Raw genomic sequence first — 83896 nt, forward strand, 5'->3', positions numbered from 1 at the left:
TAGCTTTGCTCTCCGCACTTGTCAAATCAAGTTCATCTAGCTCTACTTCAACACTTATATGCTTATCGACATTAAGTTTGGACAATAATGCTACCGTCTCGACGTGGATTGAGGTTATAGAAAAAGAAACATACAGCTTTATACCAAAGTGGAGTATTGCTCCAAGTACATATAAATTACATAAAATTCAATTGCGGATATTAATTTAATTATCGATAGCAAAAGAATAATTTGTTAGAGAGGATTTGACAATATTGAAACTTTGGTTATTGAATAAATTTCAGATAACAATTAGATAGAATATAAAAATAACACTGTTCTTATTTAAATAGAATCATATTTTTTATGTTGTCATTTCTATAATATCTCTTTAGATTACAAATGCCTATACCAAAAATTTAATTATATCATACCGAAATATCTCAGTGCATCTTTGATTGTTTCTTCTTTTTCTTTTGGACAATTTGTGACATGTTGGTCGCCATCTGCTTTTCTAGATATATTATAATTTTCTCGTTCAATTAAATCATACTTGCGTTTTACTTGTGCAATGTACAGACTTGAAACTTTAAAACCAAACATTTTCAAAACATATTCTTTTATCTCTGGATATGTTGCGTTTTTTTTATTAATGGACCTAAAATCTTCCTCATCAATTTCAATGTTTATATGATGCTCAACATCAAGTTTGGACAATAGTGCAACAGTCTCAAGATTATTAATTATCTGATGGGAAAAAGGCCATCAGAAATTGAAAATCGAACCAATTAAGCAATACGAAAGAAAGCGTAGAATTTTATTTATGATCTACGTAATGAATTATATATTCTACGCAGCACAAACAAATCCAAAGCATTAGCGTCAGGAATGCCAATTTTTTATAATCGCTTGGCTTTAATGGCTGTCTCTGTACTTAATTTTCGCTTTGGCGTTTGACAGTAACTGTAACGAATTACATTTTATAATGAGAAACAAATAATAATTTAGAATAATTTGATGATTTACTTAAAATCGGCAAAAATACTCTTTACGATGTCATATTCTGTCATAATATTATTTGAGAAAAGAAAAGAGTTAACAATGATTTATAGAAATTCAGAAAAATACACTAGGAATGACCAAATAATAAAACAATGTTTTCAAGAAAATCCAGGATTTTTAGGTATAGATGGAATTGACATAAAATTTGAGACGGAAGTGACAAACGTAGATAGTATTACGACTACAACTATTGCTGAGAACTTTTTTGAATTAGATATCAATTCATCTTATAATAAAGATGGCAGAATAAAAGAAATTGAAATACTATCTCCAACTTTTGGGAAAATCATTTTTAGTTTTAATAACCCAAATTTTGATATGAAATGTAATTGTTTCGTTCGACTAATTGTAGGTGATTTGAATGTAAAAACTTCTACAATGAAACAAATAATGTCAAGATTGAAAAACGTATTAACCTGTATTACTCTCTTTTCAAATATTGACATTATCCATCCAACAGAAGAAGATATCATAATTCAAGGAATTGAGATTGCTTACACCTTTTCTACATTAGAAAAAATTTCATATCAGACAAGACTACTTCTACTAAGAATCTTCTCAAAAGTTGAACAACCAAATAAATCAAGGTATGTGGGAATAGATGACGATCCATTTGAACATCACATCATTTCAGCAAAGTTAGGATACAACTATTCGATAGTTTTATATGATAAAACAGCCAAGGCACAATCGGACAATCATTTAGAGAATATTAAAAATCATGGTTATAGAATTTATAGACTTGAATTTGTAATAAAAAAAGGGAAAATTACGGAGTTGCTTGGTTCACGAATCCTATCAAACATTACTGACGAGACCATAAAAAATTTTTTTAAAGAACAGATCAATCTAGCTGTCAACAATCTCATTCTTGAAATAAAAAAATCAGTACAATTAACTGACCGGACATTGAATTACTATTTTAATGAGTTTGGCAATCGTTATTATATTCATCGTTTCTTCTCTGGTATTCTAACTCCTGCACTAGAAAAATCCATGTCAATTGCCTTAGATGAGGAAATTTTTTGTCATTTAAAACTACCGTTTATCAAATCTCATAAAAATAAAAGTAGGATTAGAAGACAATTGATTAATGAGTGCATTATTCAAAGTAAGGACAAGAAGTACATACTTTCAAAAATGATAACGTGGCAAACTTTAATAATATTAAAAATTATGGACCAATTCATTTATTGTGACAAAATTCAATCAACAACTCCTAAGCAAAATTTCAGTGAAATGGGAATGAAAATGATTTCTCTACAACCATTTGGCAGCAAAACTAGGATAGCTATCTATAACGACCTTCTCTCTTCGAGAACTAAAAGCACTACCATTGAAAAAATAATACTTGATCGATGGAAAAAAATAGATTATAAAAAGTATATAATTAATAAATTTATTGATTAGGTTAAGTATGATGTATTGCAATTTACAATACATCTTTTATTTTAATCTCCAATTGGGCAGAATTTTGGGCAAATTTTGATTATCATTGCACATTATTGCATAGCAAAGAAAAATATCATAAAAAATAGAATTGTATTAAAAATTATAAAAAGCCTTATTAATCAAGGCTTTACATGGTTAGCAACTCTATTTTATCGTCAATTTACTTTGTCTCTCACACCATGGTAATTATTCAACCATTGAATAATTGCCATGTAGTATAAATCCTTTCCTAGCAAGGGTTTGAAGTCCTTGTGTTGTTTCTATAAAACAATTGAGCCGAACTAAATAGTCAATTATTTTAATGTTTTAAAAGCTTAAACTGTATCTTTTCTATTGTACCATAAACTGAGAAGAAATGGGAGAATCAAAAAAGCCATCCACAAAGGTAGATAGCTGATAATTGTTTATTTAGAAATTGTTGAATCCATAATAATGCTTTTTAGCTTGGAGACATAGACAAGTTGTCTCTTAATATACCAGGAAATCACCTCACCTGTCCTCGTTTGTAGGAGTTGTTATAGACCTGAAAATCATGATCGTGTAGTGTCTCTGCTGCATCAACCAACCAATTGACATTCCGAATTAAACCACGTCCCACTTGAATGAGATCGGCTTGTCCTGTTTGCAATAGATACTCACCTAACTCTGGATGATGTAACAAACCAACTGCTGTTACTGGAATGGAGACTGCTTGTTTGATTTGTGCTGAAAATGTAGCTTGATAGCCTCCATAAATAGGGATATTGGGCTTCACATCCATCAAACCACCCGTAGAAATATCTAAACAAGCCACTCCAAGTTCCTCTAGCCATTTGGCAATTTGTTGGTAATCTTGAAGAGTATTTTGTGTTCCTGTTTCATCATAAGCTGTTGCTGATAAACGTACCCAAATTGGTCCATTAAATGCTGATTTAACTCCTTCAACAATCTCCCTCAGAAACCGGAAACGATTTTCTAAAGTTCCGCCATATTCATCCGAACGTAGGTTAGTTAAGGGCTCTAAAAACTCATTTACCAGGTAACCATGTGCACCGTGTATCTCAATCAGATCGTAACCAGCTTCTTGAGCTCGTCGAGCAGCAGATACAAAAGCTGACTGAACACGTTGAATATCGTCTAAGGTCATTTCTTTTGGTACTTGGTATTCTTCACTGTACCGTACAGCACTTGGGCCGATTGGCTGTATAGCATCAGCAGCTTTTCGCCCACCATGGCTAAGCTGAATTCCAACTTTACTTCCAAATGCTTTCAACTCCCTTACTAAGTCCGCTAAGGCCCTACCTTGACAATCAGACCATATTCCCAAATCACGATTGGACAAGCGCCCATCTGGTTCTACAGCAGTAGCCTCTTGGATAATGAGTCCAACTCCACCAATCGCACGCGCCCCATAATGAACATGATGAAAAGCCGTTGGCAAGCCATCCTCATTTTTAACCTCGTACATGCACATAGGTGGCATAACCACACGATTCTTTAATGACAAACCTGCAATTTCAACTGGTGATAAGAGTAAAGACATAAGAACCTCCTTTAAATGCTAATACTAAATGAAAATCACTAACTTTAATTAATTAATAGTATACCACGATTCTCGAAAACGTTGGAAAATGAAATAGAAAAACTCCTTGAAATACACAAGGAGCAAAAAATTAAGCTTTCCAACGTTGCGTTTTTTTCAACATCATAGGATAACTCGCCTTCATAAAGAATTTAACAAGGGCATTACCTTGCCCGTTGGCAATCGCTGTTTTCCCCTTATTTACCATTTGTTCAAATGTAATATCAGGTTCAACAAATGCACCATTTACATAGCAATAGGAGCAATAAATCTGTGATCGACTCCCATCTTTTTCACTTCCGCGGACATCTTGACCATGCAATTCAAGCGGCATAGAACAAGATTGACAAAATTTTTCCATAATCAATACTTCCCTTCTTTTAAGGATTCTATTTTTAATAAAAAATAGGAGCTAATAGCAAGATAACCAACAAAGCTAAAATATGACCTACTGTCACCAGAATAAACGAATACTTAAGCCCACGTTTCATACTTAGTCTTGATAGATTATGGAAGGTAATCATCACACCAGACTGAGGCACTACTGTCAAGATAGCTGACGCAACAACTACCACACGATGAAGCAATTCTGGATTGATACCCATTTCCATATAAGTAGGCAAAAAGTGACTGGAGGCGATACCAACAGCCCCTGATGAAGAGCCAATAATACCACTAACCAATGCTGTCGATACAGACAAACTAATCAATGGGGAGCCAGGAATTTGTTGAATCCATTCTTGTATAACAGCAAATCCAGCAGACAGGGTTAACACAGTCCCAAAAGCTACAGTGCTAGATGTCGCAAATGCTGGTATAACAGATGCTATCGTTGCAGTATTTAACATCTCTTTTTGGTTTGGTAAGTATGGAAAGAAAATCAAGGCTGATAGGATGATAGAGACAAGTAATCCAATTGCTAAGACATTGGGAGTTTGGTTCATAAGGAAAATCGTTCCAATCAAACTCAATAACGGCAAAACTGATAAAAACAGATTGGGTGCCTTATCAGCTAAAGCTACTGCAGTTTCATCCTCTTCCTCTGTATAAGTTTCTCCATTTGCTAGACTTTTCTTTAAACAGTAGGCCATATAGAGCATTCCGAATACCAATAGTGTTAAACTAGCTGCCAAACTGATCACTGGTGCCGCTGTCAAACTGGTTCCTAATACCTTTGTTGGAATAACATTTTGAATCGAGGGGGCACCAGGTAAAGTAGTCATTGTGTAGGTCCCTGCTCCCAAAAAGACAGGTAGCGGGAAAAGGGCCCAGTTAATATTTAATTCCTTAAAAAGGGGGCGAGACAAAGGGAGTAAAGTAAAAATCACTACAAAGATACTCACGCCACCATAGGTTAAAATAGAAGCAATCAATGTAATAGCCAACAAACCTTTATAAGGACTATCTTTGCCCATCACTTTTAAAATACTATTAGCGATCGTCTGCGTAGCTCCACTTGCTTCCATATACCGGGCTAAAATAGACCCTAACATAAAAATAGCAAAATTATTGATTAAAAAACCAGCTAAACCAGCCATATAAGACTGCTCTTTGCCCAACATGACTTCCAAAACATTCATTTGGTTTGTTAAGATAATCATTAAACTAGCAAGAGGGGCAGCAATAATCACATGTAAGTTCTTTGATGTCCAATAAATAATGGCAATAATAGCCAATAACACTCCTAAAGTCGCTAAAATTGTCATAAATCTCCTAAAACGTATCTCCTTATCTCATTTTGTTCCCCTATATCTCTTAACAATTCTCCAACTGTCTTGTTTAAACCAGGGTGGCGATAATCTATCGCTATATCAGAAAGTGGCTTAAGTACAAAGCCACGCTCATGGGCATAGGGGTGAGGAACGATTAATTTCTCCTCCTGAATCATTTCCTTATTCCAGAACACGATATCCAAATCAATGGTTCGTTGACCCCATTTTTCAATTCTTACTCTGTCTAGGGCCAGTTCGATTTCCTGGCAAACACTGAGAAAATCTTCTGCTGGTAAATTGGTATATACCGAACATACTAAATTTAGGAAATCTGCTTGATCTGTCTTTCCCCAAGCTGGAGTTTCATAAATGGGGGAAACCAAACCAAGTTGGCAGTCTGGATGGTTGTCTAATTGCTCCAAAGCGGCTTGCAAATAAGCCAGTCTGTCCCCCATATTGCTCCCAATGCTCAGATAGGCCTGATGTTTCATGGTCGCTCACGCTCCAATTCAATCCCAACTGCATCATAATGGCCCGCAATTGGTGGATTTTCCTTGTAAATGGCCAAACGAATCTTTTCCACTTTTGGAAACTGATTGAAAATTTCTTGGCAAATGACACCTGCCACCTTTTCAATGAGAAGATAAGGCTTTCCCTCCACGACTGCTTTAATGGTTTCAAAGACCATACCATAGTGAACTGTATCTTCTAAATTGTCAGTTTTTGAGGCCGCAGTTAGGTCAACAAACAAATCACAGTCTACAGTGAAAATTTGACCAAGGACCTGTTCTTCCTTAAAGGCCCCATGATAGCCATAAAATCGACATTTTTTCAGCGAAATTTTATCCATTCTGCCCTCCTCCAGTTAACTGAGCCCAAACTTTTACAATATCTCTGTTGGCTGCTACATTATGAACACGGAGCATTTTGCATCCCTTTTGCACTGCCCATGCAGACAGAGCTGCTGTTGCTTGATCACGGTCAACAGGTAAACTATTTCCACCCATTAGGTAATCAACCACCCGTTTGCGAGAAATACCAAACAATACTGGGTAGCCAAGACTGGTAATTTGGTTCAATCCGTGCAGGAGGTCCAAATTATGTTGGACATTTTTTGAAAAACCAAATCCAGGATCCAACCAAATGTTATCTGCTGCAACTCCAGCCTCTAAGGCTGCTTGCACACGCTCCACCAGAAAGTTTTTTACTTCTCCTACAATATCGTCATAGACTTCTTCTTTTTGATTGTGCATGAGAATGATTGGTACTTTATACTCTGCGGCTAAAGCCAACATATTTCCATCATAAAGGCCAGCCCATACATCATTCAAGATATCAGCACCCGCTTCTAAGGCTGCACGAGCCGTGCTCGTTTTATAGGTGTCAATGCTGACCAAACAATCGTATTTTTCTTTAATTGCGCGGATAATCGGAACCACTCGTGCGATCTCATCTTCTTCAGACACAAATGTTGCAGCAGGTCGAGTGGACTCCCCTCCAACATCGATGACAGTCGCACCTTCTGACAACATCTTTTCAACTTGGGCTAGAGCAGACTCGATTTCATTATAGGTACCACCATCCGAAAAAGAATCCGGTGTCACATTGAGTATTCCCATAATTGATACTTGATGGGCTAATTGTTCAATAGACATAGAACCTCCTATTTATTGTGAATCATCGACAAGAGTTCTCTGCGCAAAACAGCATCTTCTTTATATTTTCCTAGAGCAACTGTTGTCACTGTCTTACTACCTGGCTTGCGTATACCACGCATACTCATGCACATATGTTCCGCTTCAACCATAACAAATACACCTTCTGGCTCAAGGGCATCTTGAAGGGCATGAGCCACTTGATGAGTTAAGCGTTCCTGCAATTGAGGGCGTCGGCTTGCCACCTCCACTGCACGCGCTAGCTTACTCAGACCAGTTACACGGCCCTTGCTAGGAATATAGGCTACATGAGCAATCCCATAAAAAGGCACCAAGTGGTGCTCACACATGGAGTGGAAAGGAATATCCTTCACCAAAACAACCTCTTCATGACCTTCTGAAAAAACGGCTGTAAACTGGTCTTTTGGATCCTCTTTTAGCCCATTAAACATTTCCAAGTACATCTTTGCTACCCGTTTCGGTGTATCAAGTAGACCTTCACGGTTTGGATCTTCACCCAATAATTCCAATAATTGGTAAATAGTTTGTTCGATTTGTTCTTGTTTTGACATAATACATCCTAAATCATTTGATTCTTTATTATACCCTAAATTAGATTTTCAGAAAAGACCTTACATCTTCTCAATTTCAAGACTGTACCCAATCAGAAAACCTCCCAAAGATTTCTCTCAATTCTCCTTTGTGGTATAATGGAATCATTCATTTACAAGGAGCCCTCTATGACTAAGAAATCAGTCCAATTAGCGACAATTTGTTACATTGATAATGGCAAGGAATTTCTCCTCCTTCATCGAAATAAGAAAGAAAATGACGTCCATGAAGGGAAGTGGATTGGGGTGGGTGGCAAACTTGAACCAGGCGAAACCCCTCAAGCCTGCGCCATTCGTGAAGTCTTTGAGGAGACAGGCCTAACTGTCACAAAGCATGCCTTAAAAGGAATTATCACCTTTCCAGATTTCACCCCTAATTGTGATTGGTACACCTATGTTTTTAAAATTACTGGCTTTGAAGGAACAATTATTGAGTGTAATGAAGGCGATTTGGAATGGGTTCCCTACGATCAGGTTTTAACAAAGCCGACTTGGGAAGGCGACCGTCATTTTCAACAGTGGCTTCTGGAAAATCGCCCCTTCTTCTCTGCAAGTTTTCAATATGATGGAGACACACTCGTCGACTATAGTGTCGATTTTTATGGTGAGTAGGCTATCCCATTTTTCTATTTCAAAATAGAAAAAACCTTGGTACACACAAACCAAGGTTTTCTGTATTATAAGAATTTCTTCTTAGGCATTTGTTTGTTTAATACAACATCCAGCGGACCCGCTGCTAAAACTGTATCTACCAAACGCTTATCTGTAATTTTCTTATCAAGAAGGACTTGATATTCTAAAACAAGTGCTTCTTTTTTCTTTTTGTATTTAAGGGATAATAAATCAGACTGCTTACAAGACTTACCAAATTGATTTTCAAAAAACTGATCATAATTGAAATCCATAGGGACTGTCACTAAGAGATGACGACGATTTTGATTGACTTGAGCAAAATTGATATTTTCAAAAATTAAGATACAAGCTGATAAGATGACTGTTGTAAATACGGCTAAACCAAGGAAGCCCATTCCTGTTGCAAGACCAATTGCCATCGCCAGCAAAACTGCAAGCATTTCTTTTGATGAACCTGCTGCCGAGCGGAATTTAATTAGACTAAAGGTCCCCGCTACCGCAACTCCTGCACCTAGGTTCCCATTAACTAATGCAATGATTACAGCAATCAAGGCCGGCATGAGACTTAGAGTGATAACGAATTCCTTTGTATAATTCGATTTATATTTGTAAACAGCCGCTAAGAGTACCCCCATGGATAGACTGACTCCGAATACCAGAACCATCTGGACTAGGGTGATACTACTATTGGCTGTTGAAAAGATACTATTAAACAGCTGCATGATGAATGACTTCCTCTTCTACGATGTCGTGGGCTAGCCTATAAGCATTGCCATATTTTGAAAACGATTGTTTTTCGATATTGTATTTTTCCAACAAGGCAACCAACCAATCTGGACGTTCCTCTGGAACTTTGATTTCCATGATAACCTTTTTAGGATCTAGCAAGGCCTTACCAAATTTCCCTACCATTACATTGACATTATAGTCACGATATAAAAGGTTTTTATCAATGGTTAAGCGAACTTTTTTGTCCTCAATACCCTTATATGATACGCGATCATAATAAATATACATTTTAGGTTTGATGATACCATAACGTTTTCTCAACTGTTCCAGTTCTGATGTTACTTTTTCATCTTTGATAGTTGCATCAATAATACCATTTTCAATGTAATTTGTAACAGATACTGGATTAGATGTTAGACGGTATTTATAGCCAATTTTATTTTCTTTTTTCTTGATTTCCAAAAAGGCTTGACTCGTTTCTGATGGAATTTCATCATACACACGCATACGAATTTTTTCACGTCCATTTTTCTTAGCAAGAGAATCTTGAATCATATCAAAATCTTCATTGTCAAAGTAAATATTCGTAATCGTTGATGTCGCAAATTCATCTTCGGTCATGTGTTGACGAAGTTCTTTCTCAAACTCTGCAAATACATCCATATCAACAATATATTTGGTTTCTTTACGTTTAAATTGCTTTTGTACGATTCTTGTTTTCATTGCTATGCCTCTTCTATCCTAAATGTTGAATCTTGACAGGTTCTTGTCTTGTTTACAAGATATAGTTTACCGACCAAGCTTTAAACAAAACTGAAAATAGCATTAAACAAAACTTAAACTGAAGGAAGGTCAAATTCTTTTGTCACATGAAAAGCTGTGCTACAATAGTCCTATCAATAGTAAGGCAAGGAGAAACCCATGTACGAATTTGTCCTAGAATACGGCTCTTTCCCCGTAAAACTCATCGACGGTTTTGTCAACAATCGCTCAGAAATTCCTGATTTTCTCAAAGAAGACGAAGAAATGATTGCCCGCTTGAATGAGATTAACGAACTCTTCCACCAACTTTTCTTAACCATCGAATGCAAGTTTGACTACATTGGCAAGCAATTCCCTGACAAGATTGAACAACTACGAGCACTCTATCATCCCCTGGCAGACGATTTACTAGCCAAGTATGGCAACCAGATAGAGTTGAAGATTGAACCTTTTATTTTGTAATACTCAATGAAAATCAAAAGTAGCCTAGGAAACGAAGGCGAAGATAGAACTAGTGTTCATCAAGGCAAGTTGACAACGGATAATTTTGATTTTCGAAGAGTATAAGACAAAAGAGATGACCTCAATCATCTCTCTTTTCTTCTATTCTGTATTCCAAACCATACTGATCACGCGATAAGTAGCCATAGTCTACCAAGTAGCGTCTTAAAATTGCATAGTCATCATAAAACTCAGCTAGAAAGGCATTAACCTCTTTTTCAGTGAATGTTGAGCCTTTCTTAGCCAATTCTTCCTGTAAATAGGCAAACAAGACCTGCTTACTCTTTAATTTTTTAGGAATAACGATAAGCCTGCCTTCTCGGAAAAATTTTTCTTGAATATCTTGAGTACCCATATCACCCTCCCAAAAATCCCAGCCCGCAGACTAGGATTTAGTAGTATAGTCTTACAGTTTGCTTTTAGTACTAGCTCCAAAGGTTTAGGAAACCTTTGGAGGTGAGAAATAGAGCGACGCATCAAAAGCTGCAGGTAGCTTGCACAGACCAACCGTCTGTGCAAGGCTGGAAATACTACTTGCGATAGCAAGTCACAGCTGATTAGTACGACAGAGCGAGTTCAAATAATTTCAGATTAATTGAAGTTGGAGATAAGGAAACGGAGTTTCCTCATACGTCGAAGTAATAAAAGATAAAATGGAAGACTAAAATTTAACGAATCTCAGCACCAAGCTCAACCAAAGCCTTACTGATTTTCTCCATGTACTTAGCCACTTCCTCATCCGTCAGGCTATCCGCAGGATTTTGGAAGGTCAGGTTATAAGCCATAGACTTCTTACCAGCCTCAATATTGCTACCCGCGTAAACGTCAAAGAGGGTCACCTTAGTCAAGCGTTTGACACCAGCACCGGCAATAGCATCCAGGACATCCTGATGCTTGACATCACTGCTCAAAAGTAGGGCAATATCACGGCTAACCGCTGGGAATTTGGAGATTTCCGTAAATGGCTGAGCAGGCTGGAGGGCTTCTTCAATCGCATCCAGATTGATTTCAGCCACGTAAGTCTCAGGAATACCGTAATCCTTAGCCGTTTGAGGGTGTACCTGACCGACAAAGCCGATTACCGCCCCATTCAAATGAATTTCAGCTGTCCGACCTGGGTGCAGGGTAGCAATCTCACTAGTCGCCACAAAGTCAACTGCCAACTTGTAGTGGCCAAAGATAGCTTCCAAGATACCTTTGGCATGGAAGAAATCAACTGGTACAGCAGGTGTCTGGAAGTCTTTCTCAGCTACCAAGCCAGTCAAGACAAGGGCGAACTTGTTGATTTCTTGTGGCAGGTCTTCTTTTGGATTGCCAGACTGTTCAAAGATTTTACCGATTTCGTAGAGGGCCAAGTTCTTGTTCTTACGAGCCACGTTGTAGGCAACTGTGTCAAGCATACCAGACACCATGTTCTGACGAAGGGCAGAACGGTCAACAGTCATCGGCCACATGAGTTCGGTGACTGTGATAGGACGAGCCGCAAACTCCACTGCCTTTTCAGGTGTTGTCAGGGCATAGGAAATGATTTCTGTCAGTCCTGCACCTTCTGCCAGGCTACGCACTTGGCGACGGATGTTCTGGGTCAGGGTCAACTCACCTGCTGTTCCATCCTCTTTGGGAAGAGTGGTCGGCAGATTATTATAGCCATAAATACGTGCGATTTCCTCTACCAAGTCCGCTGGGATGCGAATGTCCCAACGACGACGCGGTACTGCTACTGTAAACTGACTTACATCGCCAGTTGTTTCCATACCTAAACGACGGAAAATGTCTGCGATTTGGGCATAGTCCAGATTGGTCCCGAGCGAGCGGTTAACGTAATCAATGGTCGCTGTGACTGGGACATCCGAAGTGTCCACGCTACCCTCAGAAACGATACCAGACAAGACCTGACCGCCAGCCAGTTCTGCAATCATAGCAGCTGCTGTGTCCATAGCCTCCGTCAAAGTTGCTACGTTGATGCCTTTTTCAAAGCGAGAAGAGGACTCAGAGCGAAGGTTGAGGCGACCTGAGGTCTTGCGGATAGACTTGCCGTCAAAGAGAGCCGCTTCCAGCACAACCGTCTTAGAGTTGTTGTCAATCTCTGTGTTGGCACCACCCATGACACCACCAAGGGCAACTGCCTTGTCCCCAACGGAAATGACAATGTCATCAGCAATCAAGTCACGCTCTTCGCCGTCAAGTGTTACCAAGTTTTCACCCTCTTTTGCCTGACGAGCCACGATTTTCTTGCCGTCAAACTTGTCAAAGTCAAAGGCATGCATTGGCTGACCGAAGTAGAGCAAGATGTAGTTAGTGATGTCCACCACGTTGTTGAGCGGGCGGATACCTGCGTTCATGAGCAGGTTTTGCAACCACTGTGGGCTCGGTGCAATAGTCACATTTTCAATGACACGAGCCGTGTAGGCAGTCACCTTGTCTGACTCAATGGCCACTTCAATCACATCGCTGGCCTTCTTGTCGCTTTCCTCCAAGGTCACAGGCTTGAAGTTGACCTTGCTGTCATAGATAGCGGCCACTTCATGAGCCACGCCACGCATAGAAAGGGCATCAGCACGGTTTGGTGTGATAGACAGCTCGATAATCTCGTCGTCGAGGTCCAGGTATGAAAAGATTGGCTCACCTACGACTGCATCTTCAGGCAGGTGGTAGATTCCGTCCGCATAGACTTTTGGCACCACTGAGTCGGACACACCGATTTCGCTCAATGAGCAGAGCATCCCCAAGGACTCAACTCCGCGGATTTTGCCTTTCTTGATCTTGTAGTTGCCAGCGATACGCGCACCTGGTAGAGCGACAATCACCTTGATACCTGGTTTGACATTTGGAGCACCGCAAACGATTTGCGTGACTTCCTCACCGACATTGACCTGACAGATATTGAGGTGGGTATCTGGAATGGACTCAGCAGACACAACCTGACCAACAACCAACTTAGACAGTCCAGCACTCTTTTGCTCAACCCCTTCTACCTCAATCCCTGTTGTTGACATTTTTTCAGACAAGTCATGGCTTGTCGCATCAAAGTCAACGAGTTCTTTTAACCATTTGTAACTTACTAACATATTATCCTTTCTGGTGCAAAGGCCGTTTTAGTAGCCAATCCACATCTATCTTATCACCGACCGCAAATTCATGCTGGCCAAATTTTTCAAATCCGTATTTGGAATAGAATTTCTGAGCTTTGTAATTATGTTCCCAAACTCCCAGCCAGACCCAATCACAGCTTGACTGCTCTGCTTTTTCCAAAGCAAACTCAAAAAGTTTCTTACCCAACCCCTGACCTTGATAGGCCTTTAAGAGATAGATACGCTGGATTTCAAAGGCATTTTCCAGCTCCTGTTCTGTCTGAGCAGGACCCTGGTTAAGCTTGAGATAACCAGCTATCTGATGATCTACTCTTAGAAAATAGTGCTGGCAGTTGGAATCCGATAACTCACTAGTCAAGACCTCCAAGGAATAAGCTTCCTCGAAGAATGCCTCCAGTTCATTTGGGTCATTATCGTGAGCAAAGGTCTCTGCAAAAGTCTGTTTAGCCAGCTCCTGCAAAGCGGAAACCTCTTCTAAACGTATAGGATCAATCTGCATCTCATTGCCTCTCATTTCTAACTGGGCTAGGAAAGTCGCCTAATGGCGATTCCCTTCTACTTACTCCTACGGAGTTACGACGGATTTCAAGCAAAACGATATTTTTTGCTTGAAATCCTAGTAAGGTAGCTAGGAAAATCACAGAATAGCGATTTCTGTCTACTCACTCCTGCGGAGTTACGACGGTTCAAGGTTGAAAACGATACTTTTTAAACCTTAGAACTAGTGAGGGGAGTAGGTAGACCGCTAGAGCAGCTACCGCTTCTCTCAATCAACGATCTACTAACTTTATCGGATTACGACGGATTTCAAGCAAAACGATATTTTTTGCTTGAAATCCTAGTAAGGTAGCTAGGGAAGTCGCAGAATAGCGATTCCCGTCTACTTAAGAGCTGACTTTGTCAGCCTTAAGTAGTGCTACGTTAAAACTGCTCCGAGAATCGTACATCGCCTTGATAGAATCCACGAATATCGTTGATACCGTAACGGAGCATGGCAATGCGTTCCTGACCAAGACCAAAGGCAAAGCCAGAGTACTTGGTTGAATCAATGCCACTCATTTCCAATACTTGTGGGTGGACCATACCTGCACCGAGGATTTCAATCCAGCCTGTTTTCTTACATACGTTACAGCCGTCACCACCGCATTTGAAACAGGAAACATCCACCTCAACAGAAGGCTCAGTGAACGGGAAGTAAGATGGACGCAGACGAATTTGACGTTCTTCACCAAACATTTTCTTGATAATCATTTCAAGCGTACCTTTGAGATCCCCCATAGATACATTTTCACCGACTACCAAGCCTTCAATCTGGTGGAACTGGTGGCTGTGGGTCGCATCGTCCGTATCACGACGGAAAACACGTCCTGGCGAGATCATCTTCAAGGCACCTTTTGAGAAATCATGTTGGTCCATTGTACGCGCCTGAACAGGCGACGTATGGGTCCGCATAAGGATTTCTTCTGTGATGTAGAAGGTATCCTGCATATCACGTGCTGGGTGATCTTTTGGCAAATTCATGCGCTCAAAATTGTAGTAATCTTTTTCCACTTCAAATCCGTCAACGATTTGGAATCCCATACCCAAGAAAATATCTTCGATTTCTTCAGAAGTTTGAGTCAAGACATGGCGTTTTCCGACCTTAACCTGACGACCTGGCAAGGTTACATCAATGGTTTCTGAAGCTAATTGCTGTTGAATTTTTGCGGCTGCAACCTTCTGAGCGGTCTCTTCAAAGGCAGCCGTCAGCACATCACGCACTTCATTGACTTGCTTACCAACGATTGGTTTCATTTCGTTAGACAGGTCTTTCAAACCTTTCAACAAGTCAGTCAAGGACCCTTTTTTACCCAAAACCGCGACACGCAGGTCTTGAAGTTCTTTTTCTCCTTGGTGCTGGATTTCTTTTAACTTTTCAAGTGTAGTTTGGCTTAATTCAGCCAACTGTTGTTCAATGTTTGACATAATTCCTCCAATAAAAAAAACGCATGACACCACTCGTATCGGAGCGTTGTCACGCGGTACCATCCGTTTTCATCTGCTAGGCAGACCTTGCTTCTAAGAACCAGTCTTCACAAGTGAAGTACTTATATTAGTGAATAAAGGTTCTAAGTCCTTGTGTGAGTGAATTCGACCAACTTTCACTGATTGAGCTTGCAGTCACGGCTCAACTCCCTGGACAGTTTCCATAGGTGTACTAGTCTCACAGACTTCTATTCAATTAAAAATATTTTATCAAAAATAAGAGTTTTTGGCAATTGATTTCTTTACTCATTCCACGCCGTACGCATGAAGAAAATGCATGTAACTGTTTTCTAGCTACATGCATTTTTTTAAAAATATTTTCACGATATTTACATAATTGCTTTGATTTATCCTCGTTTTCACCTACATTATATCAAAATTTCATGATGAAAATATAACTTTTTTATGAAAAAACGTTATCTGAAAACGATTTTTTCTTCATGCGTTTGTCGTGTTACTCATTCACCGTAATTTCCCCACTACGATAGTTGATACTGAGACCGCTCTGAACATTTGGAACGAACACATTGAACTCTAGGCTACCATCTGCTGCTTTTGACTCTAGATGGCTTCCGACAGGAACAAGGTCTTCACTCTCAGCATACACCAAAGTCACACGATAGCGGACACGCTTATTTTTATCCAAGGCCCGCCGAATCTGACTTTCAAAATAATTCTGCCCAGTTGAAGTTTGATCGTTGGCTTGGTTGGACCAAGCTGTTTGAACTGCAATATTCTTAGGATTGCTGGTTGAAGCATCAAAGCCAGACAATCCACCAATCAAAGCATAACCTAGGAGGTGACCACGGTCCACTGCATGGTCATATTCTCCAGTTAAATCATGGACCTGATGCCAACCCGCAGGTGTCCAAGAAGTCCGACCATTTCCTGTTTCTTCACGGTCCTTATACTGACGTGTAGATTTGGCTAAAAGCGCATTGGCTACTGTTGGAACCGTTTCTCCCTGGACTGTTTTTGTCTTATTATCACCATAAGGAACACTGGCAACCGATGCATCTAAATCCGTCTGATTCCCGTTAATAATAAATGCTCCAGCGCCATTCCATTCAATCGAATTCCCCAGTTGCTTTTTTACATCTTCTGTCAATACCGAACTAGCCAGTTCCTGACTAGGTGTGCCTTCACTTGCCTTAGACTGATTGACATAATAGGAATAATCAGCAAGGTTACTGCTCTTGTTATCGCTTAAAAGATAGCCGCCTGCTGCTACAACAACCGTAGCCAGTAAGCTGAGCAGACTCATTGCTTGTTTTTTTACATTTTTCTTCGCCATAAAATCCCCATTAAAAAAGTAGGGCTAGCCTACTTTCCAGTAAATTTAGAAATGAATTCCTGCCATTTTTCTACTGATAAAATTGAAAACATATTGTCCCCATCACCTATGACACCGTATCCAATCATCAGTCCAAAGGCAAATATTATTAGTGCTAGCAGCAAAATAATCACTACTAAGAGTAAATTTTTACCTACATAGCCAAGATTTTCCTTATCCATTTTCACCTTCTCCACTGACACGTTCAATCGTTGCACCTAAAGCAGCTAATTTCTCATGAAAACGATAGTAACCTCGATCTAAGTGCGTTAGTTTTCCTACAATTGTTTCCCCTTCCGCAACTAATCCAGCTAAAATCAAGGCTGCACTAGCCCGTAAATCTGTCGACATTACCTGAGCTCCTTGCAAGGGTTGTCCCCCAGAAATGATAGCCGTATCACGTAAAATTTCCGAATGCAAATCCATCCGACGTAATTCTTCAAGGTGTTGGAACCGATTTTCAAACACCGTTTCAATCATGGTTGACTCACCTTTTGCAACTGCCATTAATGCTGTAAACTGGGCCTGCATGTCGGTCGGAAAGCCAGGGTGTGGTAGGGTTTTTACTGTTACAGGTTTGAGTTTGTCCACTTGTGAACGCACTCGAATCCCTTCTGCTTCTTCCGTTACTTCAACTCCCATTTCTACCATTTTAGAAATAAGTGGACGATTGTGCTCCCAGACAGCATCCTTAATCAAAACATCTCCACCAGTCATAGCAGCAGCCACCATAAATGTACCTGCTTCGATACGGTCTTGAACAACTTGATGCTCTGCTCCTACCAATTCTTCTACACCCGTAATGGTAATTGTCTCAGTACCTGCTCCCTTAACATTCGCACCCATCTTATTTAGAAAAATAGCCAAATCAACGATTTCAGGTTCGCGCGCAGCATTTTCAAGTATAGTCGTACCATGAGCAAGCGTTGCAGCCATCATTAAATTTTGTGTCGCACCGACACTTGGAAAATCAAGATAAATATGAGCACCCTGCAAGGCCTCCGCACTAGCTTCAATGTAACCAGCCCGTTGCTTAATTCTTGCGCCCATCGCTTGTAGACCTTTCAAATGAAGATCAATTGGACGACTTCCGATTGTACAACCACCCGGCATAGATACTTTCGCATAGCCATTACGAGCTAAAATTGGACCAAGAATGACAATGGATGCACGCATTTGACTAACATATTTATAGGGAGTTTCACTACCTAATTTTCCAGTCGCATCAACATCAATTGTCTTCGTTTCCTCGTCAAATTTTACACGAACACCCAAACCACGAACAACATTGTTCATTGTGAACACATCAGATAAAATCGGTACTTGTGTCAGCTGAGTCTGACCCTTACTTGCCAAAACTGTCGCTGCTAACAAGGGTAGAACTGCATTTTTTGCACCCTCAATCTCAACTTGACCCTTTAATCCATCCTGACTTCCTTTAACAATGATTGTTTCCATTCACTTCCCTCTTCTTAACCTATTAAGACATAGTTGCAAAAGAACGTCCAATTAGTAACAACTCTAAAAAGAAAGTTGAGACTAAATAACCTAATGCAATAGCAATAAATAATATCAGCATGTTGATTTTTGGCTGATTATCTCCCGTTACCTTTAACCATCGTGCCCAATCTACTGTCGTTATCAATAGATGATAACTTATATAGATAAAGAGTAGATGACTAATAAATTGTAAAATTGATTGTATCATATCTCCATTATACCATGAAATTGAAAAAAGGAACTGAACCAAGTTCAATCCCAATTTTATCAATGTTTACCAACACGAATACGGTTGATTGCCCGCTGAAGTGCAACTGCAGCACGTTTTTCCATATCAATATTCCGAGCGTTCTGAGCTTCTTCTAATTCACGCTCCGCTCTCAATTTAGCCCGTTCTGCTCGACTAATATCAATGTCTCGTTCCCTCTCAGCAGAATCAGAGACAATTGTTATCAAATCTTTGTTGATTTCGATGATACCACCATTGACAGCAATCCAATCCACGTGGTTTTCATCATCAACACGACGTACTTTCATCTCATCAATTTCTAAAACAGCAATCAATTCTAAGTGACCTGGATAAATCCCCAATTCCCCCTCTTTGGTTTTAACCAAAACAAAGGCTGCATGGTGATCATATTTTATTCCATCTGGTGTCACTACTTGAACAGTCATATGTGCCATATGCCACCTCTAGTATTTCATTTTAGCAGCTTTAGCGACTACATCCTCAATTGAACCAACATTTCGGAAAGCATCTTCAGGTAAATGATCGTGTTTACCATCTAAAATTTCCTTAAAGCCTTTAACGGTTTCTGCAACAGGAACGTAGGAACCTGGCATACCTGTAAATTGTTCAGCAACGTTAAAGTTTTGAGACAAGAAAAATTGAATTCGACGTGCGCGACCAACTAAAGTCTTTTCCTCATCAGACAATTCATCCATACCGAGAATGGCAATAATATCTTGCAATTCTTGGTAACGTTGAAGAACACGTTTTACTTCCATCGCTACAGCATAGTGCTCCTCACCTACAACTTCAGGAGCCAAGGCACGAGAAGATGATGCTAATGGATCAACCGCTGGATAAATACCTAATTGAGTCAACTTACGCTCCAAGTTGGTTGTAGAATCCAAATGGGCAAACGCTGTTGCTGGAGCAGGGTCAGTATAGTCATCCGCAGGAACGTAAATCGCCTGAATAGAAGTTACAGACCCCTTCTTAGTTGAAGTAATCCGTTCTTGCAATTGTCCCATCTCAGTAGCAAGGGTTGGCTGATAACCAACGGCTGAAGGCATACGACCCAAGAGGGCTGACACTTCTGAACCTGCTTGAGTGAAACGGAAAATATTGTCAATAAATAAGAGAACGTCTTGACCTTCAACATCACGGAAATATTCAGCTATCGTCAAACCAGTAAGGGCAACACGCATACGTGCACCTGGTGGCTCATTCATCTGACCAAAGACCATGGCTGTTTTTTCAATAACACCAGACTCTTTCATTTCCCAGTAAAGGTCGTTCCCTTCACGAGTACGCTCACCAACACCAGTAAATACAGAAATACCACCATGTTCTTGAGCGATGTTATGAATCAATTCTTGGATAAGAACTGTCTTACCAACACCGGCACCACCGAAAAGTCCAACTTTACCACCTTTAAGATAAGGAGCTAAAAGGTCAATAACTTTAATACCGGTTTCCAAAATTTCATTTGAAGTCGATAATTCATCAAAAGAAGGAGCCTTTTTGTGAATCGGTTCACGCTCAAAATCTGACGGAAACGGTTCCTCAAGGTCAATTGTATCCCCTAAAACGTTAAAGACACGACCCAGCGTCTCTTTACCAACTGGTACTGAAATCGGACGACCTGTGTCAAGCACTTCCATTCCACGAGTCAAACCGTCAGTTGATTCCATAGCAATTGTCCGAATAACACCGTCACCAAGCTCCAGTGCAACTTCTAGCACAACTTTTTGTTTAGAATCATCATTTTTATATACAACAAGTGCATTGTTAATCTCAGGAAGTTTATCTTCTGCTGCAAACGCGACGTCTACAACAGGACCAACAACCTGAGTAATTTTACCTGAACTCATTCTATTTCCTCTTTTTCTAACCTACTCAAGAGCTGATGCGCCGGCAACAATCTCAGTGATTTCCTGAGTAATAGCAGCCTGACGCGCCCTATTGTATTGAATTGTTAAATCCGAAATAACATTCTTCGCATTATCTGTCGCAGTCTGCATCGCAGTCATACCAGCAGCATTTTCAGCAGTCTTAGCATCCAAAAGTGCCCCGTAAATGGTTGATTCTGCATATTGAGTCAACAATTGGTCCAATATCATTTCACGATTTGGTTCCAATTCAAATGTCGCCGTATAGCCATCTACTTCATTGTGGTCTAAATCTTCAACAGGAAGCATTTGCTGTACACGTACCTGGCTAGTCAAACTATTTACATGATGATTGTAACAAACATAAAGTTCATCAAACAGCTCATTTTTATACATTTCTACAGATTTAGAAATGATTTTTTGGACTTCTTCAAAGCTAGGGTTATCAGCAATTCCACGTAATTCAAACACAGGGTTGATACCACGTGCACGGAAAAAATCAGCACCCATCCCCCCAATAGCAATAATCTCAAACTCTTCATTTGACTGATGGTCCTGATCAATCATTTCCATAACAGCTTTTAAAATACTAGAATTATAAGAACCTTTTAAACCGCTATCTGAGGTGATGACAATATAACCCACTTTTTGAATCGGACGCCGAATGAGCATCGGATTGCTAGTATCTGATGTCATTAGTTCACCACGTAACAAATCCGTCGTAATCGCCCGAACTTTACTAGCATAAATCTGAAATGATTTCGCCAACTGCTCTGATTTCGCCAACTTTGATGCAGAAACCATCTGCATGGCACCTGTGATTTGACTGGTTTTCTTGGTTGATGCTATTCTTGATTTAATTTCATTAAGAGAACCTGCCATCCTAGACTCCTTTATTTAAAGATTGATTGGTCTTTGAATGTTTGAATAGCAGTATTCAACTCATCCGTATCTGGAAGATCTTTCGTTGTACGAATGACATCCAAAAGATTATCATAGTGCAAATCAAAGTATGCATACAACTCTTCTTCAAATGCTAAAATATCATCAATCGGAACTGAATCCAAATATCCATTTGTCAAAGCATACAAAATCAAAACCTGTTTTTCAACTGGAAGTGGTTTGTGCAATGGTTGTTTCAAAACTTCCACTGTACGACGACCACGATTGAGTTTTGCTTGTGTTGCTGCATCCAAATCAGAACCAAATTGCGTAAATGCTTCCAATTCACGATAAGAAGCCAAATCGATACGAAGGGTACCAGCAACCTTTTTCATGGCTTTAATTTGGGCGGAACCACCAACACGTGATACAGAAGATCCGGCATCAATCGCTGGACGAATACCAGAGTTAAACAAATCATCTTTTAAGAAAATTTGTCCATCTGTAATGGAAATCACGTTGGTTGCGATATAAGCAGAGATATCACCAGCTTGTGTTTCAATAAATGGCAAGGCTGTAATGGAACCTCCACCCAATTCATCAGAAACTTTTGCAGAACGTTCCAATAAACGACTGTGCAAGTAGAATACATCCCCTGGATATGCTTCACGACCTGGAGGACGACGAAGCAAGAGAGACAATTCACGATATGCTACCGCTTGTTTTGATAAATCATCATAGACAATCAAAACATGTTTGCCTTCATACATAAATTCTTCCGCCATTGCTACCCCAGCATAAGGTGCCAAGAAAAGTAATGGAGATGGTTGTGAAGCAGATGCTGTCACAACAATAGTATAATCTAACGCGCCATATTGACGAAGTGTTTCTACTTGAGTACGAACTGTAGATTCTTTTTGACCGATTGCTACATAGATACAAATCATATCTTGACCTTTTTGGTTCAAGATAGCATCAATAGCTACAGAAGTTTTACCTGTTTGACGGTCACCGATAATCAATTCACGTTGTCCACGACCAATTGGTACCAGGGCATCAATCGCTTTTAGACCAGTTTGAAGGGGTTCATTTACTGATTTACGTTGCATAACACCTGGTGCAGGGTATTCAATCGGACGAGTTTTGCTTGTACGAATTTCGCCCAATCCATCGACTGGTTGCCCCAAAGGATTAATGACACGACCAATCAATCCAGATCCAACTGGTACTTCCATGATTTTTCCTGTACGACGAACAACAGAACCCTCACGAATATCTGTAAATCCGCCAAGAATAATGATACCGACGTCATTTGTCTCCAAGTTCTGAGCCATACCAATGGTGCCATTTTCAAAGATTAATAGCTCTCCACTCATGGCATTATCAAGACCTTGCGCACGTGCAATACCATCACCAATGTAGGTAACTACACCAGTCTCTGTATAATCAAAGTCAGGTTGAAACTCTTCGATTTGTTGTTTTAGTAAAGCGCTAATTTCTTGTGCATTTATCAAAAGAACACCACTTTCTATAGTTTTTTTCTAACATCCTTTAATTGTGTACGAACACTTGCGTCAATTACTTTATGGTTAATTGTCAAAACAAAACCACCTAATAATGAAGCATCCAGTTCTTCAACAATATTACGGACACGCAAACCAAACCGTTCCTCGACTAATTGACGTAAACGAGATTTTTGTTGTTCCGTTAATGGATAAACTGATGCAATATGTGCATCAAACTCATTTTTTAATTTACTGATTTGAAGTTGAGCGCGTTCAAGAGTTTCCAGAAGTAAATCTGCATGTCCATCTCGAATCACATCTTCAATTAAATCATTGATTTGCCAATAACTAGATTGACGAACAGTGCGTACAAAAGCTGCTTTTTCTTCTCTTGAAACTGTAGCCGACAATAAGAGACGGTTCAATTTACTATCATGAATGATAGTTATCAACTCAGAAATCTGATCATACATGTTCCAAATTTCTGAACTGTCACTGACTTTTTCAACAAATGATAGAGCATATTTTTGCACGAGGGCATTTTCTCTAGCGTTCATCTACTTGTCTCCTAATTTGTCCAAATACCGATCAATCAAATTGCTGTGTGCCTGTTGATCCAAATCTTCAAAAATAATTTTTCCTGCAATATCAACCGCCAAATTAGCAACTTGAACACGAAGTGTTTCTTGAACCTCACGTTTTTCAGCTTCAATTTCCATTTGTGCTTTTGTTTTCAAGCCTTGCACTTCAACTTCAGCCTGTTCAAGAATTCGCTTTTTCTCCAATTTAGCACGTTCTACCGCGTCTTGAATGATTTTTTGTCCTTCAATACGGCCCTGCACTAATTCATCTTCGCGTTGTTTCACAAGGTCAGCTGCAACTGCTAATTTTTCTTCAGCCGCATCAATATCACCTGCAATCTTCTTTTCACGTTCTTCAAAAATTCCAGTAATTTTATTCCAAGCGAATACACGAATTAAAATAATTAAAACTGCAAAAGATGCTGTAACGAGGATAAAATTTCCTAGTACAGTACTTGCCTGCATTGTAATTTGTGTCGTCATTATTTATCCCTCTCTTACTCACTCTCTCCATTGATTTTCTTGTTCAGATACATAGATACCAACATAACAAATACATAACTCTGTAAGCATGAAATAAATACAGAGAAACCTGTCCAAACAATGTTTAGAACAAAGGCTATTGGGTATGCAAATGCACTTTGTTGAGATAATTGTAGAAGAAGAGAAACAAGCACTTCACCGGCATAAATATTACCATATAAACGAAGAGCAAGCGACACAAGATTGGTCACTTCTTCCAAAATATTCATTGGAGCCATCGCCCAAGGTGTCACAAAAGATTTAAGGTATTCTTTAAAGCCACGGCGGCGAATCCCTTCAAAATGACAAAAAAGTATTGCTATACCAGCAAGACCAAAGTCGTATGCCATATTAGCCGTTGGAGAAGTCCACAAATTTTGTCCCTCTGGTGTTTCCAACTTCGTCATTAATCCCAAATTATTGGCAAGCAAAAGAAAAGTGAAAACTGTAAAGAAAAACAAAGAATAGCGCTTTGCTTCCTCATCACCAAGGTTTCCTTTTGTAAAGTTGACGGTTAGTTCGTAAACATATTCCAAAACATTTTGTTTTCCTTTTGGCTTAAGTTCCATCCGACGACTAGCCCAAAACACAAGTAAGAAAATAACCGAAATGGTAATGACTGAAACCAATACCATGGTCAGGTCAAAGGTTACGGGACCAAGGGTAAGGGTTGGACTTAAAGTTTCTTCCAATTGAGGTTCCCCCCTTTTCTATTTCTCTATTTTCTACTATTTCAAGACAAACGTCATAGCCAAAGTGACGAAGAAAGTTCCCTCGATAAAGGCAACACCCAAGAAAACACCAGACATCAATTTACTTTGCATTTCTGGTTGACGTGCAGACGAACTAAGATAAGAAGCTACCAAAAGTCCCTCACCGATACTTACACCAAGACAGGCCAAACCAAGGGCCAATGCGCCTAAATTCATAACGAATTCTCCTTTTAAAATTTAATACCATGTAAGGATACTCCTAAAACACCCATTTGTCAAGAAAATATCGCTATTGGAAGCGTTTAATTCGTATTTCTAAAAAAAAAGAAAAGACTTTTCATCTTTTCTTCCTATTTAATAGTTTCATCCATATGATCAGATTCTTCAATAAATCGTTTAGCCATTTTTTCTCGATTGATTTGATCCATATCGAGTGTGATGGCATCATCGGATACAAGGTCTGTGTCTGCAAAGAATTCAATATGATTTGCTAAATTCTCCAGTTCAACTGGCGCATCTCCTCCAAACTCACCATCTAAATTAATTAACAGACGATTTTCAGGGTTAAGGTTTTCAATCGTTAAACTCTTCGTTTTTATATACTCCACCAAGTCACTATCAATATGTTTCCCACCATCTAAAACCTGACGAATCAAATGCAAAATTTCAAATAAGTTGCCTGTTTTAACCATCAATAGTGTAAAATTGCCATCATCTAATTTTGCATCTGGAACAATTTGTTCAAAACCTCCAATTGAGTTGGTAAGGGCTACAAAAATTAAGGATACAGATCCTTCAAACACCCCTTGATCATGCTTCACTCGAACTGGTGTAAATTGAACTCTTGGTAACAACTCGGCCCCTTTTACCACATATGCCAAATAGCCAAACATCGTCTTAAGCTGACTTGGAACGCTATAAGTAAGCTCAGTCAAGGTTCCAGCAGCTGCAATATTTATAAAATAATGCTCTTGTTGAGTACCATTTTTTTTATTTTTTGCTAAGCCAATATCCATTAAAATGGTCTGCCTCTTGGCAATTATCTTTGCTGCCTCGACTGGATTTCCTCTTGGAATTTTCAATGCACGCGCGTAGTCGTTTGTTGTTCCAGTAGGAATAATAGCCATTTTAGGCCTTTTTTCAAGTGGAGCAATGCCATTGACCACTTCATTAATAGTACCATCACCACCTGCAGCAATGATTAAATCAAATCCATCAAGTGCGGCTCTTTTTGCTTCATTTTTTGCAGAATCTGGCTCAGGACTAGTTTGAAAAGCAGATGTATCATATCCATAACCTTCAAAAATGTGCAATACTTCTGCTACATTTTTTTTCATAATTTCCTGACCCGAAGTCGGATTATAAATCAATCGCGCACGTTTTCTTTTTTTCATCGTTCATTCCTTTTAAAGGTTTTCTAGCCAAGCCTCATCTTTTATTTCAATCCCAAGTTCTTGTGCCTTGACCAATTTACTACCAGCATCCGTTCCTGCGACAACAAGATTTGTTTTCTTAGAAACTGAGCCAGCTACATTCGCTCCTAAGGATTCTAATTTAGCCTTAGCCTCATTGCGTTTCATTCTTTCCAATTTCCCCGTTAATACAACTGTCATACCGGATAAGGCAGCATTTTCATCTGCTACCTGTCCAAGATAAGCTAAGTTTACCCCAACTTCCTTAAGTTCATCTAAAAGTTGTTGAGCTCCTTGGCTAGCAAAATAAGTTGTAATTGACTTTGCAATGACTTGTCCTAATCCTTCTAATGAGGCAATAGTATCTTGATCAGCTTTTGCTAACGATTCTAAATCACCAAATTTTTCCAATAATATTTTACTTGCTTTGTTTCCAACATGACGAATTCCCAAACCAAACAAAAGACGCTCCGCTGAATTTGTTTTGGAACTTTGAATTGCTTGATATAATTTTTCAGCTGATTTTTCCTTAAAACCATCTACATTGAGTAAATCGGTGACCGTTAATTGATAAATATCTGCAACATCATGAACTAATTGTGACAGGAACAATTTTTCAACGATAGACGTTCCCAATCCTGCAATATTCATGGCATCACGACTAGCAAAATGTTCCAACTTACTCATCAACTGACTAGGACACAAAGGATTGATACAGCGCAGGGCAACTTCATCTTCATAATGTTGTAGGATACCAGCACAACTTGGACAGATCGTTGGGATAGGCATCGGTTCTTGAATGGTACGATACTTGTCCACCACTTTCAGCACTGCTGGAATAATGTCTCCTGCTTTATATACAATAACTGTATCACCAATACGAATATCTTTTTCAGCGATATAGTCTACGTTGTGCAAGGTCGCTCGACTGACCGTCGTCCCCGCTAATTGAACAGGACTTAGGTTTGCAGTTGGAGTTACGACACCCGTACGACCAACAGTCCAATCAACCGACAAGATTTCAGCTTCCTTTTCCTCGGCTGGGAATTTATAGGCAACAGCCCATCGTGGTGCCTTGACCGTAAAACCCAACTCTTCTTGTGCAGCTAAATCATTTACTTTAATGACTATGCCATCAATCTCATAGGGGAGATCATCTCGGCGCTCTGCCATTTTTTCAATAAACTCCCACACATCATCAATGGTATTTGCCAAATGATAATCGTGATTTGTCGTAAAACCAAGGGTATCTAGCTTATGAAGAACCTCTGATTGACTGACTACATCAGATGGACTCGCCTCTTGGTAAAGGAAGGTAGCAAGTCCACGTTGAGCAACGACAGCTGTATCTAATTGACGGAGGGTTCCTGCAGCGGCATTTCTAGGGTTAGCAAACTCAGCTTCTCCAGCCTCTTCACGTTGTTTGTTAACACGAGCAAAAGAAGCTTTGGGCATATAACATTCCCCTCGAACGGTAATATCAATCGCCTCGGGCAAGGTCAAAGGAATATCAGCTACACGTTTTAAATTCTCAGTAATATTTTCACCAATACTACCATCCCCGCGTGTAGCTCCAACAACAAGTTTTCCAGTTTCATAGGTAAGGGAGATGGAAAGGCCATCAATCTTCAGCTCACAAATATAACTTGCCTGTGGAAATTCCTTGCGTACACGCTGATCAAACGTTTCTAATTCTGCACGCGAAAATGCATCCTGCAGACTAAAAAGAGGATAAACATGGCTATATTTCTCAAAACCATCTAATACTTTCCCACCCACTCGATGGGTTGGGCTATCTGGTAAAATCAGTTCTGGATGTGCTGTCTCGAGCTCAACTAACTCACGATAGAGCTGGTCATATTCGGCATCCGATACACTTGGTCGATCCAATTGATAATATTCTTTAGCATACTGATTCAGCAAGCTAACTAATTCTGTTATTCTTGTTTCCATAAGAGTATTATAACATGATTTGAAGTTGCTAAGTATATTTTGGACTTCAAATCAATCAGATTCTTTTAGATATTTTTGGGTAAAAAAGGTATAATGAGCATATATTATTTTTGGAGGTGCCCCATGGCTGTAACATATAAACGACAAGATGATTTAGAAAAAATGCTCGAAGAATTTGCTTCATTTGAAAATCTAGAAGAAATTGAGTATCCAGATCCAAAATCAAAAATAAATTCCGGAAAAAACAACTTGAAGCAGGATGATAAATAGTATGTTTGATTTCAATCAACTTCCTACCTCCGTTCTACAAGCGGGGGCTATTTTCCTGTCTATTATCATTGAAGCCTTACCCTTTGTATTGATTGGAGCATTGATTTCTGGTTTTATCGATGTGTTTATCACCCCTGAGAAAGTACATAAACTCCTTCCCCAAAACAGGGTTCTCGCCATTCTTTTTGGCACCTTTATTGGTTTTATTTTTCCTTCCTGCGAATGTGGGATTGTTCCAATTGTCAATCGATTATTGGAGAAAAAAGTTCCCCAATATACAGCTATCCCATTCTTAGTTACTGCTCCTGTAATCAATCCCATTGTACTATTTGCAACGTATACTGCATTTGGTAATTCTATGCTTTTTGCCACGTATCGTGCCTTAGGAGCAATCCTTGTTTCAGTCGTACTGGGGATCATTCTAGGTTTCTTTGTAAAAAATCCGATACTGAAAGAAAATAAGTTAAGCCATCACCAACATGATTATTCCAATAAGACAAGCTGGCAAAAAGTCGGTTTTGCACTTATTCATGCTATTGATGAATTTTTTGATACGGGTCGCTATCTGGTCTTCGGTTGCCTTTTTGCTAGTTTGGTTCAGGTTTATATTCCAACTGCAGTACTCACGACCATTGGCCACAATCCATTATCTGCCATTCTGCTGATGATGTTACTGGCGTTTCTTCTTTCCCTTTGCTCAGAGGCAGATGCCTTCATCGCTGCATCTCTTTTATCAAGTTTTGGCTTTGCTCCGGTAATGGCCTTCTTGGTCATCGGACCAATGATTGATATAAAAAATTTACTCATGATGAAACATTACTTTACTGGTAAATTTATAGTTGAATTTATCTCGGTTATAACTCTAGTCATTCTAGGGTATAGTCTCCTACTTGGAGGTATGGCATGATTCGATTTTTAATTCTTGCAGGCTATTTTGAGATGACCATGTATCTTTATGTCTCTGGAAAATTAGACCAATATATTAACTTACACTATAGTTACTTGGCATTTCTATCTATGGTCTTGTCCTTTATATTAGCTATTGTACAATTGTATATTTGGGTCAAAGAGATAGATACATACAGCCATTTGTCAAAGAAATCAGCCAAGTTTGCCAGTGTAGCCCTCTTATTGATTCCACTTCTAGTTGCCTGGCTCTTCCCTACCGTCAGCTTGGATTCAACTACTGTCGCAGCAAAGGGCTACCATTTCCCGTTAGCTGCGGAGAATGATGCGACGACTCAAACGCAAGAAGGAACGACAGTTCAGTATCTCAAACCAGACAGTTCTATTTATTTTACAAAATCTGCCTATCAGAGTCAGATGCGTGAAATTGCCAATCACTACCTCGCTGAAGATCAGATTATTGTCACTAGTGAAAATTACATGGAGGTAATGGAGGCAATCTATGACTATCCTACGGAATTTTCAGGAAAAACTGTTGAGATGGTTGGTTTTGTCTATAATGATCCTGACAATGCCCATCAACAATTCATCTTCCGCTTCGGAATTATACATTGCATTGCAGACTCAGGGGTATATGGCCTGCTCTCTACTGGTTCTGATACCCCATTTTCAAATAACACCTGGGTTAAAGCCAAAGGCACAATCAGGGTTTCTTACCATACCTCATTGAAACAAAATCTTCCAACTTTAGAATTGCAATCTATTGTACAGATTGAACAACCGGACTCTCCATATGTTTACCGTGTTTTCTAATAATTTCGACTTAAAAGTGAATTTTCTGACAATTTATGCTATAATAGTTTTTATACTCAACAGATAGGAATGAAATTATGTCATCACATGTATTGTTTACTATTTTTGGTGCTAGTGGCGACCTTGCCAAACGCAAACTCTATCCATCATTATTCCGTCTCTACAAGGCTGGACATATCAGAGAGAACTTTGCCGTTATTGGTACAGCTCGAAGACCTTGGACCAAAGAATTTTTTGAACAAACTGTTATTGAATCACTTGGAGACTTACCAGATACTCCACGCCAAGCCCATGAATTTGCCAGCCATTTCTACTATCAAAGCCATGATGTTAATGATACAGAGCATTATGTAGCATTACGTAAATTGCAGGACGACTTGTGTGAAAAATACGATACCCAGCACAACAAGGTCTTCTTCCTCTCTATGGCACCTGAATTTTTCGGAACCATTGCCAAACACCTCAAATCTGAACAAATCGTTGACGGACAAGGTTTTGAACGCTTGATTATTGAAAAACCTTTCGGAACCAGTCTTGCCACTGCTGAGAAGCTCAATGACGAGTTGGCTGCTGCATTTAATGAAGACCAAATCTATCGTATCGACCATTACTTAGGGAAAGAAATGGTGCAAAATATCTTTGCAGTTCGGTTTGCCAATATTATTTTTGAGCATATCTGGAACCGTGATTATATCGATAATGTCCAAATTACTTTCGCTGAATCAATTGGGGTTGAAGACCGTGGTGGCTACTATGATCATTCTGGTGCACTAAAAGATATGGTACAAAATCATGCACTTCAAGTTTTGTCACTTTTAGCAATGGATAAACCAGCTAGTTTCAAAGAAGAAGATGTTCGTGCTGAGAAAATTAAGGTTTTCCAACACCTTCGCCATCAAACTGATGAAGAATTGAAACAAAACTTTATTCGTGGCCAATATGCTGCAGGTTCAATTGATGGGAAAGATTATGTCAGCTACCTAGATGAACCAAATATTGCCGATGATTCACAGACTGAAACATTTGCTAGCGGTGTCTTTTTTGTCGACACAGACCGTTTCCGCGATGTACCATTCTTCTTCCGTACAGGTAAACGACTAACCGAGAAAGGGACTCGTGTCACAATTACCTTTAAACATGCTGAAGATATTTTTGGTCAGCCTTCTGAAGCAAATGTATTGACGATCTATATTCAGCCTACTGAAGGCTTTATGTTGTCCATAAATGGAAAAGAAGTTGGTTCGCACTTTGCCCTTACTCCTGCCAAACTCAACTTCCGTCACAATGCTACTGCTCTTGGCAATTCACCTGAAGCCTATGAAAAACTCTTTTTCGATGTCTTAAATGGCGATTCCACTAATTTTAGCCATTGGGAAGAAGTAAAAGCAAGTTGGAGTTTGATTGACCGGGTCATCGATATTTGGTCAAGTAATCAAGTTCCATTGCATACCTATCCTGCTGGTACAATGGGGCCACAGGCCGCCTTTGATTTACTAGATCACTACGGATGCAAGTGGGTCTGGACACCTGATGTGTGGTATCATGAGCGTGGACTCCTATAATAAATCATGTACAAAACTGGAGTAATCCAGTTTTTTTCGGAGAAATATTCTAATGACTGAAATAAACACAATTCTGAGCCAACTCGAGGAAGCCAGCCATGCTGGAACTCTCAAACGCTATGATAAAATTGGTGAGACAAAGCCATATTATGGTGTACCAATGGGAGCCCTCTCAAAAATCGCAAAGACTTACATAAATCAATCCGATCTCTTTGTACCGCTTTGGCAAACCGGCATTCTTGAAGCTCAATATCTAGCCATTCAAATTGTCAAAAACAAGCCAGACCAACTTGTAGCTTCTGACCTAAAAAGTAGTATTAGTGAACAAGTCTCCCACAATGTTCTTGATAAATTTGCCTCCCTTATTCTTAGCAAACGCAAGGATAGCAAAGACTGGGAAGAATACTTACTCACCCAAGACCAAGCTATTTTTCAACGACTTGGCTGGTTCCTTCGGGCCAAATATTTTGCTGGAAAAACCGCTACAGACCAAGAAATTGAACAAACACTTACTTATATCAATGAACATTTACAAACTGCGGATCCACTGATCCAGTGGACCATGAACCAGTGCTTGGTAGAAATCGCAGTTACATATCCTGACTATCTGGAAAAAGGGCGGGCAATCGGACAGAAATTAGGAGTATATTCTGAAATGAAAGTTGCCAAAGGTTGTACTTCAGCCTATGCACCTGACTGGATAGAAGCTTTATTGCGGAAAAAATGAAAACACAAAAGTAGCTAACTGTCTCAGTTAACTACTTTTTTCGGCTCTATATCAATCCTTCCAAGAGCCCACGCATGAACTCTTCAGATTTGAACTCACCGATATCATCGATTTTCTCACCGAAACCAATCAGTTTAACAGGAATATCCAGTTCCTGACGGATGGCAAGGACTACACCACCCTTGGCTGTACCGTCCAGTTTGGTCAAGACCAAGCCTGTCAATGGGGTAATTTTTGCAAATTCCTTAGCTTGACTGAGAGCGTTTTGACCTGTGGAAGCATCCAAGGCTAAGAGGGTTTCATGTGGTGCATCAGGAAGAGTCCGTTTGATGATGCGACCAATTTTTTCCAGCTCTGCCATGAGGTTATCTTTATTCTGCAGGCGACCAGCTGTATCAATCATGAGAATATCTACGCCTTCTGCCACGGCATGTTGGACACCGTCAAAGACCACACTAGCTGGATCTGATTTTTCAGGTCCTGTGACTACAGGCACATCGACACGGCGCCCCCACTCGACCAGCTGGGCTACCGCACCTGCACGGAAGGTATCCGCTGCGACCAACATGACCTTCTTGCCAGCCTGCTTGTATTTGTAAGCCAACTTACCGATAGACGTCGTCTTCCCAACACCATTGACACCAACAAAGAGCATGACTGTCAAATCGTCTTGGAAATTGATCTGCTCACTAAACTGACCATCCTTTTCATAAATATCCACCAATTTTTCAATGATGACACGACGGAGTTCCTCTGTCTTTTTAGCATTTTGCAATTTAGCCTCATAGCGGAGCTCCTCAGTCAGAGTCGAAGCTACTTGCACACCAACGTCTGACAAAATCAACAATTCTTCTAACTCCTCGAAAAATTCCTCATCTACTGAACGGAAATTGGCAAAGAATTCATTGAGTCTTGCACCAAATCCAGTTCTTGTTTTCTTCAAAGTCCGCTGGTACTTGTCTTGCTCACTCTCCTGTACTTCTTGTACAATTTCTTGAACAGGTTCTTCTTTTGGTTTTGTCTGAATAGCAGGATCAAAACCTTTTTCTTGCGCCTCTTTCACGCGGGCAGCAGCTGCTTCTTTGGCCGCATAATACTGGGCCATCATATCAAGTGTCCGTTGTTTTTGCGCTTCTTGTTCAGCAGTCAAGGTTACAGCTTCTCCGCCTTCAGATGAACTGTCATCAGAATCGGTTGCAACCACAGCCACTTGTTCATTTTCAGCAGTCTGGTGCGTTCCAACTTCTTCACCAACTTCAACTTGTTTTTCTTCCTGCGATTCTTGTCCAAATAATCGATCAAATAATCCCATACTTAGTCCTCATTTAATACATACTGTTGAATAGCCCAGGCAATGCCATCTTCATCGTTTGTTTTTGGTAAAACAAGGTTTGCAGCAGACTTAATTTCGTCTGTTGCATTAGCCATTGCAACACCTAAACCAGCCCATTCGATCATCGAAAGATCGTTACCTTCATCACCACAGGCCATCACTTCTGATTGATCAATTCCCAAATGCCCAATCAATTTTGCCAATCCATTTGCCTTATGGACTCCTTTTGGACTCCATTCTAACAGCATGTCACGCGACTTGAAAATTTCAAAACGATCGTACAATTCTCTAGGAATTTTTGGAATTTGTCCATCCAGAAAATCAGCTGCTACAGCTGTCACCGCCTTATTATAGACAAAATCTTCTGGCATCTCCTCATCTGTCACATCAATTTTATTCAACAAAGGATTGGCTGTTAGATACAGAGATTCATTGACTGCGGGTAATGAGTAAACATCTCCACCATACAAGACATCCAGAGGTAGGTCCAATTGATTGGTTACTTGTCGAATTGCACGAACATCATCAATGCTGAAGCCAGTTTTATCTAAAATGCGCCCTGTATTTTCTTGTACCAATCCACCATTAAAGGTAATGGAATATTGATTTTCACCTAAGAGGTCTAATTCTTCCAAAAAAGCACCGATAGCTTGTAAAGGCCGTCCTGTTGTTAAGACAACATAAGCACCTTGTTGCCGAGCTGCTAACAAGGCCTGCTTATTGGCTTCTGAAATTCGTTTATCCGACGTCAGAAGGGTTCCATCCAAATCTAGTGCAATCAATTTAATTGCCATATACTTCCTCCTCTAAATAAGCCAGTACAGCTCCATCATTGCAATGACCAATAATCTGATCAGCTAGAGCCTTCACTTCTTCTCTTGCATTTTCTGTTGCAATGGCAAGACCTGCAAAGTCCAACATATCCAAATCATTTTGATTATCCCCAAAGGCAACTACATCTCGTCCTGTAATTCCAAAATGACTGCACAAATGACTCAAACCAACTGATTTATTTGAACCATTAGGAATAATATCAATATTATCAAACCCTGTTGTCATGGCTGTCACACCTTCAAAGGTCTGATTGAGCCACAATCTTGCTTGGTCCATCTCATCTGGGGCGAATTTGGCATTAATCTTTATTATTTTTTCCTGGACATCTTCAAACGAGTCCACCAATTGAAAATGAGCATAATAATTTGTCATTGCTCCTAAAAACTGAGGCTCAGCATTTTTTAACAAGTAAAAGTTTTCGAGTCCAGACAATACCATGGAACGACTACTACCATAAGGACCGGCATCAATTCCAGCAATAATAGGCAAGTAAACTTCTGGACGAATCGGTTCATCCAGAAAAATCATCTGACCTTGATACTCAACAATAGAACCATTTTCAGCAACAAACCCGATTTCATCTACATAATCTTCGAAGATTAGCTTAAGACTCTGGAGGGAACGTCCACTTGCCGCAACAAACAAGTAACCCATTTCCTTAAACTGATCCAGAACCCTTCGGAAACTTTTTTTATCAAAGCTATGATCCTCACGTAAAAACGTACCATCCATATCACTGGCATAAATCTTTTTTATCATAATTTCTCCACATCCTTCAATTTGACAGATACAATCTTTGATACGCCAGATTCCTGCATGGTTACCCCATAAATGGCATCCGCTGCTGCCATTGTGCCCTTTCGGTGTGTCACGACAATAAACTGACTCTCCTTATCAAAGCGATTGAGATAGTCTCCGAAGCGTTTGACATTGGCCTCATCCAAGGCAGCCTCTACCTCGTCAAGTATCACAAATGGGATGGTCTTCACTCGGATAATGGAAAATAGCAGAGCGAGGGCCGAAAGAGCCTTTTCGCCACCGGACATGAGGTTGAGCGATTGGATTTTCTTACCCGGAGGCTGAACAGATATTTCAACACCTGCAGTCAAAATATCATTCTCTGTCAAAATTAAATCAGCTGAACCACCGCCAAACATTTGTTTGAAAGTTTGCTTGAAACTTTCACGAATAGCTTCAAATGTGACTTTAAAACGTTCTTTCACCTCATCATCCATCTCATGAATGGTATCCAGAAGAAGATCACGCGCTGACAAAATATCCATCCGTTGCTCATTGAGGAAGGTTAGACGATTATTGACTTCGTCAAATTGCGCAATCGCATCCAAATTGACTGGGCCCAAAGATCGAATGACTCTTTCCAAGTTCTTAAGATTTTGTTCGGCACTAGCGAGGTTTTCAACTGCCTTGGCCTGAGACTGGGCGGCTTCAAAACTTAATTTAAAATGCTCGGTCAAATTACCAAGTAAAGTCCGTAATGTATCGCCCGCTTGCTCACAATCCGCCTCTAACTTAGCCTGCTTACGAATCAAATCATCATTCTTTGTCCGAGCTTGTTGCAATCTTTCTTCCAAGTCTTCAAACTGCCCATCAATATCTTCCAATTCAAACTTTAAGCGAATTAGTATCTGATTGGTCTGGTTTTGCTTATCAGATGCCGCCTGCAACTGCTCTTCCAGTATCTCTATAGTCGTATCTTCTAAAGCCACTACTTTCTGATTGATCAAATCTTCAAGGATAGCAATATCCTTTTCGGTAGTTGCTTTTTCTTCTTGCAAACGTCTCAGATCTGTCTGTTCAAAACGAAGTTGACTGGTCGCTTCAGCCTGTACCAAAGTTAGTTGCCCCTTCTGAGTCTGTAGTTTCTGCAAGCTTTCTTGAATACTATCGCGATTATCACGAACTTGATTGATTTGTTGATCCAAGGCTTGTTTTTTCTCATTCAAGGCTTGGACGTTCGCTTCTTCCTTAGTAGCTTCTTCTTCTAGCTCAGTCAAAATGGTCGGACTAACCTGACTCATTTGCAGGTCATATTGGGCTGATAGCTGAGCCAGTCTATTTTCTGCCTGTTCCTGATGAATCCTTGCGCTCTGCTGGTTCAATCTAGCTTCTTCACCCTCAGCCTTAATCGTTTCCAAGACTTCTCTGGTCTGGTCTAAGCTAGTTTTCTTAGCTGCAACCAAGCTTTCTTGCTCCTGCAACTGGCTAGACAGCTCTGCTATTTCTCCTAAAAGAGCATCCAGTTCGGGTTTGATAAAGGTCGTGCTGTTATTTCGATTGCTACCACCAGCAAAGGCTCCACCAGGACGGATTTCCGCTCCATCCATGGTCACCATACGTACTTGAAACTTGGTTGCTCGCGCTGCCTGATTGGCATGGTCAATGGTATCAAAAATCGCGATAGTGCCTAGCAAATTTTGGAAAATCGCATCTAAATTTGGCTGATAAGTCACCAAATCACTCGCTAAACCCAAAAATCCATCGGAAGATTCTAGTAAAGAGATTTGCTGTCCAGAAAGCTGTCGTGGCTTGATCGTTGTCAGAGGTAAGAAGGTTGCCCGTCCTTGCCGTTTTTCTTTCAAAAATGTGATAGCACGTTTAGCAGTCGTTTCATCTTCAACAATGACGTTTTGACTAGCACCACCAAGAGCAATTTCCAAAGCCGTTTGGTAACGAGTATCAAAGGTCAATTGTTCACTGACTGCTCCAATAATTCCTCCTAAGCTAGGTGCCTCCTGTAAGACAGCCTTAACCCCCGCGTAAAAATTGGAATGATTTTTCAAAATAGCTTCCAAACTAGACTGGCGAGCCTGTTTGCCTTTCAACAGATCCAACAAATCAAACAAACGACCTTGTTCAAACTGATAAGTAGTCTGAACTTGATCTAATTCTGTTTTTTTGGTCTGATAGCGCTCAAGTAACTGGCGTAAAACGTGATCAGCTTCTTCTAAACTTTTCCGACTCTTATCAAGTTCTTCTTGAGCTGTTTGTTTTTCCGTCTGCAAGCGTGCCAAGTCTTCAGATTTACTCTCAGAAAGACTGATTTGATTGGCAATATCCTGCTGAATCTTGGTCAGACGGTTTGAAGCTTCTGCCTCTTCCTGCATCAGAGCAACATACTGTTCCCGCAGATGATCTAAAACCTGATCAGGATCTTCTGAAAAGTAGGAAATTTCTTTGTCTACCGCAGCAATATCTTCTTTCAAGCTAGACAAGGAACTATCTAATTGCGCAAGTGTTTCTTGCTTTTGCTCAATCTGTTCTGCCAACTGCTCTCGTCTAGTCAACAAGTTTTCCAAACGCGCCTGCGCTTCTTGACGACTTGATTCGTTTTGACTAGATTCCAGTTTATGGACCTCAATTTTTCGCTCCAAATCACTGATTAACTTGGTCAAATCCAACAAAACTGCCTGTTCACGCTCCAATTGTTCTGACAGGCGGTGGCGCTTCTCTTTCAAGTTCTGATTTTCTTGCTCCAGCTCAGAACGCTGTTTGTAGTAGCTAGTCAATTCAGTTTTGACAGATTCTAGTTCGGCTTCTTTTTCCGATAACTTTTCCTTACCAAGCGACAACTGAGCCACCAACACGTCTAAGTATAATTCCTTGCGCTGTCCATCTAATTCTAAAAACTTCTTAGCAGTTTGTGCCTGTTTCTCCAATGGCTTGACCTGATTATCCAATTCGTAGATAATATCGTCCAAGCGATCCAAATTTCCTTGGGCTTGAGCCAGCTTACTTTCTGTTTCCTTTTTACGAGTTTTATATTTTAAAACACCTGCAGCCTCTTCAAAAATTGCACGGCGTTCCTCAGGTTTGGAATTGAAAATTGCTTCAACCCGCCCTTGTGAAATGATAGAAAATGAATCTCTTCCTAAGCCCGTATCCATGAAAAGATCATGAATATCTCGCAGACGAACCTTTTGCCCATCAATCAAGTACTCACTATCACCAGAACGATAAATATGACGCTCGACTTTAATTTCCTTGTTTTTATTTGCAATAAAGCCTGAGCTATTATCTAGGGTTACCACGACAGAAGCAAAATTGAGTGGCTTACGATTTTCCGTTCCTGCAAAGATAACATCAGGCATCTTGCCTCCACGTAGGCTTTTAGCAGACGACTCGCCCAAGGCCCAACGCAGACTTTCAGTGATATTGGACTTTCCAGAACCATTTGGTCCTACAACAGCCGTCACTCCACGGTCAAAGACGACTTTGGTCTTATCCGCAAAGGACTTAAAGCCCTGCATTTCAATCGATTTAAGATACATACTTATCCTCTAGCCTCCACAGCATTTTTTGCGGCGGCTTGTTCAGCTAATTTCTTAGAGCGACCACGACCATGGCCAATCACACGCTGATCCGCAGACACTTCCACTTCAAAAGTCTTATCGTGTGCTGGACCAGTTTCCGCTACAACCTGGTAAGAAATGACAATTTCCCCATTAACCTGTAAGATTTCCTGTAAGGCTGTTTTATAGTCCGTCACCCTTTCAAAGTTCCCCTCTTCCAGACGAGGAATCATGACTTGATGGATGAACTCCTCTACGGTCTTTTCTCCCTTGTCCAATAGCAGAGCTCCTAAAAAAGCCTCGAAAGCATCCCCTAAAATGGTATCACGATTCCGTCCTCCGGACTTTTCTTCTCCTTTCCCAAGGCGAAGAAACCGATCAAAGCCACAGGCTCGAGAAAAACCAGCCAATGACTCCTCACGAACAAAGGTAGAACGCAATTTAGACATTTCTCCTTCAGGCTTATTGGGATACTTCTGGTAGAGGTATTTGGAAATCATCAACTGGAGTACAGCGTCTCCTAAAAATTCCAAGCGCTCATTATGTGAAATTTTTAGAAGGCGATGCTCGTTAGCGTAGGAAGTATGGGTAAAAGCCGTTTCTAATAAATTCAAATCTGAAAAATTAATCCCAAAATCAGTCGATAATTTTGCATGTAAATCTTTCATCTATTTGCTCCTTTCTATACAAACTCAAAGCAATTAATAAACAGGAGATTTTTTCACACTCCGTCCCAATATTATACCATATTTTCGACCACTCTTCCCATCTCAGCCTCAATTCCTACTAAGCTATAGACCAGCTATAGATATTTGAATTAGCTTAGATACAACGTCACGCTTCATACGTACGGCGTGTTTTACTCAGACTTTTTCTTGACAAGATTAGCACAGTTTGTTATAGTATTGTTCGGGCACCTCTTTTAAGAGGTCGGAGAAAAAGCTCCCTAGTTTTAGGGAGCTATTTTTTGTTTTTCCCAGAGATTAATACACATTTGGAGGACTTATTGGATGAAGAAAATCGCATTTGATTCAAATAAATATTTGAATTTACAACGTGATCATATTTTAGAGCGCATTGCTCAGTTTGAAGGCAAATTGTATATGGAATTTGGTGGGAAAATGTTGGAAGATTTCCATGCAGCCCGCGTACTTCCTGGCTATGAACCTGATAATAAAATCAAACTTCTCCAAGAGTTAAAAGATCAAGTAGAAATCGTCATTGCCATCAATGCTAGCAATATCGAACACTCTAAGGCACGTGGCGACTTGGGTATTTCTTATGACCAAGAAGTCTTCCGCTTGATTGATACATTTAATGATATTGATATTTATGTTGGTTCTGTCGTCATTACCCAATACCGTAACCAACCAGCTGCGGATGCCTTCCGTAAGCAGTTGGAAAAACATGGTATCAAGTCCTATCTCCATTACCCAATCAAGGGCTATCCTTCTGATATTGACCACATCATCTCACCAGAAGGTATGGGCAAAAATGACTACATCGAAACTAGTCGCAATCTCGTCGTTGTCACCGCACCTGGACCTGGTTCAGGTAAATTGGCGACTTGTATCTCCCAACTTTACCACGACCAACTGCATGGCGTAACATCTGGCTATGCTAAGTTTGAAACCTTCCCAGTATGGAACTTACCACTTCACCATCCGGTAAACTTAGCCTATGAAGCAGCAACTGCCGACCTGGACGACCTCAACATGATTGACCCCTTCCACCTGCAAACCTACGGCAAAACTGCAGTCAACTACAACCGTGACATCGAGGTCTTCCCTGTCCTCAACCGTACCTTTGAGCGTATTTTGAGTAAATCACCATACGCATCTCCGACAGATATGGGTGTCAACATGGTAGGATATTCCATCATCAATGAAGAAGCTGCAATCGAAGCATCCAAGCAAGAAATCATCCGCCGCTACTACCAGACCTTGGTGGATTTCAAGGCAGAGCGGGTTAGCGAGCAGGCTGTGAAGAAAATCGAACTCCTCATGAATGAAGTCGGTGTGACACCAGCGGATCGTAAAGTTGTTATCGCTGCGCGCGAAAAAGCAGAGCTGACAACTAGCCCAGCCCTTGCTATTCAGTTGCCAACTGGAGAGATTGTAACAGGTAAAACATCCGACCTCCTTAAACCAACTGCATCTGTCCTCTTAAACGCCATCAAACAAATTGCGGCAATCGAAGATGAAACCCTCTTAATCGAACCAACCTACATCCGCCCAATCCAGCAATTGAAAACAGATTACCTCGATAAAACCAATACAAGACTGGATGCCAGCGAAATACTCAACGCATTGGCGATTACCGCACAAGATAGCCCAATTGCAGCGAGTGCCATGAAAGAACTAGGGCAATTAAATGGTAGCGAAGCTCACTCAACCGTTATCCTTTCAGATGAAGACAAAAGTGTCCTTCGTAAGCTTGGAATCAATTTAACATTTGATCCAATTTACCAACACAATAAATTTTATCAAGCAAAATAATCGAGAAAAGGAAGTATCCAATAATTGGAAACTTCCTTTTCTTATTGTATATCAAACACAACAGATTTTACCTTGGTCATGGCTTCAATACTATATTTAATCCCTTGAACTCCAGCACCAGAGCCTTTGATCCCTAGGAATGGGAAGTTATCAGGCCCACGTTGCGTTTTAGCATTAATATGCACAGTACCCACCTCCAATTTTGAAGCAAATTCAAAGGCTAATGGGTAGTTTTTCGTAAATATAGATGACTGCAAACCATATTCTGATTGATTACATAACTCAAGTGCTTCTTCAATAGACGATACGCGAATAATTGGAAGCACAGGACCGAACGGCTCTTCCCAAGCAATGTCCATCTCAGGAGTGACCCGGTCTAACAAGGTTGGCCAAATTAGATTTTTTTCACGTTTGTACGGAGTTAACTCCACTGCCCCTTTTGCTTGTGCATCCTGTACCAAACCTTCGATAAAGACAGCAGACTGTTCATCAATGACAGGCGTAATATCCTTATTTTCAAATGGATCCCCTACCGTCAATTTTTCAACTTCAGCCTGAAGCTTCTCAGCCAATTTGTCTGCAACTTCATTTACAACTAATACTCGCTTAATAGCAGTACAACGTTGACCAGAATAACTAAATGCCCCACTGACGATTTCCTTCGCTGCATGATCCAAATCCGCATCGCTTAAAACAACAGCTGCATCCTTACCACCCAACTCAAGCATAATTGGACGAATACCAGCTAATTTCCCAACTTTTTGACCAATCGGTGTCGAACCTGTGAAATTGATAAAATTCACTTCAGGATGTTCAATAATATAGTCACCAATTTCTGATCCACGACCAGTTATTGTATTGAAAACACCAGCTGGAATTCCTGAATCAGCAAAAGCTTTAGCCAAAAGCAAGCCCGAAATCGATCCTTGTGTTGGTGGTTTAAACATCACTACGTTCCCACCGATAAGCGCTGGAGCAATTTTAGAGGCTGACAAGTTGACAGGGTAATTATATGGTGCAATAGCTAAAACAACACCAACAGGCTCACGACGAATCAAGGATATTTTTGATTTTGCAGCAGGTTCATACGTTCCCCCTTCTAAAGAGGCCCCATAAACACGTAGTCCCTCTTCAGCAGCATAGCGGATCAAATGAGCTGACCTATCTACTTCTCCAATCGATGCTTTTATCCCTTTCGCAACTTCTTTTGCTAATATCTCACCAATGCTTTCTTTGCGTTCTTCTAAAATATCCGCAGCTCGGTGCAAATATTGGGCACGTTCGTATGCAGATAAAGCACGCCAAGCTGGCAAAGCCTTTCTTGCTGCTTCCATAGCTTTGTCGACTTCTTCCTGAGACATGGCAGGAACATTCCCCAATTCTTCTTGATTAATGGGCGAATAAATGGTTATTTTCTTTTCGGAATCAACCCATTTCCCATCAATATAATTCTGATACTGCTTCATTCCTTCCCTCCTTTTGGATAATGTGAACATTTTAACATAGTCAGAAATTATTTACAAGAATTTTTTGAAAATTTCCAATATTCTTTCGGATTTTGGTGCAAAAACATAGAAAAAAAGAGCCAATAACCATCTGACAACTCCAACAATGTCAGATGATTATTTACTCTTTTAATGATTATTCGAAATCAACATACTCTTTTTGAAGTTCAAGAACTTCTTCTGCCGTTGCACATTCTGTCAAGGCACGGTGAGCATATTCTTCCATCTTAGCTGTGTCAAGCTTCTTCATAAGGCTACGTGTACGAAGTACAGAAGTTGCGCTCATAGAGAATTCATCCAAGCCCATACCTACAAGAAGCGGAACAGCTTGTTGGTCACCAGCCATCTCACCACACATACCAGCCCATTTACCTTCTGCATGAGCAGCTTTGATAACATTATTAATCAAACGAAGGATTGAAGGGTTATATGGTTGATAGAGGTATGAAACTTGCTCGTTCATACGGTCTGCAGCCATTGTGTATTGGATCAAGTCATTTGTACCAATTGAGAAGAAGTCAACTTCTTTGGCAAATTGATCTGCAAGCATTGCTGCAGCAGGGATTTCAATCATGATACCCACTTGGATATCATCTGCAACTGCTACACCTTCTGCCAACAAGTTTGCTTTTTCTTCTTCAAGAATTGCTTTTGCTGCACGGAATTCTGTTAACAAAGCAACCATCGGGAACATGATACGAAGTTTACCATGTACTGATGAACGAAGAAGGGCACGCAACTGAGTACGGAACATTTGGTTACCAGTCTCAGAGATTGAGATACGAAGAGCACGGAAACCAAGGAATGGGTTCATTTCATGTGGAAGGTCGAAGTAAGGAAGTTCCTTATCACCACCAATATCCATTGTGCGAACCACAACTGGCTTACCATTCATACCTTCAAGTACTGCTTTGTAAGCTTCGTATTGCTCATCTTCAGTTGGGAAGTCTTGAGAATCCATGTACAAGAATTCTGTACGGTAAAGACCAACTGCCTCAGCACCATTATCGTTTACACCTTCTACATCTTTTGGTGTACCGATGTTAGCAGCCAACTCGAAGTGTTTACCATCTGCTGTCACTGTTTGAGCATCTTTTAATAAAGCCCATTCAGCTTTTTGCTTAGCATACGCTTCACCAGCTGCTTTGAATTCTGCAATGACATCTTCTGTAGGGTTGATAACAACATCGCCTGTGATACCGTTAACAGCGAGGACATCGCCATCTTTAACAATTTCTGTAATGTTGTTAGTACCTAATACAGCAGCAATTTCAAGTGTACGAGCCATGATAGCTGAGTGACTTGTACGACCACCAATGTTTGTTACAAAGGCTTTTACAAATTGTTTGTTCAATTGTGCTGTATCTGAAGGTGTCAAGTCATGTGCAATCACAATCGATTCTTCATCAATCGCTGCAGGGTTAGGTAAACGAACACCAAGCAAATGCGCCAAGACACGTTTTGCTACGTCACGGATATCTGCTGCACGTTCTTGCATGTATGGGTTGTCTTCCATACCTTCAAAAATCGCGATGAACATATCTGTAACTTCTTTCAAACCAGTTTCAGCATTTGTTTTCTTAGCACGAATCGTTTCCTTGATTTGACCAATCATTTCAGGATCAGAAAGAACCATCAAGTGAGCGTCAAATACTGCTGCGGCTTCTTCACCAAGGCTAGCTACTGCATTCTCACGAATAACAGAAAGCTCGTTTTGAGATGCTTCTAGAGCAGCATCCAAACGAGCTTCCTCTGCATTTGTATCTTCAACTGTAACAGTTTCAAAGGACAAATCTGGTTGAACGAGTAGATATGCCTTAGCAACGGCAACACCATCTGATGCTGCAATTCCTTTAAGCATTTCTGTCATGTTTTACGCCAATCCTTCTTTTTCCATTGTTTCAGTGATAGCTGCAATTGCATCGTCAGCATCTGCACCTTCAGCTGAAATAGTTACATCAGCGCCTTGACCAACACCAAGACTCATTACACCCATGATTGATTTAAGGTTTACAGATTTGTCTTTGTAGTTCAAAGTGATGTCTGAAGCGAATTTGCTAGCTGTTTGCACAAGCAAAGTAGCTGGACGTGCGTGGATACCTGTTTCTGCCACAATGTGGAAGTCTTTTGAAGCCATAGTTGGTTTCTCCTTTATTTTTACAATTATTTCGAGTCAATGTGATAACCCTTACAAAGAGCATTATATCATTTTTTGAAATCATTTTCAAGATTTTTTTATCGTTCTTTCAGTTTTTCAAGCCGAAAAACCCACCGAATGGTGAGTTCCTTTCTATTAAATACGAGTGATAAGTGCTTCAGCAAATTGGCTAGTTGACAGGCTTTCAACACCTAATGCACTGGCAAAATCAATCGTCACTTGTTGATGTAAAATAGCCTGTTCTAGAGCGACAATAATTTTCTCAGCAGCTTCATTCCATCCCATATACTCTAACATCATACAAGCAGACAGGAGAACTGAGCTAGGATTTGCCTTATTCTGACCTGCAATGTCTGGAGCAGTTCCATGTGTCGCTTCAAAAATTGCATGACCAGTCTGATAATTGATGTTAGCTCCAGGAGAAATGCCGATCCCTCCAACCTGAGCAGCTAAAGCATCCGATGCATAGTCTCCATTCAGGTTGGTCAAGGCCACAACATCAAATTTTTCAGGAGCCAATAAAATCTGTTGTAAGAAGTTATCCGCAATAATATCATTGATAACCAATGAACCATTTTCTAGTTCATTCGAAAATTCCTCTTGAGCTAATTCATAACCCCATTTTCGGAATCCGCCTTCTGTAAATTTTTGAATATTCCCTTTGTGTACCAAGGTTACTGTTTTTAATTGGTGTTTTAGTGCATATTGAATAGCAGAACGAATGAGGCGTTTACTCCCCTCTTCAGAAATGGGCTTTATACCGATACTTGATGACTCTGGGAAACGGATTTTAGCCACTCCCATCTTCTCCTGAAGAAATGAAATGACAGTTGCAACCTCTTCTGTACCAGCATCCCATTCGATTCCTGCATAGATATCCTCTGTGTTTTCACGGAAAATAGTAATATCGGTTTTTTCTGGATGTTTTAATGGACTTGGAACCCCTTGGAAATACCGAACTGGACGAACACAAGCAAACAAATCTAGTTCCTGACGCAATGCGACGTTCAGTGACCGGTGACCTTTTCCAACAGGTGTACCCAAAGGTCCCTTGATGGCCAACAAATGCTCACGAATCGTTTTCAAAGTCTCATCAGGTAAAGACGTCCCGGTTAAAGCGTGAGCTTTCTCACCCGCCAAAACTTCTTTCCACTGAATAGAACGCTGACCATTGTATGCTTTTTCAATTGCTGCATCAATAACTTTCTGAGCCGCTGGCCAGATATCTTGACCAACTCCATCTCCTTCGATATAAGGAATAATCGGTTGATCAGGAACGATGAGTTGACCATTCTCAAGTGTAATCTTCTCTGCCATACTTACCTCTTTCCAATAGGGATATATTTTAGATTTCTGCTACCAATATAGGAAGAACGCGGACGGATTAACTTATTATTCTTCCGTTGCTCTTGAACATGAGCAATCCAACCTGCCATCCTACTCATTGCAAAAATGAGAGTGAAAATGTCGCTATCAATTCCCAATACATGGTAGACAGTCGCGGAGTAAAAGTCGACATTGGGAATCAACCCTTTTTTGTGTTTAATAAAATTCTCTACTTCCTCTGACAACTGATAAAATGCTTCATCGTCAGTTCCGAGTGTCAAATCACGCGCCATTTCTTTCAAATATTGTTGACGAGGGTCCACAGTTTTATAAACACGGTGACCAAATCCCATGATTTTCTCTTTTGAATCCAACTTTTTCTGCAAGTATCCTTCCGTATCTCCGCTTTCACGAATCGCTAAGAGCATGTCAAATACACGCTCGTTTGCACCACCATGCAAAGACCCTTTTAAAGTCCCAATCGCAGTTGTGACACAAGAATACAAATCCGTTAAAGTTGATGCAGTGACACGCGCAGCAAAGGTTGATGCATTCAATTCATGATCAGCATGCAAAACAAGTGCTTTACTAAATGCTTTCACTTGCAATTCAGAAGGTTCTTCACCATTTAACATATAAAGGAAATTGGCAGCAAATCCCAAGTCTGAACGCGGTTCAATTGGAACCAATCCTCTTCTCAAACGAGCAAATGTTGCAATGATAGTTGGAACCTTTGCCATAATTTGAATAGATTGATCATACAAAGCCTCTAAGGAATTTTCTTCAGCATGTACATTATAAACTCCTAAGAGGGACACAGTTGAACGTAGCACACTCATCGGATGCAAGTGCCGACGAGATTGAATCAAAATACATTGTTCAACAGCGTCAGAAATTGCATACTCCTCACGCAACTTTTTCTCAAAATAATTCAATTCAATTTGAGTTGGTAAATGCAAATTCCACAGTAGATAAATGACCTCTTCAAAGGAAACATTATTATCCATTAACTCTGCGATATCGTATCCTGCATAAGACAGGCGATCATCTTCAATTGCGCTGATTCGCGTATCGCAGGCAATCGCATCTTTTAACCCATTTGTTTCTGTCATACGTTTCCCCCCAGTTTTTTTCTTACCACCATTGGTAAAATACCACCATGGCGGTAATAACGAATATCCGCTTCTGCGTCGAAACGCACAAGAGCTTGAAATTCTTTTGAAGCTTTTTCAGAATTTGCATGGACAGTAACAACTTGTCCAACTTGTACATCTTCTGGTAAATCAATCGTATAGTGTTCATGTCCAGTTAAACCAAGACTTTCCGCTGTTTCACCATCCAAAAATTGAAGAGGTAGAACGCCCATCATGACCAAGTTTGAACGGTGAATTCGCTCAAATGATTCAGCAAGAACAGCTTTCACACCAAGCAAGTTTGAACCTTTCGCTGCCCAGTCACGGCTAGAACCCATACCATAATCTTTACCAGCAATGACGATACTACCGATACCAGCGGCCTTATATTTCATGGCTGCATCATAGATAGGAAGAATTTCTCCCTCATATGTGGTCCATCCACCAATTTTCCCATCTGCGAGTTCATTTTTTATACGAATATTTGCAAACGTACCACGCATCATGACCTCATGGTTACCACGTCGACTTCCGTAAGAGTTGAAATCCACGTAAGAAATTCCATTTTCCTCTAGGTATCGAGCAGCAGGACTTAGACGGGCAATATTCCCAGCTGGCGAAATATGGTCTGTTGTCACTGTATCTCCAAATTTAGCCAAAACAGATAAGTTTTCCAGTGGTTTTATAGATAAATCTTCCTTCATGTTGTCAAAATATGGCGGATTTTGAATGTAGGTAGAAGATGGATTCCAAGCATAATTCTTATCTGTCTTTGTTTCAATTGCATTCCATGCTTGACTATCTGTAAAGACTTGCTGGTATTCTTGTTTAAAGAGATCGCGCGTAACGTATTGGTCAATGTATGCGTCAACTTCTTCACGACTTGGCATAATATCTGCAAGATAGACTGGCTGATCATCCTTATCATATCCAAGTGGGTCTCTTGTCAAATCAACATTCATATTACCCGCAATAGCATAGGCAACAACTAGTGGTGGACTCGCTAAGAAATTGGCTTTCACAAGTGGGTTGATCCGTCCTTCAAAGTTACGGTTCCCAGATAATACTGCTGAAACTAATAAATCTTCATCTTTAATGGCTTCTGCTACTTCAGGTCGTAAATCACCTGAGTTACCAATACAAGTTGTACAGCCATAACCAACCAAATTGAACCCTAAAGCATCCAAATAGGTCTGTAAACCTGAATTTTTCAAATAGCCTGTTACAACTTTTGAACCTGGCGCCAAGGACGTTTTGACAGTCTTCGCAACAGTCAAACCTTTTTCAACTGCATTTTTAGCTAATAAACCAGCCGCCAATAGAACATATGGGTTCGAAGTATTGGTACATGAGGTAATCGCTGCAATCGCAACATGTCCTGTTTGAATCAGTTCGTCGCCGTCTGCATATTTAACCGTGGCTGTCTTATCTAATTCTTCTTTCTCCAAACCAAATCCACGAACACCAACTTCACGTGTTACACTTGCTTGGAACTCATTTTTAGCATTAGACAATTCAATCAAATCTTGTGGTCTTTTCGGACCAGAAATGGATGGAACAATCGTAGACAAATCTAATTCAAGTACCTTAGTATAGGTTGGAATAGCTGTGCTATCATAGAATAAGTGATTTGCTTTTGCATATGCTTCTGTTAATTCAATTTGCTCCTCTGTGCGGTTGGTCAATCGCATGTAATTTAGGGTTTCAGAATCAATTGGGAAATATCCACAGGTTGCACCATATTCAGGAGCCATATTTGAGACTGTTGCACGATCTGCAAGAGCAAGGGAGGATAAGCCAGGTCCAAAAAATTCAACAAATTTTCCAACAACATTTTCTTGACGAAGCAACTGTGTCACTTTCAAAGCCAAGTCCGTTGCAGTAGCTACTTTCGGTAACTGTCCAGTCAAGTGAACTCCAATCACCTCTGGAATTGGAAAATAAGATGCTTCACCCAACATTGCTGCTTCCGCCTCAATACCACCGACACCCCAACCAAGTACACCAATACCATTGATCATAGTTGTGTGGCTGTCAGTACCAAACATAGAGTCTGGATAAAGTAAACCATCCTTATTAATGATAACGTCACTTAGAAATTCAATATTTACCTGATGAATAATCCCTGTTGCAGGCGGTACAGCACGGTAGTTTTCAAATGAATTTTCAGCCCACTTGAGAAACTCATAGCGCTCATTATTTCGTTCAAATTCTAAGGCGATATTTTGCTCAAGCGCCTGATCTGTCCCGAAAAAGTCAACTTGAACAGAATGGTCAATGACCAAATCGACAGGAATTTCTGGATTTATCAAGTCTGGGCTTCCACCAGCCTTGACAACAGCGTCGCGCATGGATGCAAGGTCAACCACTACAGGTACACCAGTGAAGTCTTGTAAAATGACACGACTAGGTTTAAAAGGGACTTCTCCAGATGGTGAAGAAGCCTGATAATGTAATAAATCTAAAATGTGATTTTTAGTAACATCAACTCCGTCTTCCTTACGAAGAAGACTTTCCAATAAAATTCGGATGGTATATGGAAGTGTATGAATATCCACACCATTTTCGGTTGCAACCGAATTCAATGCATAGTAAGAGTATTCTTTCTCATTATGAAGTAAGCGTTTTTTATACGATAGACTCATCGGCTCTGCCCTCTTTCAACATTATTATTTAGTATAGTATAGATTGTAATATTTATTCAATCAATACCTAACCAAACGTGTTACATCATGTGACATATTTCCTACTATTTAATAATCATATCAACCGTATCTGATTCTAATATACTCTTTATTTTTTGTCCTGCACCTACTATTATACATCAAGCGCAACCATTGAAAACCCTACCAAAAATCAATATTAGAAAGAGGTTTTGGCTTGTACACATACTATATTTGGTGTTGTCGATAAATCGATTGCACAATATTTAGTGATTTATTCAGACAAGCTCCTTGACTTTAACTTCAAAATTTTGTATCCTAGATTGGTAACAAAAATGGGATATTTTTATCCTTGAGAGACAAAGGAGAAACTGAATGGTAACTATCTATTCAAAAAATGATTGTGTTCAATGTAAAATGACCAAAAAATTCTTGGACCAACACAAGGTGAAATATAATGAAATCAATCTAGATGAACAACCTGAATTCATCGATCATGTAAAAGGACTCGGTTTCTCAGCAGCACCTGTTATTGAAACGGATAATGATGTCTTTTCTGGTTTCCAACCAGGTAAATTAAAAGCCTTGGTTTAATTCCTAATCTACCCTACTATAATTAAGAAAGAGATTGCGACTATGAGTTTAAAAGAGCTAGGCGATGTGTCCTACTTCCGTTTAAATAACGAAATCAACCGTCCTGTCAATGGGCAAATCCCACTCCACAAGGACCAAGAAGCGGTTAAGGCCTTCTTTAAAGAAAACGTCCTCCCAAATACCAAGCAATTTGATAGTATTTTAGATAAGATTGCTTATCTATTAGAAGAAAACTACCTTGAAAAAGAGTTTTTGGACCAATACAGTCCAGAATTTATCATCAAAATTGATCAATTCCTGAAAGACCAAAATTTCCGCTTCAAGTCTTTCATGGCTGCCTACAAGTTCTACAATCAGTATGCCCTCAAAACAAACGATGGTGCTTATTACTTGGAAAGCATGGAAGATCGCGTTCTCTTTAACGCCTTGTATTTTGCTGAGGGCAACGAAGAATTGGCATTAAACCTAGCCAACGAAATGATTCACCTTCGTTACCAGCCAGCAACACCTTCTTTCCTCAACGCAGGTCGTGCCCGCCGTGGTGAGTTAGTATCTTGTTTCTTGATTCAAGTCACTGACGATATGAACTCGATCGGACGTTCTATCAATTCTGCTCTGCAATTGTCCCGTATCGGTGGTGGTGTTGGTATTTCCCTCAGCAACTTGCGTGAGGCAGGCGCTCCAATCAAGGGCTATGAGGGGGCGGCTTCTGGGGTTGTTCCTGTTATGAAACTCTTCGAAGACAGCTTCTCCTATTCTAACCAGCTTGGGCAACGCCAAGGGGCTGGGGTAGTGTATCTGGATGTTTTCCACCCAGATATTATTTCCTTCCTTTCGACTAAGAAAGAAAATGCCGATGAGAAAGTTCGTGTGAAGACCTTATCACTCGGTATCACCGTTCCTGATAAATTCTACGAATTGGCACGTAAAAACGAAGATATGTACCTCTTCAGCCCATACTCAGTTGAGTTGGAATACGGTGTGCCTTATAGCTACCTGGATATTACTGAAAAATACGATGAATTGGTGGCGAACCCTCGCATTCGTAAGACAAAAATCAAGGCACGTGACTTGGAAACAGAAATTTCCAAACTCCAGCAAGAGTCTGGCTATCCATATGTTATCAACATCGATACAGCTAACCGTAGCAACCCTGTTGACGGCAAGATTATCATGTCCAACCTTTGTTCGGAAATCCTTCAGGTCCAAACACCAAGTGTTCTAAACGATTCTCAAGAATACTTGACCATGGGTACTGACGTTTCATGTAACCTCGGCTCAACTAATATCGTTAACTTAATGAAGTCACCTGATTTTGGACGTTCTGTTCGTACAATGACACGCGCTTTGACTTATGTCACAGATCATTCACACATCTCAGCTGTACCATCTATTGAAGCAGGAAACAGTCAGGCACATTCAATCGGTCTTGGGGCTATGGGACTTCATTCTTACTTGGCTCAGAACTTGATTGATTACGGATCAAAAACAGCCGTAGAATTTACCAACATCTACTTCATGCTCCTCAACTACTGGACCTTGGTAGAATCAAATAACATTGCCCGCGAACGCAAGGCAACCTTCCATAATTTTGACAAATCAAAATACGCAGACGGCACTTATTTCGATAAATACGTGACTGGTGATTACCAACCACAATCTGACCGTGTTAAAGAACTATTTGAAGGCATTTTCATTCCAAGCGGGCAAGACTGGGCTGAACTACGTGAGAAAGTCATGGCAGATGGTCTTTACCACCAAAACCGCCTAGCTGTTGCTCCAAACGGTTCTATCAGCTACATCAACGATGTCTCTGCTTCTATTCACCCAATCACACAACGGATTGAAGAACGCCAAGAGAAGAAAATCGGTAAAATCTACTATCCAGCAGCTGGCTTGGCAACTGAAACCATTCCATTCTACAAGTCTGCCTACGATATGGATATGCGTAAGGTCATTGATGTCTACGCTGCTGCAACAGAGCACGTTGACCAAGGTTTATCCCTCACTCTTTTCCTACGCAGTGAACTACCTAAAGCTCTTTATGAATGGAAGAAAGAGAATAAGCAAACCACACGTGACCTCTCTATCCTTCGTAACTATGCCTTCAACAAAGGTATCAAGTCTATCTACTACATCCGTACCTTTACCGATGACGGAGAAGAAGTCGGCGCAAACCAATGTGAAAGTTGTGTGATCTAACGTAGCAAGATTAGCTGTTGATAAATCAACTAGCTAATCTACGCTAACCGCTATCGGCGGATTAGCTAGCTACCTTACTAACTCCGAAACTGAAGAAATATCGTCTTCAGTTTCTACGTGTCGTAATATGTGAGGGCGTCAAAAGGACACAGCAAAAATAGGAAATTCCACAGAGATGTCTTACATCTCGTAGGGATTTATCTTTTTTGCCAAGTCCTTAGCCCGAACTCGATTTCAAGACACTAACATTCATTGATGCTAAAGCATCTAATGAATGAACGGTACTGACTATTTGGTCAGTACCTAAGTGGCTTACTACCTCGAAAAGTCGTTAAGTTCGAACGACTTTTCTCAGGTCGTAACTTGCAAGGGTTTAGCTGTTGGAAAACCAACTACCTAATCTACGCTAACCGCTATAAGCGGATTAGCTAGCTACCTTACGACAATGTCGTTCATGATGTGAAGCAACTATTGAGCGCTCGATTAAAAATCCCTTGTGGGGGATTTTTTTACAGGCTACTATCTACTTGTGATATACTATTAGAAATACAAGAAAAAGAAAGAGAACATGATGGAAACCTACTACAAAGCCATAAACTGGAACGCCATTGAGGACGTTATCGACAAGTCTACATGGGAGAAATTGACTGAGCAATTCTGGCTCGATACGAGGATTCCCTTGTCAAATGACTTGGATGATTGGCGTAAACTCACAGCGGAAGAAAAAGACTTGGTTGGTAAAGTCTTCGGTGGATTGACCCTTTTGGATACCCTTCAATCTGAAACAGGTGTTCAAGCTCTCCGCAACGATATTCGCACACCGCACGAGGAAGCAGTCTACAATAACATCCAATTCATGGAGTCTGTTCATGCGAAATCCTACTCTTCTATCTTCTCAACCTTGAACACAAAATCTGAGATTGAGGAAATTTTTGAATGGACAGATAGCAACGAATTCTTACAACGTAAGGCAAAAATCATTAACGAAATTTATGAAAATGGTACGGCGCTTGAAAAGAAAGTTGCCAGCGTATTTCTAGAAACTTTCCTATTCTACTCTGGTTTCTTTACACCGCTCTACTATCTTGGTAACAACAAATTGGCCAACGTTGCAGAAATTATCAAACTAATCATTCGTGATGAGTCTGTTCATGGAACCTATATTGGTTACAAATTCCAACTTGGATTCAATGAATTATCCGAGGAAGAACAAGATAAACTTCGCGACTGGATGTATGACCTTCTTTACCAACTTTATGAAAATGAAGAGGGCTATACTCGTTCACTCTATGATGCAGTTGGGTGGACTGAGGAAGTCTTAACCTTCCTTCGTTACAATGCCAATAAAGCCCTCATGAATTTGGGACAAGATCCACTCTTCCCTGATTCAGCAGATGATGTAAACCCAATCATCATGAACGGTATCTCAACTGGTACATCTAACCACGACTTCTTCTCCCAAGTTGGTAACGGCTATCTTCTTGGTGAAGTGGAAGCTATGCAGGACGATGATTATCTTTACGGTTTGTAATCAAAAAAGCAGTTCATCTGAGCTGCTTATTTTTTTATACCAAAAATAGTATCATCAAATAGGAAATCCCATTATTTAACATATGTAGCGCCATTGGATAACGAATATCTCGTCTAATTAGATAAAGCCAACCAAGATTAAGACCCATAGTGAAATAAATCAAAAACTGTGGAATGGTTGCTGGAACATGGACTAAACTAAACAAACATCCTGTTACAATCAGATACAAGCTCACAGTTTTCATATCAGCCATTTTGGGGAAGAAATAGGTTGCCAACAAACCTCTAAAAATCAACTCCTCTAAGATTGGTGCAAAGACTACGACTGCTAAAAACGCAACCAAAGGGTAGGCAGATACAAATTGGATGACCAAAGTTTGATTTTGACTTTCAGATACTGGCACCAAAAGTTGGACGATGAAGAATACAATATAAAGTAAAATTGGCCAATAAATCTTATGAAACCATGATGAAGATACACTATAGTCAATGGTCTGCCGAGAATACACAAATTTCCATAATACAATTGTAAATGCAATTCCGAGTACGATACCAATAATCGCACAAATCCAAATCATATTCTCAATCAATTGAGCTGGAAATTCTGGAATAGCTTGTAATGTCGGTCCTACCATCAAAAATCCAGTAATAATTTGATAAGCAACAAAAAATAAAAACAATAATGCAGTGTGTTTGATAAATTTTAACATGACACCATCCCTTCCTTTTCTTTTAATAAAACTGACATCTGATTTTCTCCCTTGGTATTTTTCTGCAACTTTTCACCTTAACTTGCAACTGCTTCACTTTTTTTCTATCTGACAGGTAGCTCAATAATAAATAAACAAAGGCTATCCACAAAAATACTTCCATCTTTCCTCCTAAATCAAGCCAACGCTTTACTACAGTAGAATCAACAAAAATCCGAAAAAATTGTTGAGGCCATGTAGGATGAGTGCATTGGTATACTTGCCAGAAATTTGATAGGCGAGCCCTAGTACTAGGCCCATACCACTATAAATAATCCAAGATCCGATATTGGTCGGTACATGAATAAGACCAAATAGAAAACTTGATAGCAACAGACCAACAATAGAATCTTTACCAAAAACTTTCCCCATGAGAACCCCTCTGAAAAGCAGCTCCTCCAAAACAGGAGCAAATAATACTGTAAAGATAAATAAAAGTAAGGTCGGCAAACCTGAATGATTGAGGACTTCCTGATTGGCAGTCGTTTGACCATAACCCTCTTCTAGCATTATCAATTGCCCACCAATTATTTTCAGACCAAGCATAACGATAAAAGCAAGTACTATCAAACCAATATTCGCAACTATCCCCCACTTCTGCTCACCTTTCCATAGACCTAATTTGCCCGTTAAGATAAGACCAAGAACAATAGCGACCAACAAGAAGGTTGCTGCAATCAGTAAATTATTCCCATCAAAATTCGGTAAGGCAAACATCGCCATCTGGCTCAATACATTTAGTACAACGACTGCCAATCCCACTAAGAGAAACTTCCAATTTTTAAACACATTCCAGTTTCTCACATTTCCAAGTCTATTCATAGCAATCTCCTTCACATGCACTAAATCAGTTTTCATTACTTTCTTTTTCGATCAACAGCAGAGCTGGCAAGCCCAAAACCAATGGCAAGAGGATATTCAGGGTTGATAAATCAATCTGCCCAGTAGCCAGCCACTCTCCGAAAATATAGCCAACTGCGTATAGACCAAGGCCGATTAATAGGACAATATAAATTTTCTTAAAGACTTTCATGAGCTAACCTCCATTTAAACTATATAAGCTTGATTTTCTTACGGTTGACAATATAGAAACTAAGGAATCCAACAAGAGTCAGCAGTACAACAGTCATGGGAGTAACAAACTGGAAATACTCCGCTGCAGATGTTCCGCTTTCCTGTGGAATATGGAACTGCCAAAGACCAATACTAACTAGCAAACTGTAGACAGCAATCTGTAAGGTTTGAAACAGAGTTCGTTTCATCATTTTCTTCCGAGCCGATTTCTCATCAACCTTTGCAACAAACAATTTATCCAGACCCAACTGTTTGATAATGGCGTCCTGTTTGAATTGAGAATAAACCAATGTCAAGAAGAGGCAAATTCCCATGACATCTTCTCCCAGCGCAAAGCTAACTAGGAAGCCCCCCAGTGTCACTGTCAGAAAGAGCATATACATATTGTTGCCGAAATTCGTCAAGGTCGCATAAGACACCTCGTCTAACTCACCAACAATATCATAGAAATAACGAATTGATTTGATGTGTACATTTTCCTTTTTCATAACTATTACCTAAAAACTTTTCATAACATTCTTATTTAAAGTAACGACGGACCATGCGAACCTGCATGACATTGATGTAAATGTGAAGAAAGGCAACAACTAGAAATGCTGTAATTTGTCGTTCCTGCAATAGCATGCTAAGTACAAATAGGAATAGATACAAACCTGGTAATACAATTTGATTAAGAGTAAAAACAATCTGGAAACTCATTTCGTAGTTGGCTTGCTTCTCACCTTCGTCCATTGCCTCAGCAAAGTCTTTCATCTCTTTTACCGTAGCAAAAGCCGACAACTTATAATCACGAATTTTCTGAGTAAGTTTCACAATAAAAATCTGAGAGATGAGAAGGATAACATAGAAAACTACGTCAAGAATGGACCCATACATAACTGCACTCTCTTCTAAGAAAGTGACTCCGAATCCTAAAACCAAATTTAACAATGTCAATGATACAGCTACATTGAATGAAATGGTCGCGTACTCTAGGTTACGATACATTTTTTTATATAGTTCGTCAACATGTTCTTCATCCTCATCTGAAATGGAATGATAAAGTTTATAATTTTGATTAGCTTTAAGACCAAAGTATACAGTTCCAACGAAAATTACAAAAGTAACGAATCGTAAAAAAATCATAACATTATCAAAGTTTAGAAATGAAGGTAGGCCAAATTTTTCATTTAGCACTCCAAAGAAGCCCACAAAACCACCACAAATGGCTGAAATAAGCAAATAAGAAATATTCCTTATCCATCTTTGTTTTGTTGTAATCTGTTTCCCCTGTTTCATTCTTCTACCTCCACTAATTGAAAGACATTTTCCACATTTTCATTAAAAATCTGTGCTATGCGCATGGCAATGACCACAGAAGGCGTATATTCACCCCGCTCAATCAAGCTAATGGTCTGCCGTGATACTTCTGCTAACTTTGCTAGCTCTGTCTGATTGAGACTATCTCTGGCTCGCAATTCCTTGAGCCGATTTTTTAAGACATATTCCATGACGTTTCCTTTCTAGGCTTGGTAGATGACCATGCTTTTTTCTGTTACAGCTATTTCTACCGCTACTTCTTTGAATTTTGTCGTCAGTAAGTAGGTGTAATAAAAGTCACCAATACATGCTACTGAGTGCATGGTTGCTAGAATCTGATAGGCCCCTTTGTCAAGCCACCCCAACATTGCAAATGCTGTTAAACTCAAAGTAATCAAAACGAAGGGGGCAAGAGCAATGACAATTGTTTGGAAACGATTATAAAGGGAGTTGGGGCTAATTGCATAAGCCATACCTGTTTTCCACTTAACTCCATATTTGACAGGATTTTTGGGACAAAAAATTTTAAAAAACAATCCATGAATCCCTTCATGCATAATAATAAGCAGTATAAAAACAAATAGTGCTTCTATGAATGGCATCTCATTCGTTACACTTTGAAACTCAACTTTAGAAGCTATAAATCCAAATAATCCAAAAAACGGGAACACCAATAATACTGCAATTAAATACAATCTTAACGCCAACTTTTTATCGCTTCTAACATCTACTTCATATAATTTCTTTTTCGCTTCCATGTTTCTTCTCCTTCATTTTCCTACAAGCTAGACTAAACTATTTAGTCCTAGAGCAACTCCAATCAGTAAGCCCATAATACTTGCGCCTGCAATAATAATTGCTGCCAAATCTGCTGAAATGTGTCGTTTCATAAGGTTTCTCCTCGTCTTTACCTAGATTTTGTCACTATTTTTTATTTTTGTTAAATTGCAGAGCTAACACTAATGTCGCCAGCAATGGAGGAAATAGATAACTCCTCTCAGTCAAACTCATCTCAAAGCCTAGCAGAGATAAAATTTTAAACACCAAAATATTTATCAAGAAGAGCACGAGGAACAATAGCACTGCTTTCATACCATTTTTTACTGTCTTGTTCATTTTTCTTCTCCCTTTCTTAGCCGATAGCCAAATCCATAATCAACAAAGTCCTCGTCAATATCAAAAGAAGTATCATACTCTATTCATAACCGAATATGAGATTCCGAACGAAAGAATAGAGTATAGAGAATAAGAAGGCAAACTGGATTCACCCTGCAACACTTGTACCTGTGTTAAGAGTTTTTTCTTATTATTGATATTCATATCTACCCTCCCATACATCATCTAGTTGTTTTGGAATTTTTTCTCTAAATCAAAACCAACCTTTATACAAACTGGAATAATAACTGATCCAACAGCGATAGAAAGGTATCGTTGGAAGTCAACTATATAAGACGGCTCCTTCATCAACCAATAGAAGTCATTCAGTAGGAAGATAAACAACCCAATTACTAATAAACCAAAATAGACACCCTTATAAAATTCTTTCCATTTCTCCATATTACTGTTCTCCTGCTACATTTCTATTTCCTTTGCTCTTTTTTTCAAAAATATCATTTGTCATTACAATAAGACAAATGGCAAGGGTCACTTGAGTATGATCCAGTTGTTGCCATTTAAAAATATCTGATAGCAGGACAAAAACTAGATAAGCAATTGCTGCTATTTGTAGAAATCTTGCGATGTAAAGACTATTTAACTTTTTCATGATTGTATCCTCTTTATTCATCAGTTTTTTTAATGTCGTTTTCGACTTTCTTACCAAATTCTAGTTTAAACCACGGCTCTTTCTCCGTATCTGAATTATCTATATCTAAGAGGTATACAGCGAAAAACGAAGCGTAAGGTGTCAACATAAATGGTTCCAGTATCCCTTTGATATAGGCAAATAGCGTAATCAGGATGTAGAGAATCATCACACCGTAAAAAATATGTTTTCCTGTAATAACCAGTTGCTTTTTTATCATAAATCCCTACTTTCTTTTTTCTTGATTGATGAATTCGTTTCCATCACTTTATCTTGATATCATTGTAACACTTCTTTTTCTTTTTGACAAGTATCTTTGTCAAAAAAATAATAATTTTTGTCAAAAAGTTTATGATGATAGTCATAATGTAACAAAAACTTGTCATCGTTCTATCTAGTTATTCGTAAAAAACAAAAAAAGAGGCTATCTTGCCTCATTCTCCTATATTCGTCAAACGCTCTTTTAATTCTTTATACTGTATCTCTTCAAGATGGACGCCCTCCTGAGAAACGATATAGCTAGAGACAAGATTGGCAAATTTCAAGCCTTGTTTTAGGTTTTTTCCGATTGCCAGTGCAGCCATCAATGCTCCAACATGACTATCACCTGCTCCAATCGTATCTTTTACAGTTGCTGGAAAACTCGCTACTTTATGCCAACCCCCATCAAAAGCAATTGCCCCATTTTTTCCTCTGGTCACAATCACTGCTCGCCCAGTCCGATTAAAAAGCTGTATTGTAGCCTTCTCCACATCTACCTCATGAGTTAAATCAATTGATTCCAGCTCATTTACATGCAAGATTGGAGACAAATCCAGTAACTGTTGCATTCTTTCAGAAGGAATTTTATTTCCCCGCGGTCCAGGCGCAAAGATAATGGGAGTCGGGCAATCTGTCAAACTATCGACCAATAGCTGGCCCGTTTCCTCTTCCAATTCTAATCCACAGACATAGATATATTCATAAGAGGATAAATCAAGTCCTTCCAACCAAGAGGGATCAAAACGATATTCTACTCCATGATGCGATAAAAATGTTCGTTCACCATCTGACTCTACAAAACAATAGCAACAGCCATTTTCTCCATCTAAAGCAATTGACGTTTCAATACCCAGTTTCTTTAATTCATTTTTAACGAATGTTCCATAAAGACCTGAGCCAACTGGTGAAATAAAATCATAATCTACCCCGAGCTGGTGTAGAATAGTAACAACATTGAATGCACAACCACCAAGAGACATAAGTTGTTTTCTTATGTGTGCATCTCCTTGACGACCCGGTAATTGATCCAAATATATCATTACATCACAGACTGTTGATCCTATGACCAAACATTTTCCCATAAATCTCTCCCGTATCTAAAATCATTCATCCAGAATAAAGTCATTTTAACTATATTTATTTACTTCGACGTATGAGGCTGGTTTCAAGACCTGGGCCACTTCTCAGAGTACATGTCAACACCTCAGCACAGTGGGTTGATTGGCTTTAACAGTCAGGGGGAGTGAAACAGTTCAGTGAACTATTTCAGCCTGACGTGCGCCTTGCTATTTCCACTTGTCTAATTCAACAAATTTCTAGGTTTAACCAATTCACATTTAGGAGAGAGTCTCTTCAAACTTACGTGTCAAACTGGACATAAATTTGTAAAGACCAGAGTAACGTCCTAAATAATTTCGCTTCCATGGCTTATCTCGACCAGCAAAATGTAAGAAAACTGTCTGGTCAATCACCCAATTCAAGTCCCACTTTCCCTGACTTTTTGTTTGATAAATCAAACTGTAGCGTGCATCATAGTTGTAAACTTCATCTGGAATCGCGATCACCTTGTCAGCATAAAGACCATTCAGTACATCCTGATCAGGTAAAATCAATCGATTACGATTATTTTTGATAAAGTTTAAAATATCCTCTCGTTTTACATGGGAACGAATAGCTTCTAAGTTCATCAAGAGAACACCTGTATTGAAGTAAGAAGAATCCATTTCAAAATTATTCAGTCGAAACTTATTAACATAATCTAAAAGCTTACCATCTTCATTATGACTAGCCGCCACATAGTACTGCTCCCCCATCTCCATCTCATAAAGCTCCCTAAAACTATTTAGGCAAATCAAATCCGCATCTAAATAAAGGACTTTATCCACTTCTTCTGGTAAAAATTCATGTGCAAGAAGACGGTAATAAATGGTTTGAGGATAACGGTCTGTTGTAGGAGCACTTGCAAAAGCATCCTCTCCGACCACGATTGGATGATAAGTCATTCCCAGATTCTCCACAAAACGCTTGATTTCAGAGTGCTTTTTCAAAAGAACCTGCTGCATTAAGAACACCTGAAACGCCTGTTTTGGCATCTGTTGCACGATGGAGTATAAGACAACTTTTAGCTGTTCAACATAAGCATCATCGATTACAAATAATAAATTCATACCTTTTCCCTTTTGCTGATGGATTTCCTCCATTGTATCACAAGCCATTGAAAAAACCAAACTCCCAATGGAGTTTGGCATAAGACATTATAGGTTTTCTGCTACACTGTTTAAGAGTGTTTGGATTGCAGAAGCATCACTACCACCTGCCATGGCCATGTCTGGCTTACCACCACCACGACCTGCTACGATAGGTGCAAGGACTTTGATAAGATTACCAGCATGTACATTATTTGATTTGCTAGCTACAAGGACATTGACCTTGTCACCGATTGCAGCAACTAGTACCAAGACATCTGAGTAGTCTTTTTGTTTCCAGTTGTCCGCAAAAGTACGGAGAGCACCTGCGTCTGATACTTGGACTTGGCTGGCAATAAAGCGAACTCCGTTAGCTTCCTTCACATCTTTGAATACATCACCAGCTGCCGCTGCGGCTGCTTTTTCTTTCAGAGAAGCATTTTCTTTTTGCAATTCACGAACTTGTTCTTGAAGACTTGCAACCTTGTTTGGTACTTCCTTGATTTGTGGGGATTTGATAGTCACCGCTACTTCTTTCAAAGCATCTTCTTGGTCACGATAGGCAAAGAAGGCTTCACGGCCAGTTACAGCGATGATACGACGAGTACCTGATCCAATACCCTCTTCTTTTAAAATCTTGAAGATACCGATTTCAGACGTATTGCTAACATGAGTACCACCACAAAGTTCGATAGAATAATCACCAATTGTAACAACTCGAACTTCTTTACCATATTTTTCTCCAAAGAGTGCCATAGCTCCCATTTCTTTAGCAGTATCAATATCAGTCTCTACTGTCACAACAGGAATAGCATTCCAGATTTGTTCATTGACTTCTTCTTCAATGCGACGAAGTTCTTCTGCCGTAACTGCTTCAAAGTGAGTGAAATCAAAGCGTAGGAAGTCTTGCTCATTCAAGGAACCAGCCTGTGTTGCGTGTTCTCCAATGATGTTGTGAAGGGCTGCATGGAGCAAGTGAGTTACAGTATGGTTCCTCTCTACACCATTGCGACGATTTGTATCAAGCTCAAGTGTATACACCTGACCAAGTGAAATGCTAGCATGAAGCTCAACCTTATGCAATGGTTGCCCGTTTGGTGCTTTTTGAACATCAAGGACAGTCGCAACAATATCGCCAGTGGCATTTTTAACAACACCATGATCGGCTACCTGACCACCCATCTCTGCATAAAATGGCGTTTGATTGAATACTAATAATGCTTGACCTTCTGAAACTGCTTCTGTACGCTCATTTTCTGCAATGATCACAGATAATGTCGCGTCAAGCTTGGTTTGCCCGTATACAAATGTTGAAGATTCTGTAATACCAGCCAATGTTTCATTTTGCATTCCCATTGAACCACCTTTGACTACTGCTGCACGCGCACGATCTTGTTGCTCTTTCATCGCAGCTTTAAAACCTTCGTGGTCAATTTTATATCCTGCATCTTCAGCCAATTCTTCAGTTAACTCCACTGGGAAACCATAAGTATCATACAGTTTAAAGATATCCTTACCTTCAAGTGTATCCTTCCCTGCCTCTTTTAACTGAGCCAATAATTGATCTAAGTGACCACTACCAGCATCAATGGTACGGGCAAAAGTCTCTTCCTCGCGTTTCACAATCTTTTCAATAAAGTCACGTTTTTCAAGTACTTCAGGATAGTAGCTCTCCATAATGTGACCCACAATTTCAACTAACTTATATAAAAATGGTCCAGAAATCCCCAAACGTTGACCATGCATTGAAGCACGACGGAGAAGACGACGGAGAACGTAACCACGTCCCTCATTACCAGGGAGAGCCCCATCTCCAATGGCAAATGAAAGAGCACGAATATGGTCCGCAATTACTTTGAAACTCATGTTATCACCATCTGGATCATATGTTTTACCAGATAGTTTTTCAACTTCACGAATAATAGGCAAGAAGAGGTCCGTCTCAAAATTTGTTTTAGCTCCTTGGAAAATAGCTGCTAAACGTTCTAAACCTGCACCCGTATCAATATTTTTATTAGGTAATTCTTTATATTCTGAACGAGGAACTGCTGGATCAGCGTTAAATTGTGAAAGGACAATATTCCAAATCTCGATGTAACGGTCGTTTTCAATATCTTCTTCCAAAAGACGAACACCGATATTCTCAGGGTCAAATTCAGTACCACGGTCAAAGAAGATTTCTGTATCTGGACCAGAAGGGCCAGCACCAATTTCCCAGAAATTGTCTTCCAATGGAATCAAGTGACTTGGTTCCACACCAAGAGCAATCCAACGATTATATGAATCTTTATCGTCTGGATAATATGTCATGTACAATTTTTCTTTAGGGAAACCAAACCATTCTGGGCTAGTTAGCAATTCAAAACCCCATTCAATTGCTTCATCACGGAAATAATCTCCAATAGAGAAATTCCCAAGCATTTCAAACATAGTATGATGACGAGCAGTTTTACCAACATTTTCGATATCGTTGGTACGAATTGATTTTTGAGCGTTAGTGATACGTGGGTTATCAGGAATCACAGAACCATCAAAATACTTTTTAAGAGTTGCCACACCAGAGTTAATCCAAAGCAAAGTCGGATCATTCACCGGAACAAGATTTGCAGAAGGCTCAACCGCGTGCCCCTTAGATTTCCAGAAATCCAACCACATTTGACGGATTTGAGCAGAAGATAATTGATGCATAATTAAGATACCAAGCCCGATTTGAAGGCAACTGAAAAATAGGAAACTGGCAGGAAATCCTGAATTCCTAGACAGTTTATCTTTTTTCCAAGCCTTTCGGGCAGGTTCAATTTAACTGACTAGCTAAACTGAACGTTTCCTTTCATTTGTTTTTAGCTTGGCTTTTATTCAAAAATAACCTAACCAAACCATTCCTTTGTTAAAAATTTCAATTTGTTTTCAAAACACACATGGTTCCAAGGAACAGGAACCAACACAAATAGATTACTTGTATTTAGAAAAACTTTCAGTGATAAACTATGAAGAGCTGGATGCAGCTTCCATCATTTCCACGTAGTCAATAGCCACTACCAAAGAAATAACTAAATCAGCATAGTCATCATCTACAACCGTTACAGAATAATGGGAGGTTAAATGAAAAAGTTCTTTGGAAATTTCAGCAACTAGTTGACCATCCGGAGTCCTCAAACGAAAATCAAGGTCCCAAATATTGCCTTCTAAAAGCAAACCCAGGTTTTCTACCGTATATTGATCTCTGAAAAATGTCAATTTCTTTTGTAAATAGAAAGAATGACCATCAGCCATGTCAATAGTAAACTGAGGCAGGAAAGAAAATACTTTTTTCGTAATTTGACAAATTTCAATACCTTGGTCATTGGTGACAGTAAATCGTTTCGGAATTTCTAAAAAACTTCCTTTAACTTGATAGGCCAATTGTCCAAAATTATCTTGGATATCAAATTTTTCACCGCCAAACGTAAACCGTTGTTTCACTAGAAATTGTTTCATAATCACCTCAAAAAAATAACAAGAAATCAAACGAAGGGCGAAGAACCGCGGTACCACCTTCATTCAATGACTTGTCATTCTCATTTAAGAACCAGTTTTCAGTAGTAAAGCATTTCATATGAAAGAAAGATTTTCTAAACTGTGAACCCAGGTTCCACTATTCAATTGTAGTATTAAGTAGCAAAATACTTGGCTTAGATGGCTCGCAACAACCGCCAATTTTCTGAACTAAGGTGTCAAGTATTTATTCTTAATCGGTAAGACGTCAATTACTGACCTGATGAACTTGATTCGGTCGTTGATGATGACGATTCAGTTGAAGATTCTAATGTTGATGATGAGCTTGAAGACTCAGTAGATGAACTACTTGCATCAGTTGAAATGTATTGTGACAACAAGTTTTGGAAGGCTGAATCTTTAACTTTTACATTGGCATTTTGAAGTTCAGTTTTAATGACTCCAGAAATAAATGTCGAATCTGCTTGTTTTTCAGCAAGAATGATTTCTTTCAACTTATCTTTATAATCTTCCCAGTTAGAAGATTTTTCTGTCTTAGATTCTAATTTTACAACGTAATAGCTAGTTGTATAAGTTGTCATGTCAACTACAGATACAACTGAAGCACCAACTTGACCAGCATCTAAGGCAAAGATTGCTGTTTGAACTTCAGTTGGAACAGTGGTTGAAGACGAGTCAAACTTAATTTCACCACCATTATCCTTTGTATCAGTATCAGTAGAATTGTCTTTCGCTAATTGAGCAAAATCTGCGCCCTCTGCTTGTGCTGAAGCTAAAACTTCTTTTGCTTTAGTTTCATCATCTAATTTGATGATTCGTGCAGTCACTTCCGGTGTATAGGACTCATAAGCAGTCTTATAGGCATCGTCCGTTAATTCTTTTTCAGCCGCCTGTTTCACAGCATATTCCACTAATTTGTTTGTCCGGATTTGTTTTTTATAAGTTTCTTCTGTCAACCCAGCTGATGCTAAAGCAGTCGCAAATGAATCCCCATATTGTTCAGCCATCTTATTATAGGCATCGTCTACTTCTTGGGCAGAAACCTTATCGCCATAAGCTTTTTCAAACACATCACTGATAATCATTGAAAGCAATACCTGCTGTGCTTGAGAATTGTTTTTCACCTCATCATAGAATTCTGAAACAGAGATTGTATTACCTTTCATAGTAATAATGTCTTTGTCAGCACTTGATGAACATGCTGCTAATGTTGCAGCAGCAAATAAAGTTACTGCTCCTGCAAGAAATTTTTTAGTTTTCTTCATTGAAAAACTGTCTCCTTTTATTCAATAACCTCTATATTATAACACAAAAGCTTTAAAATTTCTTAAATTTCTTCTATTTCAAGTGTAATATTAGCACTATTCTTACGAATCATCAGTAATCCATCGCTCATTGAAACCAAACTAGCAGTCAAATCTGGATGATTTAAGGTTGCATGAAACAAGCGTTGTAGACCCCTGTAGATGGTTCGTTGTCCTCTACGCACTTCTTTAATGTCCTTTGCGATATCACCACCCTGAAAAATATCATCAAGAATAATCAAACCACCAACTTTTACCTTTTTCAATACTTCCGGTAAAAAGACAATGTATTTAGACTTAGCAGAGTCCATGAAGACAAAGTCATAGGTATCATCAGGGAGAGTTGGTAGCAAATCCATTGCTTCCCCTTCAAGTAAATCAATCTGCTGACGGTGGTCATATTTTGCAAAGTTATCCTTAGCAAAACCAATCATTTCTTCATTTCGATCGATGGTTGTAACGTGTGATTTAGGACTGTTCTCAGCCATTAATAGTGCTGAAAAACCAATAGCTGTCCCAATTTCTAATATTTCTTGAGGCTGCAAGGTTTGCATCAAAATCCGAAAGAAAGCAACTGTTTCATGTGGAATGATTGGAATATTTTCTTTTCGTGCAAAATCTTCCAATTCCTTTAAAAATCCAGTATTTTGCGCCTGGCGTGTTCGCATAAAGTCCACAATTTCTTCCTTAACAACAGGACGGCGCATATTGTGGTTTGCGTTTTTTGAGTAAGATTCAACCATAAAGTCAATTATATCATAGACTAGGTCAATTTTGTTCACAAATCAATCAAAAAGCAGGTTTCCCTGCTTTTATGACAATTGCTTCGCTAAGCTAATTTTGTATCCCACATTGTGAGCTAACTCTTGAATGCGTTCAAATTGTGCTCTTTGATTGAAGAACAAATAATACGAATCCGAATTCATATCCACAGCTCCAAGACAATAACCTTCAATACCATATTTGCGATCAATCACTGCTGCCCATTCTGGAATAGTTGCCGTTGGTACTAGCCCATCAGAATCTAAAGCTAGGGATATACCTGCTGATCGAACATGTTGGAGCCGGTCAAAGTAATGAATAAAATCAGTTAGCTGATCCTTATGATTTCGTACACAAATATACTCTCCATTTTCCAACAAGGTCATCAAAATTAACCAAAGATTTTCTTTTTCCGACTCACCGACCTTAGCAATAAATTGATCAAAGGTTACCGGATGCAAAATGCGTTCCATATCATCGAGGATTTTATTTGGATCAGTCGCAAAAACAACTTCCCTTAATGTAATAAACAGTTCTCGATCTCCATTTGACATCAAATCTGCTAGCTCAAAAACATCCTGTAACTGTTCTTCTGTTAACATAGTACCTCCACTTTATGAATTTGAAAAGTCCCATTTTATATGTGGCGCCACTTGCACTACAAAATGGTATATATCATTAAAATCTGCACCATCAAGCTTATTCAAATTGACGACTGCAAGCAGTTCTCCCTTATTTCCTACAATTCGCAAACGTTTCGATTGATAACCACGATAGACAGGAGAAACAAGGTAGCGAATCTCCGCAATCTCTTCTAACGAATAGCGCTGGCGTTCACTCCAAAAGTGTTCTTGAAATTCTAGGTACTGTTTTGTCAAGATAAAAACAGCCTTTTGCTTTCTCAATATATATATATAAACCAGCAAAGGTTGTAAAAATATCAAATAGACAACACTTCCTACAGATGGTTCAGGCCTAGTCAGACCACCAAGACCGATCAAGATTAAAACAAGACTAATCATACTGTGAATGACAATCGAACGGTTATAGGAAATCATTTTAGAGATGTACCCCTTTTTCAACAAGCTCCTCTAACTCAGTTAGGCGTGCTTCAAAAACTTTGAAAGCATCATTAAGATAGTCTTCCTTGGTCATGTCTACACCAGCTTTTGCAATGACATTGAGTGAGTAGTCTGAGCTACCAGCCTTCAAGTAGTTAAGATAGTTTTCTTTGTCTTCTGGACTACCATTGACAATTTTGTTTGCAAGAGCTGATGCTGCCGCAAAACCTGTCGCATATTGATAGACATAGAAATTGTAATAGAAGTGTGGAATGCGAGCCCACTCAAACTGGATTTCTGGATTTTCTTCTGCAGAAAGTCCGTAGTATTTCTCGTTTGTCTGACCGTACAATTCATTGAGGAAATCAGCCGTCAAGACTTGACCTTCCTGGTCTGCCTTATAGATAGCCTGTTCAAACTCGGCAAATTGGGTCTGGCGGAAGACTGTACCACGGAAACCATCTAGGTAATGGTTGAGAATAGCAAAGCGTTCCTTGTCATCCTCTACTTCTGCCAAGAGTTTTTCTGTCAAAAGATTCTCATTGGTCGTTGAAGCAATTTCAGCCAAAAATAGGGAATAATGTCCATAGACATAAGGTTGAGTCTTACGAGTCAACATAGAATGGAGAGAGTGGCCTGTTTCATGGATAAGTGTGTACATGTTATCCAAGTTATCCTGCCAGTTGAGAAGCATGAAGGCGTTGGTATCATAGGCACCACCAGAGTATGCTCCTGAGCGTTTTCCTTCATTAACATGGACGTCAATCCAGCGATTTTCAAAGGCTTCTTTTACAATAGCCGAATAATCTTCACCGAAGATTTCCAAGGTTTCTTGGCATTTCTTGAGTGCATCTTCATAGGAAATCTTGGTGCTAAAATCTGACAATGGCGTGTACATATCGTACATCTTCAAGTCATCAATACCCAGGAGTTTCTTACGCAAATTGATATAACGGTGTAAGAGCGGGAGGTGCTTGTTGACTGCCTCAACTAATGTATCGTAAACAGATTCTGGAATGAAATTAGCTGCAAGTGATGCGTGACGGGCTGAGTCGTACTTCCGCAAACGAGCTTTCAGGTTATTGACCTTAACATTAGACTGCAGAGTCTTAGCGTAGGTATGCTGGAACTGCTCATAGGTTCCGTACATAGCCTCATATGCTTCTTGACGGACGTCGCGGTTTTTAGACTCCATAAAGTGGATGTAGTTACCGTGAGAAAGTGGTACCAAATGCCCCTCTTCATCCGCAATTTCAGGGAATAGGATACTTGCATTATCCAAAACAGAGAAGGTTTCAGCTGGAGATTCGAAAATCTCACTCGTAGCTGCCAATACTTCTTCAATTTCTTGAGACAAAACGTGGTCCTTAGCTGCTAAGAGTTTTTCAAATTGATGGCTGTACTGCACCAAGGTTGGCTCTTCATCCATGAATGCTTTCAACTGTTCCTCAGTAATAGCCATAAATTCAGGTTCATAGAAGGCAAAAGCCTGTGAAAAGGCCGAATACAAGCCCATGGCTTTAGCCTGAAATTCCTGGTATTTGCCTTCACGAGTATCTTGATCGTTCTTCATAGACGCATAGACATAGAGTTTTTCAATGCGACGCATGAGACCGAGTTGTGTTTCACTAATATCTAAGAGACTTTTAGCCGAATCAAGCAAGTGACCTGCAAAATCTTTTGTTTTTTCTGTTTCAGCTTGTAATGAAGCTAATTCTTCTTCCCAAGCTTCATCGGTTGGAAAAATAGTGGTCAAATCCCACTGGTATTTTTCTTCAATTTCGTAACGTTGTTTAGACATAATAAATCCTCCGTATTCCATATTTTAACATAAAAATGCCACACTTTCCAACGGGAAGTGAGGGCTTTCATAACAGTTAATATACTAAAATTACATAATGCGAAATACACTATTGAAAATGTCGTTCCTGTTTCAAAGGCACAACTGCTAAAGTTTTGCCTAGACTAGCCAATACCTTCAAGACGGTGTCCAATTGTGGACTAGTTTTACCTGCTTCCATTCTTGCAATAACTGGTTGGCTCACCCCGCTTAGCTCCTCTAGTCTTCTCTGACTTACTCCCTGTTCATGCCTTGCTTTTATCAGTTCGCTCATAATTGCCACACGCAAATCACTTTCTATGATTTCCTTCTCACTGAAGAGTTCAGACAGTACCGATTGCCAGTTACTACCAATTGCACTATTTTCCATTGTTAATACCCCTTCCTTTCGACACTGCCAGGGAGTGAGAAAGAACTCGACCGGTCAAAAAGAGTTCGTCTTCTCACCCCCGCACAGTTGATTAGGTCAGATTTGGAGTGTGAAACACGAACAAGTCTGCCAATCAACCACTGCGCTGAGATGTTGGCACGAGCCTGATAGGGGGCTTGAACTTTTGCCCAGTCCCCTTTTCAAGCTCCCTCCGTGGTGTTTTCTGTGACTGTTTCACAAAATGATGCAGTAAAACAAAACTCCTATCATACCATGCGACAAATAAAATCCTATCTCTTAAAGGACGCAATTCCCAAATATTACCTTCCAAGTGCTTCACATATGGTTCACCAATTTGAGTTCCCAGTTGACTTAAAAGTTCAATATAATCATTTATCTTATTCAATTTAATCCTGCTATCTTTCCCCTTTTTAGATGCAAGCTCCCTCAGATATTCTAAAACAGGCTCCTTTCCATCCTTATCCTTATAAAAATAAATAGTGTACATTTCTTCCTCTTTCTATATATTATAACTTAAAAGTTATCATTTGTCATTCTTTTATTCTACTTATTTTCCAATAAACTGCTGGTGGATAAACCGCTTGTATCCGCTTGTCTTTAACCCTAGCATAATAGACATCAAAGTCCTGGTAAACCGAGTTCAAATTTACCTGTATCTGGGCAAAGCCAATGGCAGAGCGGGGTAGTCGGATGTGGGGAAACCAGTCTAATACTGTCTTGGTCAGTAGATTTTCTCCACGTCCATAAGCCTCTGCTTGCAGGGCGAGCCATTTGGGAGATTTGTAATAAAGCTGTTGAGCAATGTAGCGAGGCAAATCCTCATCCATTGGACAAGTCATGCTAGATAGAATTTGCTTGGCAAAGGGCAGACGCAAGATTTCCAATAAATTTCCCTCGCCAAATGGAAAAACCTTTGTCAGACAGTGGACCTTACCTCGTAAGTCTTCATGAATAAGGTAACGGAGCCGCATTTCTTTTTTCTCGTCATCCAATTCCCAGAGGTGAAACCCCATATTCATACTAAAAGAGAGAAATTGCTTGTGCAAATTGGTCAGTCGTTCCTTGAGCCACAAATCCTTGCCAAGCAGCCAAAGAACCAGATAACCAGCCTCTCGATAGGCTTGCGTCCTCAGCTGCAAACGAGAAATGGGTAGACTGGAACACTGCACTTCCAAGACTAAACGGTCATTGACAAATAAGTCCGCTATTTGACCTAACTCTGGCAGGCATTTTTCAAGTTCAACTTGTTCCTCATTGATTAACCACCTGTACAGACAAGACTTGAGTGACAGATGTTGGGTGGACTCATTCTCGGAAAAGTAATGGCAGTCCCGCAGGGTGACGTGGGCAAAGTGCGAACGCAGAACTTTTCCGGATTTGTATCGGACCAGTCCTCCACAACCTGGACAGCAAAAGCGACCTTGCGGCGCAGGATTTTCCAAGACATTAAAAACTTGTCCATCTTCATCAAGTGCAACTAACATAAAACCTCCTTTCTATATTAGTTCGCAAAAAAACACCCAGCTGTGCTGAGTGTTTGAACTTTCTTACCCAATCTGACTGCCGTTTGGCACTGATGGGTCTACTGTTAAGAGTGTTAAGTTGCCGTCGTGTTCGGCTGAGAGGATCATGCCCTGGCTGAGCAAGCCCATCATCTTACGTGGCTTGAGGTTGGCAACGATTTGGACTTTCTTACCGACCAACTCCTGCTCATTTGGATAGTATTTGGCGATACCTGACAGGATTTGGCGGTCCTGACCGTCACCTGCGTCCAGGCGGAACTTGAGTAACTTGTCAGAGCCCTCCACCTTGGCTACTTCTTTGACTTCGGCCACGCGGATTTCCACCTTGTCGAAGTCCTCGAACTTGATTGCCGCTTTCTCGTTTTTCAGTTCCACGTCAGCCGGGTTCCACTCTTTTTCTTCCTCTTGGGAAATAGCAGAGCTGCTACCCATTTGGGCTTGGATATAGGCGATTTCCTCTTCCATATCGAGTCGTGGGAAGATAGGCGTGCCTTTTGCGACCACTGTCAAACCAGCTGGAAGACCTGCAAAGTCAAGGTTTTCAAGGTCAAATGCAGTACCCAAACCAAGCTGTTCCATAATGGCATTAGACGTAGTCATCATAAATGGTTGAATGAGGTGCGCCACCACACGAAGACCTGCTGTCAAATGAGCCATAACCGCTGCCAACTTGTCGCGGTCAGCTTCTTCTTTTGCCAAGACCCACGGAGCTGTTTCATCGATGTACTTATTGGTACGGGAGATGATATTCCAAACAGCTTCCAAGGCGCGTGGATAGTCAACGGCTTCCATATACTTGTGGTAGCTTGCCAAGTTGTCCGCTACTACTGCCGCCAAGTCTGCATCAAAATCAGTCACGTCAGCAACAAAGGTTGGCACCTGACCACCGAAATACTTGTTAATCATAGCAACCGTACGGTTGAGCAAGTTTCCAAGGTCATTAGCCAATTCATAGTTAATACGACCAACATAGTCTTCTGGTGTAAAGGTTCCGTCAGAGCCAACTGGCAGGCTACGCATGAGGTAGTAACGGAGCGGATCCAAGCCGAAACGCTCGACCAACATTTCTGGGTAGACCACATTACCCTTAGACTTGGACATCTTGCCGTCTTTCATGACAAACCAGCCGTGAGCAACCAAGCGATCTGGCAGCTTCATATCCAACATCATAAGCATGATTGGCCAGTAAATGGAGTGGAAGCGAAGAATGTCTTTTCCAACCATGTGGTAAACAGTTCCATTCCAGAACTTATCATAATTGGCTGTCTCTTCCTGACCGTAGCCCAAGGCTGTCGCATAGTTAAGTAGAGCATCTATCCATACGTAAACAACGTGTTTTGGATTAGACGGAACAGGTACACCCCATGTAAAGGATGTGCGAGATACTGCTAAATCTTCCAAGCCTGGCTCGATGAAGTTTTTCATGATTTCATTCATTCGACCATCTGGTTGGATAAAGTCTGGGTGAGCATTGAAGAATTCAACCAATTTATCTTGATATTTGCTGAGGCGGAGGAAGTAGGACTCTTCTGATACCCAAGCAACCTCATGTCCACTTGGAGCAATCCCGCCTGTTACCTTACCATTTTCATCACGGAATACCTCTGCCAATTGACTTTCAGTGAAGAATTCTTCGTCTGATACAGAGTACCAACCGGAATATTCACCCAAGTAAATATCATCTTGCGCTAGCAATTTTTCAAAAACATCTGCCACCACTTGTTCATGGTAATCGTCTGTTGTGCGAATAAACTTATCATATGAAATATCAAGAAGTTTCCAAAGTTCTTTCACTCCGACCGCCATGCCATCTACATAAGCTTGTGGAGTTAATCCAGCCTCTTTTGCCTTCTCCTCAATCTTTTGACCGTGCTCATCAAGACCTGTTAAATAATAGACATCATGCCCCATAAGGCGTTTGTAGCGAGCCAATACATCACAGGCAATGGTCGTGTAAGCTGATCCGATATGAAGTTTTCCAGACGGATAATAAATCGGTGTGGTGATATAAAACGGTGTTTTTGTCATGCTTTTTTTCCTTTCAAATTCAGAGCAAATGAAACCCTGTTATTGACAATACTTCATTTTATCATATTTTCAGCTAAATCACAAAATGGTTCTCATTGTTATTCTTCTTCCATCTATGCTATACTATACTGTAATCCGAATAGAAAGAGGTATGCTATGTTTACTAAGAAAAATTGTCTTATCCACCTTTTCTTCCTTGTTATCGCTGCTGGACTCTATCGTTACGGTATCAAGGCACCTGATTTAACTTGGAATATGTTTTTGGCCTTGGTTTCATTAGATTTTGCTATTCTGACCCATTTTTCTAAAAATGGACTCATCAAATTCATAACCGCTGTCCTTTGGCTTTTCTTTTATCCAAACACATTTTACATGGTAACAGATATTGTTCATATGCACTTTGCCAACACAGTTCTATGGCAACGAGAAAGTATGATTCTCTTTATGCTTTATGTCCCAAGTATTTTCTTTGGGGTCATGAGCGGTGTGGAAAGTTTAAGACTTATCTTCTCCGCCTTTGCCATCAAATCCTATTGGCTTCGCCTAGTCCTAATTGGTGGCCTGTCCTTTCTCTCTAGTTTTGCAATCCATATTGGTCGCTATGCTCGACTAAATTCCTGGGACATTTTTACACGACCAACTGTCGTTGTCAATGAAATGATCGATGTTATTTCTTGGGCAGCTCTGCCATTTATTTTAGGATTTACATTTATCCAAATTATGGTTCTGGTCTTTGCGATTGATGAATAATGAAAAAAACGGAAACAGTTTTGAACAGCTGCTTCCGTTTTACTTTATTCGATATGAAGTTGTGGAAAAATATCTTCCAAATCAGAAATTATTTCTTGATGAAAATCCAAATAATAGGTTTTCTGATCAGAATCTGGAAGCTTTTCAATATCTGATAACATATTTCGATAACGGTTAAGAATCTTTCTACCAGCTTCTTTATCGATTTCACTTATCTGTCTCTGACCTGCCGCAACCTCATCCAAGTCTCCATACCTTGCAAGTATGTCTTCAATCCAATCGCGCTTGTCCTTGTTAAGCTCCACTATTCTTTTTGTTAGCCAGTCTTCATAAGTTTCCTCATCTGTCATTTCCGATTGAACTTTGACAGTTTGATATAACCGACACTTTCTTTTGGGGCTAAAATAATTGCGATAGAACCAGAAAGCAAAGAGAATGAAAATCAAAATATTTACAGGAAATAGAAAACTAACTGTGACCAACAAAACAAGCCACAAGATTAACTTCACATTTCTAGTTACTTTTTCTGCTCTGCAATTCTCATCTTCCCAATTATCTAAGATAGTCTGGGCTTGAGCAGTATATTTTTCAACTAATTTAGCCAAACGAAGCTTTTTTTCTGGGTCATCTTCAAGTTCCATAGCCAAATAGGCCTCGTTCATTCTCGATTTAGCTGCTTCGTATGCTTGGACAGTCCCCAAGTATTCAGCATTTCTATTCATTTGATTTATCAAACGGTTTGTTTGTCCATGAATGAAGGACCGATCACTTGATTTTAAATTTCGATAGCTCATTGAATTGCCTCCAATACACTTTGGGTTTGTCTAGTTTGATAAGATAAAAAAATTTGCCACACCACTCAAAATCATCTGAAGATAATCTGTGAACTTCTTTCTGAACACTTTTCTTACAGAAGATTTTTATAGTCATATTGAGCCATCTTATTATCTAGTAATCTCCTTGAAATCATATATTCTCTGACTTCATCTCGATTCAAATGTTGGATAGCTTGCTTTTGGAATGACATATAGTCTGTCATAAACTCAATAACATCTTCCAATTGAACTGGTTTTCCTTCAAATAAATCTGGCGAAAGATACATTTTAACCAGTCTCTCAATGACTTCTTCATATAATTGATAATGTGCAGTGTGCTCAGCCAATAATTCTTGATGAATATCCCTAGTCATAATATTATCAAAAATCAAATTTGTATACTTAATAACTTGAAGATGTAAAGCCAAGAGTTCTTTATCATTATCCAAAAGTCGAATCAATTGGTGCTTATCAGGATCACGGAACTCAACTTCATGTGAAAAAGAGTCTATCATTTTCTCTAATCGTGCAATCAAATTGAGTCTTTGTAAATCTGAAAAACCTTGGATAATCCCCGAATTAAGGTCTTCTTTTAAAGCCTTCATTTTTGAAATAATTGTATACCCATAATTTAGTCGATCTCTTGAAAGTATCTCATTCGATGAAGAATCATCTAGCATTTCAATCCAACTGGTTGCATTTTCAGCTACCTCATTCAATTCCAAACGGACAGTCTCCAAATTTTTTGCACCGTAAGTAATATGAATTCTATCAATACTTTCCTTGATAAAATCTCTCCTCGTCCCATCTTCATTAAACTCATAGGAATCAGAAAGCATCCCTTTTTTCTCCGGATCTCGCTTTTCAACCTGATATCTAAATTCATCCACGAACAGTATGACACCTATTTGAACATCTAGTATTCCCATTCCTAAATCTTCAAGAGTAATGGCATTAACTTCTGCAGCTAAGTGCTCTAGTTTTTCCAAAATAGCATAGCCCTCATTTAGCTTGTCCCTAGTTTGATAATTGGTATGATAAGGTTCATCAAGACCAATTACCCAATCCCTTGCCAAGGAAATGAGCTGATTACCTTCTGAAATATAGGCTGTCAAACTGCGAATTGGAAAAGATTCCTTTCGGATGACTTTACTAATATTCTCACGGTCTGCTGGAGAGCTAGACTGTGGCTGTTTTGATTTTTCCTTTTCTTTATTATCATCCTGTTGCAGCACTCCAATAATAACCAAAACTGGTAAAGTAATATACCAATATTTAATGAGTAGTATAAAAAAATCAATCATATCCCCTCACAATTTCAAGGAGTTTCTCATAAGAATCAACCACATCGTAAATCCGATCGTCCGCAATCAATCCTTTTTCCTTCAAGGCTTTGAAGTGAGCTTTGGCACATTCAATCTTAGTTGAGTTGACTCCTTTTTATAAATCATATAGCTTAAACCAACGTTTGATTATTCTTCTATACAATTGTTAGTCGTAATTCTGCCAACCTAAAGTTATATGAGAAAATGTGTTGAAAGCTATCTTAATGACAAATAGTCGAATCTGATCACATTATTTCAAGACTAAAATCCAGAAAACTCACATGATATAAATATTTTACGATAACGTAATTATTTTAGCAATAATTTAACAATTAATAATCACTTCTTTGCTGAATTTTCACAATAATTCTATGAATTGTCTTTTCAATCTCAGCTAATTCCACAACAAACCATTCATTTATTGTAACTTTTTTGCCAGTTGGTGAGATAGTTTCCAGTTGAACCCGTTTATCACTAAATGCATCATGTAGATACTTCTCTAACTTACTAGCGGAAACATTCTGGATCTCATAACTAGCTACTAAATGGACCGGAGCAAACAGATAGGTTGGTTCATTTTGGCTATTGGAGAGCCGTTTTTTGATGTCTGTCGCCACCCCAATCTTGTAGAGGTTTTCCAATTCTGTAAATCTACTATCTTTTCCTGCGTATTTGACAATATAAATGTAGCCAGTCGTATGGTATATAGGAGAGTCCTCACCGAGCATAGAAATACTGTCCAGAGGTTCTGTCACCAATCTACCCGAACGCTTTTTATCGTACAGAGAAGAAATCAAACTCAAGAGCCAAACATGGTTCTCCGTGCCATTTTCATAAACGATATACACCTTATACTTACGATCAGTCGACTGGTTCACCTCGACATTTGTTTGAGGATCATAAATTTTGGCAACATATAGCATAACACCATTATCAATATAGAAATTCCCCTGTTTAATAGGATTTTTTCGACTGATACGGTTTCCTTGACTAGTTTCTTCAATAGATTTTATGTGACGTCTACCGCTGGCAATATCCGCATGAACCTGGGTAAATAAGTTCCGATAGACCTCAAATCCCGTCTGAATACGTTTGCGGCTACTAGACCTACTCGAAGCCCTAACAGTTCCCTGATAACGTTTGGTGCTAAATAAGGACTGATCTGTTTCAAAGTTTTCAAATAACTCATCATCATTTAAAATATCATCTAAGTCATCTACCATGTCCCACTCCTAGCAAATCCAACTCATCATAAGCAATAACCAATGCCTTTCTGTCCTCATCCGAACGGATAGCCTTCAAGCGACTGAACAACTGACGTTCCTTAATTTGAGTGCTTCTTTGTGGCTCTCGACCATGTTCCTTAACCCAGTGAATAATTTCCATAAATTTCTCAATCTCTGGGTGTAGTTTTTCTACTTTAACAACGCGAATCCCTTCTACCAGACTATCGAAAGCTTCATCAGCAAAAATATCATCTAAGGTTGCAAAATTTTCTATCATTGATTATCCCTTTCACGACGGAGTTCGTCCAGTTTAGCTAAGGCAAAATAAAGGCGTTCTTCTTCTAAATCTGAAGCATTTCGCCTTGGTGAACGTCCATGCTCAGCTTGGAATGCCTTGATTTGAGGATAGAGCATACGCAGTTCATCAGTCGTAAAGTCTACTTTTTTAGCATCAAACACCCGTGCAATCAAGCTCAAGGTCCGACTGTCCACATCTCTTGATAGAACCTCATAGGCACTTTGGAAAGGATTGACACTATCAATCAAATCAATGCTCAAGTCATCAATGTTGATAAATTTATCCGCCATTTTTAAGAGTTTCTTATTCTCACTATCTTTCTTGGCATTGGATAAGGTCAAATCAGCTACCAAATGCTGACGAACTTCTTCAACCTCTGTCTGTGTCAGGTCTGGATAACGGGTCGCAATCACCCTTGGAATCAACTGTTTATTGATGACCTTGCTCTCTGTATTTGCCAAAATTGCTGCCTGCACCACATCATCTTGCAAGACAGAGGCCTTTAAGTCAGTAATATCTTGCTCGATGATTTTTTTGGTGCGTTCCGTTGATGGCTTGGCCAGACCCTTGATAAAGATTTCCGCTCCCTTAGCTTTCTGATCATTATTTTCTTTTCGCTTAAACTTGAAAGACGGCGAGAGGACGTTCTCCATCAACAGGCTGGCTGTAATGGCTTTCATGATATTATTAACGGAAAATTGGACTTCCTCGTCTTCTGCATCAGGTTCTGCGATTAGATTAGTAAATTGGGCTCTGGTTTTATTTGAACTGTCCCGTGTGACCCGTCCGATAATCTGGACAATCTCTGTCAGCGAAGAACGGTAGCCGATGGTCAGGGCATATTCCGCAAACGGCCAGTCAAAGCCTTCCTTGGCCATCCCTAAAGCGATAATCATATCTAGCTCATCTTCGCTGTCCATTTTTGCCAAATAAGTGCTGACCAAGTCACGACCATCTTCTGTCACCAAGTCCGCAATCTTCAGGATTTTACCTGTCTTAGAACGCAGATGAATAATCCCATGCTCATCTTTATGCAGGTAATCCCCTAGACAGTCTAAAATCTCATCCACTTCTCCATACTTATCCTTTGAAGACTCGCCAGAATTGATATTTGGAATGTGAATGATGGTCTTCTTGTCAATGAACTCTGGCAATAAATCTGGAAAGGCATCCGTGTAGCGACCACGATAAAACTTGTAGTTCATGACGAAGGACTTTAGATATTGATAGCCCTCCAACTGTTCATAGTAGGTATAGGTCACACGCTCAAAACGTGCCTCATCCGCTGGGTCCAAGATAGGCACACTATCTCCACGGAAATAGGAGCCTGTCATGGCAAAGACATGGGCAGTTGATTTTTGCAAGACTTCCCGCAGGGCAGTTCCCAAGACAGAGTTATCATCCTGTGAGACATGGTGAAATTCATCGATTGCAAGTAGGCAACCATCAAAATCGCTGGCATCCAGTTGCTCCGAAGCAAAGCGGAGCGTGGCATGGGTGGCAATCAAGACATCATCTGTTTCATCAGTAGACTGGATAAAGTTGATAAACTTTTCTACCTTGCTTTTAGCGGTGCCTGATGTGGTCAGGTTGTTTTCCTCTTTGACTATCCAATCCCAGTAGTAACCAAAATCGGAAAGCTTGGTCGAACGGAAGGACTTGCCAATGGACTTTTCAGGCACGGCTATGATAGCCTTTTTCAAGCCTTGACGTTTCAGCTTATCCAATGCAACAAACATAAGTGCCCTAGACTTGCCTGATGCTGGCGGTGCCTTGACCAAAAGGTAAGGGCTGGTTCTCTTTTCATAGACACGCGTCTGCATCTCGCGCATGCCCAGTTCATTGGTATTGACGCTGGTTTTCTTCTGACCATAGGTCACTTCAAAAAGCTGACTCATGACTGCTCCTTCATTTCTTTATAACGTTTTAAAAGGTGACTAAGGCGTTCTTCGTCGCTGGTAAATGGTGTTTCCTTGTAGGCCCGTTCAACAATGCCATCTAGTACCTGATGGGCTTCTCTGAGAGCTTGCGGCATGGTATCACGATGATATAGCTCTGCCAAGGTACCACCTAATTCTTCCCGTAAGTCAAGGATTTCAAAAACTTGCTCTTCGATTTGATTTTTTCGCTTAGTGGATAACTCTGGTACAGGGAAGGTGTTGTAGACCAGACCAGCTGAGTAACGATAATCTGTTTTTAACTTCCCACCGATAGCCCGCAACCAGGTCATGTGAAGCCGTGACATGAGAAGACCAAGAGGGTAGACAGGGGCGTTGTAGACAACATAGGCTGAATTTGAAATAATTGTATCCTCAAAGACTAACCCCATCGGCAAATAATCACGATTTTCAGATGAAGTAGCCGGAACCAAGAGCTGAACAAACTCATCTGCACCTGATTGTTTGAAGGTCGAGTAGGCTTCGTCCCACTCACCTTTTTGTACAAATGCGTAAGGTACTTTTGCTGCATCTTGAGTGGACTTTGCAGGACTACTCATCCTAGCCTGAACTACTCCCTCAATCCTTAAATGTAACAATGAGTTATTCTGAACTGTTTGATATTCCTCTTTATTCAGCCAAAACACATATCTTGTTTTATCTTTGATATACTCTTCACTGCCAATATATCTCTTAATAAACGGTTCAAGGTCAGGATTTTCATCTACTATCTTATTCCTTTCATTTAAGTCAGAAATAATCAGATGACCACCATCTCTAGGCATACTACCGAACACCATTTTTGGCAATCTATTAAGCGGATTATTACTACTCTCAACCAAAATATCTTCCCCACTAGCTAAGTAGGGATTGATATGGGCAACCGTTTGACAAACCAATGTTTCATCAAAAATATATTTTTTGGAACCTACATTACCCTTATTTGCCAGTCCAACAATAGCGACAGTTACCCCAGCATTATTTGCAGCACTATTTCCCCACTTGAATGATGTATAAGCAAACTCTATCTCCATTTTAGATAATACAGGTTGCCAAATAAAAGCAACTTGTTCTCCTTGGAAAATTGAGTTTGTTGTTACAAAAGCAAGCTTTGCATTGGCGGTATTGATGAAGTCAATTCCTTTATAGAACCAGCCTGCAATGTAGTCCATTTTCTTATACTTGAATTGTTCACCAATCGTCAGGCGTATATCTTCTTTTTGCTCTTTATTTTGCAATTTTGACCCAATATAAGGCGGATTTCCTATCAGGTAGATTTCATCAGTCGGTGCGTGTGGTACAACACTATCCCAGTCAAGTCTAAGAGCATTTCCTTGGGTGATATTTCCTGCATCACGAAGAGGGAGAAAGGCTTGTTTTATTGAGATTTCTTTTTCCGTTTCCACATTCATTTGGTGCTCTGCTATCCAGAGGGAAAGACGAGCAACCTCATGAGCAAAGTCATCTAGCTCAATTCCATAGAACTGATGAAGTGAGATTTTGGATTTCTCAAATAAGTTAATACTGTGGTCATTTTTTAGATGACGGAGGGTTTTCAAAATCTGAATTTCCAGACGGCGAAGCTCTTTATAGCTGATAATGAGGAAATTCCCTGAGCCACAGGCAGGGTCAAAAAACTTTATATTAGAAAGTCGTTCGTGAAGCGTGGTCAATTCATTTTGATAGGCTGTCCTGTTCTCTCGCTTGGTTCGCTCTGTTGTATCCTTGTCTTCATTTTCATTGATTTTATCCACGATAGTCTGAAAATTGGCTGTTAGTTCATCAAGGAAGAGCGGCTTGATGACCTTCATGATATTTTCAACTGAAGTATAGTGCATACCAGAGCTTGAACGGTGTTCACTACTAGCAACCGTCTGAATCATAGCCCCCAAAATATCAGGATTGATCTCATTCCAGTTGAGGAGCTCGCCTGCTTCCAAGATTAACTTTCTCGTTTTCTTATCAAATTCTAAATTTGTCGAAGCATTTGTAAAAAGTTTTCCATTGACATAAGGAAAATCCTGCAACCAGCTTTCTTGGCTGAAACGATTGGCAATATCAAGACTGGCAAATATCTGATTAAAAAGAACATTCAAATCACTGCCATCTTCTCGCGAGCGTGTTTTGATGGCATTGGTAAAGATACCCTTTTTCATGATTTCTGTATCTTCGGCAAATAAAAGAAATAGCAAGCGAATCAAAAACAGGTTAAACTCTTTTTCCTCTTGACTACGGTCATCAAAGTGATTGATTTTCTTTAATTCATCATACAAACGTGTGAACCGTTCCGCAGCCTTAATATCCGCAGGATTTTCCTTGGCATAATCCACCTTCTCTACACCATTCCAAGCCAAGAAGAAATCGGCATAAGTTGGCAAGTCCTTAAAAGGAAACTGTAAGGTATCGAAAGTCTTTGTATCCTTGGCCGCAAAGTCCACAAAATTGGTCACAATGATGTAGCGGGGTTGTGATTTTTTATCTTTGATTGCCTCTTCAATCTCAGCAACACCAGCCACGACTGACTTTTCAGTAGGAACAGTCTTGAAATAGAGCTTATTCTTAATTTCACCACTTTGATCTTTACGGATACGAGTGATGGTCGCTTTGGGAATATCATAAAAAGACAAGAATTCATAGATAAAAGAAGCTTGGTCAAAGCCATCTTCCAAAAACTGCTGAATCTTGTCTTCGATTTTAATAATATCAAACTTTGCCATAATATCTCCTACTTTTCCTAACACATTTGTATTAGTACAAAAGGAGCGATCGATGAAAAAATAACCCACGTTATTATACTAAACACACCATTCAGTTTCCTAATCTGATTTTGTGATAGGACTGTTGTTGTTAGGGTTTGACTGAAAGTCAAACCCATGGTATACGTAGTATATCATGGGCATATTTATATTAGTTGTCACATTATTTCTGCCATTATCATATTATTAATAATTTGACATCTTATTGGAAGTTCTAGCTCGTTACAAAACCAGCGTTACAAAACCAGAGGTAAATTCTCAAAGTAAGTTCTAGTTCCCGTTCTTCCAGAAGTTACTCTGAGAAAACTGCATAAAATCAACAGAATTTAGTCTCAGACTAAGTTCTGTTTTTTGA

General features: G+C 39.7%; 82 protein-coding genes and 1 pseudogene. 13 read left to right on the forward strand and 70 right to left on the reverse strand.

The window, feature by feature from the left end; translation table 11 throughout:
• Positions 1–106: pseudogene (locus K6V43_RS01860) on the reverse strand (RNA methyltransferase); the annotation flags it as partial.
• 296 nt (positions 107–402) lie between these two features.
• Positions 403–696, reverse strand: a complete 294-nt coding sequence (locus K6V43_RS01865) for an RNA methyltransferase (RefSeq protein ID WP_125265538.1) — start codon at positions 694–696, stop codon at positions 403–405.
• Between the two features lie 300 nt (positions 697–996).
• Here K6V43_RS01865 and K6V43_RS01870 point away from each other — a divergent pair, with 300 nt between their 5' ends.
• A complete protein-coding gene (locus tag K6V43_RS01870) occupies positions 997–2451 on the forward strand; it encodes a hypothetical protein (RefSeq protein ID WP_172073197.1) in 1455 nt (484 codons plus the stop codon).
• Between the two features lie 526 nt (positions 2452–2977).
• Here the strand turns inward: K6V43_RS01870 and K6V43_RS01875 are convergent.
• The 7 genes from K6V43_RS01875 to folE form a co-directional block, all read right to left on the reverse strand.
• The gene (locus K6V43_RS01875; protein WP_222381290.1) at positions 2978–4015 is read right to left on the reverse strand and encodes an NADH:flavin oxidoreductase/NADH oxidase; all 1038 of its coding nucleotides are present in this window, start codon (positions 4013–4015) and stop codon (positions 2978–2980) included.
• Positions 4016–4145: 130 nt separating this feature from the next.
• A complete protein-coding gene (locus K6V43_RS01880; protein ID WP_222381293.1) occupies positions 4146–4415 on the reverse strand; it encodes a zinc ribbon domain-containing protein in 270 nt (89 codons plus the stop codon).
• Positions 4416–4449: 34 nt separating this feature from the next.
• A complete protein-coding gene (locus K6V43_RS01885) occupies positions 4450–5760 on the reverse strand; it encodes a GntP family permease (protein ID WP_222381296.1) in 1311 nt (436 codons plus the stop codon).
• Entirely contained in the window at positions 5757–6257 is a 501-nt protein-coding gene (gene folK, locus K6V43_RS01890; protein ID WP_222381299.1) for a 2-amino-4-hydroxy-6-hydroxymethyldihydropteridine diphosphokinase, read from the reverse strand. Before folK ends, K6V43_RS01885 begins: the two co-directional genes overlap by 4 nt.
• Positions 6254–6616 carry a dihydroneopterin aldolase gene (gene folB / locus K6V43_RS01895; RefSeq protein WP_172085096.1) on the reverse strand — a complete coding sequence of 121 codons (363 nt, stop codon included), beginning with the start codon at positions 6614–6616 and terminating at the stop codon, positions 6254–6256. The genes folK and folB overlap by 4 nt, the downstream gene beginning before the upstream one ends.
• Positions 6609–7421, reverse strand: a complete 813-nt coding sequence (gene folP / locus K6V43_RS01900) for a dihydropteroate synthase (RefSeq protein ID WP_222381303.1) — start codon at positions 7419–7421, stop codon at positions 6609–6611. The genes folB and folP overlap by 8 nt, the downstream gene beginning before the upstream one ends.
• Positions 7422–7429: 8 nt before the next feature.
• A complete protein-coding gene (gene folE, locus K6V43_RS01905) occupies positions 7430–7993 on the reverse strand; it encodes a GTP cyclohydrolase I FolE (RefSeq protein WP_024392312.1) in 564 nt (187 codons plus the stop codon).
• 168 nt (positions 7994–8161) lie between these two features.
• On the opposite strand from folE, the gene K6V43_RS01910 reads away from it, so the two are divergent.
• Entirely contained in the window at positions 8162–8644 is a 483-nt protein-coding gene (locus K6V43_RS01910) for an NUDIX hydrolase (protein WP_222381306.1), read from the forward strand.
• A gap of 65 nt (positions 8645–8709) precedes the next feature.
• Here the strand turns inward: K6V43_RS01910 and K6V43_RS01915 are convergent, their stop codons facing one another.
• On the reverse strand, positions 8710–9387 hold the full coding sequence (locus K6V43_RS01915) for a DUF4956 domain-containing protein (protein WP_024392314.1): 678 nt from the start codon (positions 9385–9387) through the stop codon (positions 8710–8712).
• Positions 9374–10117: a polyphosphate polymerase domain-containing protein gene (locus K6V43_RS01920; protein WP_160863592.1), complete on the reverse strand. Its 744-nt coding sequence runs from the start codon at positions 10115–10117 to the stop codon at positions 9374–9376. The genes K6V43_RS01915 and K6V43_RS01920 overlap by 14 nt, the downstream gene beginning before the upstream one ends.
• A 198-nt stretch (positions 10118–10315) precedes the next feature.
• Here K6V43_RS01920 and K6V43_RS01925 point away from each other — a divergent pair, with 198 nt between their 5' ends.
• Positions 10316–10618 (forward strand): hypothetical protein, encoded by a 303-nt coding sequence (locus K6V43_RS01925; RefSeq protein WP_029171211.1) that lies wholly within the window; start codon positions 10316–10318, stop codon positions 10616–10618.
• 121 nt (positions 10619–10739) lie between these two features.
• On the opposite strand, the gene K6V43_RS01930 is transcribed toward K6V43_RS01925, so the two are convergent.
• The 18 genes from K6V43_RS01930 to ligA form a co-directional block, all read right to left on the reverse strand.
• Entirely contained in the window at positions 10740–11012 is a 273-nt protein-coding gene (locus tag K6V43_RS01930) for a DUF2087 domain-containing protein (RefSeq protein ID WP_222381309.1), read from the reverse strand.
• A 313-nt stretch (positions 11013–11325) separates the two neighbouring features.
• Entirely contained in the window at positions 11326–13725 is a 2400-nt protein-coding gene (pheT, locus tag K6V43_RS01935) for a phenylalanine--tRNA ligase subunit beta (RefSeq protein WP_222381311.1), read from the reverse strand.
• A 1-nt stretch (position 13726) separates the two neighbouring features.
• On the reverse strand, positions 13727–14248 hold the full coding sequence (locus K6V43_RS01940) for a GNAT family N-acetyltransferase (protein WP_024397310.1): 522 nt from the start codon (positions 14246–14248) through the stop codon (positions 13727–13729).
• Positions 14249–14670: 422 nt separating this feature from the next.
• Positions 14671–15714, reverse strand: coding sequence for a phenylalanine--tRNA ligase subunit alpha (gene pheS / locus K6V43_RS01945; protein ID WP_024403151.1), 1044 nt, complete (start codon positions 15712–15714; stop codon positions 14671–14673).
• Positions 15715–16228: 514 nt separating this feature from the next.
• Positions 16229–17068, reverse strand: coding sequence for a DNA/RNA non-specific endonuclease (locus tag K6V43_RS01950; RefSeq protein ID WP_222381314.1), 840 nt, complete (start codon positions 17066–17068; stop codon positions 16229–16231).
• Between the two features lie 29 nt (positions 17069–17097).
• A complete protein-coding gene (locus K6V43_RS01955) occupies positions 17098–17289 on the reverse strand; it encodes a DNA-directed RNA polymerase subunit beta (RefSeq protein WP_172085112.1) in 192 nt (63 codons plus the stop codon).
• Positions 17282–18565 (reverse strand): UDP-N-acetylglucosamine 1-carboxyvinyltransferase, encoded by a 1284-nt coding sequence (murA, locus tag K6V43_RS01960; RefSeq protein ID WP_172038617.1) that lies wholly within the window; start codon positions 18563–18565, stop codon positions 17282–17284. Before murA ends, K6V43_RS01955 begins: the two co-directional genes overlap by 8 nt.
• Positions 18566–18587: 22 nt before the next feature.
• Positions 18588–18815: a DUF1146 family protein gene (locus K6V43_RS01965; RefSeq protein ID WP_171988707.1), complete on the reverse strand. Its 228-nt coding sequence runs from the start codon at positions 18813–18815 to the stop codon at positions 18588–18590.
• A gap of 59 nt (positions 18816–18874) precedes the next feature.
• Positions 18875–19291, reverse strand: coding sequence for a F0F1 ATP synthase subunit epsilon (locus tag K6V43_RS01970; RefSeq protein WP_024392324.1), 417 nt, complete (start codon positions 19289–19291; stop codon positions 18875–18877).
• Positions 19292–19300: 9 nt separating this feature from the next.
• Positions 19301–20707 (reverse strand): F0F1 ATP synthase subunit beta, encoded by a 1407-nt coding sequence (atpD, locus tag K6V43_RS01975; RefSeq protein WP_024392325.1) that lies wholly within the window; start codon positions 20705–20707, stop codon positions 19301–19303.
• Between the two features lie 21 nt (positions 20708–20728).
• Complete coding sequence (locus tag K6V43_RS01980) at positions 20729–21607, reverse strand: F0F1 ATP synthase subunit gamma (protein WP_024392326.1); 879 nt, start codon at positions 21605–21607, stop codon at positions 20729–20731.
• An 11-nt stretch (positions 21608–21618) separates the two neighbouring features.
• Positions 21619–23139, reverse strand: coding sequence for a F0F1 ATP synthase subunit alpha (gene atpA / locus K6V43_RS01985; protein WP_172006161.1), 1521 nt, complete (start codon positions 23137–23139; stop codon positions 21619–21621).
• Positions 23136–23669 (reverse strand): F0F1 ATP synthase subunit delta, encoded by a 534-nt coding sequence (locus K6V43_RS01990; RefSeq protein ID WP_024403737.1) that lies wholly within the window; start codon positions 23667–23669, stop codon positions 23136–23138. The genes atpA and K6V43_RS01990 overlap by 4 nt, the downstream gene beginning before the upstream one ends.
• Entirely contained in the window at positions 23670–24176 is a 507-nt protein-coding gene (atpF, locus tag K6V43_RS01995) for a F0F1 ATP synthase subunit B (protein ID WP_222381316.1), read from the reverse strand.
• Between the two features lie 14 nt (positions 24177–24190).
• A complete protein-coding gene (atpB, locus tag K6V43_RS02000; protein ID WP_172006126.1) occupies positions 24191–24907 on the reverse strand; it encodes a F0F1 ATP synthase subunit A in 717 nt (238 codons plus the stop codon).
• 36 nt (positions 24908–24943) lie between these two features.
• Positions 24944–25144 (reverse strand): F0F1 ATP synthase subunit C, encoded by a 201-nt coding sequence (locus K6V43_RS02005; RefSeq protein WP_024392331.1) that lies wholly within the window; start codon positions 25142–25144, stop codon positions 24944–24946.
• A 134-nt stretch (positions 25145–25278) separates the two neighbouring features.
• Positions 25279–26322: a diacylglycerol kinase family lipid kinase gene (locus K6V43_RS02010; protein WP_222381318.1), complete on the reverse strand. Its 1044-nt coding sequence runs from the start codon at positions 26320–26322 to the stop codon at positions 25279–25281.
• Positions 26323–26334: 12 nt separating this feature from the next.
• Positions 26335–28293, reverse strand: coding sequence for an NAD-dependent DNA ligase LigA (gene ligA, locus K6V43_RS02015; protein ID WP_222381319.1), 1959 nt, complete (start codon positions 28291–28293; stop codon positions 26335–26337).
• A gap of 123 nt (positions 28294–28416) precedes the next feature.
• On the opposite strand from ligA, the gene K6V43_RS02020 reads away from it, so the two are divergent.
• From K6V43_RS02020 to K6V43_RS02040, 5 genes are all read left to right on the forward strand, one after another.
• Entirely contained in the window at positions 28417–28563 is a 147-nt protein-coding gene (locus tag K6V43_RS02020; RefSeq protein WP_172035713.1) for an SPJ_0845 family protein, read from the forward strand.
• A gap of 1 nt (position 28564) precedes the next feature.
• Complete coding sequence (locus tag K6V43_RS02025; protein WP_222381321.1) at positions 28565–29470, forward strand: permease; 906 nt, start codon at positions 28565–28567, stop codon at positions 29468–29470.
• Positions 29467–30282, forward strand: coding sequence for a TIGR03943 family putative permease subunit (locus tag K6V43_RS02030; protein WP_222381322.1), 816 nt, complete (start codon positions 29467–29469; stop codon positions 30280–30282). Before K6V43_RS02025 ends, K6V43_RS02030 begins: the two co-directional genes overlap by 4 nt.
• Positions 30283–30359: 77 nt before the next feature.
• Positions 30360–31844 carry a glucose-6-phosphate dehydrogenase gene (gene zwf / locus K6V43_RS02035; protein WP_222381324.1) on the forward strand — a complete coding sequence of 495 codons (1485 nt, stop codon included), beginning with the start codon at positions 30360–30362 and terminating at the stop codon, positions 31842–31844.
• A 52-nt stretch (positions 31845–31896) separates the two neighbouring features.
• A complete protein-coding gene (locus tag K6V43_RS02040; RefSeq protein ID WP_222381326.1) occupies positions 31897–32571 on the forward strand; it encodes a DNA alkylation repair protein in 675 nt (224 codons plus the stop codon).
• A gap of 46 nt (positions 32572–32617) precedes the next feature.
• On the opposite strand, the gene ftsY is transcribed toward K6V43_RS02040, so the two are convergent.
• Genes ftsY through rnc form a run of 5 tightly spaced genes read right to left on the reverse strand, consistent with a single transcriptional unit; the run spans position 32618 to position 39716 of the window.
• On the reverse strand, positions 32618–33883 hold the full coding sequence (gene ftsY / locus K6V43_RS02045) for a signal recognition particle-docking protein FtsY (protein ID WP_222381328.1): 1266 nt from the start codon (positions 33881–33883) through the stop codon (positions 32618–32620).
• Between the two features lie 2 nt (positions 33884–33885).
• Positions 33886–34698 carry a Cof-type HAD-IIB family hydrolase gene (locus K6V43_RS02050; protein WP_024397323.1) on the reverse strand — a complete coding sequence of 271 codons (813 nt, stop codon included), beginning with the start codon at positions 34696–34698 and terminating at the stop codon, positions 33886–33888.
• Positions 34688–35497 (reverse strand): Cof-type HAD-IIB family hydrolase, encoded by an 810-nt coding sequence (locus tag K6V43_RS02055; protein ID WP_222381329.1) that lies wholly within the window; start codon positions 35495–35497, stop codon positions 34688–34690. Before K6V43_RS02055 ends, K6V43_RS02050 begins: the two co-directional genes overlap by 11 nt.
• Entirely contained in the window at positions 35494–39027 is a 3534-nt protein-coding gene (gene smc / locus K6V43_RS02060; RefSeq protein WP_222381331.1) for a chromosome segregation protein SMC, read from the reverse strand. Before smc ends, K6V43_RS02055 begins: the two co-directional genes overlap by 4 nt.
• A gap of 2 nt (positions 39028–39029) precedes the next feature.
• Positions 39030–39716 (reverse strand): ribonuclease III, encoded by a 687-nt coding sequence (rnc, locus tag K6V43_RS02065; RefSeq protein WP_222381333.1) that lies wholly within the window; start codon positions 39714–39716, stop codon positions 39030–39032.
• Positions 39717–40058: 342 nt separating this feature from the next.
• Here rnc and K6V43_RS02070 point away from each other — a divergent pair, with 342 nt between their 5' ends.
• A complete protein-coding gene (locus K6V43_RS02070; RefSeq protein ID WP_172041045.1) occupies positions 40059–41546 on the forward strand; it encodes a DUF1846 domain-containing protein in 1488 nt (495 codons plus the stop codon).
• 41 nt (positions 41547–41587) lie between these two features.
• Here the strand turns inward: K6V43_RS02070 and K6V43_RS02075 are convergent, their stop codons facing one another.
• The 6 genes from K6V43_RS02075 to acnA all read right to left on the reverse strand — a co-directional run bounded on the left by K6V43_RS02075 (position 41588) and on the right by acnA (position 50313).
• Positions 41588–43012, reverse strand: a complete 1425-nt coding sequence (locus K6V43_RS02075) for an NADP-dependent glyceraldehyde-3-phosphate dehydrogenase (RefSeq protein ID WP_222381335.1) — start codon at positions 43010–43012, stop codon at positions 41588–41590.
• Between the two features lie 175 nt (positions 43013–43187).
• The gene (ptsP, locus tag K6V43_RS02080) at positions 43188–44921 is read right to left on the reverse strand and encodes a phosphoenolpyruvate--protein phosphotransferase (RefSeq protein ID WP_024397329.1); all 1734 of its coding nucleotides are present in this window, start codon (positions 44919–44921) and stop codon (positions 43188–43190) included.
• Positions 44922–44924: 3 nt separating this feature from the next.
• A complete protein-coding gene (locus tag K6V43_RS02085) occupies positions 44925–45188 on the reverse strand; it encodes a phosphocarrier protein HPr (protein WP_024378446.1) in 264 nt (87 codons plus the stop codon).
• Between the two features lie 156 nt (positions 45189–45344).
• Positions 45345–46526 carry an NADP-dependent isocitrate dehydrogenase gene (icd, locus tag K6V43_RS02090; protein WP_222381336.1) on the reverse strand — a complete coding sequence of 394 codons (1182 nt, stop codon included), beginning with the start codon at positions 46524–46526 and terminating at the stop codon, positions 45345–45347.
• 2 nt (positions 46527–46528) lie between these two features.
• The gene (locus K6V43_RS02095) at positions 46529–47647 is read right to left on the reverse strand and encodes a citrate synthase (protein ID WP_024397331.1); all 1119 of its coding nucleotides are present in this window, start codon (positions 47645–47647) and stop codon (positions 46529–46531) included.
• Positions 47644–50313, reverse strand: a complete 2670-nt coding sequence (acnA, locus tag K6V43_RS02100) for an aconitate hydratase AcnA (RefSeq protein ID WP_222381337.1) — start codon at positions 50311–50313, stop codon at positions 47644–47646. The genes K6V43_RS02095 and acnA overlap by 4 nt, the downstream gene beginning before the upstream one ends.
• A 393-nt stretch (positions 50314–50706) precedes the next feature.
• On the opposite strand from acnA, the gene nrdH reads away from it, so the two are divergent.
• The 3 genes from nrdH (at position 50707) to nrdF (ending at position 54658) form a co-directional block, all read left to right on the forward strand.
• Entirely contained in the window at positions 50707–50925 is a 219-nt protein-coding gene (gene nrdH / locus K6V43_RS02105) for a glutaredoxin-like protein NrdH (protein WP_024405193.1), read from the forward strand.
• Positions 50926–50967: 42 nt separating this feature from the next.
• Positions 50968–53127, forward strand: coding sequence for a class 1b ribonucleoside-diphosphate reductase subunit alpha (gene nrdE / locus K6V43_RS02110; RefSeq protein ID WP_222381338.1), 2160 nt, complete (start codon positions 50968–50970; stop codon positions 53125–53127).
• A 571-nt stretch (positions 53128–53698) separates the two neighbouring features.
• Positions 53699–54658, forward strand: coding sequence for a class 1b ribonucleoside-diphosphate reductase subunit beta (gene nrdF, locus K6V43_RS02115; protein WP_024391852.1), 960 nt, complete (start codon positions 53699–53701; stop codon positions 54656–54658).
• A 34-nt stretch (positions 54659–54692) separates the two neighbouring features.
• On the opposite strand, the gene K6V43_RS02120 is transcribed toward nrdF, so the two are convergent.
• The 24 genes from K6V43_RS02120 to metG all read right to left on the reverse strand — a co-directional run bounded on the left by K6V43_RS02120 (position 54693) and on the right by metG (position 74434).
• Positions 54693–55367 carry a CPBP family intramembrane glutamic endopeptidase gene (locus K6V43_RS02120; protein WP_024391853.1) on the reverse strand — a complete coding sequence of 225 codons (675 nt, stop codon included), beginning with the start codon at positions 55365–55367 and terminating at the stop codon, positions 54693–54695.
• Between the two features lie 192 nt (positions 55368–55559).
• Positions 55560–56228 carry a type II CAAX endopeptidase family protein gene (locus tag K6V43_RS02125; RefSeq protein WP_222381339.1) on the reverse strand — a complete coding sequence of 223 codons (669 nt, stop codon included), beginning with the start codon at positions 56226–56228 and terminating at the stop codon, positions 55560–55562.
• Between the two features lie 25 nt (positions 56229–56253).
• Entirely contained in the window at positions 56254–56439 is a 186-nt protein-coding gene (locus tag K6V43_RS02130) for a hypothetical protein (protein ID WP_222381340.1), read from the reverse strand.
• Positions 56440–56458: 19 nt separating this feature from the next.
• Positions 56459–56968 (reverse strand): DUF3278 domain-containing protein, encoded by a 510-nt coding sequence (locus K6V43_RS02135; protein WP_222381341.1) that lies wholly within the window; start codon positions 56966–56968, stop codon positions 56459–56461.
• 31 nt (positions 56969–56999) lie between these two features.
• Positions 57000–57758, reverse strand: coding sequence for a DUF3169 family protein (locus tag K6V43_RS02140; RefSeq protein ID WP_222381343.1), 759 nt, complete (start codon positions 57756–57758; stop codon positions 57000–57002).
• The gene (locus tag K6V43_RS02145) at positions 57755–57970 is read right to left on the reverse strand and encodes a helix-turn-helix transcriptional regulator (protein WP_004299042.1); all 216 of its coding nucleotides are present in this window, start codon (positions 57968–57970) and stop codon (positions 57755–57757) included. The genes K6V43_RS02140 and K6V43_RS02145 overlap by 4 nt, the downstream gene beginning before the upstream one ends.
• Before the next feature lie 12 nt (positions 57971–57982).
• Positions 57983–58537: a DUF3267 domain-containing protein gene (locus K6V43_RS02150; RefSeq protein ID WP_222381345.1), complete on the reverse strand. Its 555-nt coding sequence runs from the start codon at positions 58535–58537 to the stop codon at positions 57983–57985.
• Positions 58538–58703: 166 nt separating this feature from the next.
• Entirely contained in the window at positions 58704–58895 is a 192-nt protein-coding gene (locus K6V43_RS02155; protein WP_222381348.1) for a hypothetical protein, read from the reverse strand.
• Between the two features lie 225 nt (positions 58896–59120).
• Positions 59121–59336, reverse strand: coding sequence for a hypothetical protein (locus tag K6V43_RS02160; protein WP_222381351.1), 216 nt, complete (start codon positions 59334–59336; stop codon positions 59121–59123).
• Between the two features lies 1 nt (position 59337).
• On the reverse strand, positions 59338–59544 hold the full coding sequence (locus K6V43_RS02165; RefSeq protein WP_222381354.1) for a hypothetical protein: 207 nt from the start codon (positions 59542–59544) through the stop codon (positions 59338–59340).
• A 13-nt stretch (positions 59545–59557) separates the two neighbouring features.
• Entirely contained in the window at positions 59558–59803 is a 246-nt protein-coding gene (locus tag K6V43_RS02170; RefSeq protein ID WP_222381357.1) for a hypothetical protein, read from the reverse strand.
• 214 nt (positions 59804–60017) lie between these two features.
• A complete protein-coding gene (locus K6V43_RS02175) occupies positions 60018–60926 on the reverse strand; it encodes a PfkB family carbohydrate kinase (protein WP_222381360.1) in 909 nt (302 codons plus the stop codon).
• Between the two features lie 255 nt (positions 60927–61181).
• Positions 61182–62012, reverse strand: a complete 831-nt coding sequence (locus tag K6V43_RS02180) for a glycosyltransferase family 8 protein (RefSeq protein ID WP_172016344.1) — start codon at positions 62010–62012, stop codon at positions 61182–61184.
• Positions 62013–62099: 87 nt separating this feature from the next.
• The gene (alaS, locus tag K6V43_RS02185; protein ID WP_222381363.1) at positions 62100–64718 is read right to left on the reverse strand and encodes an alanine--tRNA ligase; all 2619 of its coding nucleotides are present in this window, start codon (positions 64716–64718) and stop codon (positions 62100–62102) included.
• A gap of 297 nt (positions 64719–65015) precedes the next feature.
• Complete coding sequence (locus K6V43_RS02190; protein ID WP_222381366.1) at positions 65016–65507, reverse strand: LURP-one-related family protein; 492 nt, start codon at positions 65505–65507, stop codon at positions 65016–65018.
• Positions 65508–65776: 269 nt separating this feature from the next.
• Positions 65777–66790: a peptidylprolyl isomerase PrsA gene (gene prsA, locus K6V43_RS02195; RefSeq protein WP_222381367.1), complete on the reverse strand. Its 1014-nt coding sequence runs from the start codon at positions 66788–66790 to the stop codon at positions 65777–65779.
• A 62-nt stretch (positions 66791–66852) separates the two neighbouring features.
• A complete protein-coding gene (locus tag K6V43_RS02200; protein WP_222381370.1) occupies positions 66853–67572 on the reverse strand; it encodes an O-methyltransferase in 720 nt (239 codons plus the stop codon).
• A gap of 69 nt (positions 67573–67641) precedes the next feature.
• Positions 67642–68193, reverse strand: a complete 552-nt coding sequence (locus K6V43_RS02205) for a DUF6630 family protein (RefSeq protein ID WP_222381372.1) — start codon at positions 68191–68193, stop codon at positions 67642–67644.
• A gap of 12 nt (positions 68194–68205) precedes the next feature.
• Entirely contained in the window at positions 68206–68649 is a 444-nt protein-coding gene (locus K6V43_RS02210; protein ID WP_222381408.1) for a hypothetical protein, read from the reverse strand.
• 1 nt (position 68650) lies between these two features.
• Positions 68651–70453: an oligoendopeptidase F gene (gene pepF / locus K6V43_RS02215; RefSeq protein ID WP_222381375.1), complete on the reverse strand. Its 1803-nt coding sequence runs from the start codon at positions 70451–70453 to the stop codon at positions 68651–68653.
• A gap of 109 nt (positions 70454–70562) precedes the next feature.
• Positions 70563–70862: a helix-turn-helix domain-containing protein gene (locus tag K6V43_RS02220; RefSeq protein ID WP_222381377.1), complete on the reverse strand. Its 300-nt coding sequence runs from the start codon at positions 70860–70862 to the stop codon at positions 70563–70565.
• A 133-nt stretch (positions 70863–70995) separates the two neighbouring features.
• On the reverse strand, positions 70996–71370 hold the full coding sequence (locus K6V43_RS02225; protein WP_261311755.1) for a type II toxin-antitoxin system RelE/ParE family toxin: 375 nt from the start codon (positions 71368–71370) through the stop codon (positions 70996–70998).
• 43 nt (positions 71371–71413) lie between these two features.
• A complete protein-coding gene (locus K6V43_RS02230) occupies positions 71414–72367 on the reverse strand; it encodes a competence protein CoiA family protein (RefSeq protein WP_222381381.1) in 954 nt (317 codons plus the stop codon).
• Between the two features lie 63 nt (positions 72368–72430).
• Entirely contained in the window at positions 72431–74434 is a 2004-nt protein-coding gene (metG, locus tag K6V43_RS02235; protein WP_222381383.1) for a methionine--tRNA ligase, read from the reverse strand.
• Positions 74435–74590: 156 nt separating this feature from the next.
• Here metG and K6V43_RS02240 point away from each other — a divergent pair, with 156 nt between their 5' ends.
• A complete protein-coding gene (locus K6V43_RS02240; protein ID WP_172006092.1) occupies positions 74591–75184 on the forward strand; it encodes a DUF1361 domain-containing protein in 594 nt (197 codons plus the stop codon).
• Between the two features lie 44 nt (positions 75185–75228).
• Here the strand turns inward: K6V43_RS02240 and K6V43_RS02245 are convergent, their stop codons facing one another.
• The 6 genes from K6V43_RS02245 to K6V43_RS02270 all read right to left on the reverse strand — a co-directional run bounded on the left by K6V43_RS02245 (position 75229) and on the right by K6V43_RS02270 (position 83502).
• Positions 75229–75978: a hypothetical protein gene (locus K6V43_RS02245; protein WP_222381386.1), complete on the reverse strand. Its 750-nt coding sequence runs from the start codon at positions 75976–75978 to the stop codon at positions 75229–75231.
• 113 nt (positions 75979–76091) lie between these two features.
• A complete protein-coding gene (locus K6V43_RS02250; protein WP_222381389.1) occupies positions 76092–77303 on the reverse strand; it encodes a hypothetical protein in 1212 nt (403 codons plus the stop codon).
• Between the two features lie 353 nt (positions 77304–77656).
• Positions 77657–78547, reverse strand: a complete 891-nt coding sequence (locus tag K6V43_RS02255; RefSeq protein ID WP_222381391.1) for a GIY-YIG nuclease family protein — start codon at positions 78545–78547, stop codon at positions 77657–77659.
• A complete protein-coding gene (locus tag K6V43_RS02260; protein WP_222381393.1) occupies positions 78537–78827 on the reverse strand; it encodes a hypothetical protein in 291 nt (96 codons plus the stop codon). The genes K6V43_RS02255 and K6V43_RS02260 overlap by 11 nt, the downstream gene beginning before the upstream one ends.
• On the reverse strand, positions 78824–80746 hold the full coding sequence (locus tag K6V43_RS02265; protein ID WP_222381402.1) for a DEAD/DEAH box helicase family protein: 1923 nt from the start codon (positions 80744–80746) through the stop codon (positions 78824–78826). Before K6V43_RS02265 ends, K6V43_RS02260 begins: the two co-directional genes overlap by 4 nt.
• Positions 80743–83502: a DNA methyltransferase gene (locus K6V43_RS02270; protein WP_222381404.1), complete on the reverse strand. Its 2760-nt coding sequence runs from the start codon at positions 83500–83502 to the stop codon at positions 80743–80745. The genes K6V43_RS02265 and K6V43_RS02270 overlap by 4 nt, the downstream gene beginning before the upstream one ends.
• Positions 83503–83896 lie beyond the last annotated feature (394 nt).

This window comes from Streptococcus suis, assembly GCF_019794615.1.
Taxonomy (GTDB): domain Bacteria; phylum Bacillota; class Bacilli; order Lactobacillales; family Streptococcaceae; genus Streptococcus; species Streptococcus suis_AI.

Bases quoted from the DNA above. Each gene is read 5' to 3' on its own strand.
- K6V43_RS01870 (WP_172073197.1), top strand. From the start codon at position 997: ATGATTTACTTAAAATCGGCAAAAATACTCTTTACGATGTCATATTCT.
- K6V43_RS01875 (WP_222381290.1), bottom strand. From the start codon at position 4,015: ATGTCTTTACTCTTATCACCAGTTGAAATTGCAGGTTTGTCATTAAAG.
- K6V43_RS01880 (WP_222381293.1), bottom strand. From the start codon at position 4,415: ATGGAAAAATTTTGTCAATCTTGTTCTATGCCGCTTGAATTGCATGGT.
- K6V43_RS01885 (WP_222381296.1), bottom strand. From the start codon at position 5,760: ATGACAATTTTAGCGACTTTAGGAGTGTTATTGGCTATTATTGCCATT.
- folK (WP_222381299.1), bottom strand. From the start codon at position 6,257: ATGAAACATCAGGCCTATCTGAGCATTGGGAGCAATATGGGGGACAGA.
- folB (WP_172085096.1), bottom strand. From the start codon at position 6,616: ATGGATAAAATTTCGCTGAAAAAATGTCGATTTTATGGCTATCATGGG.
- folP (WP_222381303.1), bottom strand. From the start codon at position 7,421: ATGTCTATTGAACAATTAGCCCATCAAGTATCAATTATGGGAATACTC.
- folE (WP_024392312.1), bottom strand. From the start codon at position 7,993: ATGTCAAAACAAGAACAAATCGAACAAACTATTTACCAATTATTGGAA.
- K6V43_RS01910 (WP_222381306.1), top strand. From the start codon at position 8,162: ATGACTAAGAAATCAGTCCAATTAGCGACAATTTGTTACATTGATAAT.
- K6V43_RS01915 (WP_024392314.1), bottom strand. From the start codon at position 9,387: ATGCAGCTGTTTAATAGTATCTTTTCAACAGCCAATAGTAGTATCACC.
- K6V43_RS01920 (WP_160863592.1), bottom strand. From the start codon at position 10,117: ATGAAAACAAGAATCGTACAAAAGCAATTTAAACGTAAAGAAACCAAA.
- K6V43_RS01925 (WP_029171211.1), top strand. From the start codon at position 10,316: ATGTACGAATTTGTCCTAGAATACGGCTCTTTCCCCGTAAAACTCATC.
- K6V43_RS01930 (WP_222381309.1), bottom strand. From the start codon at position 11,012: ATGGGTACTCAAGATATTCAAGAAAAATTTTTCCGAGAAGGCAGGCTT.
- pheT (WP_222381311.1), bottom strand. From the start codon at position 13,725: ATGTTAGTAAGTTACAAATGGTTAAAAGAACTCGTTGACTTTGATGCG.
- K6V43_RS01940 (WP_024397310.1), bottom strand. From the start codon at position 14,248: ATGCAGATTGATCCTATACGTTTAGAAGAGGTTTCCGCTTTGCAGGAG.
- pheS (WP_024403151.1), bottom strand. From the start codon at position 15,714: ATGTCAAACATTGAACAACAGTTGGCTGAATTAAGCCAAACTACACTT.
- K6V43_RS01950 (WP_222381314.1), bottom strand. From the start codon at position 17,068: ATGGCGAAGAAAAATGTAAAAAAACAAGCAATGAGTCTGCTCAGCTTA.
- K6V43_RS01955 (WP_172085112.1), bottom strand. From the start codon at position 17,289: ATGGATAAGGAAAATCTTGGCTATGTAGGTAAAAATTTACTCTTAGTA.
- murA (WP_172038617.1), bottom strand. From the start codon at position 18,565: ATGGAAACAATCATTGTTAAAGGAAGTCAGGATGGATTAAAGGGTCAA.
- K6V43_RS01965 (WP_171988707.1), bottom strand. From the start codon at position 18,815: ATGATACAATCAATTTTACAATTTATTAGTCATCTACTCTTTATCTAT.
- K6V43_RS01970 (WP_024392324.1), bottom strand. From the start codon at position 19,291: ATGGCACATATGACTGTTCAAGTAGTGACACCAGATGGAATAAAATAT.
- atpD (WP_024392325.1), bottom strand. From the start codon at position 20,707: ATGAGTTCAGGTAAAATTACTCAGGTTGTTGGTCCTGTTGTAGACGTC.
- K6V43_RS01980 (WP_024392326.1), bottom strand. From the start codon at position 21,607: ATGGCAGGTTCTCTTAATGAAATTAAATCAAGAATAGCATCAACCAAG.
- K6V43_RS01990 (WP_024403737.1), bottom strand. From the start codon at position 23,669: ATGAACGCTAGAGAAAATGCCCTCGTGCAAAAATATGCTCTATCATTT.
- atpF (WP_222381316.1), bottom strand. From the start codon at position 24,176: ATGACGACACAAATTACAATGCAGGCAAGTACTGTACTAGGAAATTTT.
- K6V43_RS02005 (WP_024392331.1), bottom strand. From the start codon at position 25,144: ATGAATTTAGGCGCATTGGCCCTTGGTTTGGCCTGTCTTGGTGTAAGT.
- K6V43_RS02010 (WP_222381318.1), bottom strand. From the start codon at position 26,322: ATGAAAAAAAGAAAACGTGCGCGATTGATTTATAATCCGACTTCGGGT.
- ligA (WP_222381319.1), bottom strand. From the start codon at position 28,293: ATGGAAACAAGAATAACAGAATTAGTTAGCTTGCTGAATCAGTATGCT.
- K6V43_RS02020 (WP_172035713.1), top strand. From the start codon at position 28,417: ATGGCTGTAACATATAAACGACAAGATGATTTAGAAAAAATGCTCGAA.
- K6V43_RS02025 (WP_222381321.1), top strand. From the start codon at position 28,565: ATGTTTGATTTCAATCAACTTCCTACCTCCGTTCTACAAGCGGGGGCT.
- K6V43_RS02030 (WP_222381322.1), top strand. From the start codon at position 29,467: ATGATTCGATTTTTAATTCTTGCAGGCTATTTTGAGATGACCATGTAT.
- zwf (WP_222381324.1), top strand. From the start codon at position 30,360: ATGTCATCACATGTATTGTTTACTATTTTTGGTGCTAGTGGCGACCTT.
- K6V43_RS02040 (WP_222381326.1), top strand. From the start codon at position 31,897: ATGACTGAAATAAACACAATTCTGAGCCAACTCGAGGAAGCCAGCCAT.
- ftsY (WP_222381328.1), bottom strand. From the start codon at position 33,883: ATGGGATTATTTGATCGATTATTTGGACAAGAATCGCAGGAAGAAAAA.
- K6V43_RS02050 (WP_024397323.1), bottom strand. From the start codon at position 34,698: ATGGCAATTAAATTGATTGCACTAGATTTGGATGGAACCCTTCTGACG.
- K6V43_RS02055 (WP_222381329.1), bottom strand. From the start codon at position 35,497: ATGATAAAAAAGATTTATGCCAGTGATATGGATGGTACGTTTTTACGT.
- smc (WP_222381331.1), bottom strand. From the start codon at position 39,027: ATGTATCTTAAATCGATTGAAATGCAGGGCTTTAAGTCCTTTGCGGAT.
- rnc (WP_222381333.1), bottom strand. From the start codon at position 39,716: ATGAAAGATTTACATGCAAAATTATCGACTGATTTTGGGATTAATTTT.
- K6V43_RS02070 (WP_172041045.1), top strand. From the start codon at position 40,059: ATGAAGAAAATCGCATTTGATTCAAATAAATATTTGAATTTACAACGT.
- K6V43_RS02075 (WP_222381335.1), bottom strand. From the start codon at position 43,012: ATGAAGCAGTATCAGAATTATATTGATGGGAAATGGGTTGATTCCGAA.
- ptsP (WP_024397329.1), bottom strand. From the start codon at position 44,921: ATGACAGAAATGCTTAAAGGAATTGCAGCATCAGATGGTGTTGCCGTT.
- K6V43_RS02085 (WP_024378446.1), bottom strand. From the start codon at position 45,188: ATGGCTTCAAAAGACTTCCACATTGTGGCAGAAACAGGTATCCACGCA.
- icd (WP_222381336.1), bottom strand. From the start codon at position 46,526: ATGGCAGAGAAGATTACACTTGAGAATGGTCAACTCATCGTTCCTGAT.
- K6V43_RS02095 (WP_024397331.1), bottom strand. From the start codon at position 47,647: ATGACAGAAACAAATGGGTTAAAAGATGCGATTGCCTGCGATACGCGA.
- acnA (WP_222381337.1), bottom strand. From the start codon at position 50,313: ATGAGTCTATCGTATAAAAAACGCTTACTTCATAATGAGAAAGAATAC.
- nrdH (WP_024405193.1), top strand. From the start codon at position 50,707: ATGGTAACTATCTATTCAAAAAATGATTGTGTTCAATGTAAAATGACC.
- nrdE (WP_222381338.1), top strand. From the start codon at position 50,968: ATGAGTTTAAAAGAGCTAGGCGATGTGTCCTACTTCCGTTTAAATAAC.
- nrdF (WP_024391852.1), top strand. From the start codon at position 53,699: ATGGAAACCTACTACAAAGCCATAAACTGGAACGCCATTGAGGACGTT.
- K6V43_RS02120 (WP_024391853.1), bottom strand. From the start codon at position 55,367: ATGTTAAAATTTATCAAACACACTGCATTATTGTTTTTATTTTTTGTT.
- K6V43_RS02125 (WP_222381339.1), bottom strand. From the start codon at position 56,228: ATGAATAGACTTGGAAATGTGAGAAACTGGAATGTGTTTAAAAATTGG.
- K6V43_RS02130 (WP_222381340.1), bottom strand. From the start codon at position 56,439: ATGAAAGTCTTTAAGAAAATTTATATTGTCCTATTAATCGGCCTTGGT.
- K6V43_RS02135 (WP_222381341.1), bottom strand. From the start codon at position 56,968: ATGAAAAAGGAAAATGTACACATCAAATCAATTCGTTATTTCTATGAT.
- K6V43_RS02140 (WP_222381343.1), bottom strand. From the start codon at position 57,758: ATGAAACAGGGGAAACAGATTACAACAAAACAAAGATGGATAAGGAAT.
- K6V43_RS02145 (WP_004299042.1), bottom strand. From the start codon at position 57,970: ATGGAATATGTCTTAAAAAATCGGCTCAAGGAATTGCGAGCCAGAGAT.
- K6V43_RS02150 (WP_222381345.1), bottom strand. From the start codon at position 58,537: ATGGAAGCGAAAAAGAAATTATATGAAGTAGATGTTAGAAGCGATAAA.
- K6V43_RS02155 (WP_222381348.1), bottom strand. From the start codon at position 58,895: ATGAACAAGACAGTAAAAAATGGTATGAAAGCAGTGCTATTGTTCCTC.
- K6V43_RS02160 (WP_222381351.1), bottom strand. From the start codon at position 59,336: ATGGAGAAATGGAAAGAATTTTATAAGGGTGTCTATTTTGGTTTATTA.
- K6V43_RS02165 (WP_222381354.1), bottom strand. From the start codon at position 59,544: ATGAAAAAGTTAAATAGTCTTTACATCGCAAGATTTCTACAAATAGCA.
- K6V43_RS02170 (WP_222381357.1), bottom strand. From the start codon at position 59,803: ATGATAAAAAAGCAACTGGTTATTACAGGAAAACATATTTTTTACGGT.
- K6V43_RS02175 (WP_222381360.1), bottom strand. From the start codon at position 60,926: ATGGGAAAATGTTTGGTCATAGGATCAACAGTCTGTGATGTAATGATA.
- K6V43_RS02180 (WP_172016344.1), bottom strand. From the start codon at position 62,012: ATGAATTTATTATTTGTAATCGATGATGCTTATGTTGAACAGCTAAAA.
- alaS (WP_222381363.1), bottom strand. From the start codon at position 64,718: ATGCATCAATTATCTTCTGCTCAAATCCGTCAAATGTGGTTGGATTTC.
- K6V43_RS02190 (WP_222381366.1), bottom strand. From the start codon at position 65,507: ATGAAACAATTTCTAGTGAAACAACGGTTTACGTTTGGCGGTGAAAAA.
- prsA (WP_222381367.1), bottom strand. From the start codon at position 66,790: ATGAAGAAAACTAAAAAATTTCTTGCAGGAGCAGTAACTTTATTTGCT.
- K6V43_RS02200 (WP_222381370.1), bottom strand. From the start codon at position 67,572: ATGGTTGAATCTTACTCAAAAAACGCAAACCACAATATGCGCCGTCCT.
- K6V43_RS02205 (WP_222381372.1), bottom strand. From the start codon at position 68,193: ATGTTAACAGAAGAACAGTTACAGGATGTTTTTGAGCTAGCAGATTTG.
- K6V43_RS02210 (WP_222381408.1), bottom strand. From the start codon at position 68,649: ATGATTTCCTATAACCGTTCGATTGTCATTCACAGTATGATTAGTCTT.
- pepF (WP_222381375.1), bottom strand. From the start codon at position 70,453: ATGTCTAAACAACGTTACGAAATTGAAGAAAAATACCAGTGGGATTTG.
- K6V43_RS02220 (WP_222381377.1), bottom strand. From the start codon at position 70,862: ATGGAAAATAGTGCAATTGGTAGTAACTGGCAATCGGTACTGTCTGAA.
- K6V43_RS02225 (WP_261311755.1), bottom strand. From the start codon at position 71,370: ATGTACACTATTTATTTTTATAAGGATAAGGATGGAAAGGAGCCTGTT.
- K6V43_RS02230 (WP_222381381.1), bottom strand. From the start codon at position 72,367: ATGTTAGTTGCACTTGATGAAGATGGACAAGTTTTTAATGTCTTGGAA.
- metG (WP_222381383.1), bottom strand. From the start codon at position 74,434: ATGACAAAAACACCGTTTTATATCACCACACCGATTTATTATCCGTCT.
- K6V43_RS02240 (WP_172006092.1), top strand. From the start codon at position 74,591: ATGTTTACTAAGAAAAATTGTCTTATCCACCTTTTCTTCCTTGTTATC.
- K6V43_RS02245 (WP_222381386.1), bottom strand. From the start codon at position 75,978: ATGAGCTATCGAAATTTAAAATCAAGTGATCGGTCCTTCATTCATGGA.
- K6V43_RS02250 (WP_222381389.1), bottom strand. From the start codon at position 77,303: ATGATTGATTTTTTTATACTACTCATTAAATATTGGTATATTACTTTA.
- K6V43_RS02255 (WP_222381391.1), bottom strand. From the start codon at position 78,547: ATGGTAGATGACTTAGATGATATTTTAAATGATGATGAGTTATTTGAA.
- K6V43_RS02260 (WP_222381393.1), bottom strand. From the start codon at position 78,827: ATGATAGAAAATTTTGCAACCTTAGATGATATTTTTGCTGATGAAGCT.
- K6V43_RS02265 (WP_222381402.1), bottom strand. From the start codon at position 80,746: ATGAGTCAGCTTTTTGAAGTGACCTATGGTCAGAAGAAAACCAGCGTC.
- K6V43_RS02270 (WP_222381404.1), bottom strand. From the start codon at position 83,502: ATGGCAAAGTTTGATATTATTAAAATCGAAGACAAGATTCAGCAGTTT.